At 45.0% G+C, this 115,343-nt stretch carries 102 protein-coding genes and 3 tRNA genes (1 of these 105 running past the window's edge); 60 read left to right on the forward strand and 45 right to left on the reverse strand.

Annotated elements, in window-relative coordinates; all coding sequences use genetic code 11:
* Window positions 1-137: 137 nt before the first annotated feature.
* Together AC1DCV_RS02905 and AC1DCV_RS02910 are read right to left on the reverse strand one after the other, a co-directional pair.
* A complete protein-coding gene (locus tag AC1DCV_RS02905; RefSeq protein ID WP_477021751.1) occupies window positions 138-992 on the reverse strand; it encodes a hypothetical protein in 855 nt (284 codons plus the stop codon).
* 165 nt (window positions 993-1,157) lie between these two features.
* Window positions 1,158-1,670 (reverse strand): hypothetical protein, encoded by a 513-nt coding sequence (locus tag AC1DCV_RS02910; RefSeq protein WP_441572307.1) that lies wholly within the window; start codon window positions 1,668-1,670, stop codon window positions 1,158-1,160.
* A gap of 314 nt (window positions 1,671-1,984) precedes the next feature.
* Here AC1DCV_RS02910 and AC1DCV_RS02915 point away from each other — a divergent pair, with 314 nt between their 5' ends.
* Together AC1DCV_RS02915 and AC1DCV_RS02920 are read left to right on the forward strand one after the other, a co-directional pair.
* A complete protein-coding gene (locus AC1DCV_RS02915) occupies window positions 1,985-3,238 on the forward strand; it encodes an alkaline phosphatase family protein (RefSeq protein WP_477021752.1) in 1,254 nt (417 codons plus the stop codon).
* A 41-nt stretch (window positions 3,239-3,279) separates the two neighbouring features.
* Window positions 3,280-3,720, forward strand: a complete 441-nt coding sequence (locus AC1DCV_RS02920; protein ID WP_477021753.1) for a hypothetical protein — start codon at window positions 3,280-3,282, stop codon at window positions 3,718-3,720.
* Between the two features lie 101 nt (window positions 3,721-3,821).
* Here AC1DCV_RS02920 and gcvP read toward each other — a convergent pair whose 3' ends face one another.
* On the reverse strand, window positions 3,822-6,683 hold the full coding sequence (gene gcvP, locus AC1DCV_RS02925; RefSeq protein WP_477021754.1) for an aminomethyl-transferring glycine dehydrogenase: 2,862 nt from the start codon (window positions 6,681-6,683) through the stop codon (window positions 3,822-3,824).
* A gap of 164 nt (window positions 6,684-6,847) precedes the next feature.
* Between gcvP and AC1DCV_RS02930 the strand changes: the two genes are divergently transcribed.
* Window positions 6,848-7,342: a YkgJ family cysteine cluster protein gene (locus AC1DCV_RS02930; protein WP_477021755.1), complete on the forward strand. Its 495-nt coding sequence runs from the start codon at window positions 6,848-6,850 to the stop codon at window positions 7,340-7,342.
* Between the two features lie 97 nt (window positions 7,343-7,439).
* Here the strand turns inward: AC1DCV_RS02930 and AC1DCV_RS02935 are convergent, their stop codons facing one another.
* On the reverse strand, window positions 7,440-8,696 hold the full coding sequence (locus AC1DCV_RS02935; protein ID WP_477021756.1) for an MFS transporter: 1,257 nt from the start codon (window positions 8,694-8,696) through the stop codon (window positions 7,440-7,442).
* Window positions 8,697-8,876: 180 nt separating this feature from the next.
* On the opposite strand from AC1DCV_RS02935, the gene AC1DCV_RS02940 reads away from it, so the two are divergent.
* From AC1DCV_RS02940 to AC1DCV_RS02950, 3 genes are all read left to right on the forward strand, one after another.
* Window positions 8,877-10,094, forward strand: a complete 1,218-nt coding sequence (locus AC1DCV_RS02940) for a PQQ-dependent sugar dehydrogenase (RefSeq protein WP_477021757.1) — start codon at window positions 8,877-8,879, stop codon at window positions 10,092-10,094.
* Window positions 10,095-10,304: 210 nt separating this feature from the next.
* Window positions 10,305-12,425 carry a carboxy terminal-processing peptidase gene (locus AC1DCV_RS02945; RefSeq protein ID WP_477021758.1) on the forward strand — a complete coding sequence of 707 codons (2,121 nt, stop codon included), beginning with the start codon at window positions 10,305-10,307 and terminating at the stop codon, window positions 12,423-12,425.
* 353 nt (window positions 12,426-12,778) lie between these two features.
* Complete coding sequence (locus AC1DCV_RS02950; protein ID WP_477021759.1) at window positions 12,779-13,522, forward strand: hypothetical protein; 744 nt, start codon at window positions 12,779-12,781, stop codon at window positions 13,520-13,522.
* Window positions 13,523-13,993: 471 nt separating this feature from the next.
* Here AC1DCV_RS02950 and AC1DCV_RS02955 read toward each other — a convergent pair whose 3' ends face one another.
* Complete coding sequence (locus tag AC1DCV_RS02955) at window positions 13,994-15,598, reverse strand: S41 family peptidase (RefSeq protein WP_477021760.1); 1,605 nt, start codon at window positions 15,596-15,598, stop codon at window positions 13,994-13,996.
* 214 nt (window positions 15,599-15,812) lie between these two features.
* On the opposite strand from AC1DCV_RS02955, the gene AC1DCV_RS02960 reads away from it, so the two are divergent.
* The 8 genes from AC1DCV_RS02960 (at window position 15,813) to AC1DCV_RS02995 (ending at window position 25,619) form a co-directional block, all read left to right on the forward strand.
* Window positions 15,813-16,661, forward strand: a complete 849-nt coding sequence (locus AC1DCV_RS02960; protein WP_477021761.1) for a BadF/BadG/BcrA/BcrD ATPase family protein — start codon at window positions 15,813-15,815, stop codon at window positions 16,659-16,661.
* Between the two features lie 19 nt (window positions 16,662-16,680).
* Complete coding sequence (gene murQ / locus AC1DCV_RS02965; RefSeq protein ID WP_477021762.1) at window positions 16,681-17,499, forward strand: N-acetylmuramic acid 6-phosphate etherase; 819 nt, start codon at window positions 16,681-16,683, stop codon at window positions 17,497-17,499.
* A gap of 35 nt (window positions 17,500-17,534) precedes the next feature.
* A complete protein-coding gene (locus AC1DCV_RS02970) occupies window positions 17,535-18,098 on the forward strand; it encodes a hypothetical protein (RefSeq protein WP_441572296.1) in 564 nt (187 codons plus the stop codon).
* Between the two features lie 186 nt (window positions 18,099-18,284).
* Window positions 18,285-18,968: a succinate dehydrogenase cytochrome b subunit gene (locus AC1DCV_RS02975; RefSeq protein ID WP_477021763.1), complete on the forward strand. Its 684-nt coding sequence runs from the start codon at window positions 18,285-18,287 to the stop codon at window positions 18,966-18,968.
* Between the two features lie 19 nt (window positions 18,969-18,987).
* A complete protein-coding gene (locus tag AC1DCV_RS02980) occupies window positions 18,988-20,961 on the forward strand; it encodes a fumarate reductase/succinate dehydrogenase flavoprotein subunit (protein WP_441572294.1) in 1,974 nt (657 codons plus the stop codon).
* A gap of 63 nt (window positions 20,962-21,024) precedes the next feature.
* Window positions 21,025-21,789: a succinate dehydrogenase/fumarate reductase iron-sulfur subunit gene (locus tag AC1DCV_RS02985; RefSeq protein ID WP_133810154.1), complete on the forward strand. Its 765-nt coding sequence runs from the start codon at window positions 21,025-21,027 to the stop codon at window positions 21,787-21,789.
* Window positions 21,790-22,047: 258 nt separating this feature from the next.
* On the forward strand, window positions 22,048-23,433 hold the full coding sequence (locus AC1DCV_RS02990; RefSeq protein ID WP_477021764.1) for a Gfo/Idh/MocA family protein: 1,386 nt from the start codon (window positions 22,048-22,050) through the stop codon (window positions 23,431-23,433).
* 59 nt (window positions 23,434-23,492) lie between these two features.
* Complete coding sequence (locus AC1DCV_RS02995; RefSeq protein WP_477021765.1) at window positions 23,493-25,619, forward strand: S9 family peptidase; 2,127 nt, start codon at window positions 23,493-23,495, stop codon at window positions 25,617-25,619.
* A gap of 67 nt (window positions 25,620-25,686) precedes the next feature.
* On the opposite strand, the gene murI is transcribed toward AC1DCV_RS02995, so the two are convergent.
* The gene (gene murI / locus AC1DCV_RS03000; protein ID WP_477021766.1) at window positions 25,687-26,505 is read right to left on the reverse strand and encodes a glutamate racemase; all 819 of its coding nucleotides are present in this window, start codon (window positions 26,503-26,505) and stop codon (window positions 25,687-25,689) included.
* A 2-nt stretch (window positions 26,506-26,507) separates the two neighbouring features.
* Window positions 26,508-27,170, reverse strand: coding sequence for a carbonic anhydrase (locus AC1DCV_RS03005; protein ID WP_477021767.1), 663 nt, complete (start codon window positions 27,168-27,170; stop codon window positions 26,508-26,510).
* Between the two features lie 302 nt (window positions 27,171-27,472).
* Here AC1DCV_RS03005 and AC1DCV_RS03010 point away from each other — a divergent pair, with 302 nt between their 5' ends.
* Window positions 27,473-29,116, forward strand: a complete 1,644-nt coding sequence (locus AC1DCV_RS03010) for an ABC-F family ATP-binding cassette domain-containing protein (RefSeq protein ID WP_441572289.1) — start codon at window positions 27,473-27,475, stop codon at window positions 29,114-29,116.
* Between the two features lie 124 nt (window positions 29,117-29,240).
* Here AC1DCV_RS03010 and AC1DCV_RS03015 read toward each other — a convergent pair whose 3' ends face one another.
* Together AC1DCV_RS03015 and AC1DCV_RS03020 are read right to left on the reverse strand one after the other, a co-directional pair.
* Complete coding sequence (locus AC1DCV_RS03015) at window positions 29,241-29,636, reverse strand: response regulator (protein ID WP_477021768.1); 396 nt, start codon at window positions 29,634-29,636, stop codon at window positions 29,241-29,243.
* Between the two features lie 486 nt (window positions 29,637-30,122).
* The gene (locus tag AC1DCV_RS03020) at window positions 30,123-31,085 is read right to left on the reverse strand and encodes a hypothetical protein (RefSeq protein ID WP_441572287.1); all 963 of its coding nucleotides are present in this window, start codon (window positions 31,083-31,085) and stop codon (window positions 30,123-30,125) included.
* Window positions 31,086-31,186: 101 nt separating this feature from the next.
* On the opposite strand from AC1DCV_RS03020, the gene AC1DCV_RS03025 reads away from it, so the two are divergent.
* From AC1DCV_RS03025 to AC1DCV_RS03035, 3 genes are read left to right on the forward strand one after another with little or no spacing between them, the layout of a single operon-like run.
* Window positions 31,187-31,912, forward strand: coding sequence for a ribonuclease H-like domain-containing protein (locus AC1DCV_RS03025; protein ID WP_477021769.1), 726 nt, complete (start codon window positions 31,187-31,189; stop codon window positions 31,910-31,912).
* 53 nt (window positions 31,913-31,965) lie between these two features.
* Window positions 31,966-32,961, forward strand: coding sequence for a DNA polymerase III subunit delta (gene holA / locus AC1DCV_RS03030; protein ID WP_477021770.1), 996 nt, complete (start codon window positions 31,966-31,968; stop codon window positions 32,959-32,961).
* 30 nt (window positions 32,962-32,991) lie between these two features.
* Window positions 32,992-33,510 (forward strand): hypothetical protein, encoded by a 519-nt coding sequence (locus AC1DCV_RS03035; protein ID WP_477021771.1) that lies wholly within the window; start codon window positions 32,992-32,994, stop codon window positions 33,508-33,510.
* Here the strand turns inward: AC1DCV_RS03035 and AC1DCV_RS03040 are convergent.
* The gene (locus tag AC1DCV_RS03040) at window positions 33,507-34,448 is read right to left on the reverse strand and encodes a bifunctional riboflavin kinase/FAD synthetase (RefSeq protein WP_477021772.1); all 942 of its coding nucleotides are present in this window, start codon (window positions 34,446-34,448) and stop codon (window positions 33,507-33,509) included. The genes AC1DCV_RS03035 and AC1DCV_RS03040 overlap by 4 nt on opposite strands.
* Before the next feature lie 136 nt (window positions 34,449-34,584).
* Between AC1DCV_RS03040 and AC1DCV_RS03045 the strand changes: the two genes are divergently transcribed.
* Window positions 34,585-35,760, forward strand: a complete 1,176-nt coding sequence (locus AC1DCV_RS03045) for an AIR synthase related protein (protein ID WP_477021773.1) — start codon at window positions 34,585-34,587, stop codon at window positions 35,758-35,760.
* 66 nt (window positions 35,761-35,826) lie between these two features.
* On the opposite strand, the gene AC1DCV_RS03050 is transcribed toward AC1DCV_RS03045, so the two are convergent.
* From AC1DCV_RS03050 to AC1DCV_RS03065, 4 genes are all read right to left on the reverse strand, one after another.
* Window positions 35,827-36,285, reverse strand: a complete 459-nt coding sequence (locus AC1DCV_RS03050) for an energy transducer TonB (RefSeq protein ID WP_477021774.1) — start codon at window positions 36,283-36,285, stop codon at window positions 35,827-35,829.
* Window positions 36,286-36,344: 59 nt separating this feature from the next.
* Window positions 36,345-36,788 (reverse strand): energy transducer TonB, encoded by a 444-nt coding sequence (locus AC1DCV_RS03055; protein WP_477021775.1) that lies wholly within the window; start codon window positions 36,786-36,788, stop codon window positions 36,345-36,347.
* Between the two features lie 97 nt (window positions 36,789-36,885).
* Complete coding sequence (locus AC1DCV_RS03060; protein WP_477021776.1) at window positions 36,886-38,556, reverse strand: TonB family protein; 1,671 nt, start codon at window positions 38,554-38,556, stop codon at window positions 36,886-36,888.
* The gene (locus AC1DCV_RS03065) at window positions 38,553-38,924 is read right to left on the reverse strand and encodes a BlaI/MecI/CopY family transcriptional regulator (protein WP_441572279.1); all 372 of its coding nucleotides are present in this window, start codon (window positions 38,922-38,924) and stop codon (window positions 38,553-38,555) included. The genes AC1DCV_RS03060 and AC1DCV_RS03065 overlap by 4 nt, the downstream gene beginning before the upstream one ends.
* Before the next feature lie 171 nt (window positions 38,925-39,095).
* Between AC1DCV_RS03065 and AC1DCV_RS03070 the strand changes: the two genes are divergently transcribed.
* From AC1DCV_RS03070 to AC1DCV_RS03080, 3 genes are all read left to right on the forward strand, one after another.
* The gene (locus tag AC1DCV_RS03070) at window positions 39,096-39,791 is read left to right on the forward strand and encodes a cell division ATP-binding protein FtsE (protein ID WP_133810138.1); all 696 of its coding nucleotides are present in this window, start codon (window positions 39,096-39,098) and stop codon (window positions 39,789-39,791) included.
* A 148-nt stretch (window positions 39,792-39,939) separates the two neighbouring features.
* On the forward strand, window positions 39,940-40,212 hold the full coding sequence (gene rpsO / locus AC1DCV_RS03075) for a 30S ribosomal protein S15 (RefSeq protein WP_106528148.1): 273 nt from the start codon (window positions 39,940-39,942) through the stop codon (window positions 40,210-40,212).
* Between the two features lie 124 nt (window positions 40,213-40,336).
* A complete protein-coding gene (locus tag AC1DCV_RS03080) occupies window positions 40,337-42,697 on the forward strand; it encodes a polyribonucleotide nucleotidyltransferase (protein ID WP_477021777.1) in 2,361 nt (786 codons plus the stop codon).
* Window positions 42,698-43,035: 338 nt separating this feature from the next.
* Here the strand turns inward: AC1DCV_RS03080 and AC1DCV_RS03085 are convergent, their stop codons facing one another.
* Window positions 43,036-43,608, reverse strand: coding sequence for a hypothetical protein (locus AC1DCV_RS03085; RefSeq protein WP_477021778.1), 573 nt, complete (start codon window positions 43,606-43,608; stop codon window positions 43,036-43,038).
* Window positions 43,609-43,783: 175 nt separating this feature from the next.
* On the opposite strand from AC1DCV_RS03085, the gene prmA reads away from it, so the two are divergent.
* The 3 genes from prmA to AC1DCV_RS03100 all read left to right on the forward strand — a co-directional run bounded on the left by prmA (window position 43,784) and on the right by AC1DCV_RS03100 (window position 46,279).
* Window positions 43,784-44,608, forward strand: coding sequence for a 50S ribosomal protein L11 methyltransferase (gene prmA, locus AC1DCV_RS03090; RefSeq protein ID WP_477021779.1), 825 nt, complete (start codon window positions 43,784-43,786; stop codon window positions 44,606-44,608).
* A 118-nt stretch (window positions 44,609-44,726) separates the two neighbouring features.
* Window positions 44,727-45,368 (forward strand): glycerol-3-phosphate 1-O-acyltransferase PlsY, encoded by a 642-nt coding sequence (gene plsY / locus AC1DCV_RS03095; protein ID WP_477021780.1) that lies wholly within the window; start codon window positions 44,727-44,729, stop codon window positions 45,366-45,368.
* Window positions 45,369-45,475: 107 nt separating this feature from the next.
* A complete protein-coding gene (locus tag AC1DCV_RS03100; protein WP_477021781.1) occupies window positions 45,476-46,279 on the forward strand; it encodes a M48 family metallopeptidase in 804 nt (267 codons plus the stop codon).
* Window positions 46,280-46,389: 110 nt separating this feature from the next.
* On the opposite strand, the gene AC1DCV_RS03105 is transcribed toward AC1DCV_RS03100, so the two are convergent.
* Both AC1DCV_RS03105 and AC1DCV_RS03110 read right to left on the reverse strand, forming a co-directional pair.
* Window positions 46,390-47,340, reverse strand: coding sequence for a hydrogen peroxide-inducible genes activator (locus AC1DCV_RS03105; protein WP_441572272.1), 951 nt, complete (start codon window positions 47,338-47,340; stop codon window positions 46,390-46,392).
* Between the two features lie 135 nt (window positions 47,341-47,475).
* Entirely contained in the window at window positions 47,476-48,804 is a 1,329-nt protein-coding gene (locus AC1DCV_RS03110; RefSeq protein ID WP_441572271.1) for a hypothetical protein, read from the reverse strand.
* Between the two features lie 185 nt (window positions 48,805-48,989).
* Here AC1DCV_RS03110 and AC1DCV_RS03115 point away from each other — a divergent pair, with 185 nt between their 5' ends.
* From AC1DCV_RS03115 to AC1DCV_RS03125, 3 genes are read left to right on the forward strand one after another with little or no spacing between them, the layout of a single operon-like run.
* A complete protein-coding gene (locus AC1DCV_RS03115) occupies window positions 48,990-49,727 on the forward strand; it encodes a glycosyltransferase family 2 protein (RefSeq protein WP_477021782.1) in 738 nt (245 codons plus the stop codon).
* A 13-nt stretch (window positions 49,728-49,740) separates the two neighbouring features.
* On the forward strand, window positions 49,741-50,538 hold the full coding sequence (locus AC1DCV_RS03120) for an O-methyltransferase (RefSeq protein WP_477021783.1): 798 nt from the start codon (window positions 49,741-49,743) through the stop codon (window positions 50,536-50,538).
* Window positions 50,539-50,573: 35 nt separating this feature from the next.
* Window positions 50,574-51,368, forward strand: coding sequence for a carboxylesterase family protein (locus AC1DCV_RS03125; RefSeq protein ID WP_477021784.1), 795 nt, complete (start codon window positions 50,574-50,576; stop codon window positions 51,366-51,368).
* 130 nt (window positions 51,369-51,498) lie between these two features.
* Here the strand turns inward: AC1DCV_RS03125 and AC1DCV_RS03130 are convergent, their stop codons facing one another.
* The 11 genes from AC1DCV_RS03130 to hemA form a co-directional block, all read right to left on the reverse strand.
* Window positions 51,499-52,929 carry an efflux transporter outer membrane subunit gene (locus AC1DCV_RS03130; protein ID WP_477021785.1) on the reverse strand — a complete coding sequence of 477 codons (1,431 nt, stop codon included), beginning with the start codon at window positions 52,927-52,929 and terminating at the stop codon, window positions 51,499-51,501.
* On the reverse strand, window positions 52,922-56,062 hold the full coding sequence (locus AC1DCV_RS03135; RefSeq protein ID WP_477021786.1) for an efflux RND transporter permease subunit: 3,141 nt from the start codon (window positions 56,060-56,062) through the stop codon (window positions 52,922-52,924). The genes AC1DCV_RS03130 and AC1DCV_RS03135 overlap by 8 nt, the downstream gene beginning before the upstream one ends.
* 33 nt (window positions 56,063-56,095) lie before the next feature.
* Entirely contained in the window at window positions 56,096-57,214 is a 1,119-nt protein-coding gene (locus AC1DCV_RS03140; RefSeq protein ID WP_477021787.1) for an efflux RND transporter periplasmic adaptor subunit, read from the reverse strand.
* Between the two features lie 129 nt (window positions 57,215-57,343).
* Window positions 57,344-57,766: a hypothetical protein gene (locus AC1DCV_RS03145; protein ID WP_477021788.1), complete on the reverse strand. Its 423-nt coding sequence runs from the start codon at window positions 57,764-57,766 to the stop codon at window positions 57,344-57,346.
* Window positions 57,767-57,909: 143 nt separating this feature from the next.
* Window positions 57,910-59,196 carry a glutamate-1-semialdehyde 2,1-aminomutase gene (hemL, locus tag AC1DCV_RS03150; RefSeq protein WP_477021789.1) on the reverse strand — a complete coding sequence of 429 codons (1,287 nt, stop codon included), beginning with the start codon at window positions 59,194-59,196 and terminating at the stop codon, window positions 57,910-57,912.
* Window positions 59,197-59,232: 36 nt separating this feature from the next.
* On the reverse strand, window positions 59,233-60,204 hold the full coding sequence (gene hemB, locus AC1DCV_RS03155) for a porphobilinogen synthase (RefSeq protein WP_477021790.1): 972 nt from the start codon (window positions 60,202-60,204) through the stop codon (window positions 59,233-59,235).
* A gap of 22 nt (window positions 60,205-60,226) precedes the next feature.
* Window positions 60,227-61,147: an oxygen-dependent coproporphyrinogen oxidase gene (gene hemF / locus AC1DCV_RS03160; protein WP_477021791.1), complete on the reverse strand. Its 921-nt coding sequence runs from the start codon at window positions 61,145-61,147 to the stop codon at window positions 60,227-60,229.
* Window positions 61,148-61,153: 6 nt separating this feature from the next.
* The gene (hemE, locus tag AC1DCV_RS03165) at window positions 61,154-62,182 is read right to left on the reverse strand and encodes a uroporphyrinogen decarboxylase (RefSeq protein WP_477021792.1); all 1,029 of its coding nucleotides are present in this window, start codon (window positions 62,180-62,182) and stop codon (window positions 61,154-61,156) included.
* Window positions 62,179-62,961 carry a uroporphyrinogen-III synthase gene (locus tag AC1DCV_RS03170; RefSeq protein WP_477021793.1) on the reverse strand — a complete coding sequence of 261 codons (783 nt, stop codon included), beginning with the start codon at window positions 62,959-62,961 and terminating at the stop codon, window positions 62,179-62,181. Before AC1DCV_RS03170 ends, hemE begins: the two co-directional genes overlap by 4 nt.
* The gene (gene hemC / locus AC1DCV_RS03175) at window positions 62,951-63,871 is read right to left on the reverse strand and encodes a hydroxymethylbilane synthase (protein WP_477021794.1); all 921 of its coding nucleotides are present in this window, start codon (window positions 63,869-63,871) and stop codon (window positions 62,951-62,953) included. Before hemC ends, AC1DCV_RS03170 begins: the two co-directional genes overlap by 11 nt.
* A gap of 4 nt (window positions 63,872-63,875) precedes the next feature.
* The gene (gene hemA, locus AC1DCV_RS03180) at window positions 63,876-65,129 is read right to left on the reverse strand and encodes a glutamyl-tRNA reductase (RefSeq protein WP_477021795.1); all 1,254 of its coding nucleotides are present in this window, start codon (window positions 65,127-65,129) and stop codon (window positions 63,876-63,878) included.
* A 306-nt stretch (window positions 65,130-65,435) separates the two neighbouring features.
* On the opposite strand from hemA, the gene hemH reads away from it, so the two are divergent.
* From hemH to AC1DCV_RS03215, 7 genes are all read left to right on the forward strand, one after another.
* Window positions 65,436-66,482, forward strand: coding sequence for a ferrochelatase (hemH, locus tag AC1DCV_RS03185; RefSeq protein WP_441572256.1), 1,047 nt, complete (start codon window positions 65,436-65,438; stop codon window positions 66,480-66,482).
* Window positions 66,483-66,491: 9 nt separating this feature from the next.
* On the forward strand, window positions 66,492-67,838 hold the full coding sequence (hemG, locus tag AC1DCV_RS03190) for a protoporphyrinogen oxidase (RefSeq protein WP_477021796.1): 1,347 nt from the start codon (window positions 66,492-66,494) through the stop codon (window positions 67,836-67,838).
* A gap of 60 nt (window positions 67,839-67,898) precedes the next feature.
* Window positions 67,899-69,029, forward strand: coding sequence for a Re/Si-specific NAD(P)(+) transhydrogenase subunit alpha (locus AC1DCV_RS03195; RefSeq protein ID WP_477021797.1), 1,131 nt, complete (start codon window positions 67,899-67,901; stop codon window positions 69,027-69,029).
* A gap of 30 nt (window positions 69,030-69,059) precedes the next feature.
* On the forward strand, window positions 69,060-69,371 hold the full coding sequence (locus AC1DCV_RS03200) for an NAD(P) transhydrogenase subunit alpha part 2 (protein WP_477021798.1): 312 nt from the start codon (window positions 69,060-69,062) through the stop codon (window positions 69,369-69,371).
* Between the two features lie 196 nt (window positions 69,372-69,567).
* On the forward strand, window positions 69,568-70,968 hold the full coding sequence (locus AC1DCV_RS03205; protein ID WP_477021799.1) for an NAD(P)(+) transhydrogenase (Re/Si-specific) subunit beta: 1,401 nt from the start codon (window positions 69,568-69,570) through the stop codon (window positions 70,966-70,968).
* Window positions 70,969-71,124: 156 nt separating this feature from the next.
* A complete protein-coding gene (locus tag AC1DCV_RS03210; protein WP_477021800.1) occupies window positions 71,125-72,528 on the forward strand; it encodes a methyltransferase RsmF C-terminal domain-like protein in 1,404 nt (467 codons plus the stop codon).
* A 296-nt stretch (window positions 72,529-72,824) separates the two neighbouring features.
* Window positions 72,825-73,793, forward strand: coding sequence for a DPBB and LysM peptidoglycan-binding domain-containing protein (locus tag AC1DCV_RS03215; protein ID WP_477021801.1), 969 nt, complete (start codon window positions 72,825-72,827; stop codon window positions 73,791-73,793).
* 76 nt (window positions 73,794-73,869) lie between these two features.
* On the opposite strand, the gene fmt is transcribed toward AC1DCV_RS03215, so the two are convergent.
* Together fmt and AC1DCV_RS03225 are read right to left on the reverse strand one after the other, a co-directional pair.
* Entirely contained in the window at window positions 73,870-74,802 is a 933-nt protein-coding gene (gene fmt, locus AC1DCV_RS03220; RefSeq protein ID WP_477021802.1) for a methionyl-tRNA formyltransferase, read from the reverse strand.
* Between the two features lie 133 nt (window positions 74,803-74,935).
* On the reverse strand, window positions 74,936-76,102 hold the full coding sequence (locus AC1DCV_RS03225; RefSeq protein WP_477021803.1) for an exo-beta-N-acetylmuramidase NamZ family protein: 1,167 nt from the start codon (window positions 76,100-76,102) through the stop codon (window positions 74,936-74,938).
* Between the two features lie 104 nt (window positions 76,103-76,206).
* On the opposite strand from AC1DCV_RS03225, the gene AC1DCV_RS03230 reads away from it, so the two are divergent.
* Window positions 76,207-76,635, forward strand: a complete 429-nt coding sequence (locus AC1DCV_RS03230; protein WP_133810109.1) for an FKBP-type peptidyl-prolyl cis-trans isomerase — start codon at window positions 76,207-76,209, stop codon at window positions 76,633-76,635.
* A gap of 119 nt (window positions 76,636-76,754) precedes the next feature.
* On the opposite strand, the gene AC1DCV_RS03235 is transcribed toward AC1DCV_RS03230, so the two are convergent.
* A complete protein-coding gene (locus tag AC1DCV_RS03235) occupies window positions 76,755-76,973 on the reverse strand; it encodes a cysteine-rich CWC family protein (RefSeq protein WP_477021804.1) in 219 nt (72 codons plus the stop codon).
* Between the two features lie 117 nt (window positions 76,974-77,090).
* Complete coding sequence (metE, locus tag AC1DCV_RS03240; RefSeq protein ID WP_477021805.1) at window positions 77,091-79,391, reverse strand: 5-methyltetrahydropteroyltriglutamate--homocysteine S-methyltransferase; 2,301 nt, start codon at window positions 79,389-79,391, stop codon at window positions 77,091-77,093.
* Between the two features lie 194 nt (window positions 79,392-79,585).
* On the opposite strand from metE, the gene pepT reads away from it, so the two are divergent.
* The 3 genes from pepT to AC1DCV_RS03255 all read left to right on the forward strand — a co-directional run bounded on the left by pepT (window position 79,586) and on the right by AC1DCV_RS03255 (window position 82,042).
* Window positions 79,586-80,833, forward strand: coding sequence for a peptidase T (pepT, locus tag AC1DCV_RS03245; RefSeq protein ID WP_477021806.1), 1,248 nt, complete (start codon window positions 79,586-79,588; stop codon window positions 80,831-80,833).
* 85 nt (window positions 80,834-80,918) lie between these two features.
* A complete protein-coding gene (locus AC1DCV_RS03250) occupies window positions 80,919-81,635 on the forward strand; it encodes a MotA/TolQ/ExbB proton channel family protein (RefSeq protein ID WP_441572244.1) in 717 nt (238 codons plus the stop codon).
* An 11-nt stretch (window positions 81,636-81,646) separates the two neighbouring features.
* Window positions 81,647-82,042, forward strand: coding sequence for an ExbD/TolR family protein (locus tag AC1DCV_RS03255; RefSeq protein ID WP_477021807.1), 396 nt, complete (start codon window positions 81,647-81,649; stop codon window positions 82,040-82,042).
* A gap of 100 nt (window positions 82,043-82,142) precedes the next feature.
* Here the strand turns inward: AC1DCV_RS03255 and prmC are convergent, their stop codons facing one another.
* Window positions 82,143-83,000, reverse strand: a complete 858-nt coding sequence (gene prmC / locus AC1DCV_RS03260) for a peptide chain release factor N(5)-glutamine methyltransferase (RefSeq protein WP_477021808.1) — start codon at window positions 82,998-83,000, stop codon at window positions 82,143-82,145.
* A gap of 107 nt (window positions 83,001-83,107) precedes the next feature.
* On the opposite strand from prmC, the gene ribD reads away from it, so the two are divergent.
* The 8 genes from ribD (at window position 83,108) to AC1DCV_RS03300 (ending at window position 94,071) form a co-directional block, all read left to right on the forward strand.
* Entirely contained in the window at window positions 83,108-84,148 is a 1,041-nt protein-coding gene (ribD, locus tag AC1DCV_RS03265) for a bifunctional diaminohydroxyphosphoribosylaminopyrimidine deaminase/5-amino-6-(5-phosphoribosylamino)uracil reductase RibD (RefSeq protein ID WP_477021809.1), read from the forward strand.
* Window positions 84,149-84,177: 29 nt separating this feature from the next.
* A complete protein-coding gene (locus AC1DCV_RS03270) occupies window positions 84,178-84,780 on the forward strand; it encodes an IMPACT family protein (RefSeq protein WP_441572240.1) in 603 nt (200 codons plus the stop codon).
* A gap of 420 nt (window positions 84,781-85,200) precedes the next feature.
* Window positions 85,201-87,009, forward strand: coding sequence for a type VI secretion system Vgr family protein (locus AC1DCV_RS03275; protein ID WP_477021810.1), 1,809 nt, complete (start codon window positions 85,201-85,203; stop codon window positions 87,007-87,009).
* Between the two features lie 17 nt (window positions 87,010-87,026).
* Window positions 87,027-88,400, forward strand: coding sequence for a hypothetical protein (locus AC1DCV_RS03280; RefSeq protein WP_477021811.1), 1,374 nt, complete (start codon window positions 87,027-87,029; stop codon window positions 88,398-88,400).
* 36 nt (window positions 88,401-88,436) lie between these two features.
* Window positions 88,437-92,813, forward strand: coding sequence for a DUF6531 domain-containing protein (locus AC1DCV_RS03285; protein WP_477021812.1), 4,377 nt, complete (start codon window positions 88,437-88,439; stop codon window positions 92,811-92,813).
* 87 nt (window positions 92,814-92,900) lie between these two features.
* Window positions 92,901-93,254, forward strand: a complete 354-nt coding sequence (locus tag AC1DCV_RS03290; RefSeq protein ID WP_477021813.1) for a hypothetical protein — start codon at window positions 92,901-92,903, stop codon at window positions 93,252-93,254.
* Between the two features lie 43 nt (window positions 93,255-93,297).
* Entirely contained in the window at window positions 93,298-93,738 is a 441-nt protein-coding gene (locus AC1DCV_RS03295) for a hypothetical protein (RefSeq protein ID WP_477021814.1), read from the forward strand.
* A 72-nt stretch (window positions 93,739-93,810) separates the two neighbouring features.
* The gene (locus AC1DCV_RS03300; RefSeq protein ID WP_477021815.1) at window positions 93,811-94,071 is read left to right on the forward strand and encodes a hypothetical protein; all 261 of its coding nucleotides are present in this window, start codon (window positions 93,811-93,813) and stop codon (window positions 94,069-94,071) included.
* A gap of 246 nt (window positions 94,072-94,317) precedes the next feature.
* Here AC1DCV_RS03300 and AC1DCV_RS03305 read toward each other — a convergent pair whose 3' ends face one another.
* Window positions 94,318-95,208, reverse strand: a complete 891-nt coding sequence (locus AC1DCV_RS03305) for a 3-hydroxyacyl-CoA dehydrogenase family protein (RefSeq protein WP_477021816.1) — start codon at window positions 95,206-95,208, stop codon at window positions 94,318-94,320.
* A 59-nt stretch (window positions 95,209-95,267) separates the two neighbouring features.
* On the reverse strand, window positions 95,268-95,933 hold the full coding sequence (locus tag AC1DCV_RS03310; protein ID WP_441572234.1) for a carboxypeptidase-like regulatory domain-containing protein: 666 nt from the start codon (window positions 95,931-95,933) through the stop codon (window positions 95,268-95,270).
* Window positions 95,934-96,059: 126 nt separating this feature from the next.
* On the opposite strand from AC1DCV_RS03310, the gene AC1DCV_RS03315 reads away from it, so the two are divergent.
* The 3 genes from AC1DCV_RS03315 to pyrF all read left to right on the forward strand — a co-directional run bounded on the left by AC1DCV_RS03315 (window position 96,060) and on the right by pyrF (window position 98,902).
* Window positions 96,060-97,157, forward strand: coding sequence for an Mrp/NBP35 family ATP-binding protein (locus tag AC1DCV_RS03315; protein ID WP_441572233.1), 1,098 nt, complete (start codon window positions 96,060-96,062; stop codon window positions 97,155-97,157).
* A gap of 93 nt (window positions 97,158-97,250) precedes the next feature.
* Entirely contained in the window at window positions 97,251-97,877 is a 627-nt protein-coding gene (locus tag AC1DCV_RS03320) for an FMN-binding negative transcriptional regulator (RefSeq protein ID WP_477021817.1), read from the forward strand.
* A gap of 203 nt (window positions 97,878-98,080) precedes the next feature.
* Window positions 98,081-98,902 carry an orotidine-5'-phosphate decarboxylase gene (gene pyrF, locus AC1DCV_RS03325; protein ID WP_477021818.1) on the forward strand — a complete coding sequence of 274 codons (822 nt, stop codon included), beginning with the start codon at window positions 98,081-98,083 and terminating at the stop codon, window positions 98,900-98,902.
* A 110-nt stretch (window positions 98,903-99,012) separates the two neighbouring features.
* Here the strand turns inward: pyrF and AC1DCV_RS03330 are convergent, their stop codons facing one another.
* Complete coding sequence (locus AC1DCV_RS03330) at window positions 99,013-99,450, reverse strand: YciI family protein (protein ID WP_477021819.1); 438 nt, start codon at window positions 99,448-99,450, stop codon at window positions 99,013-99,015.
* Window positions 99,451-99,641: 191 nt separating this feature from the next.
* Between AC1DCV_RS03330 and AC1DCV_RS03335 the strand changes: the two genes are divergently transcribed.
* Together AC1DCV_RS03335 and AC1DCV_RS03340 are read left to right on the forward strand one after the other, a co-directional pair.
* Window positions 99,642-100,820, forward strand: a complete 1,179-nt coding sequence (locus AC1DCV_RS03335) for an acyl-CoA dehydrogenase family protein (RefSeq protein ID WP_477021820.1) — start codon at window positions 99,642-99,644, stop codon at window positions 100,818-100,820.
* 101 nt (window positions 100,821-100,921) lie between these two features.
* The gene (locus tag AC1DCV_RS03340) at window positions 100,922-101,938 is read left to right on the forward strand and encodes an FAD:protein FMN transferase (RefSeq protein WP_477021821.1); all 1,017 of its coding nucleotides are present in this window, start codon (window positions 100,922-100,924) and stop codon (window positions 101,936-101,938) included.
* Between the two features lie 80 nt (window positions 101,939-102,018).
* Here AC1DCV_RS03340 and AC1DCV_RS03345 read toward each other — a convergent pair whose 3' ends face one another.
* The 6 genes from AC1DCV_RS03345 to AC1DCV_RS03370 form a co-directional block, all read right to left on the reverse strand.
* Complete coding sequence (locus AC1DCV_RS03345) at window positions 102,019-102,639, reverse strand: outer membrane beta-barrel protein (protein ID WP_477021822.1); 621 nt, start codon at window positions 102,637-102,639, stop codon at window positions 102,019-102,021.
* Between the two features lie 31 nt (window positions 102,640-102,670).
* Window positions 102,671-103,309, reverse strand: coding sequence for a DUF4136 domain-containing protein (locus AC1DCV_RS03350; protein WP_477021823.1), 639 nt, complete (start codon window positions 103,307-103,309; stop codon window positions 102,671-102,673).
* Between the two features lie 210 nt (window positions 103,310-103,519).
* Complete coding sequence (locus tag AC1DCV_RS03355; protein ID WP_477021824.1) at window positions 103,520-104,137, reverse strand: HAD family hydrolase; 618 nt, start codon at window positions 104,135-104,137, stop codon at window positions 103,520-103,522.
* 27 nt (window positions 104,138-104,164) lie between these two features.
* Entirely contained in the window at window positions 104,165-105,457 is a 1,293-nt protein-coding gene (locus AC1DCV_RS03360; RefSeq protein WP_477021825.1) for a DUF2130 domain-containing protein, read from the reverse strand.
* 261 nt (window positions 105,458-105,718) lie between these two features.
* Window positions 105,719-105,802: transfer RNA gene (locus AC1DCV_RS03365), tRNA-Leu, on the reverse strand.
* A gap of 81 nt (window positions 105,803-105,883) precedes the next feature.
* Window positions 105,884-107,032, reverse strand: coding sequence for a sensor histidine kinase (locus AC1DCV_RS03370; protein WP_477021826.1), 1,149 nt, complete (start codon window positions 107,030-107,032; stop codon window positions 105,884-105,886).
* A 117-nt stretch (window positions 107,033-107,149) separates the two neighbouring features.
* Between AC1DCV_RS03370 and AC1DCV_RS03375 the strand changes: the two genes are divergently transcribed.
* From AC1DCV_RS03375 to AC1DCV_RS03395, 5 genes are all read left to right on the forward strand, one after another.
* Window positions 107,150-108,169, forward strand: coding sequence for a glycosyltransferase family 2 protein (locus tag AC1DCV_RS03375; protein WP_477021827.1), 1,020 nt, complete (start codon window positions 107,150-107,152; stop codon window positions 108,167-108,169).
* Window positions 108,170-108,251: 82 nt separating this feature from the next.
* A complete protein-coding gene (locus tag AC1DCV_RS03380) occupies window positions 108,252-108,452 on the forward strand; it encodes a hypothetical protein (RefSeq protein ID WP_441572221.1) in 201 nt (66 codons plus the stop codon).
* A 172-nt stretch (window positions 108,453-108,624) separates the two neighbouring features.
* On the forward strand, window positions 108,625-109,851 hold the full coding sequence (locus AC1DCV_RS03385) for a PepSY-associated TM helix domain-containing protein (RefSeq protein WP_477021828.1): 1,227 nt from the start codon (window positions 108,625-108,627) through the stop codon (window positions 109,849-109,851).
* Window positions 109,852-110,079: 228 nt separating this feature from the next.
* A tRNA-Gly gene (locus AC1DCV_RS03390) sits at window positions 110,080-110,155 on the forward strand.
* Window positions 110,156-110,233: 78 nt separating this feature from the next.
* Window positions 110,234-110,306, forward strand: a tRNA-Gly gene (locus AC1DCV_RS03395).
* Between the two features lie 335 nt (window positions 110,307-110,641).
* On the opposite strand, the gene AC1DCV_RS03400 is transcribed toward AC1DCV_RS03395, so the two are convergent.
* Together AC1DCV_RS03400 and AC1DCV_RS03405 are read right to left on the reverse strand one after the other, a co-directional pair.
* A complete protein-coding gene (locus AC1DCV_RS03400; RefSeq protein WP_477021829.1) occupies window positions 110,642-111,811 on the reverse strand; it encodes a hypothetical protein in 1,170 nt (389 codons plus the stop codon).
* Window positions 111,798-112,778, reverse strand: coding sequence for a DUF2157 domain-containing protein (locus AC1DCV_RS03405; protein WP_477021830.1), 981 nt, complete (start codon window positions 112,776-112,778; stop codon window positions 111,798-111,800). Before AC1DCV_RS03405 ends, AC1DCV_RS03400 begins: the two co-directional genes overlap by 14 nt.
* Before the next feature lie 116 nt (window positions 112,779-112,894).
* Here AC1DCV_RS03405 and AC1DCV_RS03410 point away from each other — a divergent pair, with 116 nt between their 5' ends.
* A complete protein-coding gene (locus AC1DCV_RS03410) occupies window positions 112,895-113,767 on the forward strand; it encodes an SMP-30/gluconolactonase/LRE family protein (RefSeq protein ID WP_477021831.1) in 873 nt (290 codons plus the stop codon).
* Window positions 113,768-113,952: 185 nt separating this feature from the next.
* On the forward strand, window positions 113,953-114,246 hold the full coding sequence (locus AC1DCV_RS03415; RefSeq protein WP_159454320.1) for a GNAT family N-acetyltransferase: 294 nt from the start codon (window positions 113,953-113,955) through the stop codon (window positions 114,244-114,246).
* A gap of 141 nt (window positions 114,247-114,387) precedes the next feature.
* On the opposite strand, the gene AC1DCV_RS03420 is transcribed toward AC1DCV_RS03415, so the two are convergent.
* Window positions 114,388-114,888, reverse strand: coding sequence for an OmpH/Skp family outer membrane protein (locus AC1DCV_RS03420; RefSeq protein ID WP_477021832.1), 501 nt, complete (start codon window positions 114,886-114,888; stop codon window positions 114,388-114,390).
* Window positions 114,889-115,314: 426 nt separating this feature from the next.
* On the opposite strand from AC1DCV_RS03420, the gene AC1DCV_RS03425 reads away from it, so the two are divergent.
* Window positions 115,315-115,343, forward strand: partial view of an RNA polymerase sigma-70 factor gene (locus AC1DCV_RS03425; protein ID WP_477021833.1) — the beginning only. 544 nt of this gene lie beyond the right edge of the window; the window shows 29 of its 573 coding nt (coding positions 1-29); the start codon lies at window positions 115,315-115,317; its stop codon lies off the right edge, out of view.

Below are 115,343 nucleotides of genomic sequence, written 5' to 3' on the forward strand. Positions count from 1 at the left end.
TATACTGAGGATCATTTGCCGCGCTATGCCTGATAGGTGTCAGCAGATATTTACTGTCGTAGGTGAATGTGATGCTGTCTATATAATGCAGATGCTTCGCTTTACGGAAAGGATAATTGTATTGTAATGATGAATAACTACTTCGGTAGTTTAACAAGGCCGTAAGTAATTTTAAAAACCCCGCTGTTACCCTGGAAAGTGCTTTCCTGTACAATGTCTGTTCCGGCTACAGTGGTGGAGGTAACGGTTTGATTTTCGCCGTTTCTACCAGCAGCCGTCACTTTAGTGAGGTTGTTCTGACTGAGCAGCGATGCCTGCATATCAGACAGGTCCAGCGCCAGTATCGGATTTTTGGAAACATAACCATACAGCGGATTGATGAGCTTCCCGTATTCCATTACGTACCTGAAATCGTCGGATGAGCTACCGCCACTATAGTAATAAACATCGTTGAAAGTAGTGATGTTATTACCGGTGTATCCCCATTCCGTGTAATTCACGATTTTGGCGGTGCCGGAACGAAGGGTATCTTTTGTATTAAATAACGCCAGCCTGTTATTTGCATCCAGCTTGAGCGTAGTGGTATCCCGGCCAACAGCTTCTCCGGTGAGTTCGGCATAGGAGACACTGTAAATAATCACCTTTTCCGGTTTCCATCCGATAGAATCGGTTGATTTCAGGTACATATTGGCCTGACGGTAATTCTGGTAATTGACAGAACGAAGCAGACGGCCGTCGGAATCATAGGTGTAGATGCTTTTTTGTCTGTAGGCTTTATCATCTTCATCATAGATCCAGTTTTCAGCAATCTGGTTGTTCGCATAAATGAAGCTGTCTACAGGCGTACCGGTGAAGTAAATGGTTTTTACCTGGTAGGTATCTGCTGTTTTTTCAGGAGCAGGAGCATCATCTTTTTTGCTACAGGAGGCGAGGGCCAGGAGTGTGGCTGCTGCTATACATTTCACGGCAGCTGTGTTTTTTAACGTAAACATGCGATATAGGATTTTAGGAAAGACAGTTGTGTTATTTAGCTTATCATGTATCAACCAGTACCTCCTATTATAAGAAAATCAGCCGGTAGCGGCTGATTTTCTTATCGTGAAGCCGGCTATGTTGGTATTATAACGTGACCGGATATACGATAATAACAGGGAAAATTATTTCTTATTGATACTAATGATCACACGGGAATAACGGGCATACGTAATTTCTACTTCCTGTCCGGCACGATATCCTTCCAGTGCACCACGCATCCAGTAAAACAAGCGTTTTTTCCTGTTTTCCAGCAGGATCATAATATTGGTCTGCGAGTCATTGTTTTCCAGGTAAACAGCTTCCATTGGCGCATTCAGCGTACCTTTCTGTAATGCAGAAAGATCCTTTTTAATGGCCCAGTAACGAATATCTGTTACTTTAATCAGTGCAAATATCAGTGCTATCACAAAGCATAACAGCCATACCCAGAACCAAAGGTTTTTGAACGACAGGAGCGAATCATCTGCATCACCCAGGTTGTTGTGGGTATACAAATAAATTTGCGGGATAACAGCTGCGATCAATAATAACCCAAAACCTATAAGGATAAATTTGATCAACTGTTGTTTGTTTCTCTTCAGCGCATCCTGTAATAAAAAGTGTTCCTCAGTTGTAATAAAGGTGTAGTCAGACATAGTTGTTAGATGGTTTTTCAGTAGGCTAATATATAGATAAACAATTAATTAATTAATATTATATATATAATTTTTTATTTAGTGGTTATCATTTTGCTTGTTTGTGGCGGTTTTGGGATAATATGTGTTAAAATATTATTACATATTTTGTAAGATGAACATATGAGGGGCAAAATACCTCCCCGGGTTTATTAACGTATTTATAATTATGCAGGTGGCTTCGAGTGAAAATAGTTTTCTAATTTGCGACCCATTATAACCCATCATCTGTTATTCTTCCCCATTTATTAGCTGTTAATCATAAAATAATAATTGTGAAAAGGATTTTTTTATTTGCCGCTGCCCTGCTATTGATCAGCATTCATAACTATGCACAGGATACGGCCCAACTAACGGTAGAAGGACGGAAAAACAGCGCTACGCAGCAAACCAAGCCTTATGTGATCATGATTTCCATTGATGGATTCCGATATGATTATGCAGAAAAATATAAAGCAGATCAGCTGTTGCAATTATCAGGCGCAGGGGTACGGGCTACCGCCATGCAACCCTCTTTTCCATCACTGACTTTTCCCAATCATTATTCACTGGCTACCGGGTTATATCCCGCACATCATGGCCTGGTAGATAATCTCTTTTATGATCGTAAGCGTGATGCCGTATACAAGGTGGGTAACCGCGATGCCGTGGAAGACGGTACCTGGTACAATGGTGTGCCATTATGGGTGCTGGCAGAAAAACAACAAATGATCAGCGCCAGCTATTTCTGGGTAGGCTCTGAAAGCGCCATACAAAATGTAAGACCCACTTATTACTTCAGATACCAGGAAAAGACAGGCATCGACCAACGCATTCAGCAAGTGGTTAACTGGCTGCAGCTGCCGGAAGATCAACGCCCACACCTGATCACCTTTTACTTCCCGGAAGTAGATCATATGGGACATAGATATGGTCCGGACACCGACAGCGTTGGCAGCGCCGTGCAATTAGTAGATGCAGCCATCGGTAAAATGGTGGCCGCCGTCAACAAACTCCAGTTGCCGGTAAATTATATCGTGGTGTCTGATCACGGTATGATGGCGGTAGATACCGTAAATACCATACAACTACCTGTAGTACCGGAACTGCAGCCCATGAAAATAATGCCCGGCAATGAAAAGGTGATGCTGTATGGTAAAAATGAACAGGAGATAAAAGCCGCCTATGACTATCTTAAAACACATGAAAATCATTATACCGCTTACCTGAAAAATGAAACACCGGAAAGATGGCACTACGGACAGGAAGATGTGTATAACCGTATCGGTGATATTATTCTGCTGGCAGAAGCCAACTATGCATTCGGTATGTCCGGCAAAAAAATGCATATCGGACACCATGGCTATGATAATAATCTCACCAATATGAACGCGGTATTCATGGCCTGGGGCCCCGCTTTTAAATCCAATACCCGCATCGCTACGTTTGAAAACGTACATGTGTATCCGTTAGTAGCGAAAATATTAAGCCTGGATATTACACAACCGATTGATGGCAGGATGGAAGTACTGGAACCTATCTTGAAATAATGAGTACGCGAAAAAATAAGTAGTCGTGATATCTTTATAAAATGCTAAAAGCAAATTATTTAAAATCTGCATTTACCCGGAATGGCGAAGAAGGGCCTTTTACCCGCCTGATGAATAGCCCCGTGCAATTAGCGGCCATCCTGACACTATATAAGATCGAACTGCGGGAAAATGAAGAGGCATTGCTTTGGTATCAGGAGGAAAATCGCTACCTGATGGTGACAAACCAACAATTGATTTTTCGAAACAACTTCACCAACAATGAGCAGGTCATATTGGATTTGACGCAGATTAATGGGGTTAACTATGTAATAAAGGAACAGGAGGTAGTCAAGCCCCCCTTTAATATGACAGTATTTGCTATCACTGATTTCGCAGGTAACAGGCATCTGCTCAAGGTAGAAGCGTATAACCCCGCTTTTGGAGGTATTTATAAGCTATTAGATGCTGCTATCCGAAAGAATTGGGCGCGCGCAAAGTAGACAGTATCATATTGTAAGAATACCGGCTTTTTTACCAGAATAATTTTCATAAAAAAGGGTTGACCAACCGGTCAACCCTTCGTTATTTTAAGCCAGCCTGCTTACGCAGTCACTTCCTCATATGCACTTGCAGGTTCGCAGGTACAGATCAGGTTCCTGTCGCCGAACGTATTGTTGATACGGCTTACAGAAGGCCAGAATTTATTTGCTTTCACATATTCCAGCGGGAATGCTGCCTGCTGGCGGCTGTATGGACGGGTCCATTCGTCAGCAGTGATTACCTGTTGTGTATGCGGCGCATTTTTCAATACGTTGTTTTGTTTGTCGGAAGTACCCTGCTCTACTGCAGCAATCTCAGCACGGATAGACAACATGGCATCGCAGAAGCGATCCAGTTCTCCTTTGTCCTCACTTTCAGTAGGCTCAATCATGATGGTGCCCGGAACCGGGAAACTCATGGTCGGTGCGTGGAATCCATAGTCCATCAAACGCTTGGCCACATCTTCCGCTTCAATACCAGCAGATGCTTTAAACGGACGAAGATCTACGATGAACTCATGCGCACAGGTGCCATTAACACCAGTATACAAAATCTCATATGCTTTTTCCAGTCTTGCCTTCATATAGTTGGCGTTCAGGATAGCATATTCAGAAGCTAATTTCACACCTTTGAATCCAAGCATACGGATATATGCGTAGGAAATCAGCAGGATGCTCGCAGAGCCAAACGGAGCTGCAGATACTGCATTGGAAGGTTTGCCATCATTCAGCGTAACGTGACCAGGCAGGAATGGCGTCAGGTGTTTTGCCACGCAGATTGGGCCCATGCCGGGACCGCCGCCACCATGAGGGATAGCGAAGGTTTTATGCAGATTCAGGTGACACACATCCGCACCAATCAGACCAGGAGCCGTTAAACCTACCTGTGCATTCATATTGGCACCGTCCATATATACCTGTCCGCCATGTTCGTGAATAGTCGCACAAATTTCTTTCACACTTTCTTCATATACACCGTAGGTAGATGGATAAGTGATCATGATACCGGCCAGGTCATTGCTATAGGTAGCTGCCTTTGCCTTCAGATCTTCTACATCGATATAACCATTTTCCAGTGCTTTTACGATCACTACCTTGTAGCCTGCCATTACTGCAGACGCAGGATTGGTACCGTGTGCACTGATAGGAATCAGCATGATATTACGGTGGCCCTGACCTCTGCTCTTCTGGTATTCACGGATAACGAGTAAGCCGGCATATTCACCCTGCGCACCACTGTTAGGTTGCAGACTGCATGCGTCAAAACCGGTAATCTTGCTCAGGTATTCACCCAGTTCAGTCGCCATCTGTAAATAGCCACCTACCTGGTTAGTTGGTGCAAAAGGATGCATTTTGCTCCAGTGTGCCCAGCTCAATGGAATCATCTCAGTAGCTGCATTCAGTTTCATGGTGCAGGAACCCAGGGAGATCATGGAAGTATTCAGGGAAAGATCCTTGTTTTCCAGCATCTTCAGGTAACGCATCATTAATGATTCGCTGTGATGATTGTTAAACACCGGGTGCAACAGGTAAGAAGAAGTACGCTGTAAGTTAGCAGCAATACCGGTAGTTCCGTTAGAAACTGCGGCAGCATCTGTTTTACCAGCGCCAAACACCTGCAGGATATCATTCACATCTTCAATAGTCGTCGTTTCATCCAGAGATATACCTACATTACCATTAGCGAAATAACGGAAGTTGATACCCGCTGCTTCAGCAGCTGATTTTATATCAGCGCCTTCTATTACGATAGTATCAAAGAAGTTATCAGCTACGAGTTTCAGCCCTTTCGCTTTCAGCTTGCCAGCCAGTGTATTGGTCAGCAGGGAAATGCGGGTAGCAATATTTTTCAATCCTTCCGGACCATGATATACCGCATACATAGCGGCCATGTTAGCCAGCAATGCCTGTGCAGTACAGATGTTGGAAGTTGCTTTTTCACGTTTGATATGTTGTTCACGTGTCTGCAGTGCCATACGCAATGCACGACCACCGTTTGCATCAATACTCACGCCAATGATACGACCGGGGATAGAACGTTTGAAATCGTCCTTCACCGCAAAAAATGCTGCGTGCGGACCGCCAAAGCCCAACGGAACACCGAAGCGCTGTGCAGAACCAAAGGCCGCATCAGCACCCATTTCGCCCGGAGAGGTCAGCAGGGTCAATGCCAGCAGGTCTGTTGCCACACCTACAAATGCACCTACTGCATGCACGCCGTCTATGAATGCACGGTAATCAGCAGTAGCTCCTACGTTATCAGGATACTGGATCAGCGCACCAAAATAAGATTCATCGAAAGAAGCTGTTTTGTAGTCGCCTACTACCACTTCAATCAGCAGCGGTGTAGCGCGGGTATAAATTACATCCAGCGTTTGCGGATATACGTTATTGTCTACAAAAAACTTAGGCCTGGTTACATGATCATGATCCTTGTTCAACGCATTGAAGAACATGGTCATCGCTTCAGCTGCCGCTGTAGCTTCATCCAGCAGGGAGGCATTGGCAATTGGCAGCCCTGTCAGATCACATACCATCGTCTGGTAGTTCAGCAGGCTTTCCAGTCTGCCCTGAGAAATCTCAGCCTGATACGGGGTGTACTGTGTATACCATCCTGGATTTTCAAATACATTACGCAGAATAACGCTCGGCGTAATTGTATCGAAGTAACCCTGTCCGATATAGTTACGGTATACCTTGTTTTTCAGTGAAACTTCCTTCAGGTGACGGAGATAATCACTTTCACTCATCGCTGCAGGAATAGCCAGTGGCTGTTGCATACGGATGGCGCCCGGAACTGTTTTGCTGATCAGCTGGTCCAGGTTGGAGGCCCCGATGGTTTCGAGCATCTGGTTGGTCTCCCCTTCATTCGGCCCTATGTGACGGTGCACGAATTCATTTTGTTGAATATCAAAAAGATTCATGATGTAAGCAGGTAATTTGAAATAGAATGCGCAAAGCTATGCAGATTTTAAGCAACGGCCAAACAATCAACACTGGCGGGGGAAAACAGTGATAAATGATAGATAGTTAAACTACGTTTATGTCATGATTTTGTCCATCTACTAATTACCTATCTTTGCATCAAATGAGCAAAATATTAGAAGACTGGGAACAGAAAGCCCAGGATAAGCAAAAGGCTAACAAACAGTTCCTCGCGAAACTGCAAACCCGTCGCGGTAAAGGGGTGGAGAAGCTGTTGCCAGATCTCCACGAGGAAGCATTCAGTAAAATTGACTGCCTCCAATGTGGCAATTGCTGTAAAACCATCAGCCCCCGCTTCAAAGGCCCTGATATCAGGCGCATTTCAAAGCACCTGGGTATGAAGGAAGGCGACTTTATAGAAACTTACCTCCGACTGGATAAGGATGAGGACTATGTGGTGAAATTCACGCCCTGCCCATTCCTTGGAGCAGATAACTACTGCGGCATCTACGATGTACGCCCGGGCGACTGCGCCAACTATCCCTACACAGATAGCTACGACTTCTTCAAACGTCCGAAAATTACGTATGAAAACAGCACTACCTGCCCCGCCGTTTATTATGTACTGGAAAAGTTGAAAGAGTCCATGAAATTATAGGAAGCTTTTAGCTATTAGCAGTTAGCAGTTAGCAAATGCAGCGAAGACCAACACAATATCATCTTCGCTGCATTTGCTAACAGCTAATAGCTAACAGCTACGCTTTCAAATCCAGCTTACGCATAGCCGGCGAAATAACATAAGTTGTAATGACTACCCCCAGTGTAACACAACCTCCAAATACTACCGAAGGCACCAACCCAATCGCTCTGGCCATAAAGCCACTCTCAAAAGCTCCCAGCTCATTGGATGAACCCACAAACATAGAACTAACGGAAGCTACCCGCCCACGCATATCATCAGGGGTTTTTAACTGCAGAATGGTTTGACGGATAATGACACTGATACCATCCAGGGCACCACTGATCAGCAAGGCAAATATCGATAGGTAAAAACTGGTGGAAAGGCCAAAAAGTATAATCGTTAAACCAAAGCCGAAAACCGCTGCCAGCAACTTAATACCAGGTTTGTAGACCAATGGCTTATGTGCCAGGATAAACATGGTTACCAGGGCGCCCACTGCGGGTGCAGAGCGTAGCAGGCCATAGCCAAGGGAACCCACATGCAGTACATCCGTGGCAAATGCCGGCAACATCGCTACTGCGCCACCAAATAATACGGCAAACATGTCCAGTGCCATCGCATTCAATACCACCTTGGTTTTCCATACAAAACGCATCCCTTCGGTCAGCCCGGTCACAAAGCTTTCTCCCTTCGACTTATAGTAAATGGGCTTGGGCTTTATTTTAATTAAACTGTATAACGGCGCAAGGAATATAAACACTACCAGTAACATTGACCAGTGTACCCCAAACCAGTGAATAAATAGTCCACCCAGCGCTGGCCCCATTACACCACCTATCTGCCATGCGGAGCTGCTCCACGTAGAGGCGTTGGCGTATAATTCCCGCGGTACGAGCAACGACATTAAAGTAAAGTTAGAAGGACTGGTAAAGGCGCGTACAACGCCGCCCATAAATACCAGCAGATAGATCAGGTTGAGCACCCAGTGTGTGGAAATACCCACTACTGCACGATCCCAGGTAAGCAGGAACAATCCTGAGCTGATAAAAATATAGGCAATCACACATTTAAGCAACATGCCCCTTTTCTCCCGCTTGTCTACCATATGCCCCGCGAAAGGCGATAGCAACACTGCCGGTATCACTTCAGACAAACCAATCAATCCAAGTGAGAAAGGGTCTTTAGAGATTTCATATACTTTCCATTCGATGATGGCAAACTGCATCGCCAGTGCAAATACAAGCGCAAAGCGGATAACAAGGTAGTAATTGAATTCCGTAAAGCGTAGCGAAGCGTATGGGTCGTTCTTTTTCGGTGCCGTTGTGTCCAACCTGATGTGTTTTTTGCGAAGATACAAAATAGCATTTAGCCATTAGCTTTTAGCTGTTAGCTGTTAGCAAATGCAGCGAAGACCAACACAATATCATCTCCGCTGCATTTGCTAACAGCTAACAGCTAAAAGCTAATGGCTAAAAGCTTTATATTTAGTCTGCATAAATACCGCAGCACTATGAAACTATATTCCATGATTTTCCGGGCCTTATTACCGGTAGTGTTCCTGCAGGTCGCCTGCGCGGGCAGCGACGCCAAAAAAGAGATGGCGCCACCGGTCCGTAAAGCGAAGCTGCAGCTGGTGACAGATGGGTTTATATCTCCCGTAAACATGGCAGTACCTGGTGATGGCTCCGGCAGGTTGTTTTTTTGTCAGAAAGAAGGGAAAGTATGGATCGTACAGCAAAACAGGCAATTACCCACTCCTTTCCTGGATGTTAGCAGTGATATGATCTCCGTGAATCCCGGCTATGATGAAAGAGGGTTGCTGGGAATGGCTTTCCATCCCGATTTCAGAAGAAACCATAAATTTTATGTGTACTACAGCGCCCCCACAACAAAGAAAGGATTCAATCATACCAGCCGGCTGGTAGAATTTACGGTGGCTGCCGGCAACCCCAATATTGCTGATCGGTCCAGCCGCAGGGTATTGCTGGAAGTAGATGAACCAGAATCCAATCATAATGGTGGTCAGCTGCAGTTTGGCCCGGACGGTTACCTGTATATAGGTTTGGGTGATGGCGGTGGTGGTGGAGATAAACATGGTACTATGGGTAATGGACAGGATCTTACTACCTTACTCGGCAAAATATTAAGAATAAATGTCGATGGCACACCCTATAAAGTGCCTGCAGATAATCCCTTTATAAACCAGCCCGGCGCCAGGCCTGAAATATGGGCATATGGTCTCCGCAACCCATGGCGCTTTTCCTTCGACAGGAAGAGCAAAATGCTGTTTACTGGAGATGTTGGACAAGATAAGTATGAAGAGGTGGACATCATCATAAAAGGAGGCAACTACGGCTGGCGCATCATGGAAGGCTTTCATGATTACCAGGTGTCTGCCGGCACCGATAAATCACAGTTGATAGCCCCTATCCACGAATACAGCCACGATCTGGGGATAAGTATCACCGGTGGATACGTGTACCGCGGCAGCGCAATCCCTTCACTGCAGGGACTATACGTTTTTGGGGACTACAACGGGAAAGCCTTTGTACTGGAGTCAAAAGGGAATAAATGGGAACGAGACACCCTGCAATTGTCTGGCTTGCCTGCCGATAACATGCAGATACTCAGCTGGGGAGAGGATGAACAGGGCGAACTTTATGTACTCACCAGCACCTCCGGCAGGGATGGTTTCAAAGGAGCGGTCTACAAACTGGTGAAAGATTAGCCCTATTCAACATTCCGCATACTTTAACCGTTATCTAACCGGATGCCTTACAAACGTGCAGCGTGGCGGTTATGTGGCCGTTTTCAGCCGCATATCTCTCCCAGCACCCGTTTGGCCCAATTTTTTGTTAAAAGGAAATAAATTGCACGACCAACGGGTGATTTTATTTTATATTTGATTTGACAACGTTTACGTTCAATTGAGATACATATGAGACTGAAAGTGATTATACCGGTTGTGCTACTTAGCATCTCCGCAGGCGTGTTAGCTTTTAATAAGCTGGGACATAACGAAGATCCTCCTGGACGTTATGAGGTGATCATGAACCTGGTGGGGCAGATGCTGAAAGAAGGGCATTATCAACCCAAACCCATAGACGATAAATTCTCCACCGAAGTTTTTGATAAATACCTGCGTAGCCTGGACACGGAAAAGAAATTTTTCCTGAAAACAGATGTGGACAAATTATTACCATTATCCACCCACATTGACGATGAGCTGAAAGGTGCACCGATCGACTGTTTCCGCAGCATCAACACCCTCATCAAACAACGTGTGGCGGAAGCAGCAGCTATTTATCCGGAAATACTTTCCAAACCATTCGACTTTACCGTGGATGAGAAAGTAACATTAGATCCTGATAAAGTAGACTACCCTGCAGACGAAAATGCACGTAAGGAAGCCTGGCGCAAAGTGTTAAAATACCGCACGCTGGAAAAGCTGACTGACCTGCAGGAAATGCGCGAAAAAGATAAAGGGAAAGACAGCGTAAAAGTTAAAACCGACACCGAACTGGAAGCAGAAGCCCGTGTGAAAGTAAAACAACTGTACGACCGCTATTTTGAGCGTTTGAAAAACAGACAAAATGATAATGATCGCTTCAATCTTTATGTAAACGCGATCACTACTACCATGGATCCGCATACCGACTACTTCCCGCCTGATGAAAAACGCGCGTTCGAAGAACAGATGGCTGGTAAATTCTTTGGTATTGGTGCTCAGCTGAAAGAAGAAGGCGATAAGATCAGAGTCATCAGCATCGTAACAGGTAGCCCAAGCTGGAAACAGGGACAATTAAAAGCCAACGATGTAATCCAGAAAGTTGCCCAGGGAACCAGCGAATCAGTAGACATTACCGGTTACCCGGTAGAAGACGCCGTGAAACTGATCCGTGGTAAAAAAGGCAGCCCGGTTAGATTAACCGTAAGAAGCGTGGACGGTACTACAAAAGAAATTACCATCGTCCGTGATGAAATTGTAACAGAGGAAACTTTCGCGAAATCTGCCATCATCAACGGACAACATAAAATAGGATATATCTACCTCCCTGAGTTTTATGCTGACTTCAACGATCGTAATGGCGCCCGCAGTGCGGAAGACGTGGCGAAGGAAGTAGCCAAACTGAAAGCAGAGAAAGTAGAAGGCATTATCCTGGATCTCCGCTTCAACGGCGGTGGTTCCCTGCAGGACGTAGTACAAATGGCTGGCCTGTTTATTCCGGAAGGTCCGGTAGTACAGGTTCGCTCCAGAGGTGGTGACGCCGTAGTGTTACGCGATCGTGATAAAAATGTACAGTATGATGGCCCGCTGGCGATCATGGTAAATGAATACAGCGCTTCGGCTTCTGAAATCATGGCCGCTGCCATGCAGGATTACAAACGCGCCGTGATCATCGGTAGCACCCAAACCTTTGGTAAAGGTACCGTACAACGCCTCTTTAACCTGGATGATTTCTATCCTGTAAAAGATGGTGGTAGCCTCGGTGCCCTGAAACTGACGCAGCAGAAATTCTATCGTGCAAACGGTGGTTCTACCCAGCTGAAAGGTGTTGCCTCAGATATCGTATTACCAGATCCATATTATGAAGTAGCAGAACGTAAAGATTCAGATGCACTCGCTTATGATGAAATACCCCGCGCTGCTTTCACTGCCTGGTATAACCCGGTAAATACGGAATCACTGAAAAAGAATAGCGAAAAGAGAATGGCTTCCAGCCCGGCGTTCAAACTGCTCAACGAAAACCTGAGCACCCTGAAGAAACTGGAAAAACAGGAAACTTATTCACTGAACTTACTGACGTATAAAACAGAGCAAAAGTCTAACACCGCTGCCCTGAAAAAATATGATGCCGTAAATGATAAAGTGAAGGAATTAAGTATCATCAATATCAAATCTGATATCGAAAAATTTGGCGGAGATTCATCCAAAATCGCCCGTAACAAGGATTGGATCAAGATCAGAACCAAAGATATTTACCTCGATGAAGCAGTGAATGTAATGAATGATCTCATTGTACAGTCATTGCCTAAAATGCAGCGTAAGAATCAGTAAGCGCCTATAAGATCGCCTCCGGCGATTGTCTTTGAGCAGGATTAAACTGATTTAATTGAGTTTTGTTATAAAGATTTGGGGAGATAGAAACGGATTATTTCGTTTCTATCTCCCCAAATTATTTAACGGCAGATTTGATAAGGAACTACAGATCAGGTTGAAAAGCTGTGGAACATCTTTTTTCAATATGCTCTAAATGCCCAAACACTCCTGTTTGTTATTCTCAAATCCCTGCTACACTATCTTTGAATATTATACAATACGCCATACACTCCCTTTAGCTAATCTTCCATCTGTCCCGAAAACACGTTCCCCGAATTATGTTATATTTATAGTAATCAAAATAATCTCCCATGGCAAAACAAATGTCTATCATTTCTTTTACGGGAAAACTCGGGAATCTCATAGGGTATAAGCGCAATGGTAACTACTTCCTGCGCAGCATGCCCCAAAGCGTGCAGCAAACGGCTGCTACCCGCGGCGCATCCCGTCGCTTTGGCATCGCCAGCAGGAAAGGTGCTTTTATCCGTCATGCTTTTTATCCCCACCTGGATATTCACTGTGACGGCGGCCACATCAATCGGCTCAACAAGCTACTCATTGCTGCCGGCGATCATCACGCCGCCATCACAGGCTTCCGCTTCAATCAGCATACCGGCGTAGATCGATTCTTTCCGGTGGCTCCCCGGCTTTTCCGTAACGGAATATTAAATATTCCCGCACAAACCATCGAAGGGTATAAGGGTATTGCTGCCCTGGAAGTAAAAGTTATCGCCACGCGTATTGATTTTAGATCCCGTCAGGTGACCGGTAGCGAAACGGTTACGCTAATGATCGCCCCCGATACCACTTTTCAGGAAACAAATGTTTCGCTGGATGTACCCGGAGAAGGTTCACTGGTAGCGGTTTTCCAGGTAAGAGCGATGTACAAGGATGGCCCATCGGGCAACAGGCAATACATGGCCGCCGATATTATTGCGGTGGCAGCACCACAGGTCCCCAAACATGCTCATAAACGCAGGTACCCAAAGCGGAAGGTATTGCTACCCAACCTTACCTATACGTACGCAAATCCAGCCGTCATTCAACTGGAATAAAGCGATCCTTGCCTCCCGGAGATATTTTGATAAATAATCCCTTTATACCTGCTTCCTTTCAATAGTCGATCTCTTTCCTCAGCTACAGCCAGACACTGAAGCAGCCCTGCTATGGCCACTTCTGACCTCCATCCGTCTGCTGATGCAATTTCATCGGGGTTATACATCCGAAACTCACCCCCGCATCAAGTCCACCTCTCCTGCAGGGCTTCTGTAGGTACTTAGCGGGTCCTAAGCATAGCCTCGACGGAGCCTACATCATCACAATACACTTATCCTTTATAGATGGACTAAACTTTATGCTTAAAATTTACACTATCCCCCAGGGTTTCAACTTGATCCGGGACTACACAAAAAGATTAGGGGAGATAAAAGCATCCTCCGCTTTTATCTCCCCTAATCTTTATAACAAAACTTAATTAAATCATTTTAATCCTGCTCAAAGACAATCGCCGAAGGCGATCCCCTCCACTATTTCTCTTTCTCCACTATTTCCAGCGCTTTCTTCACCATTGGATCTTCTGCGTTGATTGTTTCATAAAACCCTTCTGTTCTGTACAGTTGACGGGCCAGCATCGCTTTAAGACGGGTACGGATCTCCGTTTCATCACGGGTACTTATATGATCCAGTCCGGGAACACTGTCTTTTTTAGCATATACTTTGAAATCGCTGATCACTTCATTGCCAAGCTGGAAGTTTTTGGCAAAGGCAGCGGCATCTTTATACGGTGTAAATACATCTTTGTGAGTTGTATAATACTGGTAAGCAAAGTTGCTGAACGTATTGCGGGTATAAATAGCAGTGAGGGTAGGCGAGAAGCGGGAAGTATCGAACGGAATAAAAATATCCGGTGTAATACCACCACCACCGTATACGCGGCGGCCAGCGGCCGTTTTATAAGGAACGGTATCTGTGATTTTGATACTGTCTTTGTTCACCAGTTCTCCGTGATGGTAGCGTTCTGCAATATCATCATCATAGTCGTCATGTCCTTTGCCGTATGGTTTCTGAATACTTCTGCCGGAAGGAATATAATAACGGGCAACGGTGAGACGCAGCGCGCCGCCATTGTCAAGATCATATTGTTCCTGTACCAGTCCTTTACCAAAAGTACGGCGACCTATAATCGTACCACGATCCCAGTCCTGTACGGCGCCGGCAAGAATTTCACTGGCAGAGGCGGAACCTTCATCGGTGAGCACTGCGAGTGCACCCCTTTCAAACATGCCGGGGCGTTTGGTTTTGTAGTCGGTCCGTGGGAAGTCTTTACCCTTGGTGTATACAATCAGTTTCTGATCTTCCAGCAGTTCATCCGCTATGCGGGTGGCTGCATCGAGGTAGCCGCCGGGGTTTTGTCTCAGGTCAATGATCAGTTTCTTCATGCCTTGTTTATTCAGTGCTACGATGGCTTTCATAAACTCATCATAGGTGGTGGCAGAAAACTTACTGATTTTGATATATCCTACTTCCGGTGCTGCCATGTAGCTGGCATCCACGCTATATAAAGGAATAACACCTCTTTTAATAGGGACCTTTATTTGTTTTTGTTGTCTTAATATCAGGGTATTTACCACTGAACCGGCAGGGCCGCGCAGTAATTTGCGGATTTTGTCCGGGGTAACGCTGTTACCGGCTACCAGGCTGTCGTTGACCTTCAGGATTTTATCGCCGGTTTGTACGCCTGCGTTTTCAGACGGGCCGCCACTCAGTACACTCACTACGTTTACGGTATCCGCGGTGATATTGAATTCTACGCCGATGCCTTCAAAATTGCCTTCCATATCTTCATTCACCCGTTGCAGTTCTGCGGGGGGAATATAAATGGAGTGGGGATCCAGATGGGCCAGTACACCTTCTATGGCTTCCTGTTGTAAATCATCTGTATTGAGAGAATCTACATATTTCGCTTTGATCAGGTCCATTACTTCCTGTAAGGGCCCTCTATTGGGTTTATTGAAAAACACAGTGGCTCCTCCGTTGTTCGATCCAGGCATTTTATGACCGAGGAACATTCCCAGGGCTAATACAACTGCAAAGAGAAGAGGTAAAAAAACATTCAACTTCCTGTTAGACATAATCAGATTATTATCCCGCTATTTATATGACCAATCTTTATCCATGTAGTATTAGCACCTGGCGGAAAGCAATCTGCCGCATACATGTATCATCATCATTTAAAGTTAAGGGGAGCTATTTGTTTATATGAAACCCTTTTGTTTAAATTGTGACAAAAATAGCATAAATCAGGTGCAAACTTTTAGGATTCTTTAATTTCATAAATTACCGGATATGGGTGCTGGAATAAAGTTGATAGCAGACAGCGGATCTACAAAGACCGAATGGGGCGTGCTGGGCGCGGATCAGCCACTTATTTTGAAAACACAGGGTGTAAGTCCCTACTTTCAATCTGCAGAACAGATAAAAGCGATCCTGGACACAGAGCTGGCGCCACAGCTGCCTGCCGGCAGCCATGTTACCGCCGTGTACTTTTATGGAACGGGTCTGTCACAGCCTAAAAATCTGAAACTGGTATCTGATGCTATAAAAGCAGTATGGCCCGATGCCGAGGCAGATGTGCAACATGACCTGATGGGAGCGGCCCGCTCACTCTGCGGCCACCAGGAAGGAGTAGCGAGTATTTTGGGCACCGGTTCCAATTCCTGTTATTATAATGGAAAAGAGATTGTGAAGAATAATCCGGGCCTGGGTTATATTTTGGGAGATGAGGGCAGTGGCGCTTACCTGGGCCGTAAGGTGCTGCAGTATTACCTTTATAATAGTTTTGATGACGACCTGCTCGCCCGTTTTGATTATAAGTACCATACCACTAAGGACGAAATACTGGAAAACGTATACCGGAAACCGTTAGCAAACCGCTATCTGGCTGGGTTTGCAGAGTTCCTGTCGGAAAACCGTGAACATTTCATGATCCAGAATATCCTGGAAGACGGCCTGAACGACTTCTTCTTTAACCACATTTATAAATACCGCGAAAGCTGGACAACCGCCCTGCACTTCACTGGTGGCATTGCCTGGCATTTCCGCGATATCCTTACTGAGCTGTGCGAACTCTATGAACTGCCCATGGGCAAAGTGTTGCGGACTCCCATGGACGGCTTACTGGAATTTCATCGTTAATCATTTTCAACAGATAAATATGTCATTTATAAAAGTAACGGAACAGGTATCTCACTATAATCATCTGGAAAAGATGAGTGTAACGGAGTTGCTCGTTGATATGAACAAGGAAGATCAAACGGTGCCGTTGGCCGTTGCAAAAGCGATTCCGCAAATAGAAAAACTGGTTGCCGCCGTGGCAGATAAAATGCTTGCAGGTGGACGGCTATTTTATATAGGAGCTGGTACCAGTGGCCGTTTGGGGGTAGTAGATGCCTCTGAGTGCCCGCCTACGTTTGGAGTGCCACAGGGATTGGTAGTAGGATTGATTGCCGGTGGTGATACGGCTATACGTAAAGCTGTGGAGTTTGCAGAAGATGACCGTAAACAGGGATGGGTAGATTTGCAGGCACATGATATAACAGATAAAGATGTGGTAGTAGGTATCGCTGCCAGCGGTACCACGCCTTATGTAATAGGGGCACTGGATGAGTGTCGCCGTCATGGTATTGTTACCGGCAGCATTAGCTGCAATCCCGATACGCCGGTATCTGCTGCCGCCGATTTCCCGGTGGAGGTAGTGGTAGGCCCGGAGTTTGTTACCGGCAGCACCCGGCTGAAAAGTGGCACTGCGCAGAAGCTGGTGCTGAACATGCTCTCTACCGCGGTAATGATACAGTTGGGGAGGGTAGAAGATAATAAAATGGTGAATATGCAACTCAGCAACGAGAAGCTGGTGGACCGCGGCGTGAAAATGCTGATGGAACAGTTGTCACTTACCGACTATCAACAGGCCCAGGAACTATTGCTGAAAGCGGGCAGCGTAAAAAAAGCAGTAGACGATTTTGTGAAAAAATGATTTAACCAGACCTTTGCATCATCGATAAACCAGGTATGCATAACATAGAGCCATATTACAACTGGCGGCACTTATACACCGCAGAAGAAGATGAGTATTCTCCTTTTTATGGAAGGGAATATAGTGAATTCGAATATTCCAATTCGGTATATAACTATTATATACATCCACAATGGGATGAATTTGGTTCACGCAACTTATACATGAAAATCCTGTTTACGGACTACCAGTTCAATTTTGCCATTATAGAATTATTGGGAGAATGGAATGATGCTATAGACAATGATATCATGACGATGAAACGAAATATCATCGATACACTCATCGCACAGGGCATCACTAAATTTATTCTCATCACCGAAAATGTCATGAACTTCCATTCTTCAGACGATTGCTATTATGAAGAGTGGTGGGAAGATATCCGCGATGATGGCGGCTGGATCGTTAGTCTGAATATGCCGGTACAAACACGCGAAGAGTTTGAAAGATCACGTTTGCACTATTATGTTCACCTGTTAGATGATGATAAATGGCGAACATATCAGCCTTTGCATCTGTTTAACATGGTGGATAACATCATGCTGAAGCGTTTAGAATAATATTAATTTTCATTACAAAATGAAAGATATCATGCGTGAATGCCTGATAACCATGCCTTAATATATTTAACCGGCAGTTTATGCATTGTGAAACCTGATAAATATCATTTTTTTTTATTTTTCCTGCGTTAAATTTGCCCGACATTTCAATCATCTTTTTATACTAGGAAGCTTAGATTTTTACTTATGAAGTGGTCACAGTTCTTTAATACCTCTATCGGTAAGAAGTTATTGGTAGGTGCTACCGGCTTGTTTCTTTGCAGTTTTGTTATCGTACATCTGGCAGGTAATTTCCAGCTGTTGTACAACGATGAAGGCAAAGCCTTTAACGCATATGCTGCGTTTATGGGACACAACAGCCTGATTCAGTTTATAGCCTGGGGGCTGAAAATTGTGATCGTACTGCACGCATTCATTGCGCTGCAGCTCACATTCAGCAACAGAGCAGCCCGTCCGGTGAAATACGCCGTTAATCCGGGTAACCAGACATCTTCCTGGTTCAGCCGTCAGATGGCCATCATGGGAAGCATTCTCCTTATCTTCATCGTCATCCACCTGGTTAACTTCTGGGGACGGTTTCACTATGGTGAAATGCCTACCCGCACTTATGAAGGCAGCATTGAACCACTGAAAGATCTGTATGCTGTATCTTATGACACTTTCAAAAATGGCTGGCTGGTTGCATTGTATGTAATCGGTATGATCGGTTTATCCTTCCACCTGATCCATGGCTTTAAAAGCGCCTGTCAGACCTTTGGTTTAAATCATAAAAAATACAACGGTTTAATCAGCTTTATTGGTGTTTGGCTGTTTGGAATAGCAATCCCTATTGGTTTTGCTATCATACCCGTTTATATTTATTTCAAATAATTCTGTAAAGTAAGGATATATGTTTGACGCAAAAATTCCTGCCGGACCATTAAATTCCAAATGGGAAGACTACAAAGGACATTGTAAATTGGTGAACCCTGCCAATAAGCGCAATCTGGAAGTGATCATCATTGGTACCGGTTTGGCCGGCGCTTCCGCAGCGGCTTCATTAGGTGAGTTGGGATATAAAGTAAAAGCATTCTGCTTTCAGGATAGTCCACGCCGCGCACACAGTATTGCTGCCCAGGGTGGTATCAATGCGGCAAAAAATTATCAGAATGATGGTGACTCTGTTTTCCGTTTATTCTACGACACAGTAAAAGGTGGTGACTACCGCGCCCGCGAAGCCAACGTACATCGTCTGGCAGAAGTGAGCGGTAATATTATAGATCAATGCGTGGCACAGGGTGTTCCCTTTGCACGTGAATACGGTGGCCTGTTAAGTAACCGCTCTTTCGGTGGTACACAGGTACAACGTACTTTTTATGCCGCAGGTCAAACCGGCCAGCAGCTGCTGCTCGGTGCATACTCTGCACTGGAGCGCCAGGTAGCATTGGGCAACGTGAAGATGTACAATCGCCACGAAATGCTGGACATCGTGAAAATTGATGGTAAAGCGCGTGGTATCATTGCACGTGATCTGGTGACCGGTGAACTGGAGCGTCACTTCGGTCATGCGGTACTGATCTGCAGTGGTGGTTATGGTAATGTATTCTACCTGTCTACCAACGCCATGGGATCTAACGTAACGGCAGCATGGAAAGCCACCAAAAGCGGTGCTTACTTCGCTAACCCATGCTTCACACAGATCCACCCTACCTGTATCCCGGTTTCCGGCGATCACCAGTCTAAACTGACCCTCATGTCAGAATCACTGCGTAATGATGGTCGTATCTGGGTTCCTAAAAAACAAAACGATACCCGTAAAGCCAGCGATATTCCGGAAGAAGAAAGGGATTATTACCTGGAAAGAAGATATCCTGCCTTCGGTAACCTCGTTCCGCGTGACGTGGCTTCCCGTGCAGCAAAAGAAAGATGTGATGCCGGTTATGGTGTAGGTACTTCCAAACAGGCGGTATACCTCGACTTCGCCGCAGCTATTGAACGTTATGGCAGCATCGAAGTAGGTAAACGCCAGATGGGCAACGTCTCTAAAGAAGAAATCATTAAACTGGGTAAAGAAGTAGTAGCCGAGAAATATGGTAACCTGTTCGACATGTATGCCAAAATCACCGGTGAAAATCCTTACGAATTACCAATGCGTATTTATCCTGCAGTACACTACACCATGGGTGGACTCTGGGTGGATTACGAACTGGGTACTACCGTTCCGGGTTTATATTCCCTGGGAGAAGCTAACTTCTCTGATCACGGTGCTAACCGCCTCGGCGCATCTGCACTGATGCAGGGGCTGGCAGATGGTTACTTCGTGATTCCTTACACTGTGGGTAACTACCTGGCAGATGAAATCCGTACCAAGGCGATCCCTACAGATCACCCTGCATTTGTGGAAGCAGAAAATAAAGTAAAAGCAACGATCAATAAATTCATGACGATCAAGGGCACCAAATCCGTTGATTTCTTCCACAAAAGACTCGGTAAGATCATGTGGGATAAATGCGGTATGGCGCGTAATGAAAAAGGTCTGAGAGAAGCGATCGAAGAAATCAAAGCGTTGCGTGCAGAATTCTGGAGTAACGTACGTGTTCCCGGTGAAGCAAATGAATTTAACCCTGAGCTGGAGAAAGCAGGTCGTGTGGCCGACTTCCTGGAACTGGGCGAATTGATGTGTCTCGATGCACTGGACCGCCGCGAATCCTGTGGTGGTCACTTCCGCGAAGAATCACAAACCGATGAAGGGGAAGCACAACGTGATGACGTGAATTTCAGCTATGTATCTGCATGGGAATACAAAGGCGAAGGCCAGTACGAACTGCACAAGGAACCGCTGGAATTCGTAGAATGTAAACCTACTCAACGTAGCTACAAATAATGGTTATTGGCCGGCTGTTTAACAGTTGACCAGGATTATAAATCAAATAATTGTCCAAGGTATATGGAACATTATAACATGAACCTCACATTAAAAGTGTGGAGGCAGAAGAACAAAAATGCTCAGGGTAACTTTGAAACATTACAGGCTAAAAACATTTCTTCTGAAATGTCTTTCCTGGAAATGTTTGATGTGGTGAATGAAGAGCTGATCAACGAAGGCAAAGAACCAGTAGCATTTGATCACGATTGCCGTGAAGGTATTTGTGGTGCATGCTCCATGCATATCAATGGCCGTGCTCACGGTCCATGGGATGGAACCACTACCTGCCAGTTGCACATGCGCGCTTTTAAAGATGGCGATACCATCACGGTAGAACCATGGAGAGCAGGTGCATTCCCGGTAGTAAAAGACCTGACGGTTGACAGATCTGCTTTTGACCGTATCATTGAAGCTGGTGGTTATATCTCTGTGAATACAGGTAACGCACAGGACGCCAACTGTTTACCGGTAGATAAAACCAAAGCAGATCTCGCATTTGCTGCGGCAGCCTGTATCGGTTGTGGCGCCTGCGTAGCGGCTTGTAAAAACTCCTCTGCGATGCTGTTTGTATCTGCGAAAGTATCCCAGCTGGCATTGCTGCCACAGGGCCATCCTGAAAAACAATCCCGTGCTCTCAACATGGTGGCACAAATGGATAAGGAAGGTTTTGGTAGCTGTACCAACACCGGCGCCTGCGAAGCAGAATGTCCAAAAGAAATTTCTCTCACCAATATCGCTCGTCTTAACAGGGAGTTTATCGGTGCAGGTTTTTCTTCTGAGAAATAACAACGTTTGTTTTACTCAGGATTATACTGATTTTCGGGACTATATTTTATTTAAAAGCGAAGATGAAGGTGGAGTTATCCACTTTTGTCTTCGCTTTTTTCATCTTCCTGCACCAAAAAAAATCCGGGAAATCAGCTGAATCAGTATCATCCTGGACAAGACATATATCCACCCTCCGCTCATCCCAGGAAATTCATCTTTCTAAATTTTTTTACTATCATGTGTTTTTTCCACGCAACCTGTTTTAAATAACAATATATGTCAGAACAATCACGCAGAAAGTTTATCAAACACATCGGCAGCACGGCAGCGCTGCTGGGAATTGGCCAGCTGGCGGCCATGGCAAAAGAGTCCGAACATGTGCAGTTGTTGCAGCCCGAAAAAAGAATTTCTCCCAACGATAAAATACGCATTGCCTGCGTAGGCATGGGAATCATGGGATTTGGGGATGTGGAAACCGCAGTGAAAGTACCCGGTGTAGAATTCGTTGGCGCCGCCGACCTGTATGATGGCCACCTCGCCCGTGTAAAAGATGTATTTGGTCCTCAGGTATATACCACCCGCGATTACCGCGAACTACTGAAAAGAAAAGATATAGATGCTATCATTGTAGCTACGCCGGATCACTGGCATGATACTATTGCCATTGCAGCCATGGAGGCTGGTAAGGCAGTATACTGCGAAAAACCAATGGTCCAGCAGGTAGAAGAAGGACATAAAGTAATTGCTGCGCAAAAGCGTACGAAAGCTGTTTTCCAGGTGGGCAGTCAGCGCGTGAGCAGCATTGCATTAGCGGAGGCCCGTAAACGTTACCAGGCCGGCGAAATAGGCCAGCTCAACGTGGTAGAAGCCAGGATGGATCGCCATAGCGCATTGGGTGCCTGGCAGTATTCCATTCCGCCGGATGCTTCTCCTGCTACCATCGACTTTGATACTTTCCTGAAAGACACGGCCAAATTACCTTTTGATCCGGTACGCTTCTTCCGCTGGCGCAACTACCAGGCCTATGGCACCGGCATCCCCGGCGATCTCTTCGTACACCTCATCTCCGGTCTGCACTTCATCACCGGATCACTTGGCCCTACTACCATCTATGCCAGCGGCAACCTGGTACAATGGAAAGATGGCCGCGATGTACCTGATACCGTAGTCGCTATTTTCGACTACCCCGAAACAAAAGAACATCCTTCTTTCCAGATGACACTGCGCGTTAACTTTGCAGATGGCAGTGGTGGAGGCGAATATACCCGCCTCATTGGTACGGAAGGTGTGCTGGAACTGGGCTGGAACGATTTTAAAATAAAGAAACATAAACTGCCTGAAGCGCCCGGCTATGGCGGTTGGGATACTTACAATACTTTTACGAAAGCACAACAGGCTGCCTACGTAAAGGAGTATAACGCCAAATACCCGGCAGATAAAAGAAACGCGATAGAAACATCCAGCGCTTACGCAGCCCCTAAAGGCTATGACGACAGACTGGAACATTTCACCAACTTCTTTGAATCTATGCGCACCGGCAAAGCGGTAGTGGAAGACGCCGTATTTGGTCTTCGGGCCGCAGGACCCGCATTGCTCACCAATGAGAGTTATTTTAGTAAGAAACTGGTACATTGGGATCCGGTGAACATGAAAATAGTGTAAAGAGAATTCGTAATTTGTAGACCTGTTTACATTTACCATACTATTTAAAACTATCTCCTATGTTTAAGAACTTCCAGGGTAATATTTTGTTGCTTTTGGGAACGGTCCTTTTGTCTTGTAATGAAAAGAAGAATACTATGAATGATCAGGCTGATATTAAACCCCCTGTGGCAGAAAAGATAGCTAAAGAACTCAGTATCCACGGTGATAAGCGCATCGACAATTATTACTGGATGAATGACCGCGAGAACCCCAAAGTGCTGGCATGGCTCAACGCGGAAAATGCTTACCTGGACACTATCCTGTCGCCGGAGAAAAAACTGCGGGAAAAGCTTTTTGAAGAGATGAAGTCACGCATCAAAGAAACAGATATGAGCGTGCCCTATCTGAAAAACGGCTACTATTATTATACCCGTTTTGAAGCAGGCAAAGAATACCCGGTATACTGCCGTAAAAAAGGCAGCCTGGAAGCTGCTGAACAGGTAATACTCAATGTAAACGACCTGGCTGCAGGACATCCATATTGCCATGTAGGCGGTATGAGTGTGAGCCCGGATGCCACGTTGCTGGCCTACGGAATAGATACGGTAAGCCGCAGGCGTTATACCATTCATATCAAGAACCTGGAAACAAACGAGGTACTCACCGATGTCATCCCGGAAACAACGGCAGCCAGCACCTGGGCCAGTGATAATAAAACCTTGTTTTATACCCGCAAAGATACCGTTACGCTTCGTGGCGACCGGATCATGCGGCATACGCTGGGAACCGCGGCAGACAAAGAAGTGTATCACGAAGCAGATGAAACCTTTGATGTCAGCGTGTCAAAAACCAAATCAGGAAAGTATATCGTTATCAACAGCGAAAGTACATTGTCGTCTGAAAGCCGTATCCTCGATGCCGCCAAACCAAACGATGCATTCCGTGTATTTCAGCCCCGCGAAAAAGAAATGCTCTATAGCATCGATCATCGCGATGATAAATTTTATATCGTTACCAACTGGGATGCACTCAACTTCCGCTTGATGGAATCCCCGCTGGATAAGACTTCCCGGCAGAACTGGAAAGAGCTGATCCCCAATCGTCCGGATGTATTACTGGAGGGCCTTCAGCTATTTAAGGACTTCACCGTATTGGAAGAAAGAAAAGGGGGCTTAACGCTGATCCGGGTGATCAATGATAAAACGCATACGGATAAATACCTGCCTTTTTCGGAAGCAGCCTATACTGCTTCTGTAGGTAATAATCCGGAAATGGATAGTAAAGAGTTGCGGTATAACTATACTTCCATGATTACGCCCAATTCTGTGTATGACTATAACCTGGAAACAGGTAAAAGCGAATTGAAGCGGCAGCAGGAAGTGTTGGGTGGTTATGATCCCAAAGACTATGCTACCGAAAGACTCTTTGCTACTGCAACAGATGGCACTAAGATTCCGGTGTCTATAGTGTACAGGAAAACATTTGAGAAAAACGGGAAAGGTCCGCTGCTGTTATACGGTTACGGTTCCTATGGTAATAGCATGGATGCTACTTTCGACTCCGGCCTGTTAAGCTTGCTGGACCGTGGTTTCGCCTTTGCGATCGCGCATATTCGTGGTGGCCAGGAAATGGGCCGGCAATGGTATGAAGATGGTAAGATGTTTAAAAAGAAAAACACTTTCACAGACTTCATCGCCTGCGCGCATTACCTGATAGAACAGCACTATACTGACAGCGCGCACTTGTATGCCATGGGAGGCAGCGCTGGTGGCCTGCTGATGGGTGCAGTAGCGAATATGCAGCCGCAGTTATTTCACGGTATAGTGGCGCAGGTGCCTTTTGTAGATGTGGTTACTACCATGCTGGATGAAACCATTCCATTAACGACCGGTGAGTTCGATGAATGGGGCAATCCAAAAAATAAGGATTCATACGATTATATGAAGTCGTATTCCCCTTACGATAATGTAACGGCTAAAGCTTATCCGAATATGCTGGTTACTACCGGCTTGCACGACTCACAGGTGCAATACTGGGAACCAGCAAAATGGGTGGCCAAATTGAGAGAGCTGAAAACAGATCACAACTTATTACTGCTGCATACCAATATGGAAGCCGGCCATGGCGGTGCTTCCGGACGGTTCAAAGCCTTGCATGAAGTGGCATTGGATTATGCCTTTCTGCTAAAGCTGGAAGGGAAATAAGAAGAAGTATATAAAAAGGAAAGGCCGGAACTAATTCCGGCCTTTCCTTTTTATAGCGATGTTAATATTACTTTGTCAACATCTTTTTAGACGTAACTGTTTTCCCGAAAAATATCTCCGCCATCCTGTCAAAAATAGCCGGATCATCTGTGGTATAAAATTGTTGTTGCTGTTGTTTACTCAGCCTGCTTTCCATTTCAGGATGACGCTTCAGATAGTCTTTCAGGCTATATGCGACAATTTTACCCTGAGATAGCAGCGTAATACCACCGGGTAAAAACTGTTTGATTTTTTTCATCAGCAGGGGATAGTGGGTACAACCCAATACCAGTGTATCTATATCTGCAGATTCCGACAATATTTTCTCCAGGTATTCTTTCACAAAATAATCCGCGCCATCACTTTCGTGTTCATTGTTTTCGATCAGGGGCACCCACATCGGGCAGGCCAGCTGATGGGTTTTTACGTGCGGAAAAAATTTATGAATTTCCAGAGGATAAGATTCAGAAGATACCGTACCGTTGGTAGCAAGAATCCCTACTTCCCCGGTTTGCGTGATGGTGCCTACCATTTCAGAGGTTGGACGTATAACGCCCAGCACCCTGTTATCCGGTGCTATCAGGGGAAGATCTTTTTGCTGGATAGTGCGGAGTGCTTTTGCCGAGGCGGTATTGCAGGCAATAATCACCAGCGGGCAGCCCAGGTCAAATAATTTTTGTACACATTCCAGCGTATAGGCGTGAATGGTATCAAAGCCGCGATTGCCATAAGGTGCGCGGGCATTATCTCCCAGGTAGATATAGTCGTATGCCGGGAGTTCTCTTACGATTTCTTTCAGTACTGTTAATCCGCCGTAGCCGGAGTCAAACACGCCAATAGGACCCATGATTATTCACTGTCTTTTTGCATCAGGCCGGAGCCTGTTAAGTCATAAATTTTTTGAATTTCATGCAGTACGCCTTCAAAGTCTATTTCCAGGTCTTTCAGCATACCGTTTTTCAGATCGTATACCCAGCCGTGAACCGTTGGATAACCTTTCTCTACATAAGATTTTTGTACGGCGGCAGTTTTGATGACGTTAATACATTGTTCCTGGGTATTGAGCTCAACCAGGCGATTATAGCGTGTATGCTCATCCGTTATAGCATTTAATTCATCCATATGAAGACGGTAAACATCGCGGATGTTGCGCAGCCAGGGATTCAGAATACCGAGGTCTTTGGCCTGCATGGCGGATTTCACACCACCGCAGTTGTAATGTCCGCAAACAATGATATGTTTTACTTCCAGGTGTACCACTGCGTAGTTGATCACGCCCATTACGTTGAGATCGGTATTGGGTACAAGATTAGCAATATTACGGTGAACAAATACTTCTCCTGCTTCCAGTCCCATGATTTCATTAGTGGGAACACGACTGTCGCTGCAACCAATATACAGATAGGCTGGTTTCTGTGAATCCGCCATCTTGTCGAAAAACTCCGCATCTGTGGCCAATTTGGAAGCTACCCAAACCTTGTTGTTCTCAAATATCTGGTTATATGCTGTCATCCTGTATTAATTTTTATGCGCTAAAGATACGCATAGAAAGTATATACTCCTGATCGGTAGGTATTATGAAATGATGGAGAAGGTATCCCGCAACTGTTTCCTTTGGGCAGGATCTGTGGCTGGTATCTTCTCCAGTTATTGATTGTGAGGTAATATTATCTGCTTAAGGAGTAATGAATATATAAAAAGCTATTGCAATGGCGATTGTGCATGTTGTTTTGTTATCATGTGAAGATCCTTATCTGCTTGGAAAGCCCGCATAAAATCTGTACCTTTGCAGCTTCAAAATTTACATAGCCAGCATGATCAGTGTTAAAAACGTAACGCTCTCTTTTGGTAAGAGAGTATTGTTTGACGAAGTAAACCTCAATTTCACAAAAGGGAACTGTTATGGTGTGATTGGGGCCAATGGAGCAGGGAAGTCTACTTTTCTGAAGATATTGTCCGGTGAAATAGAACCGAATAAAGGTACTGTGGAAATCACTCCGGGTGAGCGCATGAGCGTTCTCTCGCAGAATCACTTTGGATTTGATGAGGTTACAGTACTGAATGCCGTATTAATGGGTAATAGCAAGCTTTGGAAAATAGCGCAGGAAAGAGACGCTATTTATGCCAAAGAAGATTTTACCGAAGAAGATGGTATGCGTGCCGGTGAACTGGAAGCAGAATATGGTGAAATGGGTGGTTATACCGCAGAAAGTGATGCAGGCGTGCTGTTGAGCGATCTGGGTGTAAAAGAAGAAGTACACGGTTCACTGATGAAAGATATTGCCGGTAGTCTGAAGGTGCGTGTTTTGCTGGCACAGGCCCTGTTCGGTAATCCGGACATCCTGTTGCTGGATGAGCCTACGAATGACCTGGATGTGGAAACAATTGGCTGGCTGGAAAACTTCCTGGCTGACTATCAGAATATCGTGATTGTTGTATCGCATGATCGTCACTTCCTCGATGCCGTATGTACGCATGTGGCGGATGTGGATCGTGCCAAGATCCAGATCTTCAGTGGTAACTATACCTTCTGGTACGAATCATCCCAGTTGATGGCCCGTCAGATTTCTGATAAGAACAAGAAAATGGAAGATAAGCGTAAAGACCTCATGGACTTTATCGCCCGATTCAGTGCCAACGCCTCCAAAAGTAAACAGGCTACTTCCCGTAAGAAAGCTTTGGAAAAACTGGTGGTGGAAGATATTCAGCCTTCCAACCGTAAGTATCCGGGTATCATCTTCAAGCAACAGCGTGAAGTAGGTAACCAGATCCTGAACGTAGAAAAGCTGGAGAAACTGGTAGATGGTCGCAAACTCTTTACAGATGTAACCTTCTCTGTTAACAAGGGAGATAAGATTGCTTTCCTGTCTAAAGATCACCTGGCCCTCACTACTTTCTTCCAGGTAATCAACAACGAAGCGCAGGCAGACAGCGGTAAATTTGAGTGGGGTACCACTGTTACCAGTGCTTACCTGCCCAATGATAATGCCGAGTTCTTTACCAATAAAGACCTGAACCTGATGGATTGGTTACGCCAGTATGTACCACCACACGTTACAGATGTGGATGAGCCATTCCTGCGTGGTTTCCTGGGTAAAATGTTATTTGGTGGAGATGAAATTATGAAGAAAACTTCCGTATTGAGCGGTGGTGAAAAAGTACGTTGCATGACCAGCCGTATGATGCTGCAGGATCCTAACGTACTGGTACTCGATGAGCCTACCAACCACCTGGATCTGGAGTCTATCCAGTCTTTCAACGAAAGCATGATCAACTATAAAGGCGTGGTTTTATTCACCACACATGACCATACCTTTATGCAATCAGTAGCTACCCGTATCATTGAGCTGACACCTAAAGGCATCATCGATCGACTGATGACCTTTGATGAGTATCTGGCAGATGAGCGTGTGAAGACTTTGCGTGAAGAAATGTACGGTAACGCAGTACTGGCATAATAAAAGCATAAAGCGAAAAGCATAAAGCAAAAAGCTATTAAAGCGAATGATCAAGGCGAATATTATCCCGCTTTTTTCATTCGCTTTAATAGCTTTTTGCTTTATGCCTTTCGCTTTATGCTCTTTACAAATATTCCTCTATTACCTTGAGTTTATTTTTATCAAGTGGCTTGGTGATGTAAGCCATCAATTCCGGTGTATGCTGTACTTTTTGCATATCCCTTACGTCCACGGAGGAGGAGCACATGATAATCGGAATTGTATTTTTGAGAGATGTTTTTAACCCTCTGTATGCTTCAATAAAATCCCATCCGTTCATCCGCTGCATATTCATATCAAGAATAATAAGAGAGGGCAATGTAGGCTGAGGATCACTTGAAAGCTGTTCCAGTGCTTCTTCTGCGCAAAGGAAAGAGGTAACTACCAGGTGATTGCTTTGCTGCCCCAACATTTTTTTGATAATGAAATGAAAAATTTCATCATCATCTACAACGTACACTATTTTACTCATGTCTTCCATGCTTCGGTTTTAATTGGGCTTCTTATCTTATCCGTTAAATAACAAAAGGGCACACCCCAAAGACGATAGTTTAAGGGAAGAATCGCATTGCATTGATACCGTTTTACCGCAAAATAAGACCAGTGACTCCAGGTATAACAAGCTACTGAAATCAGTCATCCATTACTGTAAACGCGGGTTTAATCGGGCATTATAATTTGCCTGTCACATTCTTCTTCTCAAGCATTGGTCTGGGAACACAGTGGCCTCCGGCTATCTTTAATTGTGGTAGCAAAGAACGTTAATTTAATTTTATTTTTATATATATCTTTTTGTCAATAACTAATCATTAACAAATTAGATAAGTGAAAAAAACACCAAAAAAGAGCTTAAAGCTGAGGGCGAAAAGCAAAAAGCTATTAAAGCGAATGACCTGAGCAAAGGAATAATATCCGCTCAGGTCATTCGCTTTAATAGCTTTTTGCTTTTCGCTTTTTGCTCTATGCCTTAAAACAATCCTCCTTTTTTCAAGGTCACTTTTCCCTGGCCAATTTTAAAGCCATTGTGATAGATCTCTACTGCATAATCGCCTGGTTTGAAATCAGAATTCTGTTTCCAGTCCATGCTGATAGTTTGTTTCTGACCAGTTACATAAGCCACTGTTTTCTTGGCAGTATATAACTTTTCAGTACCATCTTCCAGTGTAAAACGACCGGAACCCAGTGCTTCTACTGCTAATGGCGCACCATCAGGAGCGGTGATCGCAACAAAAATTTCTTTGTCGCCGGTTGGAGCAATACGGTTATCATCCAGATCAAAGGTTACACGCATCATATCTGCACGTTTCGCTTTGCTGGTTTCTACCTCTTTGCCGTTGTGCTTAACACGGATAGGTAGCAGCTTGATATTAGAAGCATGCAATACAGAACCCAGGTCTACTTTTTTATTCAGACTGTCTTTAACAGTAGACACAGAGTCGCGTTCTTTACGCGCTACATCCCTTTCTCCTGCCAGCACAATTTTTTCACCTTCCAGGCGCTCAATTGTTTGCTGGTAGCCTTCGATATTGGTTTTCAGTTGCTCAATCAAACGGCGGGCTTCTGCCAGCTGTGCCTGTGTAGCATTTTTGTTAGTCAGGATACTGGAGATCCTGGCTTTCATATCCTGTATTTCCTTATCTTTTGTTTTAACAAGACTATCCATCCGGGTGTTCTGTGAAATCAGATCATCCAAACGGGCATTGGCTGCATTATATTCCTGTTGTAAGGCGTCACGTGAAGAAGAGATAGAATCTATCTGTGTGTTTTTTTGTACGATCTGATCGCTGGTTTTGTTCTTATCGTATAACATATATATCCACGTGCCGGCTAATGCTGCGATTAAAATACCGTAAATTAGACCGTTGCGGCTACGTGGTTTTTCTGGTCCGGGTGAGCCCGGCGCAGGGGTGTTAAATGTGTTCTCCGTCATAGTTGTGAGTTTTATGTTTATTGTTATATGGTTAAAAATTGTTATTCAAAAGTACTTATAATATTCTTATTTTATAACAGATATAAAACAGTTTTCCAATCGTGCTTCCAAATATTGCGTTAGATCAATTATTACTGTTGGACATAGAAACAACCCCGGCTGCTCCAGCCTTGGAGCAATTATCTGATGATATGCAACAGCTCTGGCGGGACAAAATTGCAAAAACTGCGCCAGTTTCCGGAAATGAGGATTCGGCATACGCTGACAGGGCTGGCATCTACGCCGAATTCGGCAAAATCGTGTGCATTTCCGCGGGCTTCTTCAGCCTGGAAAATAACCGTTATACTTTACGGCTGAAATCGTTTTATAATGATGATGAATCAGTTGTGCTATCTGGTTTTTTAGAATTAATTAATAAGTTCTATGCGAAACACCCCCGGTTTCAGTTCGCCGGACATAACATTAAAGAATTTGATATTCCTTTTATTTGCAGGAGGTCTGTTATCCATCAATTATCTTTGCCGCAGCCTTTACAGCTGCATGGCTTCAAACCCTGGGAAATTCCCATGCTGGACACCCTGCATCTGTGGCGTTTCGGGGACTTTAAACATTATATCTCCCTGAAACTGCTGACGGCTGTTATGGGCATTGACACACCTAAAGACGATATAGACGGCAGCATGGTAGCCAAAGTATACTGGGAACAGAAAGACCTGGAACGCATTGCCGCCTATTGCCAGAAAGATGTGCTGGCTGTGGCACAGCTGCTGTTGAAGTTTAAACGTGTGCCGGCACTCAAAGAAGAAGATATAATTATCGTAAAATAAAAGCACCTGCTAAAAGCTAAATGCTGATAGGGGGACTGCCAAAAGTTAAAGCAATGGATTACCAGGATATCATCAGGGATTGGAAACAACAGAAATTTAAATCGCTATACTGGCTGGAAGGAGAGGAAGACTTTTTTATTGACCAGGTGACCAGTTACGCGGAACATGAACTGCTGCCGGAATCTGAAAGAGGATTCAACCTTACCGTATTATACGGAAAAGATACCGACTGGAGCACCGTAATCAATGCCTGCCGTCGCTACCCGATGTTTGCAGAAAGACAGGTGGTACTGCTCAAAGAAGCACAGGCTATGCGTGACCTGCTCAAACTGGAAACCTATATCGATAACCCATTGTCTTCTACCGTTTTTGTAGTAGCACACAAACAGGGCAAAATCGATGGCCGGAGTAAAATGGCCAAACTTATTAAAGACAAAGGCGTACTCCTGTCTACCAAAAAATTATATGATAACCAGCTGCCTGCCTGGGTAGAATCCTATGTGAGCAGCCGGGGGCTGGCGATTTCCCAAAAAGCTGCCATCCTGCTGGTAGATCATATCGGGAATGACCTGTCCCGTATTGCCAACGAAATAGATAAGCTGCTGGTCAACCTGCCCGCTCAGAAAAAGATCGATGAAGGTGATATTGAAAAGTATGTAGGGATCAGTAAAGAATATAACGTATTTGAATTACAGAATGCCCTCGGGCAAAAGAATACCGCCAGGGTATTTAAGATCATCAGCTACTTTGCGGCCAACCCTAAAGCCGCGCCTATGCAAATGACCCTGCCCGCTCTCTATAATTTTTTCGCCAAAGTAAACCTCATTTTCAGCGTGAAAGGAGCTGAGAAGGATGTTGCAGCTGCATTAGGTGTACATCCCTTCTTTGTAAAGGACTATATGAGTGCCGCCAGACAATACGGGCCTGAAGGCACCGAGAAAGCGATCCTGCTATTACATCAATACAATCTGCGGAGTATAGGCATTAACGATAGTGGAGCAGAAGATGGAGAATTAATGAAAGAACTGATGTACAAGGTCATGCATTAATACATTATTATTGCATTATAATTATTCCCTATGCAACGCCTCTATGCTGTACTGAAATGTATTTTAGCCTTTTTCTGCGTGCTGTTCAGTGTTATAATAGTTTTCGCTATCGGTAAAACAGCATTTTTCACGGACTATTTTGAAAAAATGGACAGTCTGGCCAAAAAGATAGCCGGAGCCTTCGTTTTATTAACTTTTTTGTGGCTTGCCTTTATCCTGTGCCGGTTTGGCTATCGCCTGTTTATACGAGTGAAAGCCTCCGGGAATCTGCAACGTAAAACAAGCGTGTCGCTGTGGGAAGGAATAATACGGACTATCGTATGTTCCTCGTTAGGCGCCATACTGATGCTTAGTTTTCTCTTTAGACTGGGAACAGATCCTGCTGTATTTTATCGTACAGGGGAGCATATGCTTACGTCTTCAGTTGTGGTTGACTTCTGGATGGCGATGACGCTTAGCAGCATAAGTGGCTTCCTCCTGCTGAGGGCAGGTTACAGGATGTTGAACCAGGTGAAGAAAATAGTGGATGCGGAGGGGACAAGGATTTAGACTTCTTTCGCCAATATCTCTTTCGCCTGTGCGGAATCCTTATCCATCTGCACTATCAATGCATCTACATTATCAAACTTCAGATTGGAACGGATATACTCCACAAAGTATACGGTCAGTTCCTGTCCGTAAAGATCTTCATTAAAATCAAAGAGATGTACTTCGAGGCGGAGATCTGTGCCGTTGAAAGTGGGACGGAAGCCTATGCTCATTACTGCCGGTAGCAGATCCGTATGGCCATTGAGTCCAACACGAACCGCATAAATGCCTTCTGCCGGAATCAGTTTTCTTTCATCGCTTAAATGCAGATTAGCAGTGGGGTAGCCCAGCTGACGGCCCATTTTGTCGCCATGCACTACGGTGCCGGTTAAAAAATAAGTATAGCCGAGTAATTCGTTGGCCAGGCTGCAGCCGCCTTCCTGCAGGCTTTTCCGGATTTTGGTAGAACTTACCGTGAGGTCATGTACTACCTGCTGCGGAATTTCTATGAGCTTAAACCCATATTGCTGTTGCTCTGCTTCCAGCAGTTCCAGTCCGCCTTCCCTATTATGGCCAAAACGATGATCATAGCCAATGATAATGGTATGTGGCTTGAAACGTGCAACCAGGAAGTCTTCCAGGTAGCCGCGGGCAGGCATTTCAGAAAATGCTTTGGTAAAAGGCACCACTACGAGGTGGTCAATACCGGCAAGTTCCAGTAAAGCTATCTTTTCGGGTAAGGTGGTGAGTAGTCTGATGTTATTGGGGCTGGGTAACAATACCTCCCGTGGATGCGGGTCAAAGGTAACGATCACGGTTTCCCCGCCACAATCAATGGCAGCCTGCTCCAGTTGCTGGATAATGAAGCTATGGCCTGCATGTACTCCATCGAAAGTGCCTATTGTGATAACAGCATTTCGGAATTCCGGTAAGTGGTCTAAGTCCCTGTGAACCTTCATATAATTCAATACTATCAAAAACGCCGTGCAAATCTAACACATTCGGCGTGCATTCTGCATGGAATCTGTTACTTTTGCAGCCTGAAGAGCATCTTTAGTTACTTTATTTTTTATTTACATATTTATTTATTTCCCGGTGGATAATAATATTTACGCCAAGCGCGGTGTTTCAGCAGGCAAGGAAGATGTGCATAATGCCATTAAAAACATTGACAAGGGTCTTTTCCCTAAAGCATTCTGCAAAATAGTACCCGATATTTTAGGGGGCGATGATGCATATTGTAATATTATGCACGCAGATGGTGCCGGCACCAAATCATCCCTGGCTTACATTTATTGGAAAGAAACCGGTGATCTGGGCGTATGGAGAGGCATCGCCCAGGATGCTATCATCATGAACATGGACGACCTGCTTTGTGTAGGCGCTACCGATAATATCCTGCTGTCTTCCACCATTGGCCGTAACAAACAGTTGCTGCCAGGTGAAGTAATAGCTGCCATCATTAATGGCACCGAAGAAATTCTTGCAGAACTGCGTAATCATGGCATCAGCATCTATTCCACCGGTGGAGAAACCGCCGATGTAGGAGACCTGGTACGTACCATCATCGTGGATTCTACCGTTACCTGCCGCATGAAACGCGCAGACGTTATTTCCAACGATCGTATTCAGGCAGGAGATGTAGTGGTAGGTCTGGCTTCGTACGGACAGGCTACCTATGAATCTGAATACAATGGTGGCATGGGCAGCAATGGTCTGACCAGCGCCCGTCATGATGTATTCAACAAAGCCATTGCGGAAAAATATCCGGAGAGCTTTGATCCCAACATTCCTTTTGAACTGGTATTCAGCGGTAAAAAATCACTGACAGATAAAATAGATATTGAAGGCTTTGGTGCAGTAGATGCAGGTAAACTGGTATTATCTCCCACCCGTACCTATGCACCCGTAATCAAAAAAGTACTGGAGCAATTCCGTCCGCAAATACACGGTATGGTACATTGCAGCGGTGGCGCACAAACCAAAGTGCTGCATTTTATTGAGAAACTCCATGTGATCAAAGATAACCTGTTCCCGGTACCTCCTTTGTTCAGCCTGATCCAGGAACAATCCGGTACGCCGTGGAAAGAAATGTACCAGGTGTTTAACATGGGACACAGAATGGAATTGTATGTGCCGGCAGAAATTGCAGCAGATATCATCGCCATTTCCAAAAGCTTTAACATCGATGCACAGATAATAGGTAGGGTAGAAGCGGCAGAAGAGAAGAAAGTGACCGTGATTGCGCCGGCTGGCACGTTTGTGTATTAATAAAATTGTTTTATACATAGCATCCCGTTTCGCTTCATAACGAAACGGGATTGTTTATTTTGTCACCTAATAGAATTTAATCGGAAGCCTAAACTCAACTTTTACCGGTTTCCCTTGCTGTGTAGCTGGCTTCCATGGCTTCATCCCGGAGACCACCCGGCTTGCTTCTTCTTCCAGGCCATATCCGAGACTATCTAATGCCTTTACAGCAGTGACCTGCCCAGTAGTATCCAGTATAAAACTAACCATGACCGTACCACTTTTACGCGCTTTCCGGGCGGCTTCAGGGTAACGTATGTTATCGGAAATATACGCAGCCAGCGCTTTAACACCACCGGGATAGACAGGGACTGTTTCCACAAATACAAATCCATCTTCATAAAAGGTACTATCTCCATTTACGCGGACGGGACGTATGTTACTGTCCACAACGATTGGTTTCCAGGGAGAAAGATTATGGGAAACGGGTGTGTGGGCAGCGATTGCAGCCAGGAGCACAACCGGGATCAGATATTTGAATGGCATTGGAATAAATATATTTGCCTGCAAATGTTATATTTTAAAAAGAAAAGCAGGAGATAATTTTATGATTTTTGTTTTGGAAGAATAAATCTGATGGGAATGTTAAACAGTACATCAACAGGCTTACTACCTATTCTGGCTGGTTTCCATTTAGGCATGTTGCATATTACTCTTATAGCTTCGGCTTCCATGCCATATCCTTTGTAAGGTCCGAGTGGATGAACTTCCCGGATAACGCCATCTTTGCTCACGGTAAATTGTACAAAGATGGTTCCACTTACTTTTCCTTTCAATGCAGCCGCAGGATATTTTATGTTTTTTTTCAGGTAGTTGATAAGGGCTTCTTCTCCGCCGGGAAAGCTGGGCCATGCTTCCGTAAAACCACAATAGAATCCGTCTTCGATATCAGCGTTAGCTTTCGCATCTGCTGTTTTCACAAGTACTTTTTTAGAGGTATCTGCCGGGAAAACTGTGAGTGCGGTTAGTAAGCAGGAAAGGAGAAGCATAACAAAACTTTTTATATAGACGCCCCCACGACTATAATCCACAAAAAAGTCCCGGTAAAAACCGGGACCTCCATGATTGTTGATTGTTTTATAAGCGTTATTGCTGTAAACTGAATCGTATCGGCAAATTGAACTGCACATTTACTGCGCGGCCATTCTGTTTGCCGGCCTTCCATTTAGGCATATCTTTCGCTACTCTGATGGCTTCTTCTTCCAGGCCACCGCCTTTGAGGGCTCCTACTGTTTTAACATCAGTGATGGTGCCGTCATTTCTTACCTGGAATTGTACAAACACAGTACCTTGAGTATTGGCTTTTTGCGCCGCTGCCGGATAGACAATATTTTTAGAAAGGTATTTAACGAGGGCTTCTTCTCCGCCCGGGAAAGCAGGTGGTTGTTCTACAAAGGTGAAGACTGCCTCACTGGGGGCCGGGGCTACTACCGCATCACCTTCGTCAAGGACAAAGCGAATCGGCAGATTAAACTGTACCGCTACATTTTTCTTGTTTTGCTGACCCGGTATCCATTTAGGCATACCCTTTACTACCCGGATAGCTTCTTCTTCAAGACCACCGCCGCGTTCTGCGCCTATAGTTTTTGGCTGTTTAATGGTACCATCTTTATCTACTATAAACTGAACGAACACGGTGCCTTTAATGCCATTTTCCTGGGCAACTTTCGGGTAGCGGATGTTACGCGACAGGTATCTGGACAGGGAATCTTCACCACCTTTAAACATGGGAGGTTGATCTACAAAGGTAAATATCACATCGGCGTCTGGTTTAATCATTTTGGGCTTTCTGGTGGTATCACCCGGTGTGGTGGTGACGGCGGCTTCCGGACGAGGAGTAAAGGTGGTGTTGGCAGTGGTGGTAAGCACCCGAATGGCGGATGGATGCTTATCAACCACAAAAGCCAGTGAACAAAAAATGAATGCGGCCAGCGGCAGTACGAGTATACGTCTGAGATAACTGAACCTGGGCGTGTGGAATTGTGTGAGCATAAGGATTCTTCGTTTTATTGGCGGATGGAAAAAATCGTTGGTGAAGCTGAATTGCTTGCTTTGAAAGGCCATCTGAAGAATGGTTTGGGCATAACCCGCCACTTCTTCTCCGGCGGCTTTTTTGTCGGCGAGGAATTCATGTACGAGCGCCAGTTCGTGTTTGATCAGATGAAAGAAGGGATTGATCCAGCAAACAGCGGTGACGATTTCCATGAATAGTTTATCCGTGCTATGTTTTTCGTGGAGGTGTACGAGTTCATGTTTCAGGATCTGTTGTCCTTCCTGGCTGTTCAGCGAAGTATTTGGATCCCAGAATATATATGTAAAGAAGGAAAAGGGGGCTTTAATGTCATCGTTTTTTACAAAACGGTAGGGTGGTACCTGTTGCACCTGGCTGCTGCGGATTAGTTTTTTGATCTTAAAGAGGCTCACCAGTATACGGGTCATCAATAGTGCGATGATCAGCATATATGCCAGGTTAATCAGCGTTCCTGAGCTGATCACAGGACTGGCCACCACCGGCATTACTGATTCCCGGAGGGTGATAATGCGGTTGGTGTAGGAGAGCACCGTGGAAGGTTCAGGCGTTTGCCCTGGCAAAGGTATTTTTAACAGGGGCGTGAGCAGGGACACGATGGTAATCAGTACCAGGTAATAGCGGTTCCATTGATGGAAGCGGTTATTGCGCAATGCTATATAATAATATGCATATAGTACAGCAGAGCATACGATTACTTTGGCCAGGTAGGTGAGCAACACTGTCATTGTTTTGGTTTTTGCGCGTCTTTAATCTTTTGTACCAGTTTTTCTAATTCAGAGATGCTTAATTCCTTTTCTTTCACAAAAAAAGATACCATGTTACTAAAAGAGCCATCGAAATATCCTTTTACGATATTGTTGACGGTTTTATGGCTATAGGCATCTTTGGTAACCAGGGCAAAATATTGGTGGGATTTGCCGTAGGCTTTATAATCCACAAAGCCTTTTTCTATCAGAATTTTGATGAGGGTAGATACCGTGTTATAATGTGGTTTGGGTTCCGGCATCACTTCTATCATATCTTTCACAAATGCAGGACCTGTTTCCCATAGTGCCTGCATGATCTGCTCTTCGGCTTTGGTAAGCTGTTTCATATGTTTGTTTTAATCTCTGATTCTAAGGTATAACTAATTGTTTAGTTTTACAACTATTTTTTTAGTTGTAAAGAGATGAACACCGGAGAGGATATTTGATATATTATCACAACGAGTTATTTTTTAATTAGTTATTTTTGTTCGTAACTGATCGTAAAAAATAGAAAGGACATGACGCCTGAACAACCTATCATACAATTAACTAATGCCAGCATATACCAGGGGCAATCCTTGATTTTATCTGATGTGAATATCACGGTGAATAAGGGAGAATTCGTTTATCTCATTGGGAAAACCGGTACTGGTAAATCCAGTCTCTTAAAGACGTTGTATGGTGATTTGCCTTTAAACGATGGTACAGGTCAGGTAGTTGGTTTTGACCTGAAGAAGATGGATTGGAAAAAAGTGCCGTATCTTCGCCGGAATCTGGGTGTGGTGTTCCAGGATTTTCAGTTATTAACAGACCGCAATGTGCATGATAATCTGAAATTTGCGTTACGGGCTACCGGCTGGCAGGATCCAAAGGAGATGGAGAACAAGATTTCGGACGTATTGGATAAAGTGGGATTGGGAACCAAAGGTTTTAAAATGCCTTATGAGCTTTCAGGTGGAGAGCAGCAGCGTGTGGATATTGCCCGTGCTATGCTGAATTCGCCCAAGCTGATCCTCGCAGATGAGCCAACAGGTAACCTGGATCCGGAAACCTCCGATGGTATTATGCAGTTGTTATTCCGTATTTGCCGGGAGGGAACTGCCATCGTAATGGCCACACACGATTATATAGTATTACAAAAATTCCCGTCAAGAGTACTGCGTACGGAAAACGGGTATGTAACAGATAATGCCGCAGTAAATTTTTCTTCTTAGGAGTTGTTGAAGAAGAAATATTTACAGATGGTCATTATCACTCATTTATTATTAATTTCCTGTTAATTGGTAATTCCTATTTTTTAAATTACCTTTGCACCGGAAAAATAGCGACAAAAAACATTATTATTACTTATTATTTTTAAAGATGTCTTACTTAACTGTTGAAAAGAAAGCCAATATTTTTAAGGAATTTGGTGGAAGCGAAAAAAATACAGGCTCTTCGGAAGCACAAATTGCACTGCTGACTGAGCGTATCAACAGCATTTCCGGTCACCTGAAACAAAACAAAAAAGATTTTTCTACCCACCGTGGTTTGATGAAGATGGTTGGCCAGAGAAAGCGTTTGCTTTCCTATTTATCTAAAACCAACCTCACAGGCTACCGTGCCCTCATCGAGAAGTTAGGTATCAGAAAATAACCATGACTTATTTATAGCGCTATTCCCAACTTTTTAGGTTGGGAATAGTTTTTTTGTATGTATACCTTTTGTTATCCTTTAGCGATCAAAAAAGGATAACTTTATATTTAATCCTCACTTTATTATGAATCTGACACCTATTTCAGTGAAGTTCGATATAGGAGACGGTCGTATGGTGACCATCGAAACTGGCAAGTTGGCCCGTCAGGCTGACGGTGCTGTTACGGTGCGTTTAGGGAATGCCATTTTGCTGGCCACTGTGGTAGCAAATAAGGAACCCAAACCAGGCCAGTCGTTCTTCCCCCTTACAGTTGATTACCAGGAAAAATTTGCTTCTGCCGGTCGTATACCCGGTTCCTTTTTCAAACGTGAAGGCCGGTTGTCTGATTCAGAGGTACTCATTTCCCGTCTGATTGACCGCGCTCTGCGTCCCCTGTTCCCCGATAACTACTTATGCGAAGTACAGGTATTAGTTTCCCTGATTTCTTCCGATCCTGAAGTAATGCCTGATGCACTGGCTTGTTTGGCTGCATCTGCTGCACTGGCCGTTTCTGACGTGCCTATCCAGGAAATTATTTCTGAAGCCCGTGTTGCCCGTATCGATGGCAAATACGTTATCAACCCTAACCGTACTGAGCTGGCTAAAGCTGATATGGACTTCATCATTGGTGCTACTGACAAGAACATCATGATGGTGGAAGGTGAAAGTAAAGAGTGCCAGGAAGAAGACCTGATCCTCGCTATCGAGGCAGCCCACGCTGCTATCAAGGTGCAGGTGAAGGCGCAGGAGCAACTGCGTGATCTGAAAGGTGTAACCGGTAAACGTGAATATACCCAGCCTCACCAGAATGAAGAACTGAAAGCAAAAATAGCAGCTTTTGCTACTCAAAAAATATACACAGTGGCTAAGTCAGCTTCTGCCAAGCACGATCGCAGCGATGCGTTTGCAGCTATCGGCGTGGAACTGAAAGAGCACCTGGGCGAATTGCCGGAAGAAGATCAACCGCTGGTAAAAGAATACCTGCATGATCTGGAAAAAGAAGTGATCCGCAACATGATCCTGGACGAATCCGTTCGTCTGGATGGTCGTGCACTGGATCAGGTTCGTCCGCTGGCAATGGAAACAGATATCCTGCCTTCCCCGCACGGTTCTGCCCTGTTTACTCGTGGCGAAACACAGTCCCTGACTACTGTTACCCTCGGTACACCGGAAGATGAACTGCTGGTAGAAAGTGCAGCTGTTTCCAATTACTCCAAATTCATTCTGCATTACAATTTCCCTCCATTCTCTACAGGTGAAGTGAAAATGATGCGCGGCCCTGGTCGTCGTGAAGTTGGACATGGTAACCTGGCGATGCGCTCCCTGAAGCAAATGATGCCGGGCAGTGACTACGCTTACACCGTGAGAGTAGTTTCTGATATCCTCGAATCTAACGGTTCTTCCTCCATGGCTACCGTATGTGCTGGTTCACTGGCACTGATGGACGCTGGTGTGCCTTTGCCTAAACACGTATCTGGTGTGGCAATGGGCCTTATCTCCCGCGCTTCCGATGGTAAATGGGCGGTATTAACCGATATCCTTGGTGATGAAGATCACCTGGGTGATATGGACTTCAAAGTAACCGGTACCCGTGATGGTATTGTGGGTATACAGATGGACATTAAAGTAGATGGTTTAAGCATGGACGTTATGCGCTCCGCTCTGGCTCAGGCTAAGAAAGGTCGCTTACACATCGTGGAAGCCATGTACGAAGCATTCCCTGCTGCACGTCCTGAACCTAAACCACATGCGCCACGCATGGAAAAGATTATCATCGACCGTGAATTTATCGGCGCTGTAATCGGACCCGGTGGTAAAATTATACAGGAGATTCAACGCGAAACCGGTACTACTATCAACATCGAAGAAGTTGGTGAAACCGGTGAAGTTAGCATCTTCTCTGCTCAGAAAGAAAGCCTCGATAAAGCAGTTGCATGGGTAAAAGGAATCATTGCTATACCTGAAGTAGGTGAAGTATATGAGTCCGTTGTTAAATCCATCATGCCTTATGGTGCTTTTGTTGAGTTCATGCCAGGTAAACAAGGCTTACTCCACATCTCTGAAGTTTCCTGGAAACGCCTGGAAACAATGGAAGGTGTGCTGACAGAAGGCGAAAAAGTGAAAGTGAAGCTGACTGGTACTGATCCTAAAACCGGTAAGTTTAAGCTGAGCCGCAAAGTGCTTATGCCTAAACCAGAAGGTTATGTAGAAAGACCAGAACGCGAGGAGCGCGGCGAACGTGATTTCCGTGACGACAGACGTGGCGGAGATGACAGACGTGGTGGTGGCGACAGACGCGGTCCCCGTGACGACAGACGTGGCGGTGATGACAGACGCGGTGGTGGCGGAGACAGACGTGATTTCAATCGCGATGGCAACCGTGGCGGCGGAGATTACAACTCCCGTCCGGAAAAACCACAGGAGCCTACCTTTGATGCCGAATAGGCGCTGTTATAGCTAGCAGATAACTGGAATTAAATACGAAGAAAAGCAGTCTCTACGGAGGCTGCTTTTTTAGCTTCAGGTAGTGCCAGCTTAGCTTAAAAAAAGCAGGGAAGATGAAATCATGATTTCATCTTCCCTGCTTTTTTATTCCGTTAGCAAAAACTGTGTAAAATTTCCATTTTTGCTCCATTTTTTGCTTTTATCCAGATATTAGCGATGGAATGACCCAAAAATTCCGTTTTCGGCATATACCCCTCTTAATCCGATTTATTCCTGGTAATTGCCTGAAACTTCCGTTTTTTAGTGTTTTTCCAGATTGGCTGTTAGCTAATTTGCGCTTACCGCTTTGTTAGCTGCTCTACCCGGAAGGTGCTTTCACGGAAAATCTCCCGGCCGCTGTTTAATCGGAACACCCGGTAGTTATTACCATCAATTGGCTCCGCAATCATTTTATAGGCAGGTTGCAACGCTTTGGTGCTTCTGTCGATCACTCTCACGGTTCCTGTTGCCAGCAGATCCGGTAGTATTTCTTCTACGTATGGTAACATGATGCCACCGTCTTCGGCCCATAACATGTTCATTCTGCCCGTACTATAGCTGAAGTCCTTGTTGGTGGTATCTTCCAGGTAGCAATAAGCTTTACGGAAGTGATTACCCATATCAATGGCATTCAGGCGGGTAAACTGCACACTGTTGAACACTTTGTTGCTGTATTTGGCGTTACGGAGCGTGGTGTCCATACTTACCATATAATCACGGAGATTGCTCCGTTCGAAGATCAGTGTTACATTCTCGGTTTGATACACAATAGAGTCGATGATCGGTTCTACGGGTTGTCTTACTTTGATAACCTGGGCCATTCCGGATATGGACAACGCCACGCCGGCCAGCAGGAGGAATAGTGCTTTCATAGGATATTTAATATTATTTATTAATCAAATATAATACTATTCATATTAATACGTATAAAGAGAGTCTCTGCGTCAGTCGGATATAGGTAAGCCATCTATAAATTATCGTTATATCAGCCGATTAGCGACTTGTTAACCGCTGAAAGCTAGCAGCTAATGGCTATCTTTGTCCTCTATGTCTTACATTGCTATTACGATGCGTGCAGGTGCAGAGCAGTCTGACCTGTTGATTGCGCAATTATCTGTGTTGAATTATGAGGGATTTGAAGAGCAAACGGATGCCCTCATCGCTTACATTCCGGAAACCGATTTTGATGAAGCAGCGTTGCAGGAAGTCCTGCAGCCTCAGGGAGTTACCTATACAAAAGAAACTATTTTACCTGCTAACTGGAATGCGTTGTGGGAGAGTAATTTTGAGCCTGTGCAGGTAGATGATTTTTGCGGAATCCGGGCGGATTTTCATCCTCCTTTTGACCCAAAACCGGCCTATGAAATTGTGATTACACCTAAAATGGCCTTTGGTACGGGGCATCATGCCACTACTTCTTCTATGATAAAGCTGATGAAAGACATCGGTTTTGTGGGTAAAAAAGTATTTGATTTTGGCACCGGTACCGGTATACTGGCTATTCTGGCTGAAATGATGGGAGCGGCCACAGCAGATGCTATTGACTATGATGAATGGGCAGTAAACAATACGCTGGAGAATATCACCGCTAACCAGGTGAGTAAAGTAAAAGTATGGCAGGCGGATCGGCTTGATGCCATTACCGAAAAATATGATATATTGCTGGCGAATATCAACTGTAACATCTTATTACAATTTATGGGGGATATGCACGGCCTGATTCAACCTGGAGGCAAATTACTGCTAAGTGGCATCTTACCTACCGATGAAGAAAATATTGTCGCCGCCGCTGTTTTACAGGGATTTGTAAAGGAAAAGAGGATCGAGAAGGATAACTGGCTCGCCCTGCAATTTGAAGTACCTGTACCATAATAGAGTAAAAGTTACATATAAAAAGTGTTGATAATCCAACTTTTGTGTTATAATCTTTTCTAATATTGTCTCTATTTTAACACAGAATTTGTTATCTTAGCATTCCTAACTTGTAGTGATGGTAGAAATTTTATTGCTTATTTGTGCTTATCTGATCGGATCTGTTCCCACAGCTGTCTGGGTAAGTAAAGGCGTTTTCGGTATGGATATCAGGGAGTATGGTAGCGGCAATGCCGGTGCTACCAATACTTTTAGGGTACTGGGTCCTAAGGCCGGTACTTTTGTAATGGTAGTTGACATGCTGAAAGGCGTGTTAGCAGTGCGTTTAGCTTACCTGGCCCCTTATTACCAGGACCATGCTAATCTCACGCAGCTGGTGAATCTTCAGATAGGCCTTGGCCTGGCTGCTGTAGTAGGTCATATTTTCCCTATCTGGGCAAATTTTAAAGGAGGTAAAGGTATTGCCACCCTGTTTGGCCTGGTACTGGCTATTCAGCCACTGGTTGCTTTATGCTGCGTAGGTGTTTTCTTAATGATCCTGTTTTTAACAAGATATGTATCTCTCAGTTCCATTATTGCCAGCATCGCATTTCCGATACTGATCCTTTATATTTTTAATGAGCCTGAGATATTTTATCGCATCTTCGCTATAGCTGTGGCGCTGATGGTGGTATTAACCCATCAGAAAAACATTACACGATTGTTGAAAGGAGTAGAGAGTAAAGTGCCGTTATTTAAGAATAAAAAGGACAAAAACTAGTTATAGTTATATAGTAAAAGCATGAAGCAGGAAGCGATGGCCAATAAAATGTGCATGCTTTTTGCTTTGTGCTTTTTGCGTTTAACGCAATTTAAATTAATGCTCCCATGAAAAAGTATGTCTTATTCTTTACTGCCAGCCTTACATTAGGCGCCTGTTCGCGCGTTCCTATTACTGGCCGCAGTCAGCTGAACCTCCTTCCTGAAAGTACTATGCAGTCAATGGCGCTGCAGGAGTATCAGAGTTTTTTATCGTCCAATAAGGTGGTGGCTCAAACAACCAGTAAAGATGCTGAAATGGTAAAAAGAGTGGGGCAGCGCATTGCCGCTGCTGTTACCAGGTACATGACCCAAAATAATATGGGTAGCGAGGTAGCCAGTTATAAATGGGAGTTTAACCTCGTAGATAATAAAGAAGTGAATGCCTGGTGCATGCCAGGTGGTAAAGTAGTAGTATATACCGGCCTGCTGCCCGTTACACAAAATGAAACGGCACTGGCCTGCGTAATGGGACATGAAATAGCGCATGCTATTGCCCGTCATGGTAACGAGCGTATGAGCCAGGGACTGGTAGTGCAGGGAATTCAGGTTGCAGGTGCTGTGGCACTGAATAAAAATCCCACTGCTGTAAACCTGTTTAATCAGGCGTTTGGTGTAGGTGGTAATATGGGCATGCTGGCGTTTTCCCGTGCCAATGAACTGGAAGCCGATCACCTGGGTGTTATATTTATGGCGATGGCCGGATACAATCCACAGGAATCCATTCCTTTCTGGACACGTATGGCAAATATGAGCAAGGGACAAAAGCCACCTGAGTTTCTGAGTACGCACCCCAGCGATGCTACCCGTGTACAGAAATTGCAGCAGCTGATGCCGGAAGCAATGAAGTATTATACACCGGGAAAAGTGTAAAGTATAAAGGATAAAGCAAAAAGCTATTGAGGCGAATGATTAGAGCGGAAAGTATTCGCTTTATTCATTCGCCTCAATAGCTTTTTGCTTTATCCTTTATCCTTTGTGCCTTATGCTTTCTCCGTAATAATATCTATTACTTTTTTATTCTTCTGTACTTTCATTTTCTCTGGTACATGCGCCAGGATTTCTTTCTTGAAAGCCTCTATCAGCGCTTGTTTTATAAAGTGGCGGTGGGTAACGAGACTGATTTCCCGTACTGGTTCCGGCGCCTTAAAGTAGCGTACCATGTTCAGTTGCCTGGTAGTAAGATCCTGTAAGGACAGCTCTGGTAAAATGGTATATCCTTCGTTGAGGTCCACCATTCTTTTCAGGGTTTCCACACTACCTGTATTGTATTCCAGGTTTTTGTTATCGCCCATGGTGAATTTATCTTTACAGATGTTCAGCACCTGGTTGCGCATACAATGTCCTTCATTCAGCAGCCATACATCTTTGATGTCCAGCTCTTCTGCTTTCACTATTTTCTTCTCGTATAAAGCATTGCTTTTGGCAGTGTATACCACAAAGGATTCGTAGAACAGCGGATGTTCTTCCAGGTGAGGGTTATGCAAGGGAGTGGCCAGTAAACCACAATCCAGCAGTTCCTGTTTCAGCTGTTGCATAATCTGTTCAGTCGGGTATTCCCATATTTCCAGTTTTACCTTCGGATATTTTTTCATGAACCCGGTGAGAATGCGGGGCAGCAGATAGGGAGCCAGTGTAGGGATAATGCCTACTTTCAGGTTGCCCTGTACTTCTTTTTTCTGGTCTGCAATGATTTCCCGGATGCGGGCATTTTCCTTGATAATAATCCTTGCTTGTGCTACCACGGAAATACCTATTTCAGTAGGGACTACCGGTAATTTGCTACGATCAAACAATTTAATGCCTAATTCATCCTCCAGTTTTTGTATCTGCATGCTTAGCGTTGGCTGGGTCACAAAGCATTTCTCTGCTGCCATGATAAAACTTCTGTAAGTATCTACCGCAACAATATACTCCAATTGAACTGTCGTCATTTTCCTCTAAATTGATCCCACGAAGGTATCAATAAAATCTATAGGAAGGGGAAAAGAATTACGGATTTGTGAGAAGACATCCTATAGGGCATCTTCTTACAAATCCGTAACATATTACCGGTATTATCCCGGATGCTAGAATATTCTGTATCTGTACTTGATCTTTTCTGTATTGCTATACAGTTCACGGATATTGATAGAGGCTTGAATTTCGCCCACTGCTTCTGTTTTCAGGTTTCTGAATTCAGCTTGTTTAGTGTCAATAATGCTCTTATCTGCCAGTCCGTTATCCTGGGCAATCTTCAGGGAGTTATTTACTTTGGTGTAGTAAGAATCCAGCAAAGTGAAATACTCATTATAAAGATTTTCGAATCTTTTGGTTTGCAGTACCAGGTCTTCCAGTTGGTTGTTGACTTCTTTCAGGGAAGAATTTTCACGCAGCAGGGATTCATAATCTATCCGCTTGCCTTTTGAATATTTTTCTTCCAGTTTATTGAAATAATCCACCACTTTTTCTTTTCTGAAATCAATGAAATATTCGTTCATTGTCTGGCTCAGGCTCTGATTGCCCTTTTGAGGGGCGGGAAACTTCATGGAAGTGGCTGTGAAGGACAGATGATCAAATAAGTTGTCCTGCAGGAGACTTAACTGATCTTTATTAAAGTTGAGGCCATATTCGAATTTCTGGTTGGCATCATTTAATGCGGTGTAATACACTACATATTTGTTCAGCTCTTTTTCGAAATCCTGTAATGACTTCTGATTAATCTGTTTGTTATTTACGCTCACACTGTGCAGGAAGTTCATCACTGAATTGGCAATGGCCAGTGGTGGTGTGAGGGAAGTAAAGCTTTGGAAAATAGGGCTGTTGATAATTGACTTGGTAGACTCTACGATTTTAGAATTCTTCTCGCTTTTATCCCCTTTATTTTTAAGAATGATTTTTTCTACCAGCTCAACAATGCGATCGCTCAGTGAAAACCCGAGAGCTTTACTTTCGGGGTTATTCAGTGAAGTGATGAATACATCCAGGTTGTTGGTAGTGGTGCGGGACTTGAGATCAATTATTTTTTTGTTAAGCAGGTAATAAGTTTCGCTGGCATTGATAATATTATTTTTGATCAGGTCATATTTGGTCATATTATCGAAGTCCTTTCCCTGCAGCAATGCCTGTATGGCATTGGAATTTTGCTTGTCATTATCCGTGATCCGCTGTACTTCTTCCAATAGCTTACGGATAGTGGTATCCTGAGTTTTGATAACTGGAGCAACGGTTCCTTTCAGTTCCGGATCCTGTGCATACACCGTTTGAAAAGTAAAAAGTAAAACAAGAGGTGCTGGTATAAATTTAATCCATCCTGTAGTGAAGAATCTTTGGGCCAGGTGTACTAACGGTAATGACTCATCGGGCTTGGCAGTCAAGCGTTTATCATGCTTCATTTCCGTTGGTAGGTGTTTTAACATGTTGTTTTTGCTTTTTGTTAACAAAAATTTAAGAAAATATGATGCCAAAAACATCATCAGGCAAAGATAAATAATTAATAACAGTTAAAATTAAATCATGATAGGTGGTGAAATAATGCTTTTCCATATATATTTTGAATTATCGGCAGGTGACTTACCTTTGCGTCCAAATTTGATCCACTTTCATGCTTAATAACAAAAAGATTGTGGTTGTATTACCGGCCTACAACGCAGCGCTTACGCTGGAAAAAACATTCCGGGAGATCCCTTTTGAAATCGTTGATGACGTGGTACTGGTGGACGATGCCAGTAAGGATGATACCCTGGAAGTTGGGAAACAACTGGGTATTAAACACCTGATCCGTCATGATAACAACAAAGGGTATGGCGGTAACCAGAAATCCTGTTATAATAAGGCGCTTGAGTTAGGCGCTGATATAGTAGTGATGCTGCATCCCGACTATCAATATACACCTAAGCTCATTATAGCGATGTGCAGTATCATTGCCAATGATGTGTATCCGGTGGTGTTCGGCTCCAGGATCCTTGGCAAAGGCGCACTGAAGGGTGGGATGCCTATGTATAAGTACATATTTAATCGTTTCTTAACATTGACACAAAATATCCTGATTGGTCAGAAACTGAGTGAATACCATACCGGCTACCGGACATTTTCTGCGGAAGTGCTACGTGATATCAACTATATGGCTGATAATGACGATTTTGTTTTCGATAATGAAATGGTTTCGCAGATATTTATGAAAGGATACGATATTGCAGAAGTAACCTGTCCTACCAAATATTTTGACGAAGCCTCCAGTATTAATTTCAAGCGCAGTGCCATTTACGGCCTGGGTGTATTGAGAGTATCCCTGCAGCATCGTTTGCATATGTGGGGCATGATGAAAGGAAAGATCTATTAAATTAATATAGCCAGTGGGTTTAGCGCAACAGTATAATTTAGCCGGGAAATACCTCAGATATTATTTCACTTCAGGCAATCGCCACGATGTACATTCACCTTTTGTGTATGCATTGATAGAAGATGTATTGCTGGATAAAAAGCAGCATGCAGCTTTTGGAGAAATAGAACAGTTGCGCAAACAACTACTGCAAAGTAATGAAACGCTACAGGTCACCGACCTGGGAGCAGGCTCACTGATATCAGCCGGTAATGAACGTCGGGTACGGGATATTACCCGTTACGCGGCAAAGCAGCCTAAATTCGGGCAGTTATTCTACCGGCTGATACAATACCTCCAGCCTGGTCGTATCCTGGAATTGGGGACTTCTATGGGCCTTTCTACCGCATATATGGCCAAAGCGGCTCCGCATGCCAAAATATTTACGATTGAAGGCTGCCCTAACATAGCGGCCCGTGCAGCTAAGAATTTTGAAGCCCTTCATATTAAGAACATTGAGCAGGTAACCGGTAATTTTGATACTGTTTTACCCGATGTATTAAAGCAGATGCAGCTGCCTGACTGGGTATACATAGACGGTAATCACCGTAAAGAGCCTACACTGGCTTATTTTGAGCAGTGCCTGCAGTTTGCAGATGAGTATTCCGTTTTTATTTTTGATGATATCCACTGGACACCTGATATGGAAGCCGCCTGGCACACTATACAGGAGCATCCGCAGGTTACAATGACTATCGACCTGTTTTTCATAGGGTTGGTGTTTTTCCGGAAAGATTTTAAGATCAAACAGCATTTCACACTGAAATACTGATTTTCCGGTAGTATATTGGGTATAAACTTCCCGATATGCGTTATATGAAAATCTTTCTCCTGAGCTGCCTGCTGACAACCGGTATGATAGCAGCTGCACAGGATCTTCCGCAGTATACTTATCAATCGTTTAGCCGTAAAGGTGATACCCTCCGTTATCGTTTGCTGTTGCCGGCCAACTATGACGCGCATAAAAAATATCCCCTGATTATTTTTTTACATGGAGCAGGGGAACGAGGTGCTGATAATAATGCCCAGCTACTGCATGGCGGTGATATGTTCCTGCGCGACAGCATCCGCACCAACTACCCCGCTTTCGTACTCTTTCCGCAATGTCCGCCTAATCAAACCTGGGCGCCCATGAAATTTGACCGCGACAGCACCGGGAAAATCATCCGTGGCGATTTTCCACTGAATGAGGGCCCCACGCCACCTACGGCCTTACTTAATCCTTTACTGGACAGCCTGCTGGCCAGCGGAAAAATTGACACCAAACGCGTTTACATAGGTGGCCTGTCCCTGGGTGGTATGGGTACTTTTTATATGATCAGCACAAGGCCTAAATTATTTGCGGCCGCCTTTCCTATTTGTGGTGCAGGCAATGTAGCAGAAGCGGGCCGGTTTGCTAAAAAAGTACCGGTTTGGATATTCCATGGTGGCGAAGATAAAGTGGTGCCTGTGGATGCTTCCAGAGCATATGATGCCAAACTGAAAGCACTGGGTGCAGAAGAAAAGTATACCGAATATCCCGGCGTAGGACATAATAGTTGGGATAATGCTTTTGTAGAACCAGGATTAATGACCTGGTTGTTTGAACATAAAAAGAAATAGCAATAGAGAACAGAGCAGCGAGTTGTTGTCTTACCCAGAGTTATACTGATTTTGATGATTTTTCTTCTGATCTTGATTTTAAGAAATCAAAAAAATCAGTATAACTCTGGGTAAGACAAAATCCGCTGCATTACCCACCCCCTAGTGCTCGATATAATGATACCATCCCCTGGTATACACTCCGGCGGGTAGTCACCAACGCCAGTTCCGCTTCCAGTACACTTTTTTGAGCCGTAATGACTTCCAGGTAATTGGCATAACCAGTAGTAAATAATACATTGGCAGTAGCTACTGCTTCCTGCAATACAAATACCTCTTTGCTTTTCAGCGTAAATGCCCGCTGCTGGTTTTCCACTTTGTTCAACGCAGAAGCTATTTCCTGGTAGCCATTTACAATGGCCTGCTGATAATCGTAGAAAGCGGTAAATGCAGTAGCTGTACTGATATTGTATTGTGCTTTTATCTGTTTTTTATTGAAGACAGGCGCCATTAGGCTGCCTGCAGCACCCCAGGCGATGGAAGCCGGTGACTGGAACAATAGCCCCGCTTTAAAGGCATTGAAACCTACATAAGGCGTAATAGTTAATGAAGGCAGGAAGGCTGCCCGTGCTGCTTTTACATCTGCTTTGGCGGCCAGTAATTCCAGTTCTGCCCGCTGTACATCCGGGCGTTGCAGCAGTAAACTGGCGGGGATACCATTTTTTATGGTGCCCGGTAAGGCCTGCCCATCCTTTACAGTAGTGCGTACAATCGTTTGTGGTAGTCTGCCCAGGAGTGCATTGAGCTGGTTTTCGAGCGAAGCAATTTCCTGTTTTACGCCAAATTCCAGTGCCTGTGTGCTCAGCAGCTGTGCGGTAAACTGTTGTACCGCCAGCTCTGTGGCGCGACCGCCGGCTTTTTGAATATGCACGGTGGCCACGGCTGTTTCCTGTAGTTTGATGTTGCGTTGTATAATCGCCAGTTCATTATCCATGGCGGTGAGTTCGTAATAAAAGCCGGTAACACCAGCCACTATCTGCGTCATTAACAGCCGGCGTCCCTGCTCACTGCCAAGAAAGCGGGCATAGGCGGCCTGCCGCTGGCTTTTTAATTTACCCCAGAGGTCTATTTCCCAGCTGCTTCTCAGGCCCGCAAAATACTCCGGTGTAGGACCGGGGATCCGCTGATCCTTGCTGATATTGGGCGATAGGTTGGTGTCGTAGTTACCCACCCCGTTCAGCGTATAGTCTGCATATTTATCCACGCCGGCAGATAAAGCTACATTCAGCGTTGGCAGCCAGGCATTTTTAGCCATCATCAGGTTGGACTGCGCAGCGGTTACCCGCTGTGCAGCGGATAACAAATCGAAATTATTATGCAGGGCAGTATCAATGAGTATACGCAAATACGGATCATTGAATACCTGGGTAAAGTTGCCCAGTGACAGCGTATCACTGTTATTGCCGGAACTAACAGGTACGCTTATACGTTCCGGAAGTGATAATTCTTTTTGTGTGCTGCAGGCCATTGCAGTAGTGGCCAGACAGGCGTATAATGTATACTGATAAATGCGTTTATTCATTGGTGTAAGCTTTTAGTTCTACAGATTTTTTGGGGATCATGGAGGCAAACAGCACATATAATCCAGGTATGATTAATACCCCGAAAATGGTTCCGATCAGCATACCGCCCGCGGCGGCAGTGCCAATGGAACGGTTACCCATGGCACCTGCACCGGAGGCAATACATAACGGAATTAGTCCGGCAATGAATGCGAAGGAGGTCATGAGAATAGGCCGCAACCTGGATACTGCGCCCTCTTTGGCAGCCGCCAGCACTGTTGCTCCATGTTTATTTTTCAGGATCGCAAATTCTACGATGAGGATCGCATTTTTCCCCAACAATCCTATCAGCATCACCAGGGCTACCTGTGCGTAGATATTATTTTCCAGTCCCAGTAACTTCAGGGACAGGAAGGCGCCGAAAATACCTGCCGGTAGCGACAACAGGACCGGCAGCGGGAGGAGGAAGCTTTCATATTGGGCTGCCAGCAACAGGTACACAAACACCAACACAATTATGAAAATGTAGATAGCCTGGTTACCGGATAAAATCTGTTCTCTCGTCATACCACTCCACTCATAGCTATAACCCCTGGGTAATTCTTTGGCAGCTACTTCCTGTACCGTTGCAATTGCCTGACTGCTGCTGAAGCCTGGCTTAGCATCTCCATTGATCATGGCAGCGGTATACATATTATAGCGGGTTAGTTGTTCCGGTCCGTATACGCGTTCCAGCTTCACGAAGTCGGAATAGGATACCATTTCGCCCCGGTCGTTTTTAACATGCAGGCGCAATAGATCATCTGGCTTGGTGCGGTAATGCGGATCTGCCTGTACCATCACTTTATACATTTGCCCGAAGCGGATAAAATTGGAGGCGTAAAAGCTACCCATCAATGTCTGCAGGTTGCTCATCGCGTTTTCTATGCTCACGCCTTTTTTTGCGGCCATGGCCTGATCCACATGAATGAGGTATTGAGGAAATTCTGCGTCAAAGCTGGTGAAGGCACTGCCTATCTCCGGTCTTTTTTTCAGGGCATCAATGAACTGATTGGTGATTTGAGCCGTTTGCCGCAAGTCGCCACTGCCGCTCTTATCCAGTAGCCGCAATTCAAAGCCGCTGGAGTTACCAAACCCGGGAACAGTAGGTGGCGGGAAGAATTCAATGCTGGCATCTGCAATGCCGGCGGTTAGTTTTTGCAGTTGCTCGATGATATCCTGCACGGATGCTTTTCTCAGATCCCAGGGCTTGAGATTTACCATGCCCATACCGTAGGAGGCACCAGCTACTTCATTCACGAGGCTGTACCCTGCCAGGGTAGATACGGATTCTACTTCGCCCAGCTGTGCGGCAATGGCTTGTACCCGGTGGAGTACTTCTTCCGTACGCTCCACGGTAGCACCCGGTGGTGTGGTCACATTCACGTAGATCATGCCCTGATCTTCTGTAGGAATAAAGCCGGAAGGCAGTATGGCATTAACGCCCCAGGTAGCAGCAAAAAAGAATACCAGTGCGGTCAGCGTAATAAGTCTTCTGCCGGCGATAAAGCTGATCAGCTTTGAATATTTGTTTTCTGTTGCATTGTAACCTTTGTTGAAGCCATTAAAGAAACGTTGTAACAAATTCTTTTTACGGGGCTGGCCATGTGTATCCTTCAGCATAATAGCACAGAGTGCAGGCGTTAACGTTACTGCGTTGATACCGGAAATCACAATGGAAATAGCCAGTGTCAACGAAAACTGACGATAGAATACACCCACTGGACCGGATAAAAATGCTACTGGAATAAATACAGCCGACATCACCAGCGTTATGGCTACCAGGGCACCGCTGATCTCTTTCATGGCTGCCAGGGTAGCTTCCATAGGAGGGAGATGTTCCTCGCTCATTTTTACGTGAACGGCTTCTACCACTACGATGGCATTATCTACCACAATACCAATGGCCAGTACCAGCGCAAAGAGGGTCAGCAGGTTAATGGAAAAGCCCATCATCTGCATAAATGCCAGCGTACCTATCAGTGCCACGGGTACCGCCAGTGCCGGAATGAGCGTGGAACGGAAATCCTGCAGGAAAATAAATACCACGATGAACACCAGCAGGAATGCCTCAAACAGGGTGCGTACTACTTCATGAATAGACGCATCGAGGAATCGGGATACGTCATAGTTGAAATTGAAGGTCATGCCGGGAGGGAAGGAGGTGTTTTTCATCTCTTCCATCTTCGACTTCACGTTATTGATAACTTCGCGGGCATTGGAGCCTGGACGCTGTTTGAGCATGATAGATGCAGAAGGCTTACCATCTGTTTTTGATACCATGCTATATGTGAGGGAGCCGAATTCCACATCGGCTACATCTTTCAGGTGGAGAACGGAGCCGTCTTGTCCTGCGCGTAATACGATCTGTTGGTATTGTTCCGGTTCGAAAAACTTGCCGGTATAGCGCAATACATATTGCAGCATCAGTGGATTTTTATCGGAGCTTTCACCTGTTTTACCAGGAGCGGCTTCAATATTCTGTTTGCGGATGGCCTGGATCACCTCTTCAGCGGATACGTTGTAAGCCAGCATGCGATCGGGTTTTAGCCATATACGCATCGCATATTCTTTGGCGCCCATAATTTCTGCACGGCCTACTCCATCAATACGCTTCAGTTCCTGGAGTACGTTGATATCTGCAAAGTTGTAGATGAATTGCTCGTTCAGGGTGGTGTCTTCGCTCATCACATTGAGGTAGAGCAACATACTATTCACCTCTTTTTCTGTGGTCACACCGGCTTTGATCACTTCTTCCGGCAGTTCATCAATAATGGTGGCTACACGGTTTTGGACGTTTACCGCGGCCTGATCGGGATCTGTGCCTACCTGGAAAAATACCTGGATAACAGTGATCCCATCGTTGGAGGATACGGACGACATATACGTCATACCTGGTACACCGTTGATAGCTCTTTCTAATGGTGTGGATACGGCTTTGGCAGATACTTCTGCATTGGCGCCGGTATATTTAGCCGTTACCGTTACAGAAGGCGGCACGATATCCGGAAACTGTGTAACGGGTAGCGTGAATAGGGCCAGCAAGCCTACCAGTGTGATAATAAGTGATATAACCAGTGATAGCACTGGCCGTTTTATAAAAGTTTCAAACATTGGTTTCTTGATTTCAGCTGAAAAGCCGGGTGATTATAAACTCAGTAAACTATCCATGGGCAGACTGCGTGGTGAAATTTCGATTCCATCACGGATGTTGCGCACGCCTTCACATACAATTCGTTCGCCGGGTTGCAATCCGGATTTAACGATGTAGAAATGTGCGAAGCGTGCGGCCGGAATAAAGTTTTTCATCTTCACTTTATTCGCTGCATCTACTACAAATACGTAGTTTTTGTCCTGCATTTCGAATACTGCTTTTTGGGGAATAATCACTGCGCTGTCCATTTCAGTGGTCAGTCTTACTTTGCCGCTGGCGCCATGTTTGAGTAGTTTGGAAGGATTGGGGAAGCGTGCCCGGAATGCGATGGAGCCTGTGTTTTCTTCGAATTCGCCTTCTATGGTTTCTATTTGTCCGGTATGATGATAGTCAGTACCATCTGCCAGTACCAGGGCTACCTGCCGGTAACTGTTGTCGCCCCTGGCGATGGCTTTATTGTATTGGAGGTATTCTGTTTCTGATACGTTGAAGTAAGCGTATATTTCACGTGTATCCGACACCGTAGTCAAAAGAGATCCTTCGCTGATCAGACTGCCTTTCTTTAGAGGGATACGGTCTATGATGCCATCAAATGGTGCACGGATGCTGGTGTAAGATAAATGCATTTCCGCGTTGGCAGCAGCGGAGCGTGCTTCTTCAATTTTGGCTTGTGCTGCCGCCAGCTTTGCATGGGCTACTTCGAGTTCAGAAGCGGCCACTACTTTTTTATCTACCAGCATCGTAACACGGTCGAGTTCCAGGGCAGCGGCTTTGCTTTCCGCTACCATGCTGCTGAGGATGGCTTTGGCTTTGGCCAGTTCTGCCCGGTATTCTGCATCACTGATGCCAAAAAGTAACTGCCCTTTTTTTACTTCCTGGCCCTCATCAATGTATATTTTATCAAGAAATCCGTTTACCCGTGCACGTATTTCCACATTTTGTACGGCTTGTATGTCTGTTACATAAGAGCGGTGCAGGATGGTATCTTTTGTAACCAGTACCGTTACTGGCAATGTTTTTAATTCGGCATTATCGGTACTTTCTCCTTTGGTGGCACATCCGGCCATGAAAAGAGCGATCAGTGATGTAAAGATCCCTGTATATTGACGCATAGCAATAAGATATTGATCCCGGTTTGTCCGGAATAAGTGAATACAATACAGTAAGATGCTATTCCGCTATGGTAGCAGAAAGGGTAGGCATCTTCCTAAAAAAAATTACAAACGAAAATGCTGCTGTACTCAGAAAGGGGTAAACCGGAAGAGGAAAGAATAGTATGCCGGCCGGAAGGATTTCTGCCGCTCGTATTCTCCGGTTTTATTAACAGGAATATAAATGCTGTGTGCAGTATTATCTGCATCGAGGTATACAATACGTGTAGCGGTACTTACCTGTGGTGCAGTAGCGGAAAGATACCAGCGGGTTTTGCGGCGATGTTTGGTGATATGCCAAACATCTGCTCCTTCATCATCTGCTTCCAGGTGCACCGGAATGTTATGAACGAGATTTTGCAGTTTGTTTGCCTGCGCCTGTTGTATACTGATATTATGCAGCGAAAAATGGCGATGTGCTGCAAACACAGGCAGAGTACCGGTTGCCAGCTGTAAGCACAGCAGGAAACAGACCATTGTCCAGCGTTTTAATATGTGTATACGTTCGTGCATTAAACCGTAAAATTAATCGTTTTAGATTTATTTGCCTGTTAGTTTATTGTAAAGGAAATATTTTTGGATGACCGGTAAAAAATAAAAGGCCGTCTCTTGTAGAGAGACAGCCTTTTCCACTCAGCACAGGATTGAATTGTTAACTATTTGATTGCCTGCATGGCAGATTTAGCAGCAGCTATTGTTTTGTCCAGGTCTTCCGTGGTGAGTGCATTACTCATAAACCAGCTTTCGAAGGCGGAAGGCGGCAGATATACGCCACGTTCCAGCATAGCATGGAAGAAACGTTTAAATAATTCATTGTTGGCAGCTGAGGCAGCGGAGAAATCCACGATGGGGTATTCTGTGAAATGTGCACTCAGCATAGATCCCATCTGATTGATGCTGTGTACAACACCTGCAGCACCAAATGCTTCTTTTAATCCGTTTACGAGGTAGCTGGCTTTTTCTTCCAGTTGCTGGTAAATAACAGGATTGTCGTTGAGTGTTTGAAGCAGTGTATATCCGGCAATCATGGCGATAGGGTTACCGCTTAAAGTACCTGCCTGGTATACCTTTCCGGCCGGGGCCAGATTTTCCATGATTTCTTTCGGACCTGCTACGGCTCCTACCGGCATACCGGCGCCAATGATTTTTCCGAAGGTCACCAGGTCGGCTTTGATGCCCAGTAATTCCTGTGCACCACCACGTGCCAGCCTGAAGCCGGTCATCACTTCATCAAAGATGAGGAGTATATTATTTTCATCGCAGATCTTGCGCAGTCCGTCCAGGAATCCCGGTTGTGGCAGAATACAGCCCATGTTACCTGCTACCGGTTCTATAATGATGGCGCAGATATCGGCGCCATGTTCTGCTACAAGCTGTTCTACCGCAGGTAAATTATTATAGGGAGCAGTGAGTGTATCCTGTGCTACGGTGGCTGTTACACCGGGAACAGATTGTATACCCAGGGTAGCTACACCACTGCCGGCGCTTACCAGGAATGCATCTGCGTGACCATGGTAGCAACCGTCAAATTTGATAAACTTGTTACGGCCGGTATAGCCTCTGGCCAGTCTCAGCGCTGTCATACAGGCTTCGGTGCCGGAGTTCACCATGCGCACCATATCAATATTAGGCACCATAGATACGATCAGTTCTGCGATCTTTATTTCCAGTTCAGTGGGTGCACCAAAAGAGGTGGAGTAAGTGGCATATTCCTGTATGGCTTTTATCACCGGTTCATAAGCATGACCGAGGATCATCGGGCCCCAGGAATTGATATAATCAATATACTGATTGCCATCTACATCGTACATGTAGGCGCCCTTTGCGCGTTCCATAAATACGGGTGTGCCGCCTACACTTTTAAATGCTCGTACGGGAGAGTTAACACCGCCGGGAATTACCTGCTTTGCTTTCCCGAATAACATTTCACTTTTGCTGTACATCTGTTGGTGGTTTATTATTTTACGCAATATAGGGAATTATGCAGTCAGCAGTTTTACGGCATCTTTTGCAAAGTAAGTTGCAATCAGATCCGCGCCCGCACGTTTCATGCTGGTCATGCTTTCCAGGATCGCTTTATTTTCATCGAGCCATCCTCTTTCTGCTGCTGCTTTAATCATCGCATATTCACCACTTACATGATACGCACTAACGGGAACGGTAGTACGATCTTTAATGATGCGCATGATATCAAGATAAGCCATCGCTGGTTTTACCATTACAATGTCGGCGCCTTCTTCAATATCCATCAGTGTTTCCTTGATGGCTTCGCGGGAATTGGCGTAATCCATCTGGTATGTTTTTTTATCGCCGAAGCCGGGGGCGGAATCCAGCGCATCACGGAATGGGCCATAAAAGCAGGAAGCATATTTGGCGCTGTAAGCCATGATACCTGTTTTATCGAAACCATTTTCTTCCAGGATGTTACGGATGGCGAGAATGCGGCCGTCCATCATATCGCTGGGGGCTACAAAGTCAGCACCTGCCTGTGCATGGCTCAGGCTCATACGAGCCAGTACTTCTACGGTAGGATCGTTTACAATTTCAGTACCATCCACAATACCATCATGGCCGTAGGAGGAGTAAGGATCCAGTGCCACATCCGTCATCACAATCATGTCGGGGATGGCATTTTTGATACCACGGATAGCACGTTGCATTAACCCATCCGGATTAACGGCTTCTGTTCCTTTGTTATCTTTTACACTATCCAGCGCTTTTACAAACAGCAATACACTTTTAATACCCAGGCTCCAGAGTTCTTTGGCTTCCTTAATGGTAAGGTCCAGTGAATACCTGAAATAACCTGGCATAGAGCTGATCTCTTCCTTCACATTTTCTCCTTCGGTAACAAATAACGGCGCGATGAAATCGCTGGGCCTTACAATTGTTTCCGCTACCATTGCACGAATGGCGGGAGATACTCTTAAAATTCTGTTTCTTCTGATCATCTTTATAAAAATTTTATTGTTTTTATATAGTGGGCTTTATCCAGTCGCGTGGTTTTAAAAACTCCTGCAGTTGCGCTTCAGGGCTGCCGGGTGTGGTATGAAAGTCATACTCCCAGCGGGCTACCGGCGGCAGGCTCATCAAAATCGACTCGGTGCGGCCATTGGTTTTTAAGCCAAAAAGTGTTCCTCTGTCGTGAATGAGATTGAACTCTACATAACGGCCACGTCTATACGCCTGCCAGCTTCTGTGCGCTTCTGTATATGGGAGGTTCTTAGTTTTTTCCACAATGGGGATGTAGGCATCCAGGAAAGCGTTACCGTTGGCTTTGGAGAAGGCCAGCCGTTCTTCAGCAGTGGTGTTTCCATCGGGACGCAGGTAATCGAAAAATATGCCACCTATACCACGTGCTTCGTTGTTACGATGTTTATTGATAAAATATTCATCGCAGTGTTTTTTATATTTTGGATAGAGGTCTGCACCAAAAGGATCACAGGCATTTTTGAACGTCTGGTGAAAATGAATACCATCTTCTTCGGCGAGGTAATAGGGCGTAAGATCGGCGCCACCACCAAACCAGCTGTCTTTCAAAGTTCCGTCCTGCTCATATAGTTCAAAGTAGCGGAAATTGGCATGTACTGTAGGCACAAAGGGATTCAGCGGATGAATCACCAGGGAGATGCCGCAGGCCATAAACTGGCTGTTGGTAACACCAAACTGTTGTGCCATGGCTTCGGGTAATTCACCGTGTACGATAGAGGTGCTTACGCCACCTTTTTCAAATACGTTACCGTTAGCGATTACACGTGATTTACCACCACCACCACCGGGGCGTTCCCACTGGTCTTCGCGGAAGGTAGCTTTACCATCTGCTTTTTCCAATGCGGCGCAGATATCGTCCTGCAGGCCGTGTATGAATGCGATGAAGTCGTTTTTAATGCTCATGGTAAATTATCCGTGTGCTTTAACTGTTTCTACAAATGCTCTGGCATGATCTACGGGTACATTTGGTAAAATGCCATGACCGAGGTTAGCAATGTAACGTTGTCTGCCAAATCCTTTCAGCATTTCTTTCACGGCTTTTTCAATTTCCGGAATTGGTGCCAGTAATTTAGCCGGATCAAAATTGCCTTGCAGGGTGATGTTGCTGCCGGCAAACTGACGCGCCAGTTCGGGCTTAATGCACCAGTCTATGCCCAGGCCATGAGCGCCGGTAGCGGCCATATCTTCAAGGGCAAACCAGGCGCCTTTGGCAAATACGATAGTAGGACAAACATCCTTCATCGCTGCCACTATCTGGCGGATATATTGTAAAGAGAAGATCTCAAAATCCTGCGGGCTGAGCAAACCACCCCATGAGTCAAATACCTGTACGGTATCTGCGCCGGCGGCTACCTGTGCTTTCAGGTAAGCGATGGTAGTATTGGTGATCATTTGCAACAGCTGATGTGCTACAGCAGGCTGCTGGTAGCAGAATGCTTTTGCTTCATCAAAAGTTTTGGAGCCTTTACCCTGTACCATGTAGCAGAGTAAAGTCCAGGGAGCGCCACCAAAGCCAATCAACGGCACACGGCCATCGAGTGTTTTTTTGGTGAGGGCCAGTGCTTCAAATACGTAGTGCAATCTTTCCTGAACATCGGGAACGCATAAACGTTGAAGGTCCTGCGCGGTTTTAATTGGGGCAGGCAGTAAAGGGCCTACTTTTTCTACCAGCTGTACTTCCATGCCCATGGCTTGCGGAACTACAAGGATATCAGAAAAAATAATCGCAGCATCTACACCTACCTGGTCTACCGGCATGACTGTTATTTCTGTTGCCAGTTCCGGATTTTCGCAGCGTTCGAAAAAAGTATATTTATCACGCAGTTTAATATAATCCGGGAGATAGCGACCAGCCTGGCGCATCATCCATACGGGCGTGCGGGAAACAGTTTCACCTTTAAGGGCCTTCAGCAATAAGTCGTTCTTCAATGCGCTCATTCGTAGCAGTTAATGTTGTTAAAATAAAATATAGCTGTTTGCACCATAGCATCTTCGCTGATGTCGGTGCTCATTATAATCTTGTTGTCTGTGTATTCTCTCAGTTCGGTGGCCGTTGTTCTGCCGATGGCGAAACAAACGGTTTTGCTATGCAGTCTGTTGGCAGACAGGTAACTTTTTACTGCGCTGGGGCTGAAAAAAAGTATGCCATCATAATCTTCTGCAGTAACCGTCGGTGACGGTATATTTTCGTAGATAACATATTCGTTAACCCTGATTCCAGCTTGTTTTAATCCGGCAGGTAATTCATCCCGCCGCTGATTGCCGCAATAGAAATTTACTTCCGTGATGTTTCCCAGTGCAATGATAGCGGTGGCGAGTTCACTTCCGTAGGATGACGATGCCAGTATGTTGCAATCCGGAAATACCTCCATGGCTTTTTGCAGCGTTTTGCCGGAGATACAGCAGATATTGGCATTCCTGGTACTGAAAAAAGTATGGAGACCATTATTTCTGAAGCCGTTTATGCTGAAATAGTGTTGTTCCAATACTTTTACAGCGTTGGCGCTTGTAAAAACAGAGACGTGGGGTGGCTGGAAAATATCAGATGTACTGCTATTGTTCCAGCCTGGAGTACTTCCTTTCAATGCGGGAAGTGTGATTGGTTTTATCTGGATAAAATCTTTTACTTCTAGGAGAATACCACTTTCACCAGCCACAGCAATAGAGCTGTCTGTTAAATGCCTGGTGCTTAATATGCGGTATTTATCATTTTGCATTTCTGATCTGTGCTACGATTTCAGCGCCACCCTGCGCCATAATCTCTTCCGCTGCGTCCTGGCCCAGGTGTTGTGCCTGTGTCAGTGGTACTTCGCGGGAGGTGCTGAAAAAGCCGGTCCCGTCGAGGCTGCAAAGTTCGCCGTTGAAATGTACGGTATTGTTTTGTATATAAGCGTATGCGCTGATAGGGGTAGTGCAACCGCCCATCAGGGTACGTAAAAATTCGCGTTCTATATGTGTGGCCAGGGCTGTTTCTTCGTGATTGAAAGCAGCGCATGCTTCCAGGCAGAAGGTATCGTCTTCTCTGCATACGGCTACTACCGCGCCTTGTGCCGGGGCTGGCAGCATCCAATCGAGATCGATGGAAGTAGCAGGGCGTACATTAATTCTTTCCAGGCCTGCCACTGCGAAGATGGCGCCGTCCCAGTTTTCGTTGGCCAGTTTCTGTAAGCGGGTGTTTACATTGCCGCGCAGATTGTGCAGCTGATGTTGTGGATATTTGCGGAGCCACTGTGCTTTGCGGCGTACACTGCTGGTGGCAATGTTGGCAACATAGTCAGGTTGTTCCAGGAAATCCGTATTTGTTTTATATACCAGCAAATCTTTTACGGGGCCGCGTTTGAGTATGGCGGCGTGTACGATTTGTTTAGGTAGTTGTGTGGGAACATCTTTGAAGGAATGAACGGCAATGTCTATACGATTATTGAGCAGTGCCAGGTCCAGACTTTTTGTGAAGATGCCTTGTACGCCTATTTCGTAAAGAGGGGTGACCAGGTCAATATCGCCTTCGCTTTTGATGGGTACCAGTTCGGTGCGGTAGCCTTGTGCGGTGAGCAGATCATTTACCTGGTTTGCCTGCCACAAGGCCAGCTGACTTTCTCTTGTACCTATCCTGATAACTTTCTCCATTTTTTTATTCCTGGTTAACTCCGGTCTCAAAAATATCGTTGATCATAGCAATGTACTGGTCACTCTTATCGGTTTCCTTACGTACTTTACCTGCCATGAGATTAATCATTTTCTGTATGATGCGGGAGGATACCAGCTCTATATCTTCTATTTTGTAGTGGCCTCCGTTTTTCTGCTGCATTATTTCGCGGGTATGTATTTCATGCAGTTTATCTTTTACTGCTTTCAATACCACTGCGTGCTTGCGCATTTTATACCAGTAGAGGAATTCCTCCATGTGTTCATCGATGATAGCAATGGCTTTTGGTACTTCACCCAGTCTGTTCTGCAGCGTTTCGTCCTGCACCTTGGAAAGTTCATCTACATTCACCAGGGTGATATGGGAAAGCTCTCCTACAGCAGATTCTACGTTAAATGGAATAGAAAGATCCACAATCAGTTTGGGAGATGATGTTTGCAGATGATGAGCCAATACCGTTGGCTGTGGCGCATTAGAGGCTACCAGTATTACATCCGCCTGTTGCATTTCGCTGACCATATTTTCGTAGGGTGCGTATTTCAATCCATGCTGATCTGCAAAATCTGCGGCCACCTGCATGGTGCGGTTAATGAGTGTCACTTCTTTTACACCAAGGTATTCGATCATGTTTTTGCAGGTGTTGCGACCTATTTTGCCAACACCCAGCAGCACAATCTTTTTATCTTTTACATCAGGACAAATGCGTTCCAGCATCCTTACGGTGGCGAATGCCACAGATACGGTGCCTTTGCTGAGACCTGTTTCTGTTTTAATGAGTTTGGAAACCTGTAATACGCTGTTCACTAATCTTTCCAGGAAACTACCCAGGCATTGGTGTGCCTTGGCAAACTTCGTGGCGTTGCGTATCTGACCTATGATTTCATAATCGCCGAGGATTTGGGAGTCCAGACCTGTACCTACCTGGTATAAATGCCTGATGGCATCTTCTCCTGACTTGATATAGGCTAATTCTTCCAGTTGGCTTCTGTCGCCGTTTGATTCCCTGCATAGCAAGTCTATCAGCTGCCCGGGATTGGCTGCAAATCCGTATACCTCCGTTCTGTTACAAGTGGATAGTACAAATAGATCGTCTAGTTGTACTGCCCTGGCATGCTCCAGGAGTTGTTGATACTGAGCCGGATTGATGGCGTATAATCCCCTGATAGCAGCGTCTGTTTTCTTATAGTTGATCCCAACAATATGAAAATTTGCTATTTCTTTTGAATGACTGACCTGCATGTTCTTGTATAAGCTTCCGGTTGCAAAAGTACTTTCATACGTCCCAAACAAACGGGTTTAGGCTGTCATTAGTGTGTCATTTCTACTACTGGTAATCAGCACCAGCAAAAAATGATTTTTATCAGCTTTTTTTCTTTACAATAGGATGACACGATGGCGCTAAAAGCTGAAAGCATAAAGCAGAAAGCACCTGTAGCGAAGATAAGCGGGATTTTTGGATATCCGCTACAGTCTTATGTGGGCAGCTTTTTGCTTTCCGCTTTTTGCTTTCTGCTTTTTCCTTAGCTTTGCTGCAATTTATAAGAAATGGTATCGAAATCTGATGTTGGAATAGTATTGATGAACCTTGGATCGCCTGATTCTACAGCCGTACCGGATGTAAAGCGTTATCTGAATGAGTTCCTGATGGACAAGCGTGTGATAGATTATCCATGGTTGTTTCGTAAGATATTAATCGAGGGTATCATCGTTCCAAAGCGCGCGGAGCAATCTGCCAAAGCTTATGCATCTATCTGGTGGGAAGAAGGATCCCCGTTGGTGGCACTTACCAGGCAATTACAGATGGCTGTGCAGAACGATATGGAAATTCCGGTGGAAATAGCTATGCGCTATGGTAACCCCAGTCCGGAAGTGGCTTACAACAACCTGTTGAAGCAAAATCCTGATCTGAAAGAAGTCGTACTGTTTCCGTTGTATCCGCATTATGCGATGTCTTCTTATGAAACAGCCGTAGAATATGCGCAGGAGATCTACCGGAAAAAGAAGTATAAATTCAAATTGTCCATCGTTCCGCCGTTTTATGATGAGCCGGACTATATCAATGCATTAACAGAAAGTATGCGTCCATACCTGCAACAGGAATATGATTACGTACTTTTCAGTTATCATGGTTTACCGGAAAGACATATGCGTAAAGCAGATCCTACCGGCGCCCATTGTATGAAAGTGAATGATTGTTGTCATGTTAAATCAGCTTCACATCCTTTCTGTTACCGTCACCAGATTACCGTTACCACGGAACTGGTAGCGGAGCAACTGGGATTACCCCGTGAAAAATGGGGGATTTCTTTCCAGTCGCGACTGGGACGTGAAGAATGGTTGAAGCCTTATACGGCTGGTTTGCTGGAAACGTTGCCTGCAGAGGGAAAGAAAAAGCTGTTGATTGTATGTCCGGCTTTTGTATCTGATTGCCTGGAAACATTGGAAGAGATAGCGGTAGAAGGAAAGCATTCTTTCCTGAATAGTGGTGGTGAAACATTTACCATGATCCCCTGCCTGAATATCCATCCGATGTGGGTAAAAGCAGTGGTGAAATATTGTACGGAGATCATAGCACAAGAACAAGTAGTCTAACCTTTCCATATGTCTGAACAACCCGTATTGATTATCGGCGCCGGCATTGCCGGGCTGAGTATTGCGTATGAACTACAAAAGCAACAGGTGCCCTACCTGGTGCTGGAAGCATCCAGTCATACGGGTGGCGTAATGCAATCTTTCCGGGAGAATGATTTTGAGCTGGATGCTGGCGCTAATACCATCGCCGCCTCACCGGAAATATTAACGTTCTTCCGGGAACTGGGTCTGGAAGCAGATATACTGGAGGCTACCGCCGCCAGTAAACATCGTTTCCTTGTCAGAAACAATCAATTACATGGCGTTTCTCCACATCCTTTCAAAATCATGGCTTCGGCTTATCTGAGCCGTGGCAGTAAATGGCGTTTGTTTACCGAAAGTTTCCGGAAGTCCTCACCTGTATCAGCAGAGGAAACGGTAACTGATTTTGTTACCAGGAGATTTAATAAAGAGATAGCAGATTACGTATTTGATCCAGTATTATCGGGCATCTATGCCGGTAATCCTGATCGGATGAGTATGGCCGAAGTATTACCTGCATTGCCAAGATGGGAGCAGGAATACGGAAGTGTTACCAAAGGGCTGATGAAGAATAAAGCGGCTATGAGCGGCAGAAAGATCATCAGTTTCAAAGGAGGTAACCAGGTACTCACCAATCGTTTGGAGCAATTGCTGCAAACGCCGGTACGCTTTAATTGTAAAGTAACCGGTATCAGTGAAGCAGGCAGCGGGTATATGGTCAGTACCGTAGAAAACGGTGTCTCTGCCAGCTTTGCGGCTACCAGGGTAGTGGTGACCAGCCCTGCTTACTGTACTGCAGAAACGATTGTTTCCCTGGATCCTGCCACTGCGGCATTGCTGCGAGGCATCCCTTATCCGCGTATGGGGGTATTGCACCTGGGTTTTGATGCGGCAGCGCTGCCACAACCGCTGGATGGTTTTGGGTTCCTGGTACCACATGCAGAAAATATGCATTTCCTGGGAGCTATCTGCAACTCCGCGATTTTTCCGGAGAAAGCTCCGGCAGGAAAAATACTGTTTACGGTGTTTATGGGCGGGGCCAGACAGGAGCACCTGTTTGATCAACTGGATGCTGCAACATGGCAACAACGTGTAGTGGAGGAGATTACTTCGTTGCTGCATTTATCTTCACCACCGGTGATGCAGCGGTTCAGTACCTGGGAAAAGGCCATTCCACAACTGAATGTAGGGCATGTTAAGTTGCGTAGTGGGGTAGCAGATTTTGAAAAAAAATATCCTGGTCTATATATCCGCGGGAATTACCTGCAAGGCGTGGCTATCCCGGCTTTATTGCAATATGCCGCTACTTTCGCCGCTTCACTGAAGAAAAATTAATCAGAAAAATAGTTCGTTGTTGCCGTTTTTTCTTTAAATTCCATTATAAATTTCCACCAGATGATTGCAGGGATTTTAAAGGAAAAAAACGGTGAAACCAGGGTATCTCTTGTCCCTGAGGTAGTAAAACAACTGCAGCAAATGTCGGTGACCGTGTGGGTGGAGCAGGGAGCCGGCGATAATGCCTTCTATAACGATGACGCCTATATGCAGGCAGGAGCATTGGTTAAAACAGCGGCAGATATTCTTTCCGGAGCAGACATTATTTTTACGCTGCAGCCTCCATCACGGGAGCTGGCAGATCAGATTCCCGCCGGTAAAATCATTGCCGGGATCTTACAACCACTGTACCGTGTAAACGAGGTAGAGTACTGGGCTTCCAGAAATATTACCGCTTTCAGTTTAGATACGATTCCCCGCACTACCCGTGCGCAGGTGATGGACGTACTCAGCTCTCAGGCCAATATTGCCGGCTATAAGGCAGTATTGCTCGCAGCGTATAGCTATTCACGTTATTTTCCCATGTTGATGACGGCAGCAGGAAGCATTGCTCCTGCCAAAGTACTGATACTGGGTGCAGGTGTGGCCGGATTGCAGGCGATTGCCACTGCCCGCCGCCTCGGGGCAGTAGTGGAAGTGTTTGATACCAGGCCGGCAGTAAAAGAAGAAGTGATAAGTCTGGGTGCAAAATTCGTAGAGGTGGAAGGTGCTGCAGATGCCTCCTCAGCCGGTGGTTATGCGGTAGAACAAAGCGAAACTTACAAACAACAGCAACAACAACGTATTGCAGAAAGTATTGCCAAAGCAGATATCGTGATTACGACTGCGCAGATTCCAGGTAAGGCAGCACCTATACTCATCAGCAATGAAATGCTGGACCGTATGCGTGCCGGCGCTGTAATTGTAGATCTGGCAGCAGCTACCGGTGGCAATACCACTGTTACTAAAAACAATGAAACCGTGCATTATAAAGGGGTTACCATCATAGGAGACTCTAATCTGCCAGCGACCATGCCAGCTGATGCCAGCAAGTTGTATGCAAAAAATGTATTCAATTTCCTGAAATTGATTCTCACCAAAGAAGGAGCCCTGCACCTGGATTTCGGGGACGATATTGTAAAGGGCGCCTGTATCACACATAACGGAGAAATTGTGAATGAGCGTGTGAAAAGCATGATGCAGCCTGCTTAGTAGTTAGGAATGTAAAAACACCCGTTAAACATGGAATATATTCTCACTTTTCTTCACCAGCATATTGACCTGATTTATATCGTAATCCTATCCATTTTTTTGGGGGTGGAAGTGATTTCAAGAGTGCCGTCTGTGCTCCATACACCCCTGATGAGTGGAGCCAATGCTATCCACGGTGTGGTGATAATAGGTGCTATCATTGTGATGGGGAAGGCAGAGTCAGATAACTACCTGGCACTGATCATCGGGTTCCTGGCAGTGATACTGGGCACAGTCAATGTTGTGGGCGGCTTTGTGGTGACAGACCGTATGCTGGAAATGTTCAAAGGAAAAAAGAAATAGAAAACCGAACCAGCTGTTAGCCATTAGCTTTTAGCTTTTAGTAAATGCAGCGAAGAATAACATAACATTCCCTTCGCTGCATTTACTAAAAGCTAAAAGCTAATGGCTAACAGCTAAAGCACTACTCAATATGGGATCCAGCATTTTATCAATTATCTACTTGATCGGCTCTGTTACTTTTATCCTTGGACTAAAGATGTTAAGTAAACCAGATACTGCCCGTAAAGGCAATCTGATAGCGGCTGCCGGCATGTCACTCGCCATTGTAGGCACTATTTTTCTCTATAGAGTGAACGAGGTTCCCCTGCACAATTATGGTTGGATATTTACCGGGCTGCTGATAGGTGGAATCATCGGTGTATTATCGGCCAAAAAAGTGAAGATGACGGCGATGCCGGAAATGGTGAGTATGTTTAATGGCATGGGGGGCGCTTGTGCGGCGTTGATTTCCATTGTAGAGTTTAACCACCTTCATGCGCTGATAAAGAATTTATATGCACCTGTTACAGATGATCATTTGATGCTGCAGTTATTGGAGTCATCTGCTTCAAAAGGAACAGTGGTGATCATTTTACTGAGTCTGGTGATTGGTGCGGTCTCCTGTGCAGGCAGTATTGTGGCATGGGGAAAGCTGACCGGAAAAATAAAAGATTTCTCCTTCCAGGGGCAGCACCTGCTGAACCTGGGCGTACTGGTATTAATTGTGGGATTGTCGGTGTGGTTGCTGCTGGTATTCGCTGTTTCACCGGGTACTGGTCTCCTTATTTTCTATCTTATTTTCCTGCTGGCATTGTTCTACGGAGTACTTTTTGTGCTTCCGATCGGCGGAGCAGATATGCCGGTAGTTATCTCCCTGTTAAACTCCTTTACGGGTGTAGCCGCCGCCTGTGGTGGATTTTTATATGCTAATCCGGTGATGCTGACAGGTGGAATATTGGTAGGTTCTGCCGGTACTATTCTCACCATCCTGATGTGTAAGGCCATGAACCGCTCGCTTAAAAATGTGCTGATAGGTTCCTTTGGTGGCGGTGCTGTGGCATCGGCTGCCGGGGGCAAAGACCAGGGAAGTTATAAGGAAATCAGTTTAAGTGATGCTGCTGTAGTACTGGCATATGCCAATAAAGTGATTATCGTACCAGGATATGGATTAGCCGTAGCGCAGGCCCAGCATGCTTGTCATGAGTTAGAGAAGTTGCTGGAAGAAAAAGGGGTAGTGGTAAAATATGCCATTCATCCTGTAGCAGGCCGTATGCCAGGGCATATGAATGTGTTGCTGGCAGAGGCGGATGTACCTTATGAAAAATTGCTGGAGATGGAAGATGCCAACGCTGAATTTCCAACTACTGATGCGGTATTGATCTTAGGCGCCAATGATGTGGTCAACCCTGCTGCCAAAAATGATCCTGCCAGTCCCATTTACGGTATGCCTATACTGGAAGTGGAAAATGCCAAGGTGGTGATTGTGAACAAGCGCAGTATGAAGCCGGGATATGCCGGTATAGAAAATGATCTTTTCTTCCAACCTAAAACCTCTATGCTGTTTGGCGATGCGAAGAAAGTGCTGCAGGAGCTGCTGACAGCGATTAAAGAGGTATAATGCAGCGAATATTGTCTTTGCCATGATTATACTGATTATGATGATTATCTGATTATATTTTGATTTATGAGATTTAAATAGAAAAATCATCTAAATCAGTATAATCCTGATAAAGACAAAATCTGCATTTTCATTATTTTTGCGGAAAAAATTCCTTTGTCCAGTCATTTACCAGCGGCACTGCTTGATTCGTTAGCAGGACTTCCGGGTTATAACCGGGAAACATTTGAACGAGTACATGCTGCCGCAGAAAAAATTACTTCCCTGCGGTTGAATCCTACTAAAATTAAATCGCCGGAGAAAGCACAGCAGGTGCTTCAATCCTTATCTGCTGCTGGTGTAAGCAAAGTACCCTGGAATAGTGAGGGATACTATTTACCGGCAAGACCTTCCTTTACTTTTGATCCTTTTTTTCATGCAGGTGCTTATTACGTGCAGGAAGCATCGTCAATGTTCCTGGAACAAGCGGTGTGTGCCACAGTAGATTTATCCGCTCCGCTGAAAGTCCTGGATCTGTGTGCGGCGCCGGGTGGAAAATCTACCTTGCTGCAGTCGCTGATTAGCCCTGACAGCTTATTGGTGGCCAATGAAGTAATAAAAGTGCGCGCTGCATTACTGGCAGATAATCTTACTAAATGGGGGGCTTCCAACGTAGTGGTGAGCAACAATGATCCCCGTGATTTTTCCAGGCTGCCTGGTTATTTTGACCTGGTGGTGGTGGATGCGCCCTGTTCCGGTTCGGGTTTGTTTCGCCGGGATCCGGAACTGGTGTCAGAATGGTCACCTGAAAATGTAACCCTCTGCAGCCAGCGGCAACAGCGGATTCTGGCAGATGTGTTACCTGCGGTGAAAGAAGATGGTATTGTTATTTATTCCACCTGTTCTTTTTCGGCAGAAGAAGATGAAGCGATCCTGGATTGGCTGGCAGACCATTTTGAGCTGGAAAATATTACGATACCGTTGGAAGAGCAATGGGGAATTGTACCAACGGTAACGCATAAACGAAATTGTACCGGATATCGTTTTTATCCGGACCGGCTGAAAGGAGAAGGTTTTTTTATTGCCTGTTTCCGTAAGCGTAGCGGCGGCGCTGTCCGCAGACCCAAAGAGCAGAAACGGGTGGCGCTCACAGCGCGGCAACGGGATGTGATTACTCCCTGGTTAAATATTCCGCCATCTTATCAATACTTCCTGCATCAGGACGAAGTATTGATATTACCACCTTTATTGGCGGTGGAAATGCCATTGTTGCAGCAACAATTGTATATTCGCAAAGCGGGCGTAAAAGCAGGACAGCCGGGACAGAAAGAATTGATTCCTGATCATCAGCTGGCAGCGAGTATGCTGGTATCTGACGATCTGCCGGCAGTTTCGCTGAATTTACAGCAGGCATTACAATATCTTCGCAAGGAAGATCCGGGTGTAACCACCGGGGTGCGGGGCTGGTCGCTGGTAAAGTATGAGGGAATGAATCTGGGCTGGGCTAAATTTTTACCAAACCGAATGAACAATTATTACCCCAAGGAATTGCGCATCCTGAAAGAAATTACCGGGGTGTAAAGAATAGGGGAGTGCGATCTGTACCAACTTTGAAATGCGCTGCCAACGGCTATTTGCTGAGTATGTAGTGTAGTAGCCGTTTATGCCGGTTACCACAACAAAAGGAGGGATTTTTCGTTTGGTTTATTAAATAAAATTGTCAATTTTAACGCATATATTCGTTGCCCGAAATAGCAAATAAAAAATCCAGATTTTTTGGTGCTGCAATGGTATAATTAGGTTGTCGTCGGGTATCTTATACGAGAGCAAAAATATCCGGAGCAGCAGGCAGATCATCAATCATAAACAGAGTTAGTATGGTAAAATCGATTCTATCAATCGTCTTGTTTGGTTTTAGTGCAGGAGCGGTGCAGGCGCAGGACACGCTGCAGGTACAAGGTACCTCACCCGCCCTTTACATATCCCATGTTGTTAAGAAAGGAGAAAATTTTTATAGCCTCAGCCGTGCATACGGTTTGCCGCCAAAGGAAATAGCCGCTGCGAATAAAGTGACTATGGAACAGGGATTGCAACTGGGACATAACCTGCATATTCCGCTCACCGCTGCCAACTTCTCACAGAAGGCAGATGCGGCAGGTAAACCCGTATATCATAAAGTAACTGACAAAGAAACTTTATACCGGGTAAGTGTGAATTACAACAAAGTTCCTCTGGATAACATCCGTCAATGGAATAGTTTTTCAGGTGATGGGTTGAAAAAAGATAGCTACGTGATCATCGGCTTTATGAAAGCTGGTGGTGCCGGGGGCGAAGCGGCTCCTAAAGTGGAGAAAGTGAAAGCGAAAGAAAAAGAAAAAGTGGCCCCGGTACCAGAACCTGTGGAAACAGCCGTAGCAGCACCACCCACACCTGCTCCGGTGAAAGAAACTGTTAAGAAAGAAACAGCACCTGCTCCCGAAGTAGCAGAAACACCTGCACCCGCTCCGGTTAAACCGGCAGCGGCCAACAGCAGTGCTGATTTTGAACAACTGTATGAGCAACAAACCAACAATGGTAAAAAAGCCGGCTCTGAAAAAGGCCCCGGTACCTGGTTTAAGAGCAATGCCGTTGGTAAATATTATGCTTTGCATAACACGGCTCCCCGTGGTACCATCATCAAAGTAACCAATCCGCTGAATGGTAAATCAGTATATGCAAAAGTACTGGACGTAATTCCGCAGATGAAATCCAATGCAGGCCTGATTATCAAGTTGAGCGACAGTGCCATGCAGGCTCTGGGAAGTAATGAATCCCGCTTTTATTGTGAGCTGAATTACGAAAACTAAGGTAACTATTACATAAAAAAGGAGCGGAGATGCTGTATTATACACATCTCCGCTCCTTTTTAGTGTCCGGCCAAGGCTAGGCACTAAACCGGTATCCCCGCAGGAAGGCCTCAATATCCATTTTTTTCTTGCCTTCCAGCTGTATTTCGTCCAGGTACAAATAGCCATCGGGCGCAGCAATTTTCACATAGGTTTTCTGATCTGTATCAAAGTCCCCGGGTGCTTTTGAAGGGGGGGTATGCTCTTTGTGAGCTTTGTATATTTTCAGGTTTTTCCCCTGGAAAGTAGTCCAGGCAGCAGGATAAGGACTCAATCCTCTTACATGATTGTAGATGTTGTCAAGAGGTTGCTGCCAGTTAATCTGGCAGGTTTCTTTGAATATCTTGGGTGCATGTTTTATTTCTGCAGCAGGAATATTCGCCTGAGGTGTTCCGGTGGCGTTGCCGACAGCAATGGCCTGCACTGTTTTAAGCAGGAGGGTGGCACCTGTATGCATCAGTGCATCATGCAATTCTCCGGCAGTTTCATCTTCCCGGATAGCTACTTTATCACTGAACAGGATATCACCGGTATCTATTTCATGTTGTAATTTAAACGTAGTAACGCCGGATTCTTTTTCGCCATTAATGATGGCCCAGTTAATAGGCGCAGCCCCGCGGTAGTTAGGCAACAGGGACGCATGTACGTTGATAGTACCTTCCGGTGGCATATTCCACACCATTTCCGGCAGCATCCGAAAAGCTACAACCACCTGCAGATCTGCTTTTAAAGCGGTTAATGCCGCAATGAAATCAGGGTTTTTCAGTTTTTCCGGTTGTAATACATGTAATCCTTTGCTGACAGCATATTGTTTCACTGCACTTTCCTGCAGCTGCAAGCCGCGGCCAGCCGGTTTATCCGGTGCCGTAATCACGCCAACAATGTTGAAGCCATTTTGCACCAAAATATCCAGAGACGCCACTGCAAAATCAGGCGTACCCATAAAAATAATACGGAGATCTTTACTCATAGGATGCAAAAATAATGAGGATTGTTTAGCTTTTAGCCATTAGCTTTTAGCTTTTAGCAAAATGCAGCGGAGATTAACATATAACATGTTCTTCGCTGCATTTTGCTAAAAGCTAAAAGCTAATGGCTAAAAGCTAATACAGCAGATACTTCGCGCGGATCACTTTAAATTTTGCTAATCCTGGTTCCCAGCTTTTGCGGATATCTGCCTCAGAAACGCCTTTTACGATCTGTTGCTGCAGCGTTGTATTACCCGCTACTTTGCTGAAGAATGGGATAAAGAATTTGTCTTTATCAGGGAATATCCGATAGGCATCCATCAGCCATTTCAATTCAATTTTACGGCCTTTATGGGGTACTGTTTCTGGTACATTGCTCAGGTCATAACCATAGCACAGCTGGTCTTTCAACACCGGGCTGGGATTGGAAGCACTGGCACGCGGGGTAAATGAAAAGCCCTGTTTGGGAAACAGTGGTGATCCATATACCTGGAAAGGCTTGTCGGTACCACGTCCCAGACTGAGTACGGTTCCTTCAAAAAAGCAGGTCGAAGAGTACAGATTGATGGCGGCCATATTGGGCAAATTGGGAGAGGGTTTGATGGGCACGCGGTAGAAGGTCTGATGGCTATAGTTTTCGCAGGGGATCACTTTAATATCACACTGTACACCTTTGCTGAGCCAGCGTTCTCCATTCAGCATGCGGGCATATTCACCAACAGTCATTCCATGTACAATCGGAATGGGCTGCATACCTATAAAGGAACGGTAAGCGGTATCGAGGATGGGGCCGTCAACATAGTCCCCATTGGGATTGGGACGGTCCAGGATGATGAGCGTTTTTTTATTTTCAGCAGCAGATTCCATGAGTTCCTGCAGGGAAGAAATGTAGGTGAAGAAGCGGGTACCTACATCCTGTATATCAAAGATGAGGATGTCTATATCTTTCAGGTCCGCTGCAGTGGCTTTGCGGTGCTGTCCGTATAGCGACACAATGGGAATACCGGTAGCCGAGTCAATACTGTTGGCCACTTTCTCACCATGACCAGCATTGCCTCTGAAACCATGTTCCGGGCTGAAAATCTTTTGAATTTTTATGTGGAGCTTCAGCAGAGAGTCCACCAGGTGCGTTTTTTCAATAGTCGCGGTTTGGTTCACCATCATGGCTACCCGCTTATTTTTCAATAGCGGCAAATACCGGGAAGTCTGTGTGGCGCCTGGCAATACAAGGTCCGCATATTGAGCGGAGGTTTCAAAAAAGCACCCCGCCAGGAGGATGCAAATAAGTAGTATACGGTTCATACCGTTAAGATACGGCAAAGCTTTATTGGCTGCATCAAAAAGCGCGGATTATAGCAGCTTTTTGTATCTTGCGCGTAATTATTAACACTAAACAATTAATTTTTATGCAAGCTGTTAAAAACGGGGATACAGTGAAGGTGCATTACCATGGCCGTTTAACGAACGGAACTACCTTTGATTCTTCTGAAGGTAGACCGCCGCTCGAATTCAAGGTAGGTGCCGGTATGGTTATCAAAGGATTTGAGAATGGTGTGCTGGACATGAAAGTGGGCGACAAGAAAACCATTCATATCCCTGTTGATCAGGCATATGGTCCCAAAAGCGAAGAAATGATCATGGATTTTCCAAAAGAAAATATCCCGGCTGATCTGAATCCTGAAGTAGGCATGGAATTGCAGATGAGCAATCCCCAGGGCCAGGTATTCCAGGTGAAAGTAGCTGCTATCGGTGAAGAGTTCATTACCCTGGATGCTAACCACGCCCTGGCTGGTGAAGATCTGGTTTTTGACCTGGAACTGGTAGAAATCGTATAATATTTAGGGATTTTTGATCTCCGGATGTAGTGATCAACCGCATCCGGATATTCGGAAATCCCTAAATAATTGTTATCCCAATGAGTCGTTTGTTATTATTTATTTCTCCCCATGCACCACTAATGGCCTTCTCCCAATGGTGTTTCCGGTGCCTCAAAGGCTGATTTCATATCACGTAAACAATCTGCACAAAGACAACCACTAAACTTTTGCTGGATGAAGTATCGCTCTTCTTCCGATAAGGTTACATCCTGACATTGGCAGCGTAGAATAGTACCTACACGGCATTCGAAGCTGCGCTGACATCGCGGACAGGTTACTGTTTCATGATATGCCATGCATAAAAGTAGCCATTTTTTTGCATGAAAGCATTTAGCCGTTAGCTTTTAGCTTTTAGCAAATGCAGTGAAGATCATGATATGTTAATCTCCGCTGCATTTGCTAAAAGCTAATGGCTAAAAGCTAACCGCTAACTGCTGTATCCTTGCATTCTTTGCGGCCGTCACCATATTACGAAGCGCAGCTTCGGTTTCCGCCCATTTACGGGTTTTAAGTCCGCAGTCCGGATTTACCCAGATATTGCGGGCTGGCAACAGCTGTGCTGCTTTATGTAGCAATACTTCCATTTCGGCCACTGTGGGTACTCTGGGAGAATGAATATCATATACGCCGGGTCCCGTTTCATTGGGATACCGGAAATGTGCAAATGCTTCCAGCAGCTCCATTTGTGAGCGGGATGTTTCTATTGTGATCACATCCGCATCCATGGCGGCGATATGTTCAATAATATCATTGAATTCCGCATAGCACATATGGGTGTGGATCTGGGTGGCATCATCTACTGTGCATACAGCAAGACGGAAGGCTTTTACTGCCTGTTCCAGGTATTCTGCACGCTGGGATTTGCGGAGTGGCAAGCCTTCACGCAGGGCAGGTTCATCTACCTGTATTACGGTGATACCCGCATCTTCCAGGTCTTTTACCTCATCGCGGATCGCCAGTGCCAGCTGGAAAGCCGTTTGCATGCGGGGTTGATCATTGCGCACAAATGACCACTGTAAGATAGTAATGGGGCCGGTAAGCATGCCTTTCACCGGTTTGCTGGTGAGTGATTGTGCATAGCGGCTCCAGGCTACGGTCATGGGTTCCGGACGTTGTACATCTCCGAAAATTACCGGTGGTTTTACACAACGGGTACCATAACTCTGCACCCAGCCGTTTTGTGTAAATACAAATCCATCGAGTTGTTCGCCGAAATATTCCACCATGTCATTCCGCTCAAACTCGCCATGTACCAGCACATCGAGACCAAGATTCTCCTGGCGGTAAATGGTTTCGGTAATGGCATTGCGGATATCTGCATTGTATGTTTCCTGCGTAATAATTCCTTTTTTGAGGTCTGCGCGCAGCTGTCTTATTTCCGTGGTTTGCGGGAAGGAGCCAATAGTGGTGGTAGGAAACAACGGCAGCTGTAAAACACTGTGCTGTAATACCTGTCGGTGCGGGAAAATGCTGTGGCGCTGGGTATCTGCAGTCGTAATCTGTTTTATCCTGGCTTTTACTTCCGGAAGATGTATGCTACTGGCCGTTTTACGGCTGTTCATTACTTTTTCGTTGTCGGCCAGCAAGGTGTCATCACCGGCGGCGATTTGCTGCAGCGCTATTACTTCGGTTACTTTTTGTTTCGCAAAAGCCATCCATTGTTTTACCTCGGAGTTCAGTGCTGTTTCATCTTCCAGGTTATAGGGAACATGGAGCAGAGAGCAGGAAGTACCGAGCAGGAGGCGGTCTTCACCAATTTTGGCAATTGCTTTTTTAATGAGATCCAGGGAAACAACATAGTCATTTTTCCAGATATTACGGCCATCTACCACACCGAGGGACAGCAGTTTATCTTCCGGTAAAGCAGATAATATGGCATCCAGTTGTTCCGGAGCCCGCACCAGGTCGATATGCAGCGCCTGTACCGGCAGCTGCAGGGCCAGCGCAGTATTATCTTCCAGACCACCGAAATAAGTGGTCAGCAATATTTTTGCCGCAGGCAATGCCTGTCTGATAGATGAATAGGCCGTATGATAAAGCTCTCTGAGAGCGGGTTCGAGGTCTGTTACCAGCGATGGTTCATCGAGTTGAATCCATTCTGCGCCTGCCTCCTGTAAAGCAGCAAGTAGTTGAATGTATGCCGGCAGTAACTTCTCCAGCAACTGCGTATAGCCTACACCGGCGTCTTTTATTTTACCACTTAAGATAAAGGTAACAGGCCCGATCAGTACCGGTTTGGTAGTAATACCCAGACTGAGTGCTTCTTTGAATTCCTGCACGCATTTGGGATGATGCAGTGCATATTGTTGACTGGCTTCAAATTCCGGCACCATGTAATGATAATTGGTATCGAACCATTTGGTCATTTCCAGGGCGGTGATATCAAAATTATTTTTCTGGTAACCCCTTGCCATGGCGAAGTACAGCTCTGGGCAGGTAGGGTTGGCAAATGTTTGTTGGAGGGCCCGGAAGCGGGATGGTATCACGCCCAGTGTTACACACATGTCCAGTACCTGGTCGTAATAAGAAAAGTCGTTGGATGGTATCAGGTCTATACCGGCTTCCTGCAGCAATGTCCAGTTTTCTTTTCGTAGCTGCCTTGCCGTTAGTTCAAGTCTTTCCAGTGAAATTTTTCCGGCCCAATAGTTTTCGCAGGCTTTTTTCAGTTCCCGCTGGCTGCCTATTCTGGGGTAGCCAGGAATGTTGGTAAGCATATATAGGATGTGTTTTATTCTTCACAAACCTATTATTATTGATCATTTGTTCGATCATTTGCATGAAATTCAGTTTTTTGTCTTAAAAAATAAGATAAAAAAAGAATAATTTACTTTTGGAGATATTGTGAGAGGTGGTAAAACAGAATAATCTACGGCAGGGGTGTATAGGTGATTTTCCTTAGGTTTGCAATATGTTTACAAATTACTCATATACGGTTGACAAACGCTTCATGCGTTATGTGCAAATAGATACGCAATCAGATCCGATGAGCAGCAGTTTTCCGACAACGGAAAAGCAGAAGGATCTGTCCCGCCTGCTGGTAAAGGAATTGCAGGAAATGGGCATTACGGATGCAGAGCTGGACGAGTATGGTTATGTTTATGCAACGATCCCCGCAAATACGGACAAAAAAGTACCGGTGATTTGTTTCTGTTCTCACGTAGATACTTCTTCAGACAGTAGTGGTACAGGCGTAAAGCCCATTGTACACCAGCAATATGATGGTGGTGACATTGCTTTGCCGGACGATGAAACTGTGGTGATCAGTGCAAAAGAACATCCTTACCTGGCCAGTAAAAAGGGCGATGACATCATTACTGCCAGCGGCACCACCTTGCTGGGAGCAGATGATAAAGCCGGAGTGGCAGAAATCATGGATGCGGCCAATTACCTGATGACACACCCGGAAGTAAAGCACGGTGCTATCCGCATCCTGTTTACCCCGGATGAAGAAGTGGGTCGTGGTGTGGAAAAAGTGAATATGCAAAAGCTGGCAGCAGATTTTGGTTATACCATGGATGGTGGAGAACTGGGTTCCCTGGAAGATGAGAACTTTTCTGCCGATGGCGCCAGGATTACCGTGTATGGCGTAAGTGCGCATCCCGGTGCGGCGAAGGATAAGCTGATCAGTGCTATTAAAATAGCCGGTGAAATCGTAGATGCGTTACCGAAAGACGGCCTTTCCCCTGAAACGACAGATGACCGCGAAGGTTTTATTCACCCGGTTCGTATACAGGGTACGGTAGAGAAAACGGAAATAGATTTTATTATCCGTGATTTTGACACCGCTCACCTGGAAGCGCATGAAACTTACCTGCGCCGTATTATGGACAAAGTACTGGATAAACACTATGGTGCAAAAGCTACTTTGAAAGTAACGGAGCAATATCGTAATATGAAAGAAGTGCTGGTGAAACACCCGGAAGTAACTGCCCATGCCGCAGAGGCCATACGCCGTGCAGGCGTACAGCCGCTGAGAATGAGCATTCGCGGTGGTACAGATGGTTCCCGGCTTTCTTTTATGGGATTACCCTGCCCGAATATTTTTACAGGGGAGATGGCCTTACATAGCAAGCATGAATATGTGAGCATACAGGATATGCGGAAAGCGGTGCAGACAATTGTATATCTGGCACAGGTTTGGGAAGAGAAGGCATAAATTATGCGGAAAACTTTCGCAAATATTTTCTTACTTTAACCGTTTATAGTAGTGTTCTACTTATGCACCCGTTAAAATATAGTTCATGTTGTTAGGTTTTATTACATTATTACAGGATTCTTTATTACGTCCCAAAGCAGATACTGTGGCACAGGGCATATCCGCTACCGCTGAGGCCACACCACAGATCCACCTGATAGACATGCTGATGAAAGGCGGTGTCCTGATGATTCCATTAGGTATCCTGTCGCTGATCGCAGTATATGTGTTTGTGGAAAGGGCCATCACTATTGCAAAAGCCGGGACACTGCCTGATAACTTTATGCCAATGATCCGTGATCAGATCACCACTGGTAATATGCAGTCAGCGCGTTCATTGGCCAAAAATACTGCTGGTCCCATTGCACGTATGATTGAAAAAGGGATTCAGCGTATAGGCAAGCCTATCGACAATATTGAGAAATCCATGGAAAATGTGGGTAAACTGGAAATCTACCGGATGGAAAAGAACCTGGTGATCCTGTCTATTATTGCAGGAATTGCACCAATGTTCGGGTTTCTTGGTACGATTGCGGGTATGATCCAAACCTTTTTCAACATCTCTATTACGTCAGATATTACACTGGGCACCATTGCCGGTGGTATCTATGTAAAGATGATCACCTCTGCATCCGGGTTAATTATCGGTATCGTAGCCTTCATTGGTTATAGCTACCTGAATGCACAGATTGATAAGGTAGTAAATAAGATGGAAGGCGCTTCAGCTGAATTCATCGATATTTTGCAGGAACCCACCCGCTAAAACAAAAGATCATGAATTTACGCAGGCGAAATAAGAGACAGGTGGAAATGCACAACTCTGCACTGAATGACATCCTGTTCATTCTGCTGTTGTTCTTCCTTATTGTTTCCACACTGGCTAATCCGAATGTTATTAAGCTGTTGTTGCCCAAAGCCAAGAGCAACACCAAATCCAAGCAAACAGTAGTAGTAAGTATTAATGAAAAACGCGAGTTTTTTGTAGGTACCAACAAAGTACCGTTTGATCGTCTGAAACAAGCCCTGGCTCCATCTATCGGCAATGAGAAGATAGAGCCTACGATTGTAATCAATGCCGAGAAATCAGTTCCCGTAGAAGATGTGGTGAATGTGATGGAAGTGGCCAGAGAAATGGGGGCTAAGGTGGTATTGGCGACAGCACATAAATAGCGGTTTAGCTTTTAGCCATTAGCTTTTAGCTTTTAGTAAAAATGCAGCGGAGATGAACATATCTGATGTTCTCCGCTGCATTTTTACTAAAAGCTAAAAGCTAATGGCTAACCGCTCCCTTCACCATCCTGTCTTTCCCGAACATATCCTGTTTCAGGACCACGTCTTTGAATCCCAGTTCTTCCATGAGGGTCACCACTTCTTTACCCAATGCTTCATTGATTTCAAAGTAAAGCGCTCCGCCAGGGAGTAGTTTACTTTTTGCCATCACAGAAATATGGCGGTAAAATAACAGGGCATCGTTGTCAGGAACAAAAAGGGCCAGGGAGGGCTCAAAGCCCCAAACCAGCTCCTGCATTGTTTTTTGCTCGCTTTGTGTAATATAGGGCGGATTGCTGACGATCATATCAAATTCAGGTAATGTGGCCAGCTGCGAGGGATCCAGTGCATCCAGCAGCATAAAGTTAACATCCAGTCTTTGACGGGAGGCGTTGCTGCGGGCTACTTCCAGGGCGCCTTCACTTACATCTATTGCAGACACCTGTGCGTCAGGCAATGATTTTTTCAGGGCCAGGGGAATACATCCGCTGCCCGTGCCCACGTCCAGCAGGTGCAGGCGATGGCGGTGTGCCGCATCCTGTACCATCCATTCTACCAGCTCTTCGGTTTCCGGGCGGGGGATGAGCACATTTTTATTTACCAGGAGTTCCATGCCGTAGAACCAGCTACTACCAGTAATGTATTGCACCGGCTCGTGGCGCTGCAGTGCTTCAATGGCTGCTTTTAGTCGTTGATTCTGATCGGGGGAGAGGATTTTTGTTTTGTGAACAATGCGATCCAGTTTACTCATGCCCGTTAGGTATTCCATGATAATGTGCGCTATATTGGCGGCTTCCCGCTCCTCATATAGTTCACTGATGGCACCAGTAATATAGGTAAAGGCCGTTTGTATAGTCAATATAAATAGTTTAAGGAATATAACCGGAAAAATGCAAACCTGGGGGAGCGGCATTTTCCACTGGCTAAAAACGATACATTTGCAAAAATATTACATCGCTGGCGATTATGAATAGCACGTTCAATGAATTTTTTATGCAGCGCTGCCTGGAGCTGGCCGCTATGGGAGCAGGTCAGGTAGCGCCTAATCCAATGGTAGGAGCTGTACTGGTTCACCAGGGGCGCATCATAGGAGAGGGCTATCACCGGCAGTACGGGCAGGCCCATGCAGAGGTGAATTGCGTTAACAGCGTTGCCGCAGAAGATCAGTCATTGATCCCGCTGGCAACCATGTACGTAAGCCTGGAGCCTTGCGCCCATCATGGCAAAACGCCGCCCTGCGCCGATTTGATTGTATCCCGGGGAATTAAAGAAGTGGTGATTGGCTGCATAGATACGTTTTCTGCCGTAGCAGGTAAAGGCATTGAGAAGCTGAAAAAAGCAGGGATAACTGTGCATACAGGCATGCTGGAGGCAGAATGCCGGTATATCAACCGCCGTTTTTTTACTTTTCATGAAAAGAAACGCCCCTATATTGTACTGAAGTGGGCGCAGGCCAGCAATGGCATCATGGCCGCTGCAGGTGGAGCACCCGTAAAAATATCCAATTCTTACAGCGACCGGCTGGTGCATAAATGGCGCAGTGGGGAGATGGGCATCCTGGTAGGTACCCGAACAGCTATCCTGGATAATCCCAGGCTGAATAACCGGCTGTGGACCGGCAAAGATCCTGTTCGCCTCATCATCGACCGGGAAGGGAAAGTTCCGCGCTCCCACCATGTATGGGATGGTAGCATTCCTACCATATTTATCACAGGCAGCAGGGCAGAAACCCACGGGTTGACGGAAATCATGGAGTTGGATTTTACCGATATGCTGCCCGCCTTACTGAAACAGCTACACAAGCGGCATATTCAGAGCGTTTTGGTAGAAGGTGGTCCTCATCTGTTGCAGCAGTTTATCGCAGCCGGGTTATGGGATGAGGCCCGCATTATAACAGGTACGGTTACACTGGCAGATGGACTGGCAGCACCAGTGCTCACCCGGGCAATAAGTGTAGATACGATGCAGGTGAACGGCGACCGTATTGATTTTTATAATCCTGCGTAGTTTTCAGGTGCGCATTTTAAATGATATTGATGGAGGTTTATTTTACAATTGATAAAACAGCTGTAGCAGAGTTCAAGGACAGGGGCAGCAAATTTCTGGCATATGCCTTTCCTGTCAAAACCCCGGAAGAGGTAAAAGAAGCCCTCGGAGAAGTGAAAAAGGAACACCCCAAAGCTACACACCACTGTTATGCTTATCGCCTGGGTACCGCTGGTCTCCAGTTTCGTGCCAGTGATGACGGTGAGCCATCCGGATCAGCCGGAAAGCCTATCCTGGGGCAAATAGACAGCAAACAGATTACGGATGTACTCATTGTAGTAGTACGTTATTTCGGTGGCAGTCTCCTGGGTGTACCCGGACTTATTAACGCTTATAAAATGAGCGCTGCAATGGTATTACAACTGATCCCGGTTATCCAGAAAAATATAGAAGCAAAATATCATCTCAGCTTTGATTACACCATCATGAATGATGTGATGATGGTGGTAAAACAAAACAACTGCACCGTGTTATCCCAGGATTTGCAGTTATTTTGTGAGATGGAAATAGGGGTGCCTAAATCCGGCGAAGAGCTGTGCCTCCTGCGTTTGAAAGATATTTACGGACTGGATATAAAAAAGCATAAAGCATAAAGCATAAAGCATAAAGCATAAAGCATAAAGCATAAAGCATAAAGCATAAAGCTTAAAGCATAAAGCATAAAGCATAAAGCTATCAGAGCAAATGATCAGTGCGATTTTGCAATTAATTATTCGCGCTGATCATTTGCTCTGATAGCTTTWTGCTTTCCGCTTTATGCCTTCTGCCTTCTGCCTAAAAGATAGGAATCCATACTTATCAGGATCATCTTACGAATATTTACCTATCCCCATCTCCTGTGCAATATTTTTCCACGTTTACATAAAATTGACCCCGTTTTATGTATTTTTTCTTAAATTTAATTTTGTTAACTAACGATTTTAATTAGCCCGTTTTTAGTTTTTATAACAGTATCCGTCCGTTTTATTCAGGATACATACAGGACCATATTAATATTAAAAGCCCCCTTGTTTATGTTACATACCATAACAACCGTATCTATCGCCGACAAGCAATTTAAACAATTCCATTCCCTGCGCCTGGAGCAACAATTACAGGGGCATCATCATTTTGAGCTGAAGATCGGCTACGACTGGCTGCAGGAATTGGGTCCCGGCATCGTATCTGCCACCAAAGCTTTCCTGGGAAAAGAAGTGAGTATCACGATCCAGGCCTATGAGGCATTACAGCATTATGATCCGCTGATCTTTAATGGTATTGTGATGTCTGTCAGCTCCGGTAAGGAAAGCGATGGCACACATGGCTTTTGCGTGATCCGCGGATATAGTCCCACGATATTGCTGAATAATGACCCACATGTACAAGCCTTCGAGAACCAGGACCTGGCTACGATTGTGAATACCGCTCTGAAAGCCTGTGGTCCTTACATTTCGCGTCCATTGGTAGACCCGGCTACGACTACTTCTCTGAAATATATTGTGCAGTATAAAGAAACATCTTTTGACTTTCTGCACCGGATGTCGGAGCGTTTTGGCGAATGGTTTTTTTATAACGGACAGCAGGTTGTTTTTGGAAAATATCAACCAAGAGAAATATCATTGGTACACCTGGTAGACTTGATGAGCTTCGACCTGGAAATGAAGGTGCAGCCTAATAATCAGCACCTGAACGGATATGACTACCGCAGTAATAAGGTAGTGGATAATTCCACTTCTGCGCAGCCGGCAGGAAAAGTAAATGATTATACACAACATGTACAGGGGTTAAGTGAGAAGTTATACAGTAATCCTTCTCTGTATAAAATGACACACGCTTTTACCAGCAATGCAAAAGCAGAACTGGATACGCTGGTGACCCGGCAGAAGAAAGGCCGTATGGCGGCGATGGTGCAGCTGAAAGGCAGCAGCAGACATACTTCCCTGCGGGTAGGAGATCATATTGCCATCCAGGAAAATGTATATGCGAAAGATGATCATGGTAAATTCATGATCTGGGGTCTGACGCATCATGTTACCGGCAACGGTGATTACTATAATGAGTTTGAAGGTATTCCAGCAGATGCTGCCGCACCACCGGTGAACCTGGAAAATATGCCTTTCTCCGAAGCACAAAGTGCCACCGTGGTAGACAACCATGATCCTAAAGACCTGGGCCGCGTAAGGGCCCGCTTTAAATGGCAGCAACAGGGAATGACGCCCTGGATGCGGGTGGTATCTCCTCATGGCGGTGGTAGTAAAGGCATGTATATGGTGCCGGAAAAAGGAGAGGAAATAGTCGTGGACTTCGAAGGTGGCAACCCGGAACTGCCTTTTGTGCTGGGTACCACTTATAACGGAGAAGGCAAGTCGGGCTTCGGTACTGCAGCCAATGATATGAAAGCTATCCGTACCCGTAGTGGCATTTCCATCTTATTGAATGATGCCGATGGCAGCGTTACAATTACGGACCCTGGTGGTAACCGCATTTTTATGGATGGCAAGGAAAGTATTGCCATTTCTTCCAAAACAAAAATGGATATTTCTTCCAAAGAAATTCAAATCAGCGCAGAAAAATTCACCATTGCAGCATCAGACTCAGGTACTTTGACGGCAACGAAAGGAATTTATATGGAAGGAAAGGAATCAGTTGTTGTAAAAGGAAAAGATACCCTGTTTAAAGGGGATAGTTCCATTACTATGCTGACGAAGGAGTTCCTGGCCAAAGGCAGTACCACTGCAAATATTGCAGGTGATTCTGTTACCGTCAACGCCAAGAAAGATGTGTCGGTGAGTTGTACTGCCGACCTGGTAGTATCCGGCGGACTAGTGAAAATAAATTCCTGATTCCTTAATGTTAACTTATGACGACCTCACCATCCATTGGGCAGGAATTCTATAAAGTAAGAGACGCCTGGGCCGTTGCTGATCAGCAAAAACACTGGAAGCTGGCTATCTGGCTGGTACAATATGCAGATGTAGATATTATTGATAAATTCCTGGAAATTGAACGGACTGCTGTAGGTGTTTTCAAAGAGATTTTTTTTCGTTTTGATGCGCCCTGGAACGGGGATCATGAAGCCTGGGAGAAAGCATTGTGGGAGGAATATATCAGCTGGTTTGAGCCGGTACCCGATTCGAAGTATGATATTTACGGCGCATTAAAAAAGGACAGATTGCTGAAACAGGATTATCAGCCAGACATGACACTAGCACCATGTGTGCAGAGTGTATGGAAAGAATTACTTCGTTTTAAATCTTATATCACTGGTCTGGAAAATATCGGCTGTTGCATTTATTTTCCTATGCTGAGACCGGATAGTCCGGATGCCGGCGACTGGTACGCCGATGTACTGAAGAAAGGTCTGCCGGATGGCATTCGTCTGGTTACCATTGACATTGCAACCAACCCCAGGATTACGCTTTCCCAAAAAATATTAGCTGAACAGGTAACATTGTTGCAGCCACAGCTGGATATGGTGGCCGCGATAAAAAACGATATGGACAAAGGTGGCGGCAATTCTGATACTGTCAGCATCGATGCACGTTTCCGTAAACAGATCCGTAAAGTAATGGACTGCACCACGCAGCAGGATACAGGCGTCCTGGATAATGAAATAACTGTGTTGCTTTCCCTGTGTAAAAAGATGGGTGGTACCACACATGCCGTAGCTGGTTTGGTGATAACGGCCCAGGCTTATTTTATGATCCGGGAACCCAATAAAAGTGCTGTTTATGCAGATAAAGCCATCTTACAATCCAGGCAGCTCATGGATGCCAACGATCCGGCGGGGTATCCCACCTGGAAGTCATGCGTCATGATAAAAGCAGCCATATTGGTAGGCAAAAAGAAACGTAAACAGGCGATCGCATTGTATGAGGAGCTGGCACATGAAGCGGCGGATAAAGGAGATGCTTTCATGATCATGGAAGGCTACCGGCTTTGTGGTCACTTGTATTATGAACTGAGTCAACTGAATATTGCGTTTGAGAATCTTTTGCTTTCCCTTACCGGTGGCAGCTACCTGGAGCTGGAAGTAAGGCGTCAGTCTACTTTCCTGCACGCCGCCAGCATGGCGGTTCACCTTTGTGAAAAAATCAGAGGACCGGAAGATCTGAAAATATTACAGGACCATTTACAGGAATTACTAGGTGATGACTGGGCCACCCTGCTTCAATCTGAAGGCATGGATAAGGCCACTGTAAGACGTAAGTCCTCTCTTTTTGAATTTAACTAAATAGCCCACTCCCCACAGGGATCAAAGAATATTACTATGGCTGCAGAAAATAAAGGCTTCGGTGCATTGTTTGCAGAAAAGAAAAACTCGCTGGACCATATACAAAAAGGAATGGCGAGCGTTTTGCCCTCCTTCCCGGGCATGCCCGCCGCAAAGTATTTTGACCTGGGCATAGGAATCGATTTTCATGATTCCGTATTTCCTCCTTCTCCCTTGTTACCAGTACCTCATATAGGAATGGTATTCGATATCATGGGCGCTATTATGGCGGCCATAGCCAGTGTGGTGCCACCGCCCCCCGAACCGCCGGAACCGGAAGAAGGGAAAGAACCAGCGCCTCAACCGTTTTCCCTGGCGGCTACCGCACAAATGCTGGTACATGCTTTAAGTCCTTCTGTAAAGGTACACAACCAATGGATCGCTAATGCCGGCACTACCATTTTTCATTTGCCTGCATTCATTGCACATCTGCCTTTTCCTATCATAAAGCCTAAAGCGGCCTCGGAAATGTGGATGGGTAGTTCTACTGTGCTGGCAGATGGTGGACCTTTTTCTACACAGTTTCATCCAGCGCTTTCCTGTAACCTGGTGGGACTGCCATCACCCCCCCGTCTTAATAAAAAGAGTTCCGCCTTTGCATTGATGGCCCCCACTTCTGTGTTGCTCATTATGACTTCTGCCGGCAAACCTGTGCTGGTAGGTGGACCGCCAACGATAGACCTGTTTCAGCTAATGTTTAAACTTGGCTTGAAAGGCTTGTCAAAAGCAGCAGGTAAGATATTGCAAAAGGTGATTGATAAGATAGAAAGCCGCTTCCCCCGGCTGGCAGCCATTCTGCAGGACTTCAAATGCAAACATTTTGGTGAGCCGGTAGATGCAGCCAGCGGAAGAGTATTTTCTTCCAACATAGATTTTGAATTGTCCGGGCCCATTCCATTGGTATGGGAACGTACCTATTATAGTGATGCAGCCGTAAAAGGCCCATTGGGTTATAACTGGCATCACAACTATAATATGCATGTGTACGATCTTCAAAACGGCTATTTCAGCATACGACTGCGGGATGGTCGCGAAACCGTGATGCCGGTATTGGCAACGGGAGGTAGTTATTATAACAGGGGGGAAAAGCTATGGTGGCATCGTGATAACAGTGGTTATTACCTGGAGGACATTGCCAAGCAAACTTACAGGTTTGCATCCAAACCTGCGCCGGACGGAAGTTACCAGCTTTCTGAAATAAGGAGTGTAGCCGGATTTTGTATCCTGTTCCGTTATAACGGTAACGGCTATCTGCAACAGATCATTGACAGCAGCAACCGGTTGTTGCTGGTCACCACAGATGAGCAGGGACGCATTGAAAGAATTCATACCAGCAATGGTGCAGATATCATCAACCTCGTACGCTATACGTATGATGAAGATGGTAATTTAAGCAGTACTACCAATGCGCTGGATGTAAGTAAATACTTTTTTTACAAGGGGCATTTATTAGTGCAGTTAACAAATCAGAGCGGCCTGAATTTTTACTGGGAGTATGATGGTTCAGGAGAAGATGCCCGCTGCATACACACCTGGGGCGATGGTGGTGTGTTGGAGTATCATACATCTTATGAAGTAGGGAAAACCACTGCTACCAATAGCCTCGGACACAGCACGGAGTATTATTTTGATGAACAGCATCTCATCTATAAAATTATTGATGGCAACGGTGGCGTCACTATGCAGCAGTATAACAGCTACCAGGAGCTGGAGGTGGTAGTGGATCCGGTGGGGAATACAACTAAAAACAGCTACGATGAATTTGGCAGAATAGAGAAAGAAGTAAATGGCAACGGGGAGGCGACCTTGTTTTCGTATGATGAGGAGCAACGGCTGATTGCAGTTAAAAGTCCGGGTGGCCGGCGGTTGCGATGGAGCTATAATGAACAGGGATTGCTGGAGAAGAAAACCTTTGTGAATGGCAATACATTGCAGTATGAGTATAGCGGGGGAGATGTGGTCAGGATTGTTCACAGTAGTGGCCGCGCATTTGACCTGGCGTATGACTCGCAGCATAATCTCTGTCAACTGACCACACCGGAAGGCTCACAACTACATTGGCAATATGATGACCTGGGACGACTGGTAAAAGAAACCAGCGCTACCGGTTACTGGTATACCTATCAGTATGACGCGGCCGGAAATACTATTCAGATAGCAGAGGCAGATAGCAATGTCAATACCTTCAGCTATGATGCAGCCGATAATCTGATTAGTGCTAAGGATGGGCAACGGGAAGTGAATTTTACCTATGGTCCGTTGGGTATATTAACGGGAAGAAGTCAGCATGGCGTAAATGTTCGCTTCAACTATGATGCGGAGCTGCAGTTGCGTAGCATTGCCAATGAAGGAGGCGAGATGTACCGGTTGGAGCCGGATGCGACAGGAAAGACCATTCATGAATGGGGCTTTGATGGCATACAACGGAGGTATGAGCGGGACGAAGCAGGGCGTATTAAAAAAATAATTCGTCCTGGCAACCGCAGTACAATGTATGATTATGATAGTGTAGGTCGGGTAGTCCGTGAAGAATACCATGACGGTACTACTGCAGCCTATGGCTATGATAAGGATGGTTTGCTGACAGGGGCTTTTAATGAAGACGGCGAGATTGCCCTGCAACGGGATGCTTATGGTCGCGTGACCAGTGAAATACAGGGAGCGAATGAGGTGACGCATGAATACGATGAAGCGGGAGACCATTGTTTCACAGGTAGTAGTCTTGGTGCTGCTGTTAGTCTGCAATACAGCGTGGCGGGGTTTGTGGAAAAAATGAAAGCATCGAATGGCATATCGGATAACTGGACGGCGGCCTGGGAGCGTAATCACAGCGGACAGGAATTGCAGCGGATGCTGGTCGGTGGGGTGAATGTGCAAACACAGCGGGATAAACAGGGGCGGGTTATACGGCGATCTATTGGTGTAGATAATACAGAGCAGAGCCGCATTCGTTACGAATGGGGTCAGTCGATGCAGGTACGCCGTATCATTAATGAATTGTCTGGAGTACAGACACAATTTGCCTACGATGAGTTTGATAACCTGGTGAGTGCTACCTATGCCCAGCCTGGCGATGTTGCTGCTATCGTTTACCGGATACCGGATAAATTAGGTAACCTGTTCCGTACACCGGCGCGGAAAGATCGGGTATATGGCAAAGGTGGCCGGTTGCTGGAGTGTCCGGATTACTACTATCATTATGATGTAGAAGGCAATCTGGTGTTTAAAGAATTTAAGAATAATCATCACACTACAGCAGAAGATAAAAAGGCATATGCCAACGCCGCGGGGATAACACTCAAAGGCAGCCGAACCGGTTGGATCTACGAATGGAAAGGGAATGGTTTGTTACACCGTGTGATTGCACCTGCGGGAGGCGAAATAGTATTTAGTTATGACCCGTTAGGGCGACGTATTGCCAAAGTCAATAAACGTAAACAAACAGTAACGCGCTGGTTGTGGGATGGGCATGTTCCTTTGCATGAATGGCAATATAAGGGTGATTATCCACCCTATTTAGCAGCAACCACCAATGGCGACCTGCAGGAAGAAAGGGTGCCGGTGGAAGACCTGGTTACCTGGATCTTTGAGAAAGATTCATTTGTGCCCTGTGCAAAAATTGTCGGAAGCGATTCATACAGTATTATTTCGGATCATCTGGGTACGCCTACCCATGCTTATGATGCTTTCGGCGGTAAGGTGTGGGAGCGTGAGCTGGATTGCTATGGAAAAACGAGACAACTATACGGGGATAAAACATTTTGTAATTATCTTTATCAGGGGCAGTATGAAGATGAGGAAACAGGGCTGGCGTATAATAGGTTTAGGTATTATGATAGTGAGAGTGGATGCTACATCTCTCAAGATCCAATCGGGTTATTAGGAGGTAATAAAACTTTATATTCATATGTAGAGGATACCAATTCATATGTTGATGTTTTGGGCTTAGGGCCAATACCTCAGGGCTTTAGTAGTTATGGTCAGTTCAGGCAATTCTCTCAAGCCACACAAGCAGCTTTAACACGTGCAGGATATCCACGGACTATGCCAGTTATGCAAGGTAGTGCGGTAACAGGAGTTCAACATGGAACAGGAAAACCTTTTGGTCCCCATAGTGATTATGACATCGCTTTAGTAAATAAAGATTTGCATCAAAAAGCGGTTGGATTAGGCTTAGGAAAAGATGGGAAAAAGATTCTAATTGACGGCACTCCGGAAGGCTTGCACATTGCAGACCAATTAGGTATAACAGACGCAAGAAGCAAGCTTTCATCAATGGCAGGAAGAGATGTGAATTTTGCCATTTATCCAGACATGGAATCAGCAAAGGCAAAAGGGGAATCTATGCATATGCCTGTAAAATGTGCAGGGTAGAGACAATCTAAAATGCTGTCTAATGTAATAAGCTGGATGACTTTTTTAGTTGATACATATAATTAAACATTAGTATAAATAGGTATAATGAATAAAATAATTTCCTTGACATTTGCAGCGAACTACAATACTATAAATGAGCTACTAAACTATATAAGTAATCTATTACAAATAGCCTTCGAAGAAAGAGATAGTTCTTATTCAGGGAGTTACCAGAAGGCAAATTTTGATAACGGAACTATTATGGTTTATCCCAATTTTAATGAAGTAGAAAACGAGTGGAAATATGAGAGCTACAAAGAGTATAAATATTTAATTGGAATAAGGATTGAAAAAGGTAAAAAGATAGAAAGAGAAGAAAAGGGGAAGTTTTTTGAAGATGTTTTTTCTCAAGAAGGATTTATACTCACCTTCAGGAAAGAGATGCCTACAAATAGTTAATGTACCTTACTATAAGGTATTTAAAGAGCATTGGCGTTTATTTATGCTAKAATTCAATATTGATAAATTTATTCATTCGGGTAGTTTTTTTGATAAAGAAGGGAAAAAAGTTGGTATAGATTGGCTCAAAGAAAACAGCGATAGTGTTTTTGGAGAGGAGGTACCTATGTATTACTTCTACCTGGAAGATTTTACAGTTTCTTTTGTATATGATACTTTCTCAAATCAAATAACAGCCGAGCAGATAGAAATGCCACGTCCGGCTGTATTAACGGAATTGGCTAATTATACTGACTTTGTTACAAAATATGATGCAGAAATAGTGGCGATCTATGGGGATGAAGAAGAAACGGTCGTATTTATGCAGAGTGGTGTAAATGTTTATTTCAATAAGGAAGAAGACGCCCAACTGTTGACTAAAATAACATCACAAAGCGATGCTTCCAGGAACCTGGCCATCAGCATTTTGGATAAAATCAGATAGCGATTGATACCTGTATAGAGAAAGCATTTCGTCTTAAGTGCTATGTTGAGGAGGCCATTAATACAATACGTTATGAAACTGGCAGAAGCAATGAACACCTACAATGTAGCGTTGTTCATGATTACTCAGAAAGGGTATAACGTAACAGCCACGTTGAGCGATGATAAAGAAGATGTGATTGGCTGGAGAGCTAAAAAGAATGAGCATGAAATTTCTGCCTTTACCCCGCTTTCTCTATTGTCGCTGGTGGCTATAGAGGAAGAATACGGAGAAGGATGGAAAGCAGTTGATCACGGAAATTTATATGATAAAATACTGGACGAAATTGATTAAACATCTAAAGTAATAGATGCTTTCATGCTGCTTCTTGTATTAAGTGTGAACAGCAATAAATAATGAATTAACCAGTCATCACAATGGCATCAGAAGAAGATATACGCTTATCAAAAGAATTAATTACCGGGTTTATTGCAGCCATGAATAAATGGAAAGTAGTGTTGCTGTAGTATAACGGAAACGAATACACTATTAGCGGGTAGTATATGCAACTAAATCAGTGCATATACTACCCGTTGTTTATTATCTGCTGAATCTTTCACTTACGACCAGGTCTTTGCTACCTGCAGTATATTTATAAAATCCTTCTCCGCTTTTCACGCCTAAATAGCCTGCGGTTACCATGTTCACAAGCAGTGGGCAGGGAGCATATTTAGGATTGCCAAACCCATCATGCAGCACCTGCAGGATGGAAAGACAAACATCCAGTCCTATGAAATCGGCCAGTTGCAATGGTCCCATTGGGTGAGCCATCCCCAGTTTCATGACAGTATCAATTTCTGCAACTTCAGCTACGCCTTCAAACAGGGAGCAGATCGCTTCGTTGATCATGGGCATCAGAATGCGGTTAGCAATAAAGCCGGGATAGTCATTTACCACGCAGGGAACTTTCTCCAGTTTTTCAGAGAGCGCCACAATGGTGTTGGTCACGTCTTTATCGGTAGCATAGCCATTGATGATCTCTACCAGTTTCATGACTGGTACGGGATTCATAAAGTGCATGCCTATTACTTTAGCAGGGCGTTTAGTGGCTGCTGCAATTTTTGTAATAGAAATCGAGGAGGTGTTGGTGGCCAGGATCGCGTCGGCAGGGGCATGTTGATCCAGGTCCTGGAATATTTTCAGCTTCAGCGAAATATTTTCGGTAGCTGCTTCCACTACCAGGGAAACGTCTTTTACGCCGGCAGCGAGATCTGTTTGCAGGGAGATGTTGCCAATCGTTTGAGTTTTAACGGCTTCCGTAATAGTTCCCTTGGTCACCTGCCTGTCGAGGTTCCGGGTAATGGTTTGTAGTGCCTTATCAAGTGCCGGGGCAGAAACATCTATTAAAGTAACGGCATAGCCGTGTTGAGCAAAGACATGCGCAATACCATTTCCCATGGTACCAGCGCCGATTACCGCAATTTTTTGCATGGTGTAGTGATTTGTCAGAATTGAATAAGCCACTAATTTAAAGAATTACCCGTTACGAACTAGTTGCTGTAACTATCGTCTTTCCTTTTAAAGTCGCCTCGCTTCCAGGCCTGAATAAATTGTGCCCATGCCAGCGGGTTAAAGATGTTCTGTGGTGGCGGCTGACCTGCATAGTAGAGGCTCTGTGCCTGTTTGTTGAGGTATTGGTTTACGCCTTCACGTCCATCAACAGGGGTGTAGCGGGCCATGGCACGGAGCCTGGCGTTGTTGGTATTTTTTCGTGCCACCTCATAGGCATCATCGGGGATGTCCATATTAGCGAAGGCACGTTCAAATTCTTCTTTTGAGAGATAGGGCTTGATGATGGTGACCGGCAGATAGGTGGTATCTTCTACCATCAGCTGTATCAGGGAGAAACTGTTTCCTTTGATATCTGGCGGTACCCGGTAGTTTTTATGCTTAAAGCCTACTGCGCTGAATGACAGGGTATCACCTTTAAACACTACAATGGAGAATATACCGGATCTGTTGGAGATGGTACCTCTGCCCTGACCTCTTACCAGTACGCTTACTGCAGGGATGGCCCGGAGGCTGTCTGCTGTCATGGTAATACCTGAAATCTGAATGACGCTGTCTCTGAATTCCGCAATCTGTGCTTTCAATAGGAAAGGAGACAAAAGGAAAACAATTATGAGTGACAGTATGTAGGATCTTTTCTGATGCATGCCGGCCCTAAGATATAAAAATTTAATTACGTGTTTCCATGCAGTTGATCAGCTGCCCAGAGAAATTGTAAATTAAATCCCAATTGGGTTAACTTTGCTGTCTGGATTCAAAATTAACAACAATTTATGATCACGAAAGAGCAGGTTTTAAAGGCCCTGAGCAACGTAGAGGAGCCAGATCTGGGGAAAGATCTCGTTACGCTGAACATGGTAAAAGATATAGAGATTGACGGCAACAAAGTAAAATTTACAGTCATACTTACCACGCCGGCATGTCCGTTAAAGGACCTGATCCGGAATGCCTGTGTGAATGCTATTCACATGATAGTGAGCAGGGATGCGGAAGTGGAAGTAGTGATGACCGCCAATGTGAGTACCAAAAGAACAAGCGGACAAGGTGTACTGTCTAATGTGAAGAATATTATAGTGGTGGCTTCCGGTAAAGGAGGCGTGGGTAAATCCACTGTGGCGGCCAATCTGGCCCTGGCATTGGGTAGAGATGGTGCTAAAGTGGGGTTGATGGACGCTGATATTTACGGTCCTTCCGTTCCTATCATGTTCGGTGTACGTGGAGAAAGGCCACTGATGGTGAATGTAGACGGTAAAGGCATGATTCAGCCGATTGAGAAATTCGGTATCAAGGTAATGTCTATTGGTTTGCTGATCGATGAAAGACAAGCAGTTGTGTGGCGTGGCCCCATGGCCAGCAGTGCATTAAAACAATTTATTACCGATGTATACTGGGATGAACTGGATTACCTGGTTATCGATATGCCTCCTGGTACCGGTGATATTCACCTGACCCTGGTACAAACCGTACCTGTTACCGGTGCGGTGATTGTTACCACTCCGCAGGATGTAGCCCTGGCAGATGCTAAAAAAGGAATTTCCATGTTCCAGGGATCGCAGATTAATGTGCCAATCATTGGTTTAGTGGAAAATATGGCCTATTTCACGCCAGCTGAGTTGCCGGATAACAAATATTATATTTTCGGTAAAGAAGGTGGTAAACGCCTGGCAGAAGAACTGGAAATACCTTTCCTGGGACAGATACCATTGGTACAAAGCATCCGCGAAGGTGGTGATGCTGGTGTACCTGCTATGGCCGGGGATGAGAAAATTATCCGTAAAGCATTCCTGGATGTTGCAGGTGCCGCTGCCCGTAGTATCGCCATGCGTAATGCCAATATAGCACCTACCAAGATTGTTGATATTATCGTATAAAGAACTACTAATTACAAATTACGAACAACGTTTTGCCATCCGCAAGGCTGTTGTTCGTAATTAGTAATTAGTAATTTGTAATTCTTTCTTCAGATGTATACTCCAAAACTCACCAGGGAAACCAACTGGGATACTATTGCTGCTTTTATCAAAGAAAATGGTTTTGGTTTGCTGATTAATGTGGATGATGCCAGTGTACCACACGCCACTCATATTCCCATGACGCTGGTAGAAAAAACACCCGGAAATTTTGTGTTACATGGACACATTGCCAGGATTAATCCGCAATGGGAGTATTTCAGCAAGGGCGATACATTGGCTGTTTTTTCCGGACATCATGCCTATATTTCCTCTTCCTGGTATGAAAAAGAGAAAATCCCCACCTGGAACTACATGGCCGTGCATATTCACGGACAGATCAGGATACAGGAAGAGGCGGAAGTAATTGCTGCACTGGGTTCCCTGATGGATCACTATGAAGCCGCATCTGCCTGCCCGGTGCATATTACAGATATTGATGATAAAACAATCGGGAATAATGTAAAGGCGATTGTTGGATTTGAACTTACTGTGAGAGACGTGAATGCCAACTATAAGCTCAGCCAGAATAAAAAAGATACGGATTATTACAGCGTAATTGCCCATTTGCGGGCGTTGGGGGATGAAAATTCCCTGCGTGTGGCTGCAGAAATGGAAGCCCGCCGGGCAGCAGAAAAATAGAAGAATTATTTTATTTTTTGTTGATGCGCGTATTCGCAAAAAGGAATATCTTTAATTTATCTTCCTCATAAAAATTATGTTGGTAAACCACAACTACCACAGTGAATATTTAGAGTTGTTTTCAATTACAGGTAATCATAATATGTTTAAAGAAGCGTCAATACTTAAGTTTTACTTAACTTTGCGCCCCAAATTAACCGACTATGAATCGACAGGAATTGGTGAATCTGATTAAGGAAAAGCAGTCATACCTCTGTGTAGGGCTGGATACAGACATACAAAAGATTCCAAAACACCTGCTTTCTCATGCAGATCCGGTGTTTGCCTTTAACAAGGCGATTATTGATGCTACCAAAGATCTTTGTGTAGCCTACAAGATTAATACGGCCTTTTACGAAAGTATGGGAATCCGTGGCTGGGAAAGTTTACAACGTACTGTAGAGTATATTCCTGCCGGTATATTTACGATTGCTGATGCCAAACGTGGTGATATAGGCAATACATCTACCCAGTATGCCAAAACATTTTTCGAAACCTATAAGTTCGACTCCGTTACCGTGGCGCCTTATATGGGAAAAGACAGCGTGGAACCTTTCCTGCAGTTTTCTGAAAAATGGGCCATCCTGCTTGGACTCACTTCCAATGAAGGCAGCCAGGATTTTCAGATGCAACAGATAGGCGATGAATTCCTGTTTGAAAAAGTGCTGAAAGCTGGCGTGGAATGGGGTACACCTGACAACCTGATGTTTGTTGTAGGCGCTACACAATCTACCCAATTGGGATATATCCGTAAACTGGTTCCAGATCATTTCTTCCTGGTGCCGGGCGTAGGTGCACAGGGAGGCAGTCTGGAAGAAATTTCCACACAGGCCATGAATAAAGATTGCGGGTTACTGGTAAATGCCAGCCGTGCCATTATTTATGCCGGTAATGGAGAAGATTTCGCAACAGATGCCAGAAATGTGGCCATCAAATATCAACAGGAAATGGCAGGATACCTGAATAAGATTGCGGCGACAGTATAAAGCATTAAGAATTTCAAATTACGGATTTGTAGGTAGTTGATAAATGTGAAATCATCTTCACTTATATCTACTCACAAATCCGTAATTCGTAATTTGAAATTCGTAATTCATTACTTAAACACCGCGTTCTTTACTGTCCACCACGGCTTTACATCGAATACCAGTCTGCCTGCCACCACTGCAGGATCCCTGTTAACCAGAGATACTACTTCAAGACTGTCTTTACAATTCATAATTAAAATACCGCGCAGATCTTCATCGTTTCCAAAAGGGCCTGCCACAATAATTTTGCCGGCATCGGCCAGTTGGTGGATGTTAGCGAGATGATCACATTGTATTTTTGCTGCAACCGCGGTATCCTGGTCGCGCCTGGAGCCTTTCCGTAAAAAGACCATCCAGTACCTTTTTAATTCAGGGGTAGCGCCTGATTTGACTTTTGGGGGTAGCACCCTGAGTGCAACAGATTGTAATGGTGTGGGGTGAAATGATAACATCACAATGACTAAGAATCCCAATAGCAAAAGCGCAGGTATAACTTTGCTTGCCATAGCTCTCTAATTTGATTGAAAGGTACTAACTTGTCTCGAATTAACGCGTTTATAACAGCGAAGATTTTGCAGGATACTGCATTATTTATGCAGCCACTATAGCCCCTGACAGCATTTTTTCATTACACCTGCCTGCTTCCCGCAACTCCGTAATTCGTAATTTCTTATATTGGGTATTAAACCTGTAGTTAATGCAACAAGATCTGTTTCAGTCACCCGATTACTTTGCCGTAGATGCTTTGCTGAAAGAAGAACACCTGTTGACCCGTGATGCGGTCAGACAATGGGTGAAGAAAGAAATATCGCCTATTATTGAAGACTATTGCCAGCGGGCCACTTTCCCCACGCAAATTATAGATGGACTCGGAGAACTGGGCTGTTTTGGTCCTACCATTCCAGCAGAATATGGAGGAGGAGGAATGGACCACATCTCCTATGGACTCATGATGCAGGAGCTGGAGCGCGGCGACAGTGGTATCCGTTCTACCGCTTCGGTGCAGGGATCACTGGTGATGTATCCTATTTTTACTTTTGGCAGTGAAGCACAGAAACGAAAATATCTTCCTAAACTGGCTACAGGATCATTCATGGGCTGCTTTGGACTCACCGAACCTGACCATGGCTCCAATCCGGCCGGTATGATCACCAACTTCACGAGCGATGGCGATCATGTAATACTGAATGGCGCCAAAATGTGGATATCCAATGCCCCCTTTGCAGACATCGCAGTAGTATGGGCAAAAGATGAAGCCGGTGTTATCCGCGGCATTATTGTGGAAAGAGGCATGGAAGGATTTACCACACCTGAAACCAAAGGAAAGTGGAGCTTGCGTGCCAGTGCCACCGGTGAGCTGGTTTTTGATAACGTAAGAATACCTAAAGAGAATATACTGCCTGATGCCAAAGGATTAAAAGGGCCATTATCCTGCCTTTCTTCCGCCCGTTATGGCATTGCCTGGGGAGCGATAGGAGCGGCAATGGATTGTTACGATACGGCCCTCCGCTATGCGAAAGAACGCGTCCAGTTCGGTCGCCCCATCGGCGGTTTCCAGCTGACACAGAAAAAGCTGGCAGAAATGATCACTGAAATCACCAAAGCACAGTTGCTCAACTGGCGCCTGGGGGTATTGAAAAATGAAGGCAAAGCTACTCCCGCACAAATTTCCATGGCTAAACGCAATTCCTGCGAAGTTGCGGCCAATATTGCCCGCAACGCCCGCACCATTTTAGGCGGTATGGGCATTACCGGTGAATTTTCTGTGATGCGGCATATGATGAACCTGGAAAGCGTGATGACCTACGAAGGCACACATGAAATACATTTACTGATAACCGGTATGGATGTAACCGGATTTGAGGCATTTAAATAGCTTTTAGCTATTAGCACTTAGCTTTTAGAAATGCAGCGATGAGCAGGCGCTTGCAGCTATGCTGAAATGGAGATAACTTAGCGCCAACAGTTGAATTAAGAATGAACAAATTATTATTTGCAGGTATCCTGCTATGGGCTACTGCGGCTAAAGCGCAGCAGGAGCCTGTTTTGAAACTGGTGGCCTGTGAAGGCAAAGCACAAGGCACCTATTACATTGTGAAATATTTGTCTGCAGATACAACTTCGCTGCAACCGCGTATAGATTCTATCTTCCGCGTGATTGATCAATCACTTTCTTTGTATAAGCCAGGTTCTGTCATTAATCGTTTCAATGAAACCGGTCGGGTACAAATGGATGAACATATGCAGGCGGTTATAAAAAAAGCCCTGTTTACCAATAAAGCCACGGAAGGTCTGTTTGATGTCACCGTTAAACCACTGGTGTACCTGTGGGGATTCGGGGTAACCAAACCATCCTTCAAAGGTGTGCCACCACCGGATAGTATCAAAGCAGCGATGTCGTATATAGGTTCGCGTTATCTCCACGTAAAAGGAAATGAGCTGTATACTACAAAAAAAGGGGTGCAGATAGATTGTAATGGTATTGCGCAGGGATATACCGTAGATGTACTGGGTAATTTTCTGGCTGCGCAGGGCATAAATAATTACCTGGTAGATGTGGGTGGGGAGCTGTGCGCAAAAGGCCACAATCATCAGCATAAAGTCTGGAGTGTGGGAATAGAAAGACCATCGCCAGGTGATACCACTTATGAGCCCGTGCAGGGCCTGGTGCGGCTTCCGGATAAAGGCATTGCTACCAGTGGTAATTACCGCCGCTTTTTTGATCAGGGACGTACCCGTTTTGCACATACTATTCATCCGTTAACAGGGGTGGCATTGCACAATAATATTATCAGTGTAACGGTGATTGCAAAAGATTGTTTTACGGCAGACGCATTTGATAATCCGCTTATCTTAATGGGGGTAGAAAAGGGCCTGGCTTACATTGCAGCACATGCGGAGTACGGGCTGGAGGCTATTTACATCTATAAAGATAAAGAGGGCACTATTAAAGAGGCGTTTAGCAAAGGCTTTCAACAATACATGGAATTCTGAAAAAAAATATCCCATCCGCTGGTTTAACGGATGGGATCCACTCTCACTTTTCTTTCTTAGAATATGGACAAAAGTGAGTCTTAGTTCAAATGGAACTTCAACCCAATATTTCCCTGGAGGGTATTGTAGCTGGTAATGTCGCCATATTTATACGGTGCATAATTGTAGCGCACATTAGCATTAAACATTACTGGTGAAGCCTTGCCAAAAGGAACGTTGATGCCTATTTCGGGGCTTACGAGAAACTGCCAGCTGTTATTCTTTTCAACAAACTCACCCCAATATTTTTCATAATTCATATTTGCTGTACCTACACCTACTGTTGCGTATGGGATGACTGCTGATTCGGGTTTGGTAAATGCATAACTCACGGTGGCCTGAATAGGAATCACCTGGAGTGTACGTGTTTGTACAGCGGATACATCACCTTGTTTATCCGGATAAACTGCACGTGGGAGCTTCTGATAAAAGTCCTGGAATCCGGAACGGAGACCCACAGACCATTGATCATTCAGCATATATTGTAATCCTGCACTCCAGCCACGGAAGCTGGTTTTATCGGTATAATCTTTCAGTGAGCCAAATGGCTGTGCGATGGAATAGTTGATATCCACTGATAATGGTGGACGAACCTGTGCAGATACTGTCTGCGCTGCAAAACATCCTGCAAAAATCAATATCCAGTTTCTAATCTTTTTCATCTTCCTGTCAATTTAAAAGTTCAAGTCAACATTATTTTTTACTCAGGTAAGTGGACTGGGCAAATGATGCCTGTACCATGGGGTCAATATTTCCGGTAGTCCATACGCCTGATCCGCGCCACAGTGCATTCCATACAGCTGTCAGCTTGTTTCCTTTCGGATTTTTCAGGTCGAAAAGATCGATCGCCACTTGTTTTTCATTTACCTGGTATACGGTGTAGTAAGAAGGCCAATACCAGCCACCACCGGGATATCCCCAGTAACCTGGATCCCAGTAGCCACCACCGCCCCACCATCCCGGATTCCAGGAGATGTTGGTATAGGAATTATCTATACGGGTGAGATTTACTGCCAGATCTGGTTTGGCCGCTTTGTTTACCAGTGTATATCCTCGTTGTTGCATCGCAGCGGTAACAGAGGCGATCAGTTTTTTATCATAGTCCGTCAATGCTTTTTTAGCGGTATCCGCGCTACGCGTTAATACAGCTACCGAATCTACTATGCTGAATGTTGAATAAGATGTGAAATTTGCGGTGCTATCGTGATTCGTAATGTAGATCCTTGACTCTTCATTAGTCATATCTTTCAAAGGATCTTTACGACAGCTGCTGAATGAAACCATCGCTACCACTGCGGCAGCGGCACTGAATAAAAACAAAGTTTTTTTCATGTCCTAGCGTATTAATTTAAAAAATAATTTCCTTACAGGCTAACAATGATGAACCAAAACAGGTTGGTATTCCTGACAATCATGTTTTCCGTGTTTCCTCTCTCTTGAACGGATTAGATAGTTGATTGTTACAGAAAGTTTAGCTGTGGAGTGTTAAGGAAATCTTAAAGTAAAAGAAGGGTTAACAGATTCAATTATTAACGAAGTGGATTAAATAATAATAGATCTATTTTCTAATTCAATTTTTAATTGATGTGGATTTTCGAATAAAATACTGTCGATACCAAACGCTCTTGCAGCAATCACATTTCTTTCATTGTCATCAATGAATAACGCGTTGGCAGCAGCTACCTGGTACCTGTTTAATAACAGCTGATAGAAGGCAGCGGCGGGCTTACGCATTTTTTCACGACCAGATACCACCACGCCATCAAACCAATGAAGGGAAGGATACATAGCCTGCGCTATAGGAAATGTTTCATCAGACCAATTGGTGAGCGCATATAATTTATATTGTCCGCTTTCTTTCAATTGCTGTAATATATTTTTGGTGCCTTCAATTTCTCCGGCCAGCATTTCGGACCATCTGCCGTAGTAGGCGCGGATGTTTTCTTCGTGGTGTGGAAAGCTGGCTACGAGCAAGTCAGTACCTGCAGCGAGTGTTCTGCCTTCATCCTGTGCTTCATTCCAGTCGGATGTGCAAACATCGCGCAGAAATATTTCCATTTCTTCTTCAGAAGAAAAAAGTTTACGATACAGATGCCTGGGATTCCAATCAATTAATACTGCTCCCAGGTCAAAAATAATGGTATTGATAGATGACTGCATAGGCGTATATAAATAAAAAAATAAAAATTAATCCAGTATTTCATCCGCTGCATCCTCCAGCAGTTGCAGGTCTACCGAGTCGCTGCCGGCAATGCCTTCAATTGATCCTCTGATATGTGCTGCGTTCAGTAATACTTTCTCGAGTTGTTTTTCGCGTGATTTCCAGAGTTTTTCCATGGCATCCCGTTCCCGTTGTATMGATAATTTCATGGACATGAATCCTTCACGGATGGCTTTCCATTGTTCTGCAAACTCTCCACCGGTAAGGTATTCGTAGAGCATATGCATTTTATCGCCTTTGTTTTCCTGGGTGCGGAGCTTACTGGAAATTTTTATGATACCATCGCGCAACACATAGGCCAGTGCTTTTACTTCCGCGAAAGTACAGATCCAGATACCATCTTTTTCACCGAAGCGTTCCATGTCTTTAGGCATGGTTTGGGTAACGAGAATGGCTACATCAACACCCTGGCTACGCATATCTGCTTTGAGTTTTTCTACCCAGTCTTTAATAAATTCTTTGGTGCGTTTGCTTTCGTAAATGATCCGGCCGCATTCCTGTCCGAACTGGTTGCGGATCAATTGTACGCAATCGGCGCCGCGTACGCCTTTTCCTACCGGGGTGACTTCATCAAATGGAAAATTGGCGCGCAGCATTTCTTCCAGCACGAGTTCCTGCGCTTCTCCCTGCAACTGCGTAGAACCCTGTTCAACCCTGCGTTTCATCTCTTCTGCCAGTCGGCGTTGGTCTTCCAGCTGTTTTTCCAGCTCTTTTAAACGCATCTGGTGTTCTGTATCCCGGAGACTGTTCCGCTCAGATTCTTCTTTACGTATTTTATCCGCCAGCTCAGAACGGGCTTCCAGTAATTTCTTTTGCAGGTTAATTTCCAGTTCCTGTTCTTTGGTATTCAGTTCCTGTTCTTTGCGCAGAAACTCCAGTTCCTGTTTACGGGCTTCCCTGAGCTTTTCTTCCTGCTCCTGGTTAGCTTCTCTTAACACCGCCATCTGGTTGCCCAGGTCGGCAGTAATGGATTTGCGCAGTTCTTCTTCCATCGTTTCCTGGAGTTGTTTTTTCTCCGCCAGGACACGTTTATTCACTTCTTCTTCCTGTTGTTGTTTCAGTGTTTCTATTTGACGGCGTTCCAGTGCCATCTTGTTTTTTTCGGATAGGAGCGTATCTTTCTCGTCCTGGAGAGACTTGAGGCGGCGGCGCCATTCATCTTCCATTTTACTCCTCATTTCTTTTTCGATATCCGCTGCAAAGGCATCCTCCATGACAAACTGGTGCTTGCAACTGGGACAGGTGATTGATGTTCCCATAGTATTCAGTAAAAAAATTAAGTAAAGATAGGGGATTGGTTGCCTTAATAAAAAAAGGAAGGAGTTTCCTCATCCTTCCTTATTTATCAACGTTAGTAGAAACAAACAACAGGTAAAGGGTTTTCGGGGAGAGTAATACGGTTGGGGTGTGCATGTAAATTGGAAATTTATTGTTAGGTGGGTGTTAAGGCGGGGTTAGGTAATTGTTAAGGATGGGTATAAATGAAAAAAGACCTGCTGATTCAGCAAGTCTTTTTTGTGTGCGAAGGAGGAGATTCGAACTCCCAAGCCCTTTCAGGCACTACCACCTCAAAGTAGCGCGTCTACCAATTTCGCCACCTTCGCATCTGGTAGAATGGGGTGCAAAAATAATGGCTTTTTTAAAATAAGCAAATTTATTTATTCATATTTTGCTGAAACGGGTCATTATTTTCGCAGTACGATCCTGAAAGTGGTCCCTTTGTTGATTTCAGACGACCTTACATAGAGCCTGCCGCGGTGGTATTCTTCTATGATCCTTTTGGCCAGGGAAAGTCCAAGGCCCCATCCCCGCTTTTTGGTGCTGAATCCGGGTTTGAACACTTTTTCGAAGCTCATTTTAGGAATCCCTTTTCCGGAATCCGCCACGTCTACCGTGATAAAAGTAGGGTGGTTTTCTATCGTAATATCGATCTTCCCTTTGCCTTCCATGGCGTCTAAAGCATTTTTTAATAAGTTTTCCACAACCCAGTCAAAAAGCGGGGGAGAGATCATCGCGGGCAGCTCTTCTTCTGCACTATGCACGGTTAATTGTACTTTTTGTGGTGCTCTTTTACGGATATAGCTGGTCATATTCCGGATCTGCTCTACGATGTCTTTTTCTTCCAGTTTGGGGATGCTTCCTATTTTCGAAAAGCGATCCGTGATAAGTTTCAGGCGGTCTACGTCTTTCGATAGCTCCGTTACCAGGGTGCTGTTGGCTTCATTTTCCCGGAGAATTTCCAGCCAGGCTTCCATGGAGGATAGTGGCGTACCGAGTTGGTGGGCCGTTTCTTTGGCCAGTCCCACCCATACCTGGTTTTGGGTGGCACGGTTGGTACTGGATAAGGCAAAAAGCACGATGGCGATAAAAAGGGTGACTACTATGAGTTGTATGTAGGGATAGTAGCGGATTTGCCGGAGAATAAGCGAGTCGCCGTAATAGATGTAATTATATTTTTTTTGCCTGGCATCTACCTCCATGATAAATGGGGGGTGTTGTTTTTTAAAGGCCAGCAGTTCATCGGGGAGATACCTGGGATCCTGCATAATGCGCATGGAGTCGAGGTTTCGGCTATCCATTATTTTTCCATCCTCATTGGTCTGTATCAGGGGGATGGTGGTGTTGTTGGTCACAATGCTGATGGCCAGATTGAGGTTGGCATCAGTATCCGCCCGCAGCAATTCGCGGTTGGCTTCCACCCAGATAGCTACTTTTTTCCGTTCTTCTTCCTGGATATTCTTTGATAAATTACTTACAAACCATATAGTGGTCCCAATGATGAGCACTGCTATGGAGGCCAGTACAAACTTCCACCCGATATACTGTTTAAACATACTTCTAATTTAAGCCATATTTGGCTTGTCTGATTCTGTAATGATTAGCAAATATTAAAATCCTTTGTTGCATATTTGCATCTCAAAAATAATTGTTCACGCTAAACGTAATATCAGTTGCCCGTATTGCCATCAGTAGCAGTTGTTATTTTAAATTGGAACGGAAAATCTTTCCTGGAGAAGTTCCTGCCGTCTGTTTGCCGTTCTACTTATGGCAACCTGCAGCTGGTGCTGGCAGATAATGCCTCATCGGACGACAGTGTGGCTTTTGTGGCGCAACATTACCCGCAGATCCGGATTATCCGTAATGCGAGCAATGACGGTTTTGCCGGCGGTTATAATGATGCCTTACAGCAGGTAGAAGCAGATATTTATGTGTTGCTGAACCAGGACGTGGAAGTGGAAGCCGGCTGGATAGAGCCGGTGGTGGCATTAATGCAGCAAGATCCCCGTATTGCTGCCTGTCAGCCTAAAATGAGGGCTTATCTGCAGCCGGATGAGTTTGAGTATGCCGGTGCAGCCGGAGGCTGGATGGATATCCTGGGTTATACCTTTTGCCGGGGACGTATCCTGTATACTACGGAAAAGGACCTGGGACAGTATAATGATGTGCAGGATGTTTTCTGGGCTACTGGAGCGGCGTTGTTTATACGTTCGGCCTGTTTTCACCAGGTAAATGGTTTTGATCGCGATTTTTTTGCACATATGGAAGAAGTGGACCTTTGCTGGCGCTTACAGCGGGCAGGGTACCGTATTTGTTATTGCCCTGACTCCACAGTGTTTCATGTGGGAGGGGGAAGTTTGCCCCAGGGAAATCCCCGTAAGCTGTATCTGAACTTCCGGAATAACCTGATGATGTTGTGGAAAAACCTGCATAGTGAAGATCGGTGGATTGTGCTGGTACAACGTTTTTTCCTGGATATCCTGGCAGGTGTTAAAAGCCTGGTAGCGGGTAAACCTAAAGATATGGCTGCTATTTACCGTGCTTATAAGGATTACTACCGCTGGCGCCGTAAATATGTGAGAAAGGATGATTTGCCGGAAATGAAGCTGATGAAAATGAAGGGCGTGTTTCATGGCATCATGATCTGGAGGTATTATTTTTTAAAACATAAGAAATTCTCCGAGTTGATTTAGCAGGCAAAAGTTTTCGTTACCGGCCAAATAACTTCGAAAATTTCAAAATATTATGTAGGTTTGCACCGGAAATAAACTGATTATGGAACAGAATACAGTAGAAAATAAATACGATATTACCTTAGATAAGGTTTCCCGCTCCCGCTGGTTATTTTACGTGCAGTTGTTTTGCCTGGTGGCCTTTATCCTGGGGCTTAGCTACGGTCTTTATGCACATAGATATGCCGGAAAACCTGAAGTAAAAGTACAGGGAAGCTCGCTGTATAATCCAAAATATAAGTAAGCAACGGCTTTAACATAATTATCCAGGCCTCCTCCGGTTTTTCCGGGGGAGGTTTTTTTTATGCCCCATCTTTCCCTTTTGCGTAAATGAAATTCCGGATCCGAGCAGCGAAAATGACTTTTTACAGGGATTTTTGTATCTCGGGAATAATAGCTACCCACGGTATTGATCTATGTTTAAACGGACGGATAAATTAAAAAAGAAGCAACATAAGTCGCTTTTCAGGATAGCAGTGGAAAAGTTGCACCTCTGGTTAGGCCTGGGAGCTGGGATGATAGTGCTGATTGTAAGTATTACAGGATGTTTGTTTGTTTTCCAGAAAGAAGTGAACGATATCTATTACCGTAAACAACTAATTGTTACCCCCGAAGCACATGGCGTACGTCCATTAAGCGAGCTGAAGAAAGCAGCAGAAGCCGCACTGGGGCCCGATAAGCCGATCAGCAATATTACTACCTATACTGCCCCTGATCAGGCGTGGGAATTTATGACCTACAAAGGAAATGATACCGCGCTGACCTATTTCGGTTCAATGGAATACTATGAATCTGCCATGGTGAACCCTTATACGGGACAGGTTACGGGCATCATTGATTATAAGCACAATTTCTTTTCTGTTGTAAAAGCTATTCACTGGAGTTTACTGTTAAATAATGCAATCGGGCAGCCGATTGTAGGTTGGAGCGTTTTCATTTTTGTGATCCTGCTGATCACCGGATTGATCATGTGGTGGCCTAAAAAGTGGACTAAAGGCAATCGTGATAAGAGCTTTAAAATTAAGTGGAAAGCTGGTTTTAAAAGGGTGAACTACGACCTGCACAATGTGCTGGGCTTTTATGCCCTCATCCTTGCGCTGGTGCTGGCACTGACGGGTATGGTGTGGGCATTTACCTGGTTTGAGGCTACGGTGTATGTGGTGGCTTCCCGCAGCATTATGCCTCCTGACAGATCATTGCACGAGTCGGTAAAAGGAACAGCATCATTGACTGGCGACCCGTTGGACCTCGCTTTTGAGAAAGCGTTGCCTATCCTGAAAGGCAACGACCGCGTTTTCATTTATCCTGCAAGTGGTGAAAAAGGCGTGAATGTAATTGGTGGCTATAAAGGAAAGGAAACGTACTATGGATCCGATCAGCTACAGTTTGATCAATACAGCGCAAAGCTGCTGGGCAGGCGTAACGATGCACATAAGAATGCGGGTGAGCGGTTAATAGAAATGAACTATGATATTCATGTGGGTGCTATTGGTGGCATAGCAGGAAAGATTATTGCATTTATTGTCAGCTTAATATGCGCCTCCTTGCCTGTAACGGGTTTCCTGGTATGGTGGGGTAAGCGGAAAAAATCTAAAAAGAAGCCTTTAATCATTCGTCGTGTAGCGGTAACGGACACAATGTAAATAAAAAGTATTACTAATTTTTCTCTTGAAATGCTTTACAGATCTGTGTTTCAGTAAGTTGATGCATATATCCGTGCAAATTTTTTTTAGAAAAGTTTGAAAAAAAATTTTGTGTTTTCAGTCCGTTTCCTATCTTTGCAATCCCAACAAAAACGCCACAGGGCAAAGCAAACGAAAGAATGCACATTGAAGGGAGAAGTTCTTAAAATAACGAAGTTTTTAATACCTGCGAAAGTAGCTCATTTGGTAGAGCACGACCTTGCCAAGGTCGGGGTGGCCGGTTCGAGCCCGGTCTTTCGCTCCAGATACTTGTTGGGGATAACAAGTAACGCATGAAGCTCATCGCTAATGTGAAACCAATCCCGAAGTTCTTAATACATCTGCGAAAGTAGCTCATTTGGTAGAGCACGACCTTGCCAAGGTCGGGGTGGCCGGTTCGAGCCCGGTCTTTCGCTCTTTTAAGCCTGACTGATTATTTCAGTCAGGCTTTTTTTATGCCCCCACGAATGCTACAGATCTAAGCCTGGCAGCTGCCCTAAAGACTGCTTCATGGATATCGATGCTATGCTTAGCACCCGCTTAGCACCTATAGAAGTACTGCAGGGGAGGTGGACTTGATGCGGGGATAACGTGGACTTGATGTGGGGATGACGTGGACTTAATGCGGGGATGACGTGGACTTGATGCGGGGATGAAGTTCCGATGGATAACCCCGATGAAATTGCATCAGAAGATGGATGGAGGTCAGAATTGGCCATAGCAACGCTGCTATGGCCAGGTTGTAACCGCTTTAATAATCTCCGCTGGCGCCGCCACCACCACCGGTGCCACCACCAAAATCCATATCCGGCGTATGTGTACCAGGTACATAAGTTTGGGCAATGATCAGTGATTCCAGTTTTAGTTTATCGGCTAGGGAAGGCTCATCTGCTTCTACATAAGTAAAGCCGTGACGGGGTACCTGCAGGTAGCGTATCAGTGCCCATGCACCGAACGTTAATACCAGGCCACCAACCACCATCGCGGTTTCCAGCGGCATTACACTGTGATAATACCGGATGGTAAATACAATGGCTGCTAAGAGGATCATCCCGGTGCGTAACAGGATAGCGTCTTTTTTACGGATGCCAAGATAGAGGTATATGAAAGGTATAACGGTCGTGTATATCCAGAAGAACAAAGCGCCGGGTATAGACTGTCCATCCTGTAGTTGCAGGTCAAACATGGCGTTGCTGACTTCTCTTACTACAAAGTAATTGCCAGCCAGGTAAAGCGTGAGTAAAGCGAGTACCGATATCACCGTTAAACAATGTTTGTAGTGCCGGAAAGCCACCTGTTTCATCCATCTTCTTACTATAAAATAAACGGCCAGCGAAAGGGCCATTACTACAAAAGGAGTGACAGTTTTAGCAACAGGCCCCAGTTTGATCAGCAGACTGAAAATAAGCCCAAGGAATGCCAGGAAGGCGGCTCCTGCCATCACCATATCAGCAAAACGTAAGGTGGCCAATAGCGTTACTATAAAAGTAACCAGGCACCAGGTAGTCATGGAAACGTGGTCAAAGTCGTAAGCAACCAAACTACTGATCAGCAATAACACAGTGCCCCATAGCAACGCATCATCTACACCGGCACGGAATAATTTTTTTTCACGAATGAATAATTCCAGTGCTACATAACAGGCTAGTCCGGCGAAAATACAGAGGCCCGCAAATCCTTTCTCATTGCGTAGTACGTCGAGCGTCATTAAAGTCAGTAGTCCGAGTGAAAAACAAACGATAATAGTAGTGAGTATAAACAGCCCGATCTTGATGATGGGGTTAGGTGTATAAAAATTTACGGGATGTGCTGCCTCAATGGCTTTATAAGTAGCCACGTCAATACAATCCTTTCTCAGCGCTATTTCCGCTTCTTCTTTTATTTCCAGGTTGTCGAGTGTGTTGGAATTATACGCGAGCATTTTTAATTTTTTTGTTGAGGTTAATCAATAGCAGGATAACGCCGATAGCAGAGCCGATCACATAGAAAAATCCCAGGTACAGCCCCCCGATATCCGGCGCCTTGAAAAGCACCCGGAAGAATACAATCGTGAACCCGAGATAAAGATATAAGACGGTGATCAGAACAAAGTAAAAAGAGCGTTCCCGGAATGCCTGCAGGTAGATGTAAGTGCCTATGCCAGCCATAAAGAGGAACCATAAGAAGTGAGCGTCATCAAACATGCATATCCCAGCTATGCAGGAAATAAAAATAATATGCGCGCCGAAGTTTTGATAGGTAAAGGCGAAATGTTTCTTTAGATTTTTCCAGGTAGATAGCATGGCCAGTAGCAACAGGATCACGCCTAATAATGTGCCGGTGTAAATGAGTTGTTGGCTGCTGAAATCATTGGCAGATAGTAACTGAAATGGTGTGACAGCAATGCCCATCCAGGCAGCCAGATTGGTGATAGCCATGGACAGCACACCCAGGTGATCAAAGTAATAAGCGCTGATGGCAAGTACTGCCAATGGAATAAAAGTAGCGAGTCCGTAGGCGGTACCGAAAGCGGTATATTGAAACTGCAGGTACCCGATAAAAGTAACGAACGTGAGACAACCTAACAGTAACGCATAATCGAAAAAGGTATTCGGAGACTTTACCTGCTGCCATGAAAAGGGCAGTTTTTGCCGGATACAATAACTGAAACAACCAGCGCAAATCACACCTATGATCAGCAGTATTACCTGGTGGCCAATGGTGTCAATATTTTTATAGATCAGTATACCTAAACCGCCGCTCAGGAGTAATACGCCGAGATACAGGAGGGTTTTGATTTCCCAGTGMAGGGAAAATAAACGATGCTCTTCTGCTGTTTTTACGGATGCCAGGGAGTTGTCATTTATCAACCCCTCCTTGTGGAGTTTTTCAAATACTTTTACGTTCATAGACGGAATTAAAGAACTGGAAATTAACAATCATTATAGCATGCAATATACAATATCAACGCGCAAAAGTATATATTGGATGTTTGCCGACATGGTTGTTTATTAAAATAAGAAATATGAAGTTATATCAACCGGAGTTATTATCGCAGTTAACGAGTGAGCTGGGCGAAGGCGCCTGCTGGTGGCCGGAAAGAAAGAGCTGGTGTTGGGTAGATATACTCGGACATGTTATTTACATGAGAGATGAAAACGGGCACCAGCAAGCTTTTGATGTGGGTACCCATGTCACTACACTGGTACCGGTGACCGGGCAGAATGCCTTAGTAGCGGGAGTGAAAGATGGTATTGCCTTTTTTTCTCCGGAGCAGGGATTGGGTAAACTGCTGACAGTACTGGATGAAAGAGATAATATGCGATGTAATGATGGTAAGTGCGATCCGGCCGGAAGACTGTGGATAGGTACCATGCAGATGCCGGCCGAAGAAGGCACCGGGACATTGTATTGTATCACGGGCAAAGCGGCGCCGGTAGTGAAGTTGGAAGGCGTTACTATTTCCAACGGGTTGGTGTGGAGAGGAGATAAGATGTACTATAATGATACGCATACAGGTACAGTGCAGGAATTCAGTTATGACGAAACCACGGGTGCTATTGCCTTTACGCGGGTAGCGATTCGTATTCCTGAAGTGCTGGGAGATCCGGATGGTATGGCGATGGATAGCAACGGCATGTTATGGATTGCTCAGTGGGGTGGTTCGGGTGTGTATTGCTGGAATCCTGAAACGGGAGAGTTGTTGGGTAAGGTAGAAGTGCCTGCGCCGCATGTTTCTTCCTGTGCTTTTGGAGGTGCTGATATGGATGAAATGCTGATTACGACCGCCCGGGAGCATATGACAGCGGAACAAATAAGAGAATATCCCCTTAGTGGTAGTGTGTTTCACGTAAGACTTCCCGTTAAAGGCTTGCCTGTCAGCTACTTTAAGTATTAGTTATTTTTACATATTAATGTTTCACGGTTTTCTACTAAAATATTAGTATATTTGCAGACGGAATGAGCTTTTTCAGGGTATTTTAATACCAATCATGCTATCTTATATCAACTTCCCTTTTGCATAAGATACTTTCCCTTTAGTACGCTACCGCTAGAAACATCGTGTAAAAAATAATTATGATCATGAAGGATTTTAAAATTATTGACAACAAGGAAGCCAGGCAGTTTGAAGCGCATATCGCTGGACAAATGGCTAAAGTAATTTACGAAAGAAATGGAAGCCGTATTTTCCTGACTGGTGCAGAAGTGCCTCCGGTGTTGGAAAAGCAGGGTGTATTACCAATGATGCTGGGAAAAGTAATGGAGGAGATTTCTGCACAGAATATCCGTATGGTACCTTCCAGCAAAAAAGTGGCAGAATTTGTACGTAGCAATCCGCAGTGGAAAACATTGCTGGCGCACGGTTTACACATATAGTTCTTTACATGTTACATTTGACATTTAGTTATTTAATTATTTGCCGGTAGTAAACATATTGCAGAATATAAGAATGGCGGAAGAGACGACAAACATTTATACCAGTCAAATAACTAAATAACTAAATACCCAAATGCCCTCTTACTTGATGCCCATCTTCACTTTCACAGCCGGCATCAAATCATCGGCTTCTGCGGATACCAATACCGCATCTCTGGAGTTATCAATCACCAGCGTGTAGCCTTTTTCGTTAGCCACCGCCTTCAAAATCTTTTTAGCTTTATCTAATATAGGAGTAAGTAATTCCTGTTCCCTGGTGGACATGGTTTGCTCTGACATTTGTTTATACTGCTGTAAATTAGCCTGCATACTTTTAATCTCAGCTACCTTTACTTCCTGCATGGCAGGTGTGAGTTTGTTTTGAATACTGTCGAACTCCGTTACCTTTTTGGTATACTCTGCCAGCAGTTGTTGCCCATCCTGATTTAATTTTTCCTGCAATACATTTAATGTATCAGTGGCCTGTTTGCTCTCAGGCATTAAACCAATCATTTGTTGAAAATTAATATAACCCGTTTTAGATTGGGCAAAAAGAACAGTGCTTCCTAACAGCAGCAGGCAAAGTGTACAGATAAATTTCATCGGGATAATTTTCACAATATTAGTGGTCCAGTTGTGAAATATTCTTTAAGATGAATATAATGTATTGTTAAAGTGACTAGAAAAGTTAACGCATTTCCGGGGCTGTAAACCGGTCGCTATATCCCCTTTCCCTTGCCGTTGGTGGAAGCATCACGGGCTGTATCGCTACTTTTAGTTTCCTTTTTACCTTTTGGGAGATGGATACCTGATAGTTAGCGCCTCATATAATAACCTTTATAATATTGCATATTTAACAGATAACCAATTAGATATGAAATTGTACGCTGCTTTCATCCCAAAAAGGATGTTTCCACAAGGAAATTTTGCATCACGGCGTAGGGGTAAGATCTCCTCAAGGTGTCGTATAATAAATCAGTTCAATTGGCAGAAGGAATTATATTTGACGTTAGATATCAAACCCTAAGCATGGAATTTAGAAGTCCGGGTACTGCAGT

The organism is Chitinophaga sp. 10T418, assembly GCF_056394125.1.

Excerpts from the sequence above, each read along its gene's own strand:
- AC1DCV_RS02905 (WP_477021751.1), bottom strand. The coding sequence starts at position 992 with ATGTTTACGTTAAAAAACACAGCTGCCGTGAAATGTATAGCAGCAGCC.
- AC1DCV_RS02910 (WP_441572307.1), bottom strand. The coding sequence starts at position 1,670 with ATGTCTGACTACACCTTTATTACAACTGAGGAACACTTTTTATTACAG.
- AC1DCV_RS02920 (WP_477021753.1), top strand. The coding sequence starts at position 3,280 with ATGCTAAAAGCAAATTATTTAAAATCTGCATTTACCCGGAATGGCGAA.
- gcvP (WP_477021754.1), bottom strand. The coding sequence starts at position 6,683 with ATGAATCTTTTTGATATTCAACAAAATGAATTCGTGCACCGTCACATA.
- AC1DCV_RS02930 (WP_477021755.1), top strand. The coding sequence starts at position 6,848 with ATGAGCAAAATATTAGAAGACTGGGAACAGAAAGCCCAGGATAAGCAA.
- AC1DCV_RS02940 (WP_477021757.1), top strand. The coding sequence starts at position 8,877 with ATGAAACTATATTCCATGATTTTCCGGGCCTTATTACCGGTAGTGTTC.
- AC1DCV_RS02945 (WP_477021758.1), top strand. The coding sequence starts at position 10,305 with ATGAGACTGAAAGTGATTATACCGGTTGTGCTACTTAGCATCTCCGCA.
- AC1DCV_RS02950 (WP_477021759.1), top strand. The coding sequence starts at position 12,779 with ATGGCAAAACAAATGTCTATCATTTCTTTTACGGGAAAACTCGGGAAT.
- AC1DCV_RS02955 (WP_477021760.1), bottom strand. The coding sequence starts at position 15,598 with ATGTCTAACAGGAAGTTGAATGTTTTTTTACCTCTTCTCTTTGCAGTT.
- AC1DCV_RS02960 (WP_477021761.1), top strand. The coding sequence starts at position 15,813 with ATGGGTGCTGGAATAAAGTTGATAGCAGACAGCGGATCTACAAAGACC.
- murQ (WP_477021762.1), top strand. The coding sequence starts at position 16,681 with ATGTCATTTATAAAAGTAACGGAACAGGTATCTCACTATAATCATCTG.
- AC1DCV_RS02970 (WP_441572296.1), top strand. The coding sequence starts at position 17,535 with ATGCATAACATAGAGCCATATTACAACTGGCGGCACTTATACACCGCA.
- AC1DCV_RS02975 (WP_477021763.1), top strand. The coding sequence starts at position 18,285 with ATGAAGTGGTCACAGTTCTTTAATACCTCTATCGGTAAGAAGTTATTG.
- AC1DCV_RS02980 (WP_441572294.1), top strand. The coding sequence starts at position 18,988 with ATGTTTGACGCAAAAATTCCTGCCGGACCATTAAATTCCAAATGGGAA.
- AC1DCV_RS02985 (WP_133810154.1), top strand. The coding sequence starts at position 21,025 with ATGGAACATTATAACATGAACCTCACATTAAAAGTGTGGAGGCAGAAG.
- AC1DCV_RS02990 (WP_477021764.1), top strand. The coding sequence starts at position 22,048 with ATGTCAGAACAATCACGCAGAAAGTTTATCAAACACATCGGCAGCACG.
- AC1DCV_RS02995 (WP_477021765.1), top strand. The coding sequence starts at position 23,493 with ATGTTTAAGAACTTCCAGGGTAATATTTTGTTGCTTTTGGGAACGGTC.
- murI (WP_477021766.1), bottom strand. The coding sequence starts at position 26,505 with ATGGGTCCTATTGGCGTGTTTGACTCCGGCTACGGCGGATTAACAGTA.
- AC1DCV_RS03005 (WP_477021767.1), bottom strand. The coding sequence starts at position 27,170 with ATGACAGCATATAACCAGATATTTGAGAACAACAAGGTTTGGGTAGCT.
- AC1DCV_RS03010 (WP_441572289.1), top strand. The coding sequence starts at position 27,473 with ATGATCAGTGTTAAAAACGTAACGCTCTCTTTTGGTAAGAGAGTATTG.
- AC1DCV_RS03015 (WP_477021768.1), bottom strand. The coding sequence starts at position 29,636 with ATGGAAGACATGAGTAAAATAGTGTACGTTGTAGATGATGATGAAATT.
- AC1DCV_RS03020 (WP_441572287.1), bottom strand. The coding sequence starts at position 31,085 with ATGACGGAGAACACATTTAACACCCCTGCGCCGGGCTCACCCGGACCA.
- holA (WP_477021770.1), top strand. The coding sequence starts at position 31,966 with ATGGATTACCAGGATATCATCAGGGATTGGAAACAACAGAAATTTAAA.
- AC1DCV_RS03035 (WP_477021771.1), top strand. The coding sequence starts at position 32,992 with ATGCAACGCCTCTATGCTGTACTGAAATGTATTTTAGCCTTTTTCTGC.
- AC1DCV_RS03040 (WP_477021772.1), bottom strand. The coding sequence starts at position 34,448 with ATGAAGGTTCACAGGGACTTAGACCACTTACCGGAATTCCGAAATGCT.
- AC1DCV_RS03050 (WP_477021774.1), bottom strand. The coding sequence starts at position 36,285 with ATGCCATTCAAATATCTGATCCCGGTTGTGCTCCTGGCTGCAATCGCT.
- AC1DCV_RS03055 (WP_477021775.1), bottom strand. The coding sequence starts at position 36,788 with ATGCTTCTCCTTTCCTGCTTACTAACCGCACTCACAGTTTTCCCGGCA.
- AC1DCV_RS03060 (WP_477021776.1), bottom strand. The coding sequence starts at position 38,556 with ATGACAGTGTTGCTCACCTACCTGGCCAAAGTAATCGTATGCTCTGCT.
- AC1DCV_RS03065 (WP_441572279.1), bottom strand. The coding sequence starts at position 38,924 with ATGAAACAGCTTACCAAAGCCGAAGAGCAGATCATGCAGGCACTATGG.
- AC1DCV_RS03070 (WP_133810138.1), top strand. The coding sequence starts at position 39,096 with ATGACGCCTGAACAACCTATCATACAATTAACTAATGCCAGCATATAC.
- rpsO (WP_106528148.1), top strand. The coding sequence starts at position 39,940 with ATGTCTTACTTAACTGTTGAAAAGAAAGCCAATATTTTTAAGGAATTT.
- AC1DCV_RS03080 (WP_477021777.1), top strand. The coding sequence starts at position 40,337 with ATGAATCTGACACCTATTTCAGTGAAGTTCGATATAGGAGACGGTCGT.
- AC1DCV_RS03085 (WP_477021778.1), bottom strand. The coding sequence starts at position 43,608 with ATGAAAGCACTATTCCTCCTGCTGGCCGGCGTGGCGTTGTCCATATCC.
- prmA (WP_477021779.1), top strand. The coding sequence starts at position 43,784 with ATGTCTTACATTGCTATTACGATGCGTGCAGGTGCAGAGCAGTCTGAC.
- plsY (WP_477021780.1), top strand. The coding sequence starts at position 44,727 with ATGGTAGAAATTTTATTGCTTATTTGTGCTTATCTGATCGGATCTGTT.
- AC1DCV_RS03100 (WP_477021781.1), top strand. The coding sequence starts at position 45,476 with ATGAAAAAGTATGTCTTATTCTTTACTGCCAGCCTTACATTAGGCGCC.
- AC1DCV_RS03105 (WP_441572272.1), bottom strand. The coding sequence starts at position 47,340 with ATGACGACAGTTCAATTGGAGTATATTGTTGCGGTAGATACTTACAGA.
- AC1DCV_RS03110 (WP_441572271.1), bottom strand. The coding sequence starts at position 48,804 with ATGTTAAAACACCTACCAACGGAAATGAAGCATGATAAACGCTTGACT.
- AC1DCV_RS03115 (WP_477021782.1), top strand. The coding sequence starts at position 48,990 with ATGCTTAATAACAAAAAGATTGTGGTTGTATTACCGGCCTACAACGCA.
- AC1DCV_RS03125 (WP_477021784.1), top strand. The coding sequence starts at position 50,574 with ATGCGTTATATGAAAATCTTTCTCCTGAGCTGCCTGCTGACAACCGGT.
- AC1DCV_RS03130 (WP_477021785.1), bottom strand. The coding sequence starts at position 52,929 with ATGAATAAACGCATTTATCAGTATACATTATACGCCTGTCTGGCCACT.
- AC1DCV_RS03135 (WP_477021786.1), bottom strand. The coding sequence starts at position 56,062 with ATGTTTGAAACTTTTATAAAACGGCCAGTGCTATCACTGGTTATATCA.
- AC1DCV_RS03140 (WP_477021787.1), bottom strand. The coding sequence starts at position 57,214 with ATGCGTCAATATACAGGGATCTTTACATCACTGATCGCTCTTTTCATG.
- AC1DCV_RS03145 (WP_477021788.1), bottom strand. The coding sequence starts at position 57,766 with ATGCACGAACGTATACACATATTAAAACGCTGGACAATGGTCTGTTTC.
- hemL (WP_477021789.1), bottom strand. The coding sequence starts at position 59,196 with ATGTACAGCAAAAGTGAAATGTTATTCGGGAAAGCAAAGCAGGTAATT.
- hemB (WP_477021790.1), bottom strand. The coding sequence starts at position 60,204 with ATGATCAGAAGAAACAGAATTTTAAGAGTATCTCCCGCCATTCGTGCA.
- hemF (WP_477021791.1), bottom strand. The coding sequence starts at position 61,147 with ATGAGCATTAAAAACGACTTCATCGCATTCATACACGGCCTGCAGGAC.
- hemE (WP_477021792.1), bottom strand. The coding sequence starts at position 62,182 with ATGAGCGCATTGAAGAACGACTTATTGCTGAAGGCCCTTAAAGGTGAA.
- AC1DCV_RS03170 (WP_477021793.1), bottom strand. The coding sequence starts at position 62,961 with ATGCAAAATGATAAATACCGCATATTAAGCACCAGGCATTTAACAGAC.
- hemC (WP_477021794.1), bottom strand. The coding sequence starts at position 63,871 with ATGGAGAAAGTTATCAGGATAGGTACAAGAGAAAGTCAGCTGGCCTTG.
- hemA (WP_477021795.1), bottom strand. The coding sequence starts at position 65,129 with ATGCAGGTCAGTCATTCAAAAGAAATAGCAAATTTTCATATTGTTGGG.
- hemH (WP_441572256.1), top strand. The coding sequence starts at position 65,436 with ATGGTATCGAAATCTGATGTTGGAATAGTATTGATGAACCTTGGATCG.
- hemG (WP_477021796.1), top strand. The coding sequence starts at position 66,492 with ATGTCTGAACAACCCGTATTGATTATCGGCGCCGGCATTGCCGGGCTG.
- AC1DCV_RS03195 (WP_477021797.1), top strand. The coding sequence starts at position 67,899 with ATGATTGCAGGGATTTTAAAGGAAAAAAACGGTGAAACCAGGGTATCT.
- AC1DCV_RS03200 (WP_477021798.1), top strand. The coding sequence starts at position 69,060 with ATGGAATATATTCTCACTTTTCTTCACCAGCATATTGACCTGATTTAT.
- AC1DCV_RS03205 (WP_477021799.1), top strand. The coding sequence starts at position 69,568 with ATGTTAAGTAAACCAGATACTGCCCGTAAAGGCAATCTGATAGCGGCT.
- AC1DCV_RS03215 (WP_477021801.1), top strand. The coding sequence starts at position 72,825 with ATGGTAAAATCGATTCTATCAATCGTCTTGTTTGGTTTTAGTGCAGGA.
- fmt (WP_477021802.1), bottom strand. The coding sequence starts at position 74,802 with ATGAGTAAAGATCTCCGTATTATTTTTATGGGTACGCCTGATTTTGCA.
- AC1DCV_RS03225 (WP_477021803.1), bottom strand. The coding sequence starts at position 76,102 with ATGAACCGTATACTACTTATTTGCATCCTCCTGGCGGGGTGCTTTTTT.
- AC1DCV_RS03230 (WP_133810109.1), top strand. The coding sequence starts at position 76,207 with ATGCAAGCTGTTAAAAACGGGGATACAGTGAAGGTGCATTACCATGGC.
- AC1DCV_RS03235 (WP_477021804.1), bottom strand. The coding sequence starts at position 76,973 with ATGGCATATCATGAAACAGTAACCTGTCCGCGATGTCAGCGCAGCTTC.
- metE (WP_477021805.1), bottom strand. The coding sequence starts at position 79,391 with ATGCTTACCAACATTCCTGGCTACCCCAGAATAGGCAGCCAGCGGGAA.
- pepT (WP_477021806.1), top strand. The coding sequence starts at position 79,586 with ATGTTTACAAATTACTCATATACGGTTGACAAACGCTTCATGCGTTAT.
- AC1DCV_RS03250 (WP_441572244.1), top strand. The coding sequence starts at position 80,919 with ATGTTGTTAGGTTTTATTACATTATTACAGGATTCTTTATTACGTCCC.
- AC1DCV_RS03255 (WP_477021807.1), top strand. The coding sequence starts at position 81,647 with ATGAATTTACGCAGGCGAAATAAGAGACAGGTGGAAATGCACAACTCT.
- ribD (WP_477021809.1), top strand. The coding sequence starts at position 83,108 with ATGAATAGCACGTTCAATGAATTTTTTATGCAGCGCTGCCTGGAGCTG.
- AC1DCV_RS03270 (WP_441572240.1), top strand. The coding sequence starts at position 84,178 with ATGGAGGTTTATTTTACAATTGATAAAACAGCTGTAGCAGAGTTCAAG.
- AC1DCV_RS03275 (WP_477021810.1), top strand. The coding sequence starts at position 85,201 with ATGTTACATACCATAACAACCGTATCTATCGCCGACAAGCAATTTAAA.
- AC1DCV_RS03280 (WP_477021811.1), top strand. The coding sequence starts at position 87,027 with ATGACGACCTCACCATCCATTGGGCAGGAATTCTATAAAGTAAGAGAC.
- AC1DCV_RS03285 (WP_477021812.1), top strand. The coding sequence starts at position 88,437 with ATGGCTGCAGAAAATAAAGGCTTCGGTGCATTGTTTGCAGAAAAGAAA.
- AC1DCV_RS03290 (WP_477021813.1), top strand. The coding sequence starts at position 92,901 with ATGAATAAAATAATTTCCTTGACATTTGCAGCGAACTACAATACTATA.
- AC1DCV_RS03300 (WP_477021815.1), top strand. The coding sequence starts at position 93,811 with ATGAAACTGGCAGAAGCAATGAACACCTACAATGTAGCGTTGTTCATG.
- AC1DCV_RS03305 (WP_477021816.1), bottom strand. The coding sequence starts at position 95,208 with ATGCAAAAAATTGCGGTAATCGGCGCTGGTACCATGGGAAATGGTATT.
- AC1DCV_RS03310 (WP_441572234.1), bottom strand. The coding sequence starts at position 95,933 with ATGCATCAGAAAAGATCCTACATACTGTCACTCATAATTGTTTTCCTT.
- AC1DCV_RS03315 (WP_441572233.1), top strand. The coding sequence starts at position 96,060 with ATGATCACGAAAGAGCAGGTTTTAAAGGCCCTGAGCAACGTAGAGGAG.
- AC1DCV_RS03320 (WP_477021817.1), top strand. The coding sequence starts at position 97,251 with ATGTATACTCCAAAACTCACCAGGGAAACCAACTGGGATACTATTGCT.
- pyrF (WP_477021818.1), top strand. The coding sequence starts at position 98,081 with ATGAATCGACAGGAATTGGTGAATCTGATTAAGGAAAAGCAGTCATAC.
- AC1DCV_RS03330 (WP_477021819.1), bottom strand. The coding sequence starts at position 99,450 with ATGGCAAGCAAAGTTATACCTGCGCTTTTGCTATTGGGATTCTTAGTC.
- AC1DCV_RS03335 (WP_477021820.1), top strand. The coding sequence starts at position 99,642 with ATGCAACAAGATCTGTTTCAGTCACCCGATTACTTTGCCGTAGATGCT.
- AC1DCV_RS03340 (WP_477021821.1), top strand. The coding sequence starts at position 100,922 with ATGAACAAATTATTATTTGCAGGTATCCTGCTATGGGCTACTGCGGCT.
- AC1DCV_RS03345 (WP_477021822.1), bottom strand. The coding sequence starts at position 102,639 with ATGAAAAAGATTAGAAACTGGATATTGATTTTTGCAGGATGTTTTGCA.
- AC1DCV_RS03350 (WP_477021823.1), bottom strand. The coding sequence starts at position 103,309 with ATGAAAAAAACTTTGTTTTTATTCAGTGCCGCTGCCGCAGTGGTAGCG.
- AC1DCV_RS03355 (WP_477021824.1), bottom strand. The coding sequence starts at position 104,137 with ATGCAGTCATCTATCAATACCATTATTTTTGACCTGGGAGCAGTATTA.
- AC1DCV_RS03370 (WP_477021826.1), bottom strand. The coding sequence starts at position 107,032 with ATGTTTAAACAGTATATCGGGTGGAAGTTTGTACTGGCCTCCATAGCA.
- AC1DCV_RS03380 (WP_441572221.1), top strand. The coding sequence starts at position 108,252 with ATGGAACAGAATACAGTAGAAAATAAATACGATATTACCTTAGATAAG.
- AC1DCV_RS03385 (WP_477021828.1), top strand. The coding sequence starts at position 108,625 with ATGTTTAAACGGACGGATAAATTAAAAAAGAAGCAACATAAGTCGCTT.
- AC1DCV_RS03400 (WP_477021829.1), bottom strand. The coding sequence starts at position 111,811 with ATGCTCGCGTATAATTCCAACACACTCGACAACCTGGAAATAAAAGAA.
- AC1DCV_RS03410 (WP_477021831.1), top strand. The coding sequence starts at position 112,895 with ATGAAGTTATATCAACCGGAGTTATTATCGCAGTTAACGAGTGAGCTG.
- AC1DCV_RS03415 (WP_159454320.1), top strand. The coding sequence starts at position 113,953 with ATGAAGGATTTTAAAATTATTGACAACAAGGAAGCCAGGCAGTTTGAA.
- AC1DCV_RS03420 (WP_477021832.1), bottom strand. The coding sequence starts at position 114,888 with ATGAAATTTATCTGTACACTTTGCCTGCTGCTGTTAGGAAGCACTGTT.